At 68.7% G+C, this 111,018-nt stretch carries 107 protein-coding genes and 1 riboswitch (1 of these 108 only partly in view); of the genes, 49 read left to right on the top strand and 58 right to left on the bottom strand.

Going from position 1 to position 111,018, the window contains the following annotated elements; genetic code table 11:
- On the top strand, nucleotides 1–1,044 hold the 3' portion of the coding sequence (locus JJL56_RS16325) for an MFS transporter (protein ID WP_145627935.1). 132 nt of this gene lie to the left of the window's left edge; the window shows 1,044 of its 1,176 coding nt (coding positions 133–1,176); the start codon falls outside the window, past its left edge; the stop codon is at nucleotides 1,042–1,044.
- A 21-nt stretch (nucleotides 1,045–1,065) separates the two neighbouring features.
- Here JJL56_RS16325 and JJL56_RS16320 read toward each other — a convergent pair whose 3' ends face one another.
- Entirely contained in the window at nucleotides 1,066–1,866 is an 801-nt protein-coding gene (locus JJL56_RS16320; protein ID WP_145627937.1) for an undecaprenyl-diphosphate phosphatase, read from the bottom strand.
- 391 nt (nucleotides 1,867–2,257) lie between these two features.
- Here JJL56_RS16320 and JJL56_RS16315 point away from each other — a divergent pair, with 391 nt between their 5' ends.
- The 8 genes from JJL56_RS16315 (at nucleotide 2,258) to JJL56_RS16285 (ending at nucleotide 12,279) form a co-directional block, all read left to right on the top strand.
- On the top strand, nucleotides 2,258–3,706 hold the full coding sequence (locus JJL56_RS16315) for an NAD(P)-dependent oxidoreductase (protein WP_200485646.1): 1,449 nt from the start codon (nucleotides 2,258–2,260) through the stop codon (nucleotides 3,704–3,706).
- 107 nt (nucleotides 3,707–3,813) lie between these two features.
- Nucleotides 3,814–8,361 carry a glutamate synthase large subunit gene (gene gltB, locus JJL56_RS16310; RefSeq protein WP_145627941.1) on the top strand — a complete coding sequence of 1,516 codons (4,548 nt, stop codon included), beginning with the start codon at nucleotides 3,814–3,816 and terminating at the stop codon, nucleotides 8,359–8,361.
- Between the two features lie 187 nt (nucleotides 8,362–8,548).
- On the top strand, nucleotides 8,549–9,004 hold the full coding sequence (locus JJL56_RS16305; protein ID WP_145627943.1) for a GNAT family N-acetyltransferase: 456 nt from the start codon (nucleotides 8,549–8,551) through the stop codon (nucleotides 9,002–9,004).
- Between the two features lie 101 nt (nucleotides 9,005–9,105).
- Nucleotides 9,106–9,774: a glutathione S-transferase family protein gene (locus tag JJL56_RS16300; RefSeq protein ID WP_200485645.1), complete on the top strand. Its 669-nt coding sequence runs from the start codon at nucleotides 9,106–9,108 to the stop codon at nucleotides 9,772–9,774.
- Nucleotides 9,775–9,874: 100 nt separating this feature from the next.
- The gene (locus JJL56_RS16295; protein WP_200485644.1) at nucleotides 9,875–10,045 is read left to right on the top strand and encodes a hypothetical protein; all 171 of its coding nucleotides are present in this window, start codon (nucleotides 9,875–9,877) and stop codon (nucleotides 10,043–10,045) included.
- A 443-nt stretch (nucleotides 10,046–10,488) separates the two neighbouring features.
- Nucleotides 10,489–10,641 (top strand): hypothetical protein, encoded by a 153-nt coding sequence (locus JJL56_RS34070; protein ID WP_425599134.1) that lies wholly within the window; start codon nucleotides 10,489–10,491, stop codon nucleotides 10,639–10,641.
- Nucleotides 10,613–11,131 carry a calcium-binding protein gene (locus JJL56_RS16290; RefSeq protein ID WP_200485643.1) on the top strand — a complete coding sequence of 173 codons (519 nt, stop codon included), beginning with the start codon at nucleotides 10,613–10,615 and terminating at the stop codon, nucleotides 11,129–11,131. Before JJL56_RS34070 ends, JJL56_RS16290 begins: the two co-directional genes overlap by 29 nt.
- A gap of 197 nt (nucleotides 11,132–11,328) precedes the next feature.
- Complete coding sequence (locus JJL56_RS16285) at nucleotides 11,329–12,279, top strand: serpin family protein (RefSeq protein ID WP_145627947.1); 951 nt, start codon at nucleotides 11,329–11,331, stop codon at nucleotides 12,277–12,279.
- A 94-nt stretch (nucleotides 12,280–12,373) separates the two neighbouring features.
- Here the strand turns inward: JJL56_RS16285 and chrA are convergent, their stop codons facing one another.
- The 4 genes from chrA to JJL56_RS16265 form a co-directional block, all read right to left on the bottom strand.
- A complete protein-coding gene (gene chrA, locus JJL56_RS16280; protein WP_145627949.1) occupies nucleotides 12,374–13,765 on the bottom strand; it encodes a chromate efflux transporter in 1,392 nt (463 codons plus the stop codon).
- Between the two features lie 92 nt (nucleotides 13,766–13,857).
- Nucleotides 13,858–15,219, bottom strand: coding sequence for an ATP-binding protein (locus JJL56_RS16275; protein WP_200485642.1), 1,362 nt, complete (start codon nucleotides 15,217–15,219; stop codon nucleotides 13,858–13,860).
- Nucleotides 15,216–15,875: a response regulator gene (locus JJL56_RS16270; protein WP_200485641.1), complete on the bottom strand. Its 660-nt coding sequence runs from the start codon at nucleotides 15,873–15,875 to the stop codon at nucleotides 15,216–15,218. Before JJL56_RS16270 ends, JJL56_RS16275 begins: the two co-directional genes overlap by 4 nt.
- 5 nt (nucleotides 15,876–15,880) lie before the next feature.
- Entirely contained in the window at nucleotides 15,881–16,237 is a 357-nt protein-coding gene (locus tag JJL56_RS16265) for a PepSY domain-containing protein (RefSeq protein WP_035677922.1), read from the bottom strand.
- A 155-nt stretch (nucleotides 16,238–16,392) separates the two neighbouring features.
- Here JJL56_RS16265 and JJL56_RS16260 point away from each other — a divergent pair, with 155 nt between their 5' ends.
- From JJL56_RS16260 to JJL56_RS16240, 5 genes are all read left to right on the top strand, one after another.
- A complete protein-coding gene (locus tag JJL56_RS16260; protein WP_155903588.1) occupies nucleotides 16,393–16,548 on the top strand; it encodes a hypothetical protein in 156 nt (51 codons plus the stop codon).
- Nucleotides 16,535–17,074, top strand: a complete 540-nt coding sequence (locus JJL56_RS16255) for a hypothetical protein (protein ID WP_200485640.1) — start codon at nucleotides 16,535–16,537, stop codon at nucleotides 17,072–17,074. Before JJL56_RS16260 ends, JJL56_RS16255 begins: the two co-directional genes overlap by 14 nt.
- Nucleotides 17,071–17,505, top strand: coding sequence for a DUF1924 domain-containing protein (locus JJL56_RS16250; protein WP_200485639.1), 435 nt, complete (start codon nucleotides 17,071–17,073; stop codon nucleotides 17,503–17,505). The genes JJL56_RS16255 and JJL56_RS16250 overlap by 4 nt, the downstream gene beginning before the upstream one ends.
- A 24-nt stretch (nucleotides 17,506–17,529) precedes the next feature.
- Nucleotides 17,530–17,961, top strand: a complete 432-nt coding sequence (locus JJL56_RS16245; RefSeq protein ID WP_200485638.1) for a diheme cytochrome c — start codon at nucleotides 17,530–17,532, stop codon at nucleotides 17,959–17,961.
- Nucleotides 17,962–18,025: 64 nt separating this feature from the next.
- The gene (locus tag JJL56_RS16240; protein ID WP_035677918.1) at nucleotides 18,026–18,232 is read left to right on the top strand and encodes a DUF6494 family protein; all 207 of its coding nucleotides are present in this window, start codon (nucleotides 18,026–18,028) and stop codon (nucleotides 18,230–18,232) included.
- Between the two features lie 115 nt (nucleotides 18,233–18,347).
- Here the strand turns inward: JJL56_RS16240 and JJL56_RS16235 are convergent, their stop codons facing one another.
- From JJL56_RS16235 to JJL56_RS16210, 6 genes are read right to left on the bottom strand one after another with little or no spacing between them, the layout of a single operon-like run.
- Nucleotides 18,348–19,115, bottom strand: coding sequence for a 3-oxoacyl-ACP reductase (locus JJL56_RS16235; protein ID WP_200485637.1), 768 nt, complete (start codon nucleotides 19,113–19,115; stop codon nucleotides 18,348–18,350).
- Nucleotides 19,116–19,132: 17 nt separating this feature from the next.
- Nucleotides 19,133–20,110: an ABC transporter substrate-binding protein gene (locus JJL56_RS16230; protein WP_145627966.1), complete on the bottom strand. Its 978-nt coding sequence runs from the start codon at nucleotides 20,108–20,110 to the stop codon at nucleotides 19,133–19,135.
- A 7-nt stretch (nucleotides 20,111–20,117) separates the two neighbouring features.
- Nucleotides 20,118–20,864, bottom strand: a complete 747-nt coding sequence (locus JJL56_RS16225) for an ABC transporter permease (RefSeq protein ID WP_145678807.1) — start codon at nucleotides 20,862–20,864, stop codon at nucleotides 20,118–20,120.
- On the bottom strand, nucleotides 20,864–21,634 hold the full coding sequence (locus tag JJL56_RS16220; RefSeq protein ID WP_247891097.1) for an ABC transporter ATP-binding protein: 771 nt from the start codon (nucleotides 21,632–21,634) through the stop codon (nucleotides 20,864–20,866). Before JJL56_RS16220 ends, JJL56_RS16225 begins: the two co-directional genes overlap by 1 nt.
- Before the next feature lie 11 nt (nucleotides 21,635–21,645).
- Nucleotides 21,646–23,094 (bottom strand): acyl-CoA reductase, encoded by a 1,449-nt coding sequence (locus JJL56_RS16215; protein WP_200485699.1) that lies wholly within the window; start codon nucleotides 23,092–23,094, stop codon nucleotides 21,646–21,648.
- Complete coding sequence (locus tag JJL56_RS16210; RefSeq protein ID WP_200485634.1) at nucleotides 23,094–24,173, bottom strand: LuxE/PaaK family acyltransferase; 1,080 nt, start codon at nucleotides 24,171–24,173, stop codon at nucleotides 23,094–23,096. Before JJL56_RS16210 ends, JJL56_RS16215 begins: the two co-directional genes overlap by 1 nt.
- A gap of 74 nt (nucleotides 24,174–24,247) precedes the next feature.
- A riboswitch (TPP riboswitch) is annotated at nucleotides 24,248–24,377 on the bottom strand.
- A gap of 126 nt (nucleotides 24,378–24,503) precedes the next feature.
- Here JJL56_RS16210 and JJL56_RS16205 point away from each other — a divergent pair.
- Nucleotides 24,504–26,228, top strand: a complete 1,725-nt coding sequence (locus tag JJL56_RS16205) for a DUF5672 family protein (protein WP_200485633.1) — start codon at nucleotides 24,504–24,506, stop codon at nucleotides 26,226–26,228.
- 21 nt (nucleotides 26,229–26,249) lie between these two features.
- Here JJL56_RS16205 and JJL56_RS16200 read toward each other — a convergent pair whose 3' ends face one another.
- The 9 genes from JJL56_RS16200 to JJL56_RS16160 form a co-directional block, all read right to left on the bottom strand.
- Nucleotides 26,250–27,533, bottom strand: a complete 1,284-nt coding sequence (locus tag JJL56_RS16200; protein WP_200485632.1) for an acetylornithine deacetylase/succinyl-diaminopimelate desuccinylase family protein — start codon at nucleotides 27,531–27,533, stop codon at nucleotides 26,250–26,252.
- A gap of 76 nt (nucleotides 27,534–27,609) precedes the next feature.
- Nucleotides 27,610–28,614, bottom strand: coding sequence for a formate dehydrogenase subunit gamma (locus tag JJL56_RS16195; RefSeq protein WP_145627976.1), 1,005 nt, complete (start codon nucleotides 28,612–28,614; stop codon nucleotides 27,610–27,612).
- A 161-nt stretch (nucleotides 28,615–28,775) separates the two neighbouring features.
- Entirely contained in the window at nucleotides 28,776–29,411 is a 636-nt protein-coding gene (gene fdh3B, locus JJL56_RS16190; protein WP_145627978.1) for a formate dehydrogenase FDH3 subunit beta, read from the bottom strand.
- Between the two features lie 25 nt (nucleotides 29,412–29,436).
- Nucleotides 29,437–32,355 carry a formate dehydrogenase subunit alpha gene (locus JJL56_RS16185; RefSeq protein ID WP_200485631.1) on the bottom strand — a complete coding sequence of 973 codons (2,919 nt, stop codon included), beginning with the start codon at nucleotides 32,353–32,355 and terminating at the stop codon, nucleotides 29,437–29,439.
- 28 nt (nucleotides 32,356–32,383) lie between these two features.
- The gene (locus JJL56_RS16180) at nucleotides 32,384–32,599 is read right to left on the bottom strand and encodes a twin-arginine translocation signal domain-containing protein (protein ID WP_200485630.1); all 216 of its coding nucleotides are present in this window, start codon (nucleotides 32,597–32,599) and stop codon (nucleotides 32,384–32,386) included.
- A complete protein-coding gene (locus tag JJL56_RS16175) occupies nucleotides 32,589–33,269 on the bottom strand; it encodes a TorD/DmsD family molecular chaperone (RefSeq protein ID WP_200485629.1) in 681 nt (226 codons plus the stop codon). Before JJL56_RS16175 ends, JJL56_RS16180 begins: the two co-directional genes overlap by 11 nt.
- Before the next feature lie 134 nt (nucleotides 33,270–33,403).
- Nucleotides 33,404–34,024 (bottom strand): DUF3306 domain-containing protein, encoded by a 621-nt coding sequence (locus tag JJL56_RS16170; protein WP_200485628.1) that lies wholly within the window; start codon nucleotides 34,022–34,024, stop codon nucleotides 33,404–33,406.
- The gene (locus JJL56_RS16165) at nucleotides 34,017–34,541 is read right to left on the bottom strand and encodes a DUF3305 domain-containing protein (protein ID WP_200485627.1); all 525 of its coding nucleotides are present in this window, start codon (nucleotides 34,539–34,541) and stop codon (nucleotides 34,017–34,019) included. The genes JJL56_RS16170 and JJL56_RS16165 overlap by 8 nt, the downstream gene beginning before the upstream one ends.
- Nucleotides 34,538–35,143 (bottom strand): biotin/lipoate--protein ligase family protein, encoded by a 606-nt coding sequence (locus tag JJL56_RS16160; RefSeq protein ID WP_200485626.1) that lies wholly within the window; start codon nucleotides 35,141–35,143, stop codon nucleotides 34,538–34,540. Before JJL56_RS16160 ends, JJL56_RS16165 begins: the two co-directional genes overlap by 4 nt.
- Nucleotides 35,144–35,236: 93 nt before the next feature.
- Between JJL56_RS16160 and JJL56_RS16155 the strand changes: the two genes are divergently transcribed.
- From JJL56_RS16155 to nadC, 4 genes are all read left to right on the top strand, one after another.
- Nucleotides 35,237–35,584, top strand: a complete 348-nt coding sequence (locus tag JJL56_RS16155; RefSeq protein ID WP_247891096.1) for a hypothetical protein — start codon at nucleotides 35,237–35,239, stop codon at nucleotides 35,582–35,584.
- A 101-nt stretch (nucleotides 35,585–35,685) separates the two neighbouring features.
- Nucleotides 35,686–36,696, top strand: coding sequence for a quinolinate synthase NadA (nadA, locus tag JJL56_RS16150; protein ID WP_200485625.1), 1,011 nt, complete (start codon nucleotides 35,686–35,688; stop codon nucleotides 36,694–36,696).
- A 155-nt stretch (nucleotides 36,697–36,851) separates the two neighbouring features.
- The gene (locus JJL56_RS16145; protein WP_200485624.1) at nucleotides 36,852–38,474 is read left to right on the top strand and encodes an L-aspartate oxidase; all 1,623 of its coding nucleotides are present in this window, start codon (nucleotides 36,852–36,854) and stop codon (nucleotides 38,472–38,474) included.
- Nucleotides 38,459–39,292: a carboxylating nicotinate-nucleotide diphosphorylase gene (gene nadC / locus JJL56_RS16140; protein WP_145627995.1), complete on the top strand. Its 834-nt coding sequence runs from the start codon at nucleotides 38,459–38,461 to the stop codon at nucleotides 39,290–39,292. Before JJL56_RS16145 ends, nadC begins: the two co-directional genes overlap by 16 nt.
- Nucleotides 39,293–39,328: 36 nt before the next feature.
- Here nadC and JJL56_RS16135 read toward each other — a convergent pair whose 3' ends face one another.
- The 6 genes from JJL56_RS16135 to uraD all read right to left on the bottom strand — a co-directional run bounded on the left by JJL56_RS16135 (nucleotide 39,329) and on the right by uraD (nucleotide 45,070).
- On the bottom strand, nucleotides 39,329–39,496 hold the full coding sequence (locus JJL56_RS16135) for a hypothetical protein (protein ID WP_186453031.1): 168 nt from the start codon (nucleotides 39,494–39,496) through the stop codon (nucleotides 39,329–39,331).
- Nucleotides 39,493–40,746, bottom strand: a complete 1,254-nt coding sequence (glf, locus tag JJL56_RS16130; RefSeq protein ID WP_200485623.1) for a UDP-galactopyranose mutase — start codon at nucleotides 40,744–40,746, stop codon at nucleotides 39,493–39,495. Before glf ends, JJL56_RS16135 begins: the two co-directional genes overlap by 4 nt.
- A 157-nt stretch (nucleotides 40,747–40,903) precedes the next feature.
- The gene (locus tag JJL56_RS16125; protein WP_211111026.1) at nucleotides 40,904–41,983 is read right to left on the bottom strand and encodes a GMP reductase; all 1,080 of its coding nucleotides are present in this window, start codon (nucleotides 41,981–41,983) and stop codon (nucleotides 40,904–40,906) included.
- Between the two features lie 110 nt (nucleotides 41,984–42,093).
- Entirely contained in the window at nucleotides 42,094–43,326 is a 1,233-nt protein-coding gene (locus tag JJL56_RS16120; protein WP_145628000.1) for a M20/M25/M40 family metallo-hydrolase, read from the bottom strand.
- Nucleotides 43,323–44,564: an allantoate amidohydrolase gene (locus JJL56_RS16115; protein ID WP_200485622.1), complete on the bottom strand. Its 1,242-nt coding sequence runs from the start codon at nucleotides 44,562–44,564 to the stop codon at nucleotides 43,323–43,325. The genes JJL56_RS16120 and JJL56_RS16115 overlap by 4 nt, the downstream gene beginning before the upstream one ends.
- A complete protein-coding gene (gene uraD, locus JJL56_RS16110; RefSeq protein ID WP_247891095.1) occupies nucleotides 44,561–45,070 on the bottom strand; it encodes a 2-oxo-4-hydroxy-4-carboxy-5-ureidoimidazoline decarboxylase in 510 nt (169 codons plus the stop codon). The genes JJL56_RS16115 and uraD overlap by 4 nt, the downstream gene beginning before the upstream one ends.
- Nucleotides 45,071–45,268: 198 nt before the next feature.
- Here uraD and uraH point away from each other — a divergent pair, with 198 nt between their 5' ends.
- Entirely contained in the window at nucleotides 45,269–45,631 is a 363-nt protein-coding gene (uraH, locus tag JJL56_RS16105) for a hydroxyisourate hydrolase (protein ID WP_145628007.1), read from the top strand.
- Here uraH and JJL56_RS16100 read toward each other — a convergent pair.
- The gene (locus tag JJL56_RS16100) at nucleotides 45,616–46,809 is read right to left on the bottom strand and encodes a urate hydroxylase PuuD (RefSeq protein ID WP_200485620.1); all 1,194 of its coding nucleotides are present in this window, start codon (nucleotides 46,807–46,809) and stop codon (nucleotides 45,616–45,618) included. The two genes, uraH and JJL56_RS16100, sit on opposite strands and share 16 nt — an antisense overlap.
- 147 nt (nucleotides 46,810–46,956) lie before the next feature.
- Here JJL56_RS16100 and JJL56_RS16095 point away from each other — a divergent pair, with 147 nt between their 5' ends.
- The 4 genes from JJL56_RS16095 (at nucleotide 46,957) to JJL56_RS16080 (ending at nucleotide 51,609) form a co-directional block, all read left to right on the top strand.
- On the top strand, nucleotides 46,957–47,937 hold the full coding sequence (locus tag JJL56_RS16095) for a LysR family transcriptional regulator (RefSeq protein WP_345772589.1): 981 nt from the start codon (nucleotides 46,957–46,959) through the stop codon (nucleotides 47,935–47,937).
- Nucleotides 47,938–48,152: 215 nt separating this feature from the next.
- Nucleotides 48,153–49,277: a LacI family DNA-binding transcriptional regulator gene (locus tag JJL56_RS16090; RefSeq protein ID WP_200485619.1), complete on the top strand. Its 1,125-nt coding sequence runs from the start codon at nucleotides 48,153–48,155 to the stop codon at nucleotides 49,275–49,277.
- A gap of 100 nt (nucleotides 49,278–49,377) precedes the next feature.
- Nucleotides 49,378–51,237, top strand: coding sequence for an excinuclease ABC subunit UvrC (gene uvrC / locus JJL56_RS16085; RefSeq protein ID WP_200485618.1), 1,860 nt, complete (start codon nucleotides 49,378–49,380; stop codon nucleotides 51,235–51,237).
- A 141-nt stretch (nucleotides 51,238–51,378) separates the two neighbouring features.
- A complete protein-coding gene (locus JJL56_RS16080) occupies nucleotides 51,379–51,609 on the top strand; it encodes a hypothetical protein (protein WP_247889599.1) in 231 nt (76 codons plus the stop codon).
- 87 nt (nucleotides 51,610–51,696) lie between these two features.
- Here the strand turns inward: JJL56_RS16080 and JJL56_RS16075 are convergent, their stop codons facing one another.
- The 3 genes from JJL56_RS16075 to JJL56_RS16065 all read right to left on the bottom strand — a co-directional run bounded on the left by JJL56_RS16075 (nucleotide 51,697) and on the right by JJL56_RS16065 (nucleotide 52,944).
- On the bottom strand, nucleotides 51,697–51,921 hold the full coding sequence (locus tag JJL56_RS16075; RefSeq protein ID WP_247889600.1) for a helix-turn-helix transcriptional regulator: 225 nt from the start codon (nucleotides 51,919–51,921) through the stop codon (nucleotides 51,697–51,699).
- Between the two features lie 51 nt (nucleotides 51,922–51,972).
- Nucleotides 51,973–52,167: a hypothetical protein gene (locus tag JJL56_RS16070; protein ID WP_145628017.1), complete on the bottom strand. Its 195-nt coding sequence runs from the start codon at nucleotides 52,165–52,167 to the stop codon at nucleotides 51,973–51,975.
- Between the two features lie 249 nt (nucleotides 52,168–52,416).
- A complete protein-coding gene (locus JJL56_RS16065) occupies nucleotides 52,417–52,944 on the bottom strand; it encodes a YcbK family protein (protein WP_247889601.1) in 528 nt (175 codons plus the stop codon).
- A gap of 589 nt (nucleotides 52,945–53,533) precedes the next feature.
- On the opposite strand from JJL56_RS16065, the gene JJL56_RS16060 reads away from it, so the two are divergent.
- Complete coding sequence (locus JJL56_RS16060; RefSeq protein ID WP_247891094.1) at nucleotides 53,534–55,330, top strand: tetratricopeptide repeat protein; 1,797 nt, start codon at nucleotides 53,534–53,536, stop codon at nucleotides 55,328–55,330.
- Between the two features lie 46 nt (nucleotides 55,331–55,376).
- Here JJL56_RS16060 and JJL56_RS16055 read toward each other — a convergent pair whose 3' ends face one another.
- On the bottom strand, nucleotides 55,377–55,559 hold the full coding sequence (locus tag JJL56_RS16055; protein ID WP_200485617.1) for a hypothetical protein: 183 nt from the start codon (nucleotides 55,557–55,559) through the stop codon (nucleotides 55,377–55,379).
- A gap of 62 nt (nucleotides 55,560–55,621) precedes the next feature.
- Entirely contained in the window at nucleotides 55,622–55,807 is a 186-nt protein-coding gene (locus JJL56_RS16050; RefSeq protein WP_200485616.1) for a hypothetical protein, read from the bottom strand.
- 400 nt (nucleotides 55,808–56,207) lie between these two features.
- On the opposite strand from JJL56_RS16050, the gene JJL56_RS16045 reads away from it, so the two are divergent.
- On the top strand, nucleotides 56,208–58,184 hold the full coding sequence (locus JJL56_RS16045; protein WP_211101273.1) for a YgiQ family radical SAM protein: 1,977 nt from the start codon (nucleotides 56,208–56,210) through the stop codon (nucleotides 58,182–58,184).
- 118 nt (nucleotides 58,185–58,302) lie between these two features.
- Here JJL56_RS16045 and JJL56_RS16040 read toward each other — a convergent pair whose 3' ends face one another.
- Nucleotides 58,303–58,917 (bottom strand): hypothetical protein, encoded by a 615-nt coding sequence (locus tag JJL56_RS16040; RefSeq protein WP_145628027.1) that lies wholly within the window; start codon nucleotides 58,915–58,917, stop codon nucleotides 58,303–58,305.
- Nucleotides 58,918–59,031: 114 nt separating this feature from the next.
- Here JJL56_RS16040 and JJL56_RS16035 point away from each other — a divergent pair, with 114 nt between their 5' ends.
- A complete protein-coding gene (locus JJL56_RS16035; protein WP_200485615.1) occupies nucleotides 59,032–59,838 on the top strand; it encodes a C40 family peptidase in 807 nt (268 codons plus the stop codon).
- On the opposite strand, the gene cobA is transcribed toward JJL56_RS16035, so the two are convergent.
- The 4 genes from cobA to nirB form a co-directional block, all read right to left on the bottom strand.
- Nucleotides 59,761–60,693, bottom strand: coding sequence for a uroporphyrinogen-III C-methyltransferase (gene cobA / locus JJL56_RS16030; protein WP_345772588.1), 933 nt, complete (start codon nucleotides 60,691–60,693; stop codon nucleotides 59,761–59,763). The genes JJL56_RS16035 and cobA overlap by 78 nt on opposite strands.
- Entirely contained in the window at nucleotides 60,668–63,262 is a 2,595-nt protein-coding gene (locus JJL56_RS16025) for a molybdopterin-dependent oxidoreductase (protein WP_345772587.1), read from the bottom strand. Before JJL56_RS16025 ends, cobA begins: the two co-directional genes overlap by 26 nt.
- A 196-nt stretch (nucleotides 63,263–63,458) precedes the next feature.
- Entirely contained in the window at nucleotides 63,459–63,815 is a 357-nt protein-coding gene (nirD, locus tag JJL56_RS16020; RefSeq protein ID WP_200485613.1) for a nitrite reductase small subunit NirD, read from the bottom strand.
- Nucleotides 63,816–63,821: 6 nt separating this feature from the next.
- A complete protein-coding gene (nirB, locus tag JJL56_RS16015) occupies nucleotides 63,822–66,287 on the bottom strand; it encodes a nitrite reductase large subunit NirB (protein ID WP_200485612.1) in 2,466 nt (821 codons plus the stop codon).
- A gap of 645 nt (nucleotides 66,288–66,932) precedes the next feature.
- Between nirB and JJL56_RS16010 the strand changes: the two genes are divergently transcribed.
- From JJL56_RS16010 to JJL56_RS15995, 4 genes are all read left to right on the top strand, one after another.
- Nucleotides 66,933–68,321 (top strand): CmpA/NrtA family ABC transporter substrate-binding protein, encoded by a 1,389-nt coding sequence (locus JJL56_RS16010; protein ID WP_145628038.1) that lies wholly within the window; start codon nucleotides 66,933–66,935, stop codon nucleotides 68,319–68,321.
- A 158-nt stretch (nucleotides 68,322–68,479) separates the two neighbouring features.
- Nucleotides 68,480–69,571, top strand: coding sequence for an ABC transporter permease (locus JJL56_RS16005; RefSeq protein WP_145628041.1), 1,092 nt, complete (start codon nucleotides 68,480–68,482; stop codon nucleotides 69,569–69,571).
- A gap of 13 nt (nucleotides 69,572–69,584) precedes the next feature.
- Nucleotides 69,585–71,249, top strand: coding sequence for an ABC transporter ATP-binding protein (locus JJL56_RS16000; protein ID WP_200485611.1), 1,665 nt, complete (start codon nucleotides 69,585–69,587; stop codon nucleotides 71,247–71,249).
- 33 nt (nucleotides 71,250–71,282) lie between these two features.
- Complete coding sequence (locus JJL56_RS15995) at nucleotides 71,283–71,885, top strand: ANTAR domain-containing response regulator (protein WP_200485610.1); 603 nt, start codon at nucleotides 71,283–71,285, stop codon at nucleotides 71,883–71,885.
- 336 nt (nucleotides 71,886–72,221) lie between these two features.
- Here JJL56_RS15995 and arsH read toward each other — a convergent pair whose 3' ends face one another.
- From arsH to JJL56_RS15965, 6 genes are read right to left on the bottom strand one after another with little or no spacing between them, the layout of a single operon-like run.
- A complete protein-coding gene (gene arsH, locus JJL56_RS15990) occupies nucleotides 72,222–72,983 on the bottom strand; it encodes an arsenical resistance protein ArsH (RefSeq protein ID WP_200485609.1) in 762 nt (253 codons plus the stop codon).
- Nucleotides 72,976–74,049: an ACR3 family arsenite efflux transporter gene (gene arsB, locus JJL56_RS15985; RefSeq protein WP_247891093.1), complete on the bottom strand. Its 1,074-nt coding sequence runs from the start codon at nucleotides 74,047–74,049 to the stop codon at nucleotides 72,976–72,978. Before arsB ends, arsH begins: the two co-directional genes overlap by 8 nt.
- A gap of 12 nt (nucleotides 74,050–74,061) precedes the next feature.
- Nucleotides 74,062–74,496, bottom strand: a complete 435-nt coding sequence (gene arsC, locus JJL56_RS15980) for an arsenate reductase (glutaredoxin) (protein WP_145628049.1) — start codon at nucleotides 74,494–74,496, stop codon at nucleotides 74,062–74,064.
- Nucleotides 74,493–75,011 (bottom strand): arsenate reductase ArsC, encoded by a 519-nt coding sequence (locus JJL56_RS15975; RefSeq protein ID WP_145628051.1) that lies wholly within the window; start codon nucleotides 75,009–75,011, stop codon nucleotides 74,493–74,495. The genes arsC and JJL56_RS15975 overlap by 4 nt, the downstream gene beginning before the upstream one ends.
- 52 nt (nucleotides 75,012–75,063) lie before the next feature.
- Entirely contained in the window at nucleotides 75,064–75,420 is a 357-nt protein-coding gene (locus JJL56_RS15970) for an ArsR/SmtB family transcription factor (protein WP_200485608.1), read from the bottom strand.
- Between the two features lie 18 nt (nucleotides 75,421–75,438).
- Entirely contained in the window at nucleotides 75,439–75,660 is a 222-nt protein-coding gene (locus tag JJL56_RS15965; RefSeq protein WP_200485607.1) for a hypothetical protein, read from the bottom strand.
- A 297-nt stretch (nucleotides 75,661–75,957) separates the two neighbouring features.
- Here JJL56_RS15965 and JJL56_RS15960 point away from each other — a divergent pair, with 297 nt between their 5' ends.
- The 6 genes from JJL56_RS15960 (at nucleotide 75,958) to JJL56_RS15935 (ending at nucleotide 82,783) form a co-directional block, all read left to right on the top strand.
- Nucleotides 75,958–77,238 carry an efflux RND transporter periplasmic adaptor subunit gene (locus tag JJL56_RS15960; protein ID WP_200485606.1) on the top strand — a complete coding sequence of 427 codons (1,281 nt, stop codon included), beginning with the start codon at nucleotides 75,958–75,960 and terminating at the stop codon, nucleotides 77,236–77,238.
- 10 nt (nucleotides 77,239–77,248) lie between these two features.
- Nucleotides 77,249–77,962 (top strand): ABC transporter ATP-binding protein, encoded by a 714-nt coding sequence (locus JJL56_RS15955; protein WP_200485605.1) that lies wholly within the window; start codon nucleotides 77,249–77,251, stop codon nucleotides 77,960–77,962.
- Nucleotides 77,962–79,167, top strand: a complete 1,206-nt coding sequence (locus JJL56_RS15950; RefSeq protein ID WP_145628062.1) for an ABC transporter permease — start codon at nucleotides 77,962–77,964, stop codon at nucleotides 79,165–79,167. The genes JJL56_RS15955 and JJL56_RS15950 overlap by 1 nt, the downstream gene beginning before the upstream one ends.
- A 167-nt stretch (nucleotides 79,168–79,334) precedes the next feature.
- The gene (locus tag JJL56_RS15945; RefSeq protein ID WP_145628064.1) at nucleotides 79,335–79,685 is read left to right on the top strand and encodes an HPF/RaiA family ribosome-associated protein; all 351 of its coding nucleotides are present in this window, start codon (nucleotides 79,335–79,337) and stop codon (nucleotides 79,683–79,685) included.
- Nucleotides 79,686–79,784: 99 nt separating this feature from the next.
- Nucleotides 79,785–82,208, top strand: coding sequence for a phosphoenolpyruvate synthase (ppsA, locus tag JJL56_RS15940; RefSeq protein WP_200485604.1), 2,424 nt, complete (start codon nucleotides 79,785–79,787; stop codon nucleotides 82,206–82,208).
- The gene (locus JJL56_RS15935) at nucleotides 82,205–82,783 is read left to right on the top strand and encodes an NAD(P)H-dependent oxidoreductase (RefSeq protein ID WP_200485603.1); all 579 of its coding nucleotides are present in this window, start codon (nucleotides 82,205–82,207) and stop codon (nucleotides 82,781–82,783) included. The genes ppsA and JJL56_RS15935 overlap by 4 nt, the downstream gene beginning before the upstream one ends.
- Nucleotides 82,784–82,817: 34 nt before the next feature.
- On the opposite strand, the gene JJL56_RS15930 is transcribed toward JJL56_RS15935, so the two are convergent.
- Nucleotides 82,818–83,549: a phosphoribosyltransferase gene (locus JJL56_RS15930; protein ID WP_247889605.1), complete on the bottom strand. Its 732-nt coding sequence runs from the start codon at nucleotides 83,547–83,549 to the stop codon at nucleotides 82,818–82,820.
- 222 nt (nucleotides 83,550–83,771) lie between these two features.
- On the opposite strand from JJL56_RS15930, the gene JJL56_RS15925 reads away from it, so the two are divergent.
- From JJL56_RS15925 to JJL56_RS15905, 5 genes are all read left to right on the top strand, one after another.
- Nucleotides 83,772–84,344 carry an Hsp20/alpha crystallin family protein gene (locus JJL56_RS15925; protein WP_200485602.1) on the top strand — a complete coding sequence of 191 codons (573 nt, stop codon included), beginning with the start codon at nucleotides 83,772–83,774 and terminating at the stop codon, nucleotides 84,342–84,344.
- Between the two features lie 90 nt (nucleotides 84,345–84,434).
- Entirely contained in the window at nucleotides 84,435–84,953 is a 519-nt protein-coding gene (locus JJL56_RS15920) for a BCAM0308 family protein (RefSeq protein ID WP_145629533.1), read from the top strand.
- Nucleotides 84,954–85,003: 50 nt separating this feature from the next.
- A complete protein-coding gene (locus JJL56_RS15915; protein WP_200485601.1) occupies nucleotides 85,004–86,365 on the top strand; it encodes a nicotinate phosphoribosyltransferase in 1,362 nt (453 codons plus the stop codon).
- 47 nt (nucleotides 86,366–86,412) lie between these two features.
- A complete protein-coding gene (locus JJL56_RS15910; protein ID WP_200485600.1) occupies nucleotides 86,413–86,646 on the top strand; it encodes a hypothetical protein in 234 nt (77 codons plus the stop codon).
- 26 nt (nucleotides 86,647–86,672) lie between these two features.
- Nucleotides 86,673–87,659, top strand: a complete 987-nt coding sequence (locus tag JJL56_RS15905) for a ribose-phosphate diphosphokinase (protein ID WP_145629536.1) — start codon at nucleotides 86,673–86,675, stop codon at nucleotides 87,657–87,659.
- On the opposite strand, the gene JJL56_RS15900 is transcribed toward JJL56_RS15905, so the two are convergent.
- The 6 genes from JJL56_RS15900 to JJL56_RS15875 form a co-directional block, all read right to left on the bottom strand.
- Nucleotides 87,637–89,349, bottom strand: a complete 1,713-nt coding sequence (locus JJL56_RS15900) for a long-chain-fatty-acid--CoA ligase (protein WP_145629537.1) — start codon at nucleotides 89,347–89,349, stop codon at nucleotides 87,637–87,639. The genes JJL56_RS15905 and JJL56_RS15900 overlap by 23 nt on opposite strands.
- Before the next feature lie 76 nt (nucleotides 89,350–89,425).
- The gene (locus tag JJL56_RS15895; protein WP_200485599.1) at nucleotides 89,426–89,950 is read right to left on the bottom strand and encodes a hypothetical protein; all 525 of its coding nucleotides are present in this window, start codon (nucleotides 89,948–89,950) and stop codon (nucleotides 89,426–89,428) included.
- 36 nt (nucleotides 89,951–89,986) lie between these two features.
- On the bottom strand, nucleotides 89,987–91,051 hold the full coding sequence (locus JJL56_RS15890) for a hypothetical protein (protein ID WP_145629540.1): 1,065 nt from the start codon (nucleotides 91,049–91,051) through the stop codon (nucleotides 89,987–89,989).
- A 3-nt stretch (nucleotides 91,052–91,054) separates the two neighbouring features.
- A complete protein-coding gene (locus tag JJL56_RS15885; protein WP_200485598.1) occupies nucleotides 91,055–91,879 on the bottom strand; it encodes a universal stress protein in 825 nt (274 codons plus the stop codon).
- 47 nt (nucleotides 91,880–91,926) lie between these two features.
- Complete coding sequence (locus JJL56_RS15880) at nucleotides 91,927–92,769, bottom strand: universal stress protein (RefSeq protein ID WP_200485597.1); 843 nt, start codon at nucleotides 92,767–92,769, stop codon at nucleotides 91,927–91,929.
- A gap of 299 nt (nucleotides 92,770–93,068) precedes the next feature.
- Nucleotides 93,069–93,374: a hypothetical protein gene (locus JJL56_RS15875; protein ID WP_145629543.1), complete on the bottom strand. Its 306-nt coding sequence runs from the start codon at nucleotides 93,372–93,374 to the stop codon at nucleotides 93,069–93,071.
- Nucleotides 93,375–94,244: 870 nt separating this feature from the next.
- Between JJL56_RS15875 and JJL56_RS15870 the strand changes: the two genes are divergently transcribed.
- Nucleotides 94,245–94,670: a hypothetical protein gene (locus JJL56_RS15870; RefSeq protein WP_145629544.1), complete on the top strand. Its 426-nt coding sequence runs from the start codon at nucleotides 94,245–94,247 to the stop codon at nucleotides 94,668–94,670.
- Between the two features lie 21 nt (nucleotides 94,671–94,691).
- Nucleotides 94,692–95,492: a Crp/Fnr family transcriptional regulator gene (locus JJL56_RS15865; protein ID WP_145629546.1), complete on the top strand. Its 801-nt coding sequence runs from the start codon at nucleotides 94,692–94,694 to the stop codon at nucleotides 95,490–95,492.
- Here the strand turns inward: JJL56_RS15865 and JJL56_RS15860 are convergent.
- From JJL56_RS15860 to JJL56_RS15845, 4 genes are all read right to left on the bottom strand, one after another.
- A complete protein-coding gene (locus JJL56_RS15860) occupies nucleotides 95,409–95,915 on the bottom strand; it encodes an SDR family NAD(P)-dependent oxidoreductase (protein ID WP_200485596.1) in 507 nt (168 codons plus the stop codon). The two genes, JJL56_RS15865 and JJL56_RS15860, sit on opposite strands and share 84 nt — an antisense overlap.
- A 221-nt stretch (nucleotides 95,916–96,136) precedes the next feature.
- The gene (locus JJL56_RS15855; RefSeq protein WP_145629548.1) at nucleotides 96,137–96,463 is read right to left on the bottom strand and encodes a c-type cytochrome; all 327 of its coding nucleotides are present in this window, start codon (nucleotides 96,461–96,463) and stop codon (nucleotides 96,137–96,139) included.
- Nucleotides 96,460–96,843, bottom strand: coding sequence for a c-type cytochrome (locus tag JJL56_RS15850; protein WP_145629549.1), 384 nt, complete (start codon nucleotides 96,841–96,843; stop codon nucleotides 96,460–96,462). The genes JJL56_RS15855 and JJL56_RS15850 overlap by 4 nt, the downstream gene beginning before the upstream one ends.
- A gap of 679 nt (nucleotides 96,844–97,522) precedes the next feature.
- Nucleotides 97,523–97,921 carry a RidA family protein gene (locus JJL56_RS15845; RefSeq protein ID WP_145629550.1) on the bottom strand — a complete coding sequence of 133 codons (399 nt, stop codon included), beginning with the start codon at nucleotides 97,919–97,921 and terminating at the stop codon, nucleotides 97,523–97,525.
- Between the two features lie 102 nt (nucleotides 97,922–98,023).
- Between JJL56_RS15845 and JJL56_RS15840 the strand changes: the two genes are divergently transcribed.
- From JJL56_RS15840 to JJL56_RS15830, 3 genes are all read left to right on the top strand, one after another.
- Nucleotides 98,024–98,932 (top strand): LysR family transcriptional regulator, encoded by a 909-nt coding sequence (locus tag JJL56_RS15840; RefSeq protein ID WP_200485595.1) that lies wholly within the window; start codon nucleotides 98,024–98,026, stop codon nucleotides 98,930–98,932.
- A gap of 78 nt (nucleotides 98,933–99,010) precedes the next feature.
- Complete coding sequence (locus tag JJL56_RS15835; RefSeq protein ID WP_200485594.1) at nucleotides 99,011–99,727, top strand: YoaK family protein; 717 nt, start codon at nucleotides 99,011–99,013, stop codon at nucleotides 99,725–99,727.
- Between the two features lie 52 nt (nucleotides 99,728–99,779).
- Complete coding sequence (locus tag JJL56_RS15830) at nucleotides 99,780–100,316, top strand: mismatch-specific DNA-glycosylase (protein WP_145629554.1); 537 nt, start codon at nucleotides 99,780–99,782, stop codon at nucleotides 100,314–100,316.
- A gap of 40 nt (nucleotides 100,317–100,356) precedes the next feature.
- Here JJL56_RS15830 and JJL56_RS15825 read toward each other — a convergent pair whose 3' ends face one another.
- Nucleotides 100,357–101,238: a ParB/RepB/Spo0J family partition protein gene (locus tag JJL56_RS15825; protein ID WP_145629555.1), complete on the bottom strand. Its 882-nt coding sequence runs from the start codon at nucleotides 101,236–101,238 to the stop codon at nucleotides 100,357–100,359.
- A complete protein-coding gene (locus JJL56_RS15820; RefSeq protein ID WP_014197973.1) occupies nucleotides 101,228–102,247 on the bottom strand; it encodes a ParA family protein in 1,020 nt (339 codons plus the stop codon). The genes JJL56_RS15825 and JJL56_RS15820 overlap by 11 nt, the downstream gene beginning before the upstream one ends.
- A gap of 1,082 nt (nucleotides 102,248–103,329) precedes the next feature.
- Between JJL56_RS15820 and JJL56_RS15815 the strand changes: the two genes are divergently transcribed.
- Entirely contained in the window at nucleotides 103,330–104,301 is a 972-nt protein-coding gene (locus JJL56_RS15815; protein WP_014197970.1) for a replication protein RepA, read from the top strand.
- Between the two features lie 144 nt (nucleotides 104,302–104,445).
- Entirely contained in the window at nucleotides 104,446–105,684 is a 1,239-nt protein-coding gene (locus JJL56_RS15810; RefSeq protein WP_145629556.1) for a trypsin-like peptidase domain-containing protein, read from the top strand.
- A gap of 95 nt (nucleotides 105,685–105,779) precedes the next feature.
- Here JJL56_RS15810 and JJL56_RS15805 read toward each other — a convergent pair whose 3' ends face one another.
- The gene (locus JJL56_RS15805; protein ID WP_200485694.1) at nucleotides 105,780–109,550 is read right to left on the bottom strand and encodes an AAA family ATPase; all 3,771 of its coding nucleotides are present in this window, start codon (nucleotides 109,548–109,550) and stop codon (nucleotides 105,780–105,782) included.
- On the bottom strand, nucleotides 109,550–110,806 hold the full coding sequence (locus tag JJL56_RS15800) for an exonuclease SbcCD subunit D (RefSeq protein WP_247891092.1): 1,257 nt from the start codon (nucleotides 110,804–110,806) through the stop codon (nucleotides 109,550–109,552). Before JJL56_RS15800 ends, JJL56_RS15805 begins: the two co-directional genes overlap by 1 nt.
- Nucleotides 110,807–111,018: the final 212 nt, after the last annotated feature.

Genomic DNA, 111,018 nt, shown 5'->3' with positions numbered 1-111,018 from the left:
ATCAAGGACCATCTGGACCTCAGCCCCGGCGTGCTCGGCGTCGCCCTGCTCTGCCTCGCCGCCGGCGCGCTGACGGCGATGGTCGGCACGGGTCCTCTGCTCGGCCGCGTCGGCAGCGCCCCGGTGATCCGGCTCACCGCCGTAGCCTTCGCCCTGATCCTGCCGCTGCCGGCGCTGATGCCCGACCTGCTGTCGCTGTGCGCGGTGCTGTTCCTGTTCGGGGCGGCGGGCGGCACCATGGACGTGGCGATGAACGCCCACGGCGCCTTGGTGGAACGCCATCTCGGGCGGCCCATCATGTCGTCGCTGCACGGCATGTGGAGCCTGGGCGGCCTGTTCGGCGCCGGGGTTGGCGGCCTGCTGCTGCAGATCCTGCCGCCGCCGGTCCAGGCCTCCATCCTCGCGGCGGCGCTGCTCGTCCTGTTCTTCGCGCTGCACCGCCGCTTCCTGCCGGGAAGCGCTGACCGGCGGGCGGAGCCGTCGGGCCTCGCCCTGCCCGACCGCGGCACGCTGCTGCTGGGTGCGCTGACCTTCCTGGCCTTCATGAGCGAGGGCGCGATCCTGGACTGGAGCGCCGTCTATCTGCGCGAGGATCTGGGGGGTGCGGCGTCGATCGCGGCGCTGGGCTTCGCCGTCTTTTCCGGCGCCATGGCGGTGGGCCGCTTCTGCGGCGATCGGCTGCGCCAGCGTTTCGGCGGGCCGGTTCTGGTCCGCGCCGGCGCCGTGTTGGCCTTCGCCGGTCTGGCGGTCGCGCTGACCGGAGGCGGGCCGGTGGTGGCGGTCGCCGGGTTCGGGCTGACCGGACTCGGCCTGTCGAACGTGGTGCCGGTGCTGTTCAGCGCCGCCGGCGCCAAGGCGGAGGGGGACGCCGGCCAGGCCATCGCCGCGGTGGCGACCCTCGGCTATGCCGGCGTCCTGACCGGCCCGGCCCTGCTCGGCTTCGTGGCGGAGGCCAGCACGGTGGGCTTTTCCTTCGCCCTGGTCGCCGCGCTGGCGCTGGTCATCGCCGCGGCCTCCTCGCGCGCCGTCGCCCAGCAGGGCTGAGGCGTGCGGGAAACCGGCTCTTTACAGGTAAAGAAACGCCAGCATCCCCGACCCGATGGCGATGCGGTACCAGGCGAAGGGCGCGAAGCCGTAGCGCCCGACGAAGTCCACCAGCACCTTGACCACCAGCGCCGCCGCGATGAAGGCGGTGACGAAGCCGACCCCGATCAGCAGAGCGGAGTCGACGCTCATCAGGCTCCAATTCTTGTAGAGGTCATAGACCGTGGCGCCGGCCATGGTCGGGATCGCCAGGAAGAAAGAGAATTCCGCGGCGGTCCGCCGGTCCACCCCCATCAGCAGCGAACCGAGGATCGTGGCACCCGACCGCGACACGCCCGGCACCAGCGCCAGGCACTGGCACAGGCCGATCTTCAGCGCGAGCGGCGCCGGGAAGCGCTCGATCTGGTGGTAGCGCGGGACCGGCACCAGCCGCTCCGCCATCAGGATCGCCACGCCGCCCAGGATCAGCGCGATGCTGACCACCGTCGGGTTGAACAGCACCGCCTTGATCACGCCGTGCAGCGCCGCCCCCAGCACCATCGCCGGCAGGAAGGCCAGGATCACCGCCACGGCGAAGTGGCGGGCGCCCGGGTCGTCCTTCAATCCGGTGACCACCTTCCACAGCCGGGCGAAATAGACCGTGCAGATCGCCAGGATCGCGCCGAGCTGGATCACCACCTCGAACACCTTGCCCGGCGGGCCTTCGAAGCCCAGCAGGGTGTCGAAAATGATCAGGTGGCCGGTGGACGAGACCGGCAGGAATTCGGTCAGCCCTTCGATCAGGCCGAGCAGAGCGGCGTCCAGATATTGGTCGATCAACATGCGGCGCGGGGCCTCTGGCAGGATTGCGGTGGCAATGTCCGGCTTATAGCAGCGCAACATGGCGAAGGCGACGACCCATGGGGCGATACCCCGAATTGGGCGATAGTCCCGGATCGGTCCTAATTTTCTTGCTTGTTTTTCAGGCACTCCCGACCTTTGCGGAGGCATCCGCGACATCGCGTCACGGTTTGGTCAGCTATGCTGTCCTAACGGCGAAAATATGCTCGCGCGGCGGCTTCTCTTGCGGTATATGACGTTCAGACCGCGTGACCGCGGGCTTTCGTTTTCACTGCGGCCACGCCCCTTCGCATGCCCCACCGGCATGGAAAAGGGTCGCCCGGCCGCCGGCGCCGTCCCCATGCACGGGACACGGGAAGAAGGAGCAGGCGTTATGGCGAACCAGAGGATGTTGGGCTTCGTGCACACCGCGCAGCGGATGCCCGACAAACGCCCGGCCGCGGAGCGCCGCCAGGATTTCGCCGAGATCTACGCCCGCTTCTCCGACGAGCGCGCCAACGAGCAGGCCAACCGCTGCTCGCAGTGCGGCGTTCCCTTCTGCCAGGTGCACTGCCCGGTTTCCAACAACATCCCCGACTGGCTGAAGCTGACCTCCGAAGGCCGGCTGGAGGAGGCTTACGAGGTCTCCCAGGCGACCAACAACTTCCCGGAGATCTGCGGCCGCATCTGCCCGCAGGACCGCCTGTGCGAGGGCAACTGCGTCATCGAGCAGTCCACCCACGGCGCCGTCACCATCGGGTCGGTGGAGAAGTACATCAACGACACAGCCTGGGATCAGGGGTGGGTGAAGCCGCGCACGCCGTCGCGCGAGCTGGGCCTGTCGGTCGGCATCATCGGCGCCGGCCCCGCCGGCCTCGCAGCCGCGGAGGAGCTGCGCGCCAAGGGCTACGAGGTGCATGTCTACGACCGCCACGACCGCATGGGCGGCCTGCTGGTCTACGGCATCCCCGGCTTCAAGCTGGAGAAGTCGGTGGTCGAGCGCCGCGTGCAGCTGCTGGCCGACGCCGGGGTCATCTACCACCCGAACTTCGAGGTGGGCCGCGACGCCTCCCTGCCGGAGCTGCGCCGCAGGCACGTCGCCGTGCTGGTTGCCACCGGCGTCTACAAGGCGCGCGACATCAAGGCGCCGGGCTCGGGGCTCGGCAACATCGTGGCGGCGCTGGACTATCTGACCACCTCCAACAAGGTCAGCCTGGGCGACACGGTGGAGGCGTACGAGAACGGCTCCCTGAACGCCGCGGGCAAGCATGTGGTGGTGCTGGGCGGCGGCGACACCGCCATGGACTGCGTGCGCACGGCCATCCGCCAGGGTGCCGCGTCGGTCAAGTGTCTGTACCGCCGCGACCGCAAGAACATGCCGGGTTCGCAGCGCGAGGTCGCCCACGCCGAGGAAGAGGGCGTGGAGTTCATCTGGCAGGCCGCTCCGGAAGGCTTCACCGGCGATACGGTGGTGACCGGCGTGCGCGCCGTGCGCATCCATCTGGGCGTGGCCGACGCCACGGGCCGCCAGACCCCGCAGGTGATCGAGGGGTCGGAGTTCACGGTCCAGGCCGATCTGGTCATCAAGGCGCTCGGCTTCGAGCCGGAGGACCTGCCCGCCCTGTTCGGCGAGACGGAGCTGAAGGTCACCCGCTGGGGCACGCTGCTGGTCGACCACCGCAGCAAGATGACCAACCTGGAGGGCGTCTTCGCCGCCGGCGACATCGTGCGCGGCGCCTCGCTGGTGGTGTGGGCCATCCGCGACGGCCGCGACGCGGCGGAGGGCATCCACGCCTACGCCAAGGCGAAGGCCGAGGCGCCGGTTGCCGTCGCGGCTGAATAAGCCAAGCAATCCATAATTCCGCGGGTTCCAGGGGTCCATTTCGGCCCCTGGCGGGGGTGAAGGGGCGAAGTCCCCCTTCCGAACAGACTGATTGAAAGGGTCCACCGATGACCACCGAGTTGAACCAGGGTGAGCAGTTCGTCGCCGACTTCCGCGCCAACGCCGCGGCGCTGACCACTGCCAACGCCTACAACCCGGAGGATGAGCACGACGCCTGCGGCGTCGGCTTCATCGCCGCGATCGACGGCAAGCCCCGCCGCTCGGTGGTCGAGAAAGGCATCGAGGCGCTGAAGGCCGTCTGGCACCGCGGCGCCGTGGACGCCGACGGCAAGACGGGCGACGGCGCCGGCATCCACGTCGCCGTGCCGCAGAAGTTCTTCAAGGACCATGTGAAGGTCATCGGCCACCGCGCGCCGGACAACAAGCTGGCCGTCGGCCAGGTCTTCCTGCCGCGCATCAGCCTGGACGCGCAGGAAGCCTGCCGCTGCATCGTCGAGACCGAGATCCTGGCCTTCGGCTACTACATCTACGGCTGGCGTCAGGTGCCGATCAACGTCGACATCATCGGCGAGAAGGCCAACGCGACCCGTCCGGAGATCGAGCAGATCATCGTCGGCAACAACAAGGGCGTGTCCGACGAGCAGTTCGAGCTGGACCTCTACATCATCCGCCGCCGCATCGAGAAGGCGGTGAAGGGCGAGCAGATCAACGACTTCTACATCTGCTCGCTGTCCGCCCGCTCGATCATCTACAAGGGCATGTTCCTGGCGGAGCAGCTGACCACCTTCTACCCGGACCTGCTGGACGAGCGGTTCGAGTCCGACTTCGCCATCTACCACCAGCGCTATTCGACCAACACCTTCCCGACTTGGCCGCTGGCCCAGCCCTTCCGCATGCTCGCCCACAACGGCGAGATCAACACGGTGAAGGGCAACGTCAACTGGATGAAGGCGCACGAGACCCGGATGGAGCATCCGGCCTTCGGCACCCACATGCAGGACCTGAAGCCGGTGATCGGCGTCGGCCTGTCGGACTCCGGTTCGCTCGACACCGTGTTCGAGGTGATGGTCCGCGCCGGCCGCACCGCCCCGATGGTCAAGATGATGCTGGTGCCGCAGGCGCTGACCAGCTCGCAGACCACGCCGGACAACCACAAGGCGCTGATCCAGTACTGCAACTCCGTCATGGAGCCGTGGGACGGCCCGGCGGCGCTGGCCATGACCGACGGCCGCTGGGTCGTTGGCGGCATGGACCGCAACGGCCTGCGCCCGATGCGCTACACGATCACCACCGACGGCCTGATCATCGGCGGGTCCGAGACGGGCATGGTGAAGATCGACGAGGCCCAGGTCATCGAGAAGGGCCGCCTCGGTCCGGGCGAGATGATCGCCGTCGACCTCCAGGCCGGCAAGCTGTACCGCGACCGCGAGCTGAAGGACCATCTCGCCACGCTGAAGCCGTGGGACAAGTGGGTGCAGAACACCACCCACCTGGACGAGCTGGTGAAGACCGCCTCGCTGAAGGGCGAGCCGTCGGACATGGACAAGGCCGGCCTGCGCCGCCGCCAGCAGGCCTTCGGCCTGACCATGGAAGACATGGAGCTGATCCTGCACCCGATGGTGGAGGACGGGAAGGAGGCCATCGGCTCGATGGGCGACGACAGCCCCATCGCCGTGCTGTCCGACAAGTACCGCGGCCTGCACCACTTCTTCCGCCAGAACTTCTCGCAGGTCACCAACCCGCCCATCGACTCGCTCCGTGAGCGTCGAGTGATGAGCCTGAAGACGCGGCTCGGCAACCTCGGCAACATCCTGGACGAGGACGAGACGCAGACCCGCCTGCTGCAGCTCGAATCGCCGGTCCTGACGACCGCCGAGTTCCGCGCCATGCGCGACTACATGGGCGACACGGCGGCCGAGATCGACGCGACCTTCCCGGTGGATGGCGGCCCCGACGCGCTGCGCGATGCGCTGCGCCGCATCCGCCAGGAGGCGGAGGACGCCGTGCGCGGCGGCGCCACCCACGTCATCCTGACCGACGAGGCGATGGGCCCGGCGCGCGCCGCCATCCCGGCGATCCTCGCCACCGGTGCGGTGCACACGCACCTGATCCGCTCCAACCTGCGCACCTTCACCTCGCTGAACGTGCGCACGGCGGAGGGTCTGGACACCCACTACTTCGCCGTGCTGATCGGCGTCGGCGCCACCACGGTCAACGCCTATCTGGCGCAGGAGGCCATCGCCGAGCGTCACCGCCGCGGCCTGTTCGGTTCCATGCCGCTGGAAAAGGGCATGGCCAACTACAAGAAGGCCATCGACGACGGCCTGCTGAAGATCATGTCCAAGATGGGCATCTCGGTCATCAGCAGCTACCGCGGCGGCGGCAACTTCGAGGCCATCGGCCTGTCGCGCGCGCTCGTCGCCGAGCATTTCCCGGCGATGGTCAGCCGCATCTCCGGCATCGGCCTGAACGGCATCCAGAAGAAGGTGCTGGAGCAGCACGCCACCGCCTACAACGAGGAGGTCGTGGCCCTGCCGGTCGGCGGCTTCTACCGCTTCCGCAAGTCGGGCGACCGCCACGGCTGGGAAGGCGGCGTGATCCACACGCTGCAGCAGGCGGTGACCAACGACAGCTACACCACCTTCAAGAAGTACAGCGAGCAGGTGAACAAGCGCCCGCCGATGCAGCTCCGCGACCTGCTGGAGCTGCGCTCCACCAAGGCCCCGGTGCCGGTGGACGAGGTGGAGAGCATCACCGCGATCCGCAAGCGCTTCATCACGCCGGGCATGTCCATGGGCGCCCTGTCGCCCGAGGCCCACGGCACGCTGAACGTCGCCATGAACCGCATCGGCGCCAAGTCCGACAGCGGCGAGGGCGGCGAGGACCCGGCGCGCTTCCGCCCGGACAAGAACGGCGACAACTGGAACAGCGCCATCAAGCAGGTCGCTTCGGGCCGCTTCGGCGTCACCGCCGAGTATCTGAACCAGTGCCGCGAGCTGGAGATCAAGGTCGCCCAGGGCGCCAAGCCCGGCGAGGGCGGCCAGCTCCCCGGCTTCAAGGTGACCGAGATGATCGCGCGGCTGCGTCACTCGACGCCGGGCGTGATGCTCATCAGCCCGCCGCCGCACCACGACATCTATTCGATCGAGGATCTCGCCCAGCTCATCTATGACCTGAAGCAGATCAATCCGGATGCGAAAGTGACGGTGAAGCTGGTCAGCCGTTCCGGCATCGGAACGATTGCCGCGGGTGTGGCGAAGGCCAACGCCGACATCATCCTGATCTCCGGCAACAGCGGCGGCACGGGCGCCAGCCCGCAGACCTCGATCAAGTTCGCCGGCCTGCCCTGGGAGATGGGCCTGTCGGAGGTGCATCAGGTCCTGACGCTGAACCGCCTGCGCCACCGCGTGCGGCTGCGCACCGACGGCGGCCTGAAGACCGGCCGCGACATCGTGATCGCCGCCATGCTGGGTGCGGAGGAGTTCGGCATCGGCACGGCCAGCCTGATCGCCATGGGCTGCATCATGGTCCGCCAGTGCCACAGCAACACCTGCCCGGTCGGCGTCTGCGTGCAGGACGACAAGCTGCGCCAGAAGTTCGTCGGCACGCCGGAGAAGGTGGTCAACCTTTTCACCTTCCTCGCCGAGGAAGTGCGCGAGATCCTGGCCGGCCTGGGCTTCCGCTCGCTGAACGAGGTGATCGGCCGCACCGACCTGCTCCATCAGGTCAGCCGCGGCGCCGAGCATCTCGATGACCTCGACCTGAACCCGCTGCTGGCCCAGGTCGATCCCGGCGAGAACGCCCGCTACTGCACGCTCCAGGGCCGCAACGAGGTGCCGGACACGCTGGACGCCCGCATTGTCGCCGACGCCCGCCCGCTGTTCGAGGAGGGCGAGAAGATGCAGCTCGCCTACAACGCCCGCAACACGCAGCGCGCCATCGGCACGCGGCTGTCCTCGATGGTGACGCGCAAGTTCGGGATGTTCGGGCTGCAGCCCGGCCACATCACCATCCGCCTGCGCGGCACCGCCGGCCAGTCGCTGGGCGCCTTCGCGGTGCAGGGCATCAAGCTGGAGGTGATGGGCGACGCCAACGACTATGTCGGCAAGGGCCTGTCGGGCGGCACCATCGTCGTCCGTCCGACGACCTCCAGCCCGCTGGAAACCAACAAGAACACGATCATCGGCAACACGGTCCTCTACGGTGCGACGGCGGGCAAGCTGTTCGCCGCGGGCCAGGCCGGCGAGCGCTTCGCCGTCCGCAACTCCGGCGCCACCGTGGTGGTCGAGGGCTGCGGCTCCAACGGCTGCGAGTACATGACGGGCGGCACGGCGGTCATCCTCGGCCGCGTCGGCGACAACTTCGCCGCCGGCATGACGGGCGGCATGGCCTATGTCTACGACCTGGACGACAGCCTGCCGCTCTACATCAACGACGAGAGCGTGATCTTCCAGCGCATCGAGGTCGGCCATTACGAAAGCCAGCTCAAGCACCTGATCGAGGAGCATGTGGCGGAGTCGCAGAGCCGCTTCGCCGCCGAGATCCTCAACGACTGGGCGCGTGAGGTGACCAAGTTCTGGCAGGTGGTTCCGAAGGAAATGCTGAATCGCCTGGACGTGCCGGTCCATCTGCCGAAGGCCATTTCGGCGGAGTAGGACCCAAGCAGTAAGTCCCAAGTGGGTTGTGCGTATGCGAACGGCGGTCCAGGGCAACCGGGCCGCCGTTTTTCACGCCGACGGCGGCGCGGGCGTCCTTTTCAGGGTGCGGGTTCTTGGAATAATCTGGTGTGGCGCGGGTTGTTAGGACCGCCTGGGGGCATCCGCAACCACACGGGAGGGCGTCATGCCGGCAGAGGACGGCTTGCGCATCAGCATTCGCTTCGCCACGGCGGCCGACGGGCCGCGCTGCGCCGACATCTTCCTGCATGGGCGCCGCGCCGCCTTTTCCTGGCAACCCGAGGACCGCTTCGGCCTGGACGACTATTACGATTGCGTGGACGGGGAAGAGGTGCTGGTGGCGGAAGCCGGCGGCGGCGTGGTCGGCTTCATCTCCGTCGATGTGGCGGACCGCTTCATCCACAACCTGTTCATCGCCCCGCTGTGGCGCGGGCGGGGCATCGGCAGCGCGCTGCTGCGCGAGGCGCTGGCCCTGCTGCGCGGCTCGGCGGAACTCGCCTGCGCCTCGCGCAACGCGGCGGCCCGCGCCTTCTACGAGCACAACGGCTGGACCCCCGTTCCCGCCGCCGAAACCGGAGGGGATGCGGAACCCCTGGTGGTCTACCGCAAATCCGCCCTTTGACACCCCCTCGGCGCGGCTGATCCATAAGCCGAAGGAGCGGCGTCACAGGCCAAAGCGCAGACTGTTTTCCACGCTCCCCATACGCTACAGTCCGGCCCGGCATGCGGACACTCCATCACCACCCCCTCCATCCCTTGTCCCGCGTCGCGCGGGTGATGCTGGCCGAGAAGGGACTTCCCTTCGAATCGGTCATCGAGAAGCCGTGGGAACGGCGCGAGGATTTCCTGATGCTGAACCCCGCCGGCGAGCCGCCGGTGCTGGTGGAGGAGGACGGAACCGTCGTGGCCGGCGGGCTGCCCGTTCTGGAGTATCTGGAGGAGGCCTATCCCGACGTGGCCCTGATGCCGCGGGAGGTGGCGGCCCGCGCCGAGGTGCGCCGGATCGTCGACTGGTTCACCCGGACCTTCGACCGCGAGGTGACCGAGAATCTGGTCGGCGAGAAGCTGATCAAGCGGCTGTCGGGCCAGGGCCACCCCTACGCCCCGGCGATCCGCGCCGGTCTGGCGAACATCCAGTACCACATGGAATACATCGCCTTCCTGTCGGAGCGCCGCCCGTGGCTGGCCGGCTCCAGCTTCACGGTGGCCGACATCGCGGCGGCGGCGGCGCTGTCCTGTGTCGATTACGTGGACAACGTGCCGTGGGACAAGGTGCCGGAGGCCAAGGACTGGTACGCCCGCATCAAGTCGCGCCCCAGCTTCCGCGGCCTGCTGTCCGACAGCGTCCCCGGCTGCCCGCCGCCCCGCCATTACGCCGACCTGGATTTCTGAACCGATCTGTCCGGCCGGGATAGGCCCCGCCGGAAGACGGAACCCCGTCCGTACCGGTCTGTTTCGCTTTGGTTGCAGAACGGCAGAGGAGGATGGGGGCATGGCCCAACACGACTACGTGCGTCACACGCTCGATTGCCTGGAGGAGGCGCAGGCGGCCCTGCGGCTTGCCCAACGCAAGGGCCAGATCGCGCCGGAGGACGAGGACCAGCTGTCCCGCCGCCTCGACCGCATCACCGAACGCATCGCCCAGGTTCAGGAGATGACCTGACACCGGCAGGGGCCGCGCCGTCCCCGGCGCGGCCTGCGGCGACAGGCTGCCGCTTGTGCTCGGACACGTTTGGAAGGAACAGCACAGGCTTGGCGGCTCGGCCAACCGTGGGTGGCCATGGGTTTCCTTGTTGAGCCGCCGACCCGGTGAATTTTCTGACTGGGCCCAGTTACGAGCCGCGCGGTTTCCGGCCGCCCTTTGTCGAAAGCGTGGGCCGGTGGATCCGTCACCCGCCCTTGATTCCCCCTGCCGCGCCATGAGGCGCAGATCATTTCCCCGTGACGATTGGAAAGCAGATCACGGATCGCCGCCGTTGGAAATTCACCTCGCGAATGTGCGAATTCGTTACGCCGCAAAACAATTCACAATCTAATGGTTACCAGTTGAATGATTCTATCTTTTTTATAGACTCATTGATGCAAATATGCATTTTATGAGGGTGCATGGTAACGGTTTTCACAACTATAAAATTAATGGAGCATCTGATGAGCACCGTCATTGGGACTGCCGGCAATGATTCCCTGCAGGGTTCCGCGGGGGACGACACCATCGTTGGGTTGCAGGGCAATGATACCCTTGAGGGCTTCGGGGGGTAACGACAGACTCTGGAGCGACGACGGCAACGATGTATTGGATGGTGGCGCTGGGAGCGACGTGCTTTACGGCAATAACGGCAATGACACACTCTTCGGTGGCGGTAACTCTGGAACTGGTGATTTTGCAAACTACGCCGACCACCTCTACGGCGGGTCCGGCAATGATTATTACTTCCACAACTTTGCGCTTGGTGGCGTGACCGTAATCGACGACATGTCTGGCGACCAAATTGGAAACGCTGACGCCCTGTTCATGTACAATGCGACGACGCTCAACCTCTACTGGGCTGGGGACCGTTCGACTTTGTACATTTTCCAACCGGGTGAGTGGGACGATGGCACCTTCGATAATGGCATTGCCATCCGCGGCATGCTGACGAATCAGGGCAATCCAGGAGTGGGTACAATTGAGTATGCCGTACTCGACGGCGGTCAGATCACCACCTGGGACGCCGCAATATTCAACAGCTGGGATGTGCAATTCGCCTAAATTGGCCGATCATCAACCGAAATTTTTTAACAACTGACCATCCGCCGTAGCTGGAGCCTGCAGTGCAGGCGGACTCCAGCTTGCGGGATATCAGTCGAGTGATGACAGATCTGGTCTTTCTTCTTTCATTCTTATGATGCTGAGTGTGGGTGCGCTGAGATGTGCCCAAGTTGGACACGGCGAAGGAGGATGTAACGATGAACGTGCTGGGAACATCAAATTTGACGAACAGCTCGGTACAGAGCCTCAACTCCGTCTCCCAAGCGATATCCGCATCATCAAAGATGGTTTCTGGAACTCCGGCGCCGACAGACCGGGTGTCATTCAGCCCATTAGCTTCGGCCCTTCATGATGAATCTCTTACCGCCTTCAACGCATTGTCGGTTGAGACACGGTCTCAGCTTTCCTCTCTCGTCGACAGCGGCGCTCTCTCTGGCGAGGACGTGCACAATGCTTTGAAGCAACGAACCAAGGAGGCGCGTCTCGGCGCCTATGCGGCAACCTTCCGCATGGCCAATAATGATAACGCCGATCTTTTCTCCAGCGGTTCTGCGACGTCTTCCGATTTCCGGGAGGCGCTGCGCGCGGCTTCGGAAAAGCGGGCGGGAATGATGGAGAAACTGTCCGCATTGCTACAGAGCGGGCAGGATGGCTCCGACGACTACGCCGCACTGTCTGACCAACTTAAGGCATTGATACCAAACGCCCGGTTACTGGCTGGCGGGAGCGGCGTCGTCAACCCGTTCCAACCGATTGACCCAGGAGAATCCCGCCTGATGTCGACGCGCGGCGAAACCGACGCCGTTTACAAGCTGAAAGCCGCAGGTGTCGATTTGTCGGCCATCGACAAGGCCTTGCGCCCGATGGGTGAACGTGACGCCGCGTCGCTTGTGGCCGAGCGTACAGGTCTCCCGCAGACGCATACGGTCTCGAAGGACCGCGAGTTCTCACTGGATCAGGCGCTCATTCAGCCGATAACCGCACCACCTTCGGCGGCGGGGGCAGTTTCCGGTACCGATGGCCGCTTCATCGACACCGACTTCCTGGCCAGCATCGGGTCCGCCATCGGACCCTTAAAGGGAAACCCCTTCGGCGAGGAAGCAGATGCAGCTCGCCAATATTGGCGGGGCCTGCGAGCCAGCTACTGATCATTTATGAAACTCATGGTTCCCGCTACGGTCAGTGGCAACGCCAAGCCTGTGCAGCACCTTCCGGATGTGTCTGAGCACGAGTTCCGTCCCCTTACGCCACCCCCGCCATGCGCAGCGCCACGCCGGCCAGCGCGCAGGCACCCAGGGTGGGCAGCATCCCCGCCTTGAAGCGGAACACCGCCAGCACCGCCGCCACGGTCAGCGCCAGGGCCGGCAGGTTGACGCTGGCGAGAACCGGCAGATCCAGCCTCATGCCGGCGAAGGACACCGCTTCCAGGCGGGCGAACAGCGTGTGGAGGGCGAACCACAGCGCCAGATTCAGGATCACCCCGACCACCGCCGCGGTGATCGCCGACAGGGCGGCGCCGAGCATCCGGTTGCCGCGCAGCGCCTCCACATAGGGCGCGCCGAGGAAGATCCACAGGAAGCAGGGCACGAAGGTGACCCAGGTGGTCAGCAGCCCGCCCAGCACCCCGGCCAGCAGCGGCGGCAGCGCCCCCGGATCGCGCAGCGCGCCGAGGAAGCCGACGAACTGCACCACCATGATCAGCGGCCCCGGCGTCGTCTCCGCCATGCCCAGCCCGTCGAGCATCTCGCCGGGATGGAGCCAGCCGTAGGTCTCCACCGCCTGCTGCGCCACATAGGCCAGCACGGCATAGGCGCCGCCGAAGGTCACCACCGCCATCTTGGAGAAGAAGACGGCGATGCCCGTGAACGTGTTGTCCGGCCCCAGCGTCAGCAGCAGCGCCAGCACCGGCCCCAGCCACAAGGCGAGGCAGACCGCCCCGACCCGCAGCGACCAGGCGGTTGAGGGGCGCGCGTGGTCCGGCGTCCCCTCGCCCAGCAGGCTGGTCCGGTTGGCGGACGGGTCCGGCCCGTGCGGCATAGGCCGGAAGGCGGAGACACCCAGCCGCGCCCCGGCCAGCCCGATCAGGGCGGCGGTCAGGATGATGAGGGGGAACGGGACGTTGAAGGCGAAGATCGCCAGGAAGGCCGCCGCCGACAGGGCGATCATCGCCCCGTTCTTCAGCGTGCGCCGCCCGACGCGGACCACCGCCTCCAGCACGACGGCGAGGACCGCCGCCTTCAGCCCGAAGAACAGCCCCTGCACCGCCCCGGTGTGCCCCAGCGTCGCGTAGAGCAGGCTGAGCGCCATGATGGCCAGCGCGCCGGGCAGGACGAACAGGACGCCGGCGATCAGCCCGCCCACCGTCCGGTGCATCAGCCAGCCGATGTAGACGGCCAGCTGCTGCGCCTCCGGCCCCGGCAGCAGCATGCAGTAGTTCAGGGCGTGGAGGAACCGCTCCTCCCCGATCCATTTCTTCTCGTCCACCACGATGCGGTGCATCATGGCGATCTGGCCGGCCGGACCGCCGAAGCTCAGCGCCGCGATCCGCGCCCACACCCGCGTGGCCTCGCCCAGGCTCACCCCGTGGCCGGCGGTGTCCACACCGGGTGCGTTGGCGCTGTCCGCCTGGGTCATGCGTCGTCTCCGGAGCACGCGAAGGGACGCCATTCAGACCACAAGGGACGGTCCGCCGCCAGCGCGGAGATGTGACGGAATTCTTGCGCCGGTCAGGACGGCGGCGCCGCCGGCAGCACCAGCTCCACCCGCAACCCGCCGAGCGGCGAATCGCCCAGCCGCAGGTCGCCGCCGTAGAGCCGGGCCACGTCGCGCACGACGGCGAGGCCGAGACCGCTGCCCGGCGTGCTTTCGTCCAGCCGCACGCCGGGGGCCAGCACGGCGTCCCGCCGGTCGGCGGGCAGGCCCGGCCCGTCGTCCTCCACCACCACCGCCAGCATCCCGCCCGCCTCCAGCCGCGACGCGACCTCCACCCGCGACCCCGCCCACTTCATGGCGTTGTCCAGCAGGTTGCCCAGCATCTCGTCGAGATCCTCGCGCTCCCCGGCGAAGACATGCTCGCGCGGGACGCGGACGGTGACGGTCACCCGGCCCCCGCCATGACCACCGCTCTGGAGCTTCTCCATCACCCGCGCCAGCGCCCCGGCGCTGTCGGCCACCGGTGTGGCGACGCCGGGCAGGCCGCGGGCGGCGGCGGCACGGGCGCGGGCCATGTGGTGGTCGATGTGGCGGCGCATCTCCGCCACCCGCCGGGCGATGGCCTCCCCTTCCACCTCGTTCGCCAGAACGGCGAGGTTCGTCTTCAGCGCGTGGGCGAGGTTCCCGGCCTGGAGCCGCGCCCGCACCACCACCTCCTCCGAATGGTCAAGCAGGGCGTTCAGGTCGTCGAGCAGCGGCTGCACCTCGCGCGGGGAGTCACCGCCGAAGCGCTTCCGGCGCCCGGCCCGCACCGCGGCCAGCTCGGCGCGCAGCCGCACCAGCGGGCGCAGCCCCACCGACACCTGGACCACCGCCGCACCGATCAGCGCCAGCGCCAGCGCCCCCAGCGACAGCCAGAGCACCCGGTTGAAATCCGCCACCACCGCCCGCAGCTCCGCCTCGTCCTGGGCCACCGCCATGCGCAGGGGCGCGGTCCCGTTGGGAAAGGTCACCGCGCGCTCCAGAACCTGCAATTGGCGCCCGGCGGGGCCGACGACGCTGTGGCGGTGAATGTCGCCGTCCGCGACCTCGTCCGGCGGCAGGGGCAGCGCCTCGTCCCACAGGGAGCGGGAGCGCAGGACCGGCGCGTCCCCCGGCCCGACCTGCCAGTACAACCCCGACAGCGGCCGGCGGAAGCGCGGGTCGCTGAGCGGCTGGCGCAGCACCGGCGCGCCGTCCGCCCCCATCTCGGTCAGCGCGGCGAGCTGGTCCAGATGGTTGCTCAGCTCCGCCTCGAAACGGCGGGCCACATGGTCGCGGAACAGGCCGGACAGCACCAGCCCGGCCAGCGCCAGGGCCAGCGCGATCCACACTGCCGCCCCGGCCAGCAGGCGGAAGCGCAGCGACCCGGTCAGCCGCCGCCCACCCCCGCTCACGGCGCCTCCAGCTTGTAGCCGAGCCCGCGCACGGTCTTGATCAGGTCGGCGCCCAGCTTGCGGCGCAGGCGGCCCACGAAGACCTCGATGGTGTTGGAATCGCGGTCGAAATCCTGGGCGTAGATGTGCTCGGTCAGCTCCGTGCGTGAGACGAGCTGCCCCTTGCGGTGCATCAGGTAGTCGAGCACGCGGAACTCGTGCCCGGTCAGGTCCACCGGCCGCCCGTCCAGCGTGACCCGGCCCGAGCGAGTGTCCAGCACCACCCCGCCGCAGGCGATCTCCGCCGAGGCGTGGCCCTTGGAACGGCGGATCAGCGCGCGGATGCGGGCGAGAAGCTCCTCCATGCTGAAGGGCTTCGCCAGATAGTCGTCGGCCCCGGCGTCGATGCCCTGGACCTTCTCCGTCCAGGCGCCGCGGGCGGTCAGGATGATGACCGGTGCCGTGATCCCGCCCGTGCGCCAGGAGCGCAGCACCGTCAGCCCGTCGACCCGCGGCAGGCCGAGATCGAGCACGATGGCGTCGTAAGGTTCGGTCTCGCCGAGGAACTGGCCGTCCTCCCCATCGGCGGCGCGGTCCACGGCGTAGCCCTCCCCCTCCAGCCGCTCGGCGAGCTGGCGGGCGAGCGCCGGATCATCCTCGACGACGAGCAGGCGCATGGCGCTCACCTCTTCCCATGATGGCCGCCCTCGCCTTTCCCGTTGCGCCCGCGCACCCGCAGCAGGTCGCCGGTCGCGGCGTCGTATTTCAGCTTCAGGACGCGGCCTTCGGCGGTGATGGTCTTGATCTCGTAGACGATCTGCCCGTCCTCATCCTCGAACTCGACGTCCAGGATGTCACCGGGAAAATCGGCCTGCGCGCGGGCCACGATGGCCTCCAGCGGCAGCGCCCGGCCCGAGCGGAACGCCTCCCGCGCCCGCTCGTGGTCGCGGTCGTCGTCGGCGCCCGCCGGCAGAGTGGCGCCAGGGAGGGCGGCGGTGAAGAGGATCAGGGACAGCAGGGCGGTGCGGACGGCGTTCATGGTCGGAACCGGCAGGCGGGCGGACGGGCATACGGGAAGACAATCCCAGTTAGCACATCGCTGCCTGAACGGCACCTGAATGGGCCGCTCAGGCTCCGTTCAGCGTGGGCGGCGCAGTCTCCGTGGCAACGAACCCGCCGCCCTGGAGACCACCGATGATCCGCAGGATGCTGACCCACACCGCCGCCGCGACGCTCGTCATCGTCGTGGCGGCCTTCGCCTTCCAGGCTTTCTCCAACGGGGACGGCGTCACCCGCGCCGCCTGGACGCTGGCCGCCGCCGTTGGGGGAAACGATCATGGGATCGACTGAACCCCGCCCCACGAAAACGCGCCGCACGCCGGGTCGGCTGCTGTTCCTGTTCGCCTTCCACGCCGCGCTGTCGGGCGCCTTCATCGTCGCCTACCTGACGGGGGACGAGGACACCTACGCCATGCACCAGTTCGCCGGCTACACGGCGCTGGCCGCGCTGGCGGTGCGGCTTCTGGCCGGGGTGCTGATGCCGGTGGGGCCGCTGCGCCTGCCCCGCCCCTCCCTAGCCGCGACATTGGAATGGCTTCGCCGGGTGGCTTCGGGCGACGCGCGGGCCTGGGGGCAGCGCAGCCCGCTGCTCGCCTGGATGGCGCTGGCGCTGCTGGCCGTGGTGGGCGCCGCCGCCCTCAGCGGGGCGGTCGCCGACGCCGTCGTCCCGATAGAAAAGCTGCACGAGGCGCTTGGCGAGTTTTCCCTGCCCGTCGTGCTGGCCCATGTCGCCCTGGTCGTCGCGCTGCTCGGCCTGAAGAAGGTCGCCGGCTGGCGCGCCCGCTCCAACACCCGACACGAGGTCATCGCCCCATGACGCCCCTTTCGATTCGCCTGATCCTGCCCACATTGGCCATCTTCGCCGTGGGTGGGGCCATCGCCGCCGCCCCGAACACGGCGCGCACCGCCCTCCTCGACGGCTACGCCGCCCAGGCGAAGGCGCAATCGCCCGCCTTCGCCGGCTTTTCCGCCGAGCGCGGGCGCGCGCTCTATCTTGGCCCGCACGGCGGGGGCAAGCCGGAGACCAACGCCTGCGCCGCCTGCCACACCCCCGACCCGACCGCCCAGGGCCGCCACCAGCGGACCGGGCGCGGGATCGAGCCGATGGCCGTTTCCGCCAACCCCAAGCGCTTCACCGACCCCGCGGAGGTGGAGAGGCGCTTCGACCGCGATTGCCCCAACGTCCTCGGCCGCGCCTGCACGGCACAGGAGAAGGGCGACCTCATCACCTACCTCGCCGGACAATGAGGCCGGCCAATGAGGAGTCCCGCCATGCCCCGCCGCCTCGCCGCCGCGACCGTCCTGCTTCTGCTGTCCGGCGCGCCCGCATCGGCCAACGAGTTCGAGCGAGTCCCGCCGGTGACCAACGACGCCACCCGCAAGGAATGCGGGGAATGCCATATGGCCTTCCAGCCCGGCCTGCTGCCGGCGGGAAGCTGGACCCGGATCATGGACGGGCTGGACGACCATTTCGGCGAGAAGGCCAGCCTGCCGCCCGGCCCGGCGGCGGAGATCCGCGCCTATCTGACCGGCAACGCCGCCGGGCGCGGGGACCCCGCGCTGCTGCGCATCACCGAGCAGCGCTGGTGGGTGCGCGAGCACCGCTTCCGCCCGGAGGTCTGGCTGCGCAAGGACGTGATGTCCAAGGCCAATTGCGAGGCCTGCCACCGCGACGCCGCCCGTGGTCTGTATGACGACGACTGACGTGGCGGGACAAAGCGTTGCCGCGACGGTTGTCTTCGGGAGCGATCAGAGAGGGAGGAGCATCATGGACCACGACACCTTCAACATGGGCATCCGGAAATACCTGAAGGTCGTCGGCGTCACCTCGCAGCGCGAGATCGAGCGCGCCGTGAGCGAAGCGATCGAGGCCGGAAAGCTGAAGGGCAACGAAACGCTCCAGGCCCGCGTCGTGCTGACCATTGAGGGCATCGGGCTGGAGCATGAGATCAAGGGGGAGATCGCGTTGGAGTAGGGGGGCGCTAGCGACGGGCCCCCACCCAACCCTCCCCCGCTTTCGCAGGGGAGGGCTAAACTCCTCCCCCTGCGCAGCGGGGGGAGGTCGGGAGGGGGGCAACGGCGCCCGCACCTCACCCCATCACCAACCCCCCGTCCACATACAGCACCTGCCCCGTCATGAAGCGGCTCCAGCCTGACGCCAGGAACAGCACCGGGCCGGTCACGTCCTCCGGCGTGGCGATGCGGCGCAGCGGGGTCTGGGCGATGATGGCGTCCTTCACGTCCTCCTTCGTCGCCCGACTGGCGTCGGTGGGGTAGACCAGCCCCGGCGCCACGCAGTTGACGCGGATGCCCAGCGGCCCCAGCTCCGCCGCCAGATTGCGGCTGAAGCCGACCAGCGCCGCCTTGGCCGTCGTGTAGTCGTGATAGGGCACGGTGGGCCGGGCGACGAGATCGGTCGCCATGTTCACGATGCTGCCGCCGGGCCGCCGCCGCATCACCGGCAACACCGCCCGGCAGACGTTGTAGGTGCCGAGCAGCGCACCGTCCACCTGCCCCCGGTAGTCCGCCCACTCGGTGTCCCAGAACAGCTTGCGCTTCTCCGGGTCGAAGGCGTAGGGGCGGAAGGCGTTGTTCACCACCACGTCGATCTTGCCGAACTCCTCCGCCGTGCGCTCCACCATGCGGTTCACCGCGTCAGCGTCGGTCACGTCGGCCTGCACCGCCCAGGCGTCGCCGCCGGCTTCCCGGCAGGCCGCCGCCACCGCCTCGGCAGCGTCCGCGTTGCTCAGGTAGTTGACGGCGACCGCCGCCCCCTCCGCCGCGAAGGCCTTGGCGATGGCGGCGCCGATGCCGCGGCTGGCGCCGGTGACGAGGACGGTCTTGTCGCGGAAATCCATGGCCCGGCGCGCCTTCCTTACTCGGGGATCAGGTCGGACCGGACCAGCTTGGACATGTCGAGGTCGGTCCCGATCAGGCCGAGCTGCTTGAAGGTGTCCGCACCCTTCTGCATCAGTTCCGGATCGAAATGGCCGAGGCCCTTCGCCCTGGTCGTCTCCGACACGCTGGAAGCGTTGCGCAGCTTGATGATGGCGAGGTTGGTGGCCTCGTCGCGGCCGTTGATGGCGCGGGTCACGGCGAGGCGGGCGGCCTCCTCCGGCTCGGCGATCATCCAGGCGGCGCTGTCACGGTAGGCGGCGAGGAAGCGCTTCAGAACGTCCTTCTTCGTGCGGTAGGTCTCCTCCGTCACCACGAAGATGTCGCTGGGCAGGTTCAGCGTGTCCTTGACCTCGATGACGTTGACGTCCTTCAGCCCCTTCTGCATGCCGACATGCAGGCCGGTGTCGGTCGCCGCGGTGGCGTCCACCTGCCCCTGGATCACGGGGGCGAAGTTCAGCAGGCCGGTCACCTCGATGGTCACGTCCTTCTCGCTCAGCCCCACCTGATGCAGCAGCACCTGGAGGTTCTGGCGGGTGCCGCTGGACAGGCTGTAGACGCCGATGCGCTTGCCCTTGAGGTCTTCCGGCTTGGTGATGTTGCGCTCCTTCGGCGACACCACGTTGAAGACGTTCTGCGGGTAGATGTTGTAGATGGCGATCAGCTTCTCGCCCTTGTCGAGCGCGAGGTAGAAGGAGGCCGGGTCGGTGAAGGCCACGTCGGCCTGCCCGGTCAGCATGTTCTGGATGGCCGAGCCGCCGCCGGTCCCCGGCACATAGCCGAGATCGATGCCCTTGGCCTTGAAGAAGCCCTTGTCCGGCTCGGCCAGCAGGTTGGTGATCTCGCTGATCGGCTGGCTCCAGCCCGCCACGGTCACCTTGTCGAGCGCCAGCGCGGGAGAAGACAGAAGCAGGGCGGAAACGGCGACGGCACCCAGGGTGCGCAGGAACCCGAACATCGTGTGATTATCCTTTCCACGGACGGCGCAGCAGCCACCGCTCAAGCCCGGCGGCGGCCTGATAAACGATCATGCCCAGCACCGTGATGACGATGAACAGGGCGAACATCATGGTCGAATCCATCATCCCCTGCGCCGCGATGATCGAGGCGCCCAGCCCCTGCCGGCCTCCGATGAACTCGCCGACGACGGCGCCGACCAGCGCCAGCACGACGGCGACGCGCAGCCCCGCCAGGATCACCGGCAGGCCGGAGGGGATCTTCAGGCGCAAGAGGGTTTGCAGGCGGGTCGCCCGCAGCATCCGGAACAGCTCCCGCTTGTTGGGATCGACCTGCTGAAGGCCGGTCATGGTGTTTTCCAGCAGCGGGAAGAAGCAGATCAGCGCCGTGATGACGACGGTGGAGGTCATGCCGAAGCCGAACCAGACGATGAACAGCGGCCCCAGCGCCAGCTTCGGCACCACTTGGCTGGCGAGGATGTAGGGGTAGAACAGGCGGCGCAGCACCGGCACCTCGGCCAGCAGCACCCCGGCGAGGAAGCCGATGGTGCAGCCGGCGGCGAGGCCCATCGCCATCTCCGCCGTGGTGACCCAGAGATGCGGCAGCAGGTATCCCCCCGCCAGCCCGTCCCACAGCGTGCGCAGCACCGCCGAGGGCAGCGGCACGACCAGCGCGGACACCCCCGCCACCCGGCAATAGACCTCCCACCCCGCCAGCAGCAGGACGAGCAGCAGGGCCGAGGCGAGGCGGACCATCACGACGCGCGCTCCAGCGCCACGCCGGGTTCCGCGCCGTCCATGGCGCGGCGAAGCTCAAGGCACAGGGCGTTGAAGCGCGGGCTGTAGCGGACGTCGCGCCCGCGCGGGCGGGCCAGCGGCACCGGCAGGGCGTGGCGCAGGTGCCCGCCCTCCATCACCGCCACCCGGTCGGCCAGATAGACCGCCTCCGCGATGTCGTGGGTGACGAACAGCACGGTGGTGCGGTGCCGGGCGCAGAGCTTCAGCAGGTCGTCCTGCAACTCCTCCCGCGTGATGGCGTCGAGCGCGGCGAAGGGCTCGTCAAGCAGGAGCAGCGGCGGCTCGGTGACCAGCGCGCGGGCCAGCGCGACGCGGCTCTGCTGCCCGCCCGACAATTGGCTGGGGAAGCGCCCTTCGAGTCCGGTCAGGCCGACGAGGTCCAGCAGCTCCTCCGCCTTGCGGCGGTCCGCCGGCTGCGGACGGCGCGTCAGCGACACCGGAAGCAGCAGGTTGTCGAGCACCGTCCGCCAGTCCAGCAGCGTCGGCGCCTGGAAGACGAAGCCGACCTGGGCGCCCGGCCCCCGCACCGGCTCCCCCTGGATGCGGACGGTTCCGGTCGAGGGGGCGAGCAGCCCGGCGACCAGCTTCAGCAGGGTCGTCTTGCCGCAACCGCTGCGCCCGACCAGCGCGTGGAACTCGCCCTCCCCGATGGTCCAGTCGATGCGGTCCAGGATGGTGCCGCCGCTCGGGACGCCGTAGCCGGCCTGTTCGATGCTGACGAAGCTCATGGCCGGGCGCCTCAATCCGTGTAGGGGGCGAAGGTGTCCGCCGCCCGTTCCGCCGAGCCTTCGATCTCGGTCATGGTCACGAGGTCCAGCAGGTTGAACCGCCCGTCATGGTGCCAGCCCGCCTCTGGCGCGGTCATCCGCCCCAGCGCGCAGAGGCGCGTCACCCCGACCGCCCCCAGCGCCCCGGCCAACGCGAACAGCTCCTCCGGTGCGGCGGCGATGCCCACGGTCTGGAGGAAGGCGCGGTGGGGCGCCAGCCCCGGCACCGCCTCGGCCAGCCGGTCCACCGCCACCACCGTCACCGTGCGGTTCAGCCCGCAAGGGCTCAGGCCGTCCGCCGCGTCGGTGTAGGCGACCGCCCAGCTTCCCGCCGGATCGCCCAGCAGGGCGCGGCTGGGGTCGGCAAAGCCCTTCGTCTCCTCCGCGTTGCGCCAGGACGCGACGCTGCCCGCCTCGCCCATCGACAGGGGGCGGCGCGGGAACTTGCTGCCGAGGGCGTCCAGTTCGTGCGCCAGATAGCCGGCGAACTCGCGCGGCGACACCCGCCCGCCGCGCTCCACGAACACGGTCTGCGGCGAGTAGCAGCCCTGCTGGTCGTAGCGCGCCACGTCGTAGGCCGCCTGCCGCGCCACCGCCCCCGCCTTCCCGGCGTCGAGCGCGGAGCGGGCGACCATGCCGAAACTGATCTTGTGCCCGTAGGGCAGGAAGCGCGTGGTGATCGGCACCCGCGCCCGGATGGCCTCCAGCGCGTCGTTTCCGCCATAGGCGACCACCGTGTCGGCGCGGGTCAGCCACGCCCGTTCCGCCGCCGCGTCGCCACCCTTCCACCAGACGATGGCGATGCAGTCGGCCAGTTCCGGGTCGATCTCCGCCAGGATCTGGGCGAACCATCCGGCGAACAGCGGCTCGGCGCTCGGCAGCTTGCCGACCGTGCCGGCCTTCACCAGCAGGCCAGAGATCAGGCTCCACAACGGCAGGCCCGGCACGTTGCCCGCCCAGACATGCAGCAGAAGCTCCGGCCCGAAGGCGCGGGCGAAGCCGCCCTTGGGCATCGGCTGGAAATCGTCGAGCACCGCCGGGTTGGCGAAATCCTCCGCGACGAATTTCCGCAGCTCCGGCCCGCGGAAGGTCTTCAGATAGCCGGTCAGCCCCAACCGGACCATCTCGGCGTCGTAGCCGGTGACCAGCGGCAGCAGCCGTTCCGCCTTCCGCCGCCACGGGTCGTCGCGGTCGAGCAGCCGGGCGACGGCGCGGTCGATGGTGGCGGCGATCTCCGCGACGGTGCGGCTTCTCAAGTAAGTCCGCGCGTTGGTCCGCACCCGCGTTGCCAATTCAGCGATCTGCGCCTCGCTCAGCACCGGCACCGCCACGTCGAGCGTCTCGGCGCCGCGCCGGAAGGTCAGCGTCCGCCAGTCCACCGCGTCGGCGGACAGCCCCGGCAGATGCCCGGCCCGCTCCATCAAGTCGCCCGCGCCGCTTTGAGGAAGTCCTCGACCGCCATGGAGCAGCCCTTGGCATCCGCCCCGTCGGCCCGGCCGAGAAGCTGGAAGCCGCCGTCCACCTCAACCCCGGCGTCCTCGGTCAGGATGGCCGACGCGCAGTTGAAATGGGCCAGATCGTGATGGACCAGCACGCCGACGCTGCCGCGCGGCACCTCCTGCCCGGTCAGCGGGTTGATGACCCGGCTGCGTATCCAGTGCGGTCCGGACTTCACCGACGGGCACACCTCGTTGCCGTCGTCGTAGAACTGGGTGCTCAGCTCCGTCATGCCGTACATGTTGATGCACAGGCGGCGCGGCACGCCGAAGGTCGCGGACAGGCGGCCGTAGAACTCCTCCGCCGCCATCTCCCGCGACTGGCCCTTGAAGCCGCCGGTGTCGAGGATGCGGCTGCCCGCCGGCAGGGCGAAGCTCCGCCCCTGCTCGGCCAGCGCGTCCATCAGATGCACGACGCTGAAGCTCGCCCCCAGCAGGGCATAGGGTTCGCCGGTCGCCTCCGCCCGCGACAGCGCCTCGATGGCCCCGTCCACGTCCAGCCCGGCGTCGGACACGAAGTAGCGGCTCTCCGCCATCCCGAATTCGCTCTTGGCCAGCGCCAGATAATGGGCGAGCGAGGAGTTGGGCATTGCCTGCTCGGTCGGGAACAGGATGCCCATGCGCAGCCGGTCATAGCCCGCCATGAAACGGCGGCGGAAATTGACGGTCATGGAGCGGTCGTAGACCGCCAGCGTCGGATGGTGGCTCTTGCCCCGCACGCCCTTGGTCGTGCCGCTGGTCATGAAGACGTGCGGGCATTCCTCCGGCGGCCGTCCACTCAGCGTCAGGTCCTTGAAGGCGCTGATCGGCACGGCGGGCACGTCGCGCCAGCTCTTCACCGTGCGCAGGGTGCGCGCCCGCTGGGTGGCGAAGCGGCGGTAGGGGGCGTTGGTCTCGAACTGGTGGGCGAAGACGGCCAGCGCCATGCGGTTGAACGCCTCCTCGTCCGCCTCTCCGGCGGCGATGAAGGCCAGCAGCTCTTCGACAAGTCGGGCTTCGGTCACGTCCGCACACCTTTTGCAACGCCAACAAACTGTTGCCGGAGCAAGCGGTGTCTGGATGGAATGGGGGTACGCCGTGCCGCCCTTCAGTCCCGTCCCTACGCCGGTATGACCCGGATCAGGTTCGATGGGTCACCGCGTTGTCCGGATGAAAGCGCCGGACCGGCGGAGTCTCAGCCTCCTAGCGAGGCCCCCCAGGGAACATTCGCAAGCTAAGGGACCGGCCCCCGCCCGTCAAGGATGACCGGCGCTCCGCCCGTGGCAGCCCCACAACCGCCGTGATACGATCCGCGCCCGCGGGCGGCTGACGCCGGCGGCAGAATGGGGAACGGCATGGTGAGGATCGAGGACTGCACGCTGGTGTTCGCCGACACGGCGAACCACGCCCTGGTCGAGATGGCTATCCGGGACAGCATCGCCGCCTGCCGCTTCTCCAGGGTGCTGCTGCTCTCCGACCGCGATCCGAAGATCCCCGGCGTCGATTTCCACCGCATCGCCCCGATCCACGACATCGACGACTATTCGGACACGATCAACGTCCGCCTGCGCCGGCTCGTGACGACGGGCCATGTCCTGATCGCCCAGTGGGACGGCTTCGTCGCCGATCCGCAGGCCTGGACGGAGGAGTTCCGCGCCTTCGACTACATCGGCGCCCGCTGGGGCTGGTACGAGGACGGCATGACGGTGGGGAACGGTGGCTTCTCCCTGCGCTCCGCCGCCCTGCTCGACCGGCTGCGCGACCTGCCCTTCGAAGCCGGCATCCCCGAGGACCACGTGATTTGCCGGACCGAGCGCCCGGCGCTGGAAAAGGCCGGCATCCGCTTCGCCCCGGAGGCCATGGCCGACCGCTTCGCCTTCGAACGGACACCGGTGCCGAGACCGGCCTTCGGCTTCCACGGCCTGTTCAACTTCGGCAAAGTGCTGGGGGACCGCGCGCTGGAGGAACGGATCGAGGTCATGGACGGCCCGCTTCTGGACCGGCGGGAATACACAGACCTGATGACCAGCCTCGCGCTGTCCGGACGCAAGGCTCCCTTCGCCTCCATGGTCCGCAAGCTGGTGGCACGGCGGGACGAGACATTCCTGCGGTCCCAGATCACCGAATGGACGACCGGCGTGCAGCGGGACTATGTGCTGGCCCTGGCCGATGCCGTGCAGACGACGGCGGGGCCGGGGTCGCGCTGGCCGGCGGTGGCGTCACCGCAGCGCCGCCAGCCGAAGATCTACGACTGCTTCACCTTCCACAACGAGCTCGACCTTCTGGAGCTGCGCTTCCGCGAGCTGTACGACACGGTCGACCAGTTCGTGATCGTCGAGGCCAAGCAGACGTTCACCGGCGCGCCGAAGCCGCTGCACTTCATGGAGGAGCGCGACCGCTTCCTGCCTTTCCTGGACAAGGTGAAGCTGATCGTCGCCCCGGATTTCCCGGAGACCGACAATCCCTGGGTGCGCGAGCGGGCGCAGCGCAACGCCATCGCGCTCGGGCTGGACAAGGTGGAGTCGGACGACCTCGTCGTCGTCTCCGACGTGGACGAGATCTTGCGCGCCCGCTCGGTCGCGTCGCTGCGCGACAGCCCGGCGATGATCGCGGGGTTCCGCGTGCCGCTGTTCTACTTCAAGGTCAATTTCATGAACGTGGAGGGCGAGAACTTCTCGGTCTTCCCCGTCGCCGTCCGCGGGCTGATGGCCCGGATGACCACGCCGCAACAGATCCGCGAAAGCCGCGGCACGCTGGACCGCTACACCCCCGAGACCCGGCCCGCCTACGTGGACATCCTGCCCCACGCGGGCTGGCATTTTTCCTACATCGGCGACGACGCCGCCATCCGGCACAAGATCCGGAGCTTCTCGCACCAGGAGCTGAACCGCGAGGACATCCTCGACGGCATCGACGTGCCCCGCTTCCTGGCGGAAGGCAGCGACCTCTTCAACCGCCCCGGTTACCGTTGGCATTCCGTGGAGCTGAACGACTATTTCCCGGCGAACCTCCTGGGCGAACGCGAACGCTGGGCGGACTTCATCGCCGAGGAGGTCGGCGGCCGGGTCACCTGGAAGTAAGAGTCCCCTACAAGACGGCCCCTACACCTCCCGCCGCAGCAGCGACAGGGCGGCCATCGCCATGACCTGTGCGGCATGGACCATGTCGTCGATGTCCACATACTCGTCCGGCTGGTGGGCGAGATCGAGGATGCCGGGGCCGTAGGCGATGCAGTCCTTCAGATGCCCGACCCGCGCGATGTGCTTCTGGTCGTAGGTGCCGGGGGACACCACCTGCGCCGCCGGGCGGCCCAGCACCGTCTCGATGGCCGCCCCCACCGCCCGCACCACCGGCGCGTCGGCGTCGGTCAGGGTGGGCAGAAAGGCCAGAACCTCGCGCAGCTCGTAATCGAAGCCGGGGCGCTCGCGGCGCAGATCCTCCAGGATGCCGACGATCTCCGCCCGCACCTCCTCCGGGTCCTCCTCGATCAGATACCGGCGGTCGATGACCATGCGGCAGCGGTCGGGCACCATCGGGCTCGGCAGTCCGCCATGGTCCTCCGGCTGGCCGCCATGGATGGCGTTGATGTTCAGGGTGGACTGCCGCGCGCCTTCCGGGACCACCGGCATGGCGGTGCGCTTGGCGGCCAGCCGGGGGATCAGCTCCGTCTCGATCCGGTGCAGCACGGCCCCCATGTGGCGCACCGCGCAGTTGCCGAGGAAGGGCATGGACCCGTGGGCGACGCGGCCCTTCGTCTCGATCTCCGCCCACCAGACGCCGCGGTGGCCGATGCACACCCGGTCAACGTTCAGCGGTTCCGGGATGATGACGTGGTCGACCCGAGGGCGGGAGAAGTAGCCGAGCTTGGCGAGATGCCCGACCCCGCCGTAGCCGCCGGACTCCTCGTCCACCGTGCCGGAGATTTCCAGCGCGCCGGGGAAGGGAATGCCCTCCTCCAGGATCGCCTCCACGGCGATGATCGACGCGGCGATCCCGCCCTTCATGTCGCAGGCGCCGCGGCCGTAGACGCGCCCTTCCTTCACCACCCCTTCGAAGGGATCGACCGTCCAGCCCTGGCCGGCGGGCACCACGTCGATGTGGCCGTTGAAATGCACGCAGGGACCGGGCTCGCGCCCCTCGATCCGGGCGATGACGTTGGTGCGCGGGTAGCGGTCGCTGTCGCCGGGCGCCCCCTCCGCCCGCACATACTCCACGGCGAAGCCGCGCCCGGCCAGCCGCCGCCCGAGGAATTCCGCGCAGTCGGTGTAGACGTCGCCGGGCGGGTTCACGGTGGGAATGCGGATCAGGTCGCGGGTCAGCGCGACGAGGTCGTCGCGCCGTTCCGCGATCCGGCGGAACAGCGACTCCCGGTGGTCGAGCGGCATGCTTCCCCCCTACGCACAATTCGTTGCGCGGAAGGATCGGTCATGCCGGCCCGCCTGTCGAGAGGTGTTCCGCGCCTCACTCCGCCGCGCGATGCCGCAGCCGTTCGTCCTCGTTGGCCCGGCCGTTGCGGAGCTGCTCCTCGTACCAGCGGCGGTGATGGTCCTTGGCCCAATTCTCGTCCACCACGCCGCTGCCCATGGCGTCGAAGGCGCCCTCCATGCCGATGGTGCCGATGTAGATGTGCCCGATGATCAGCGCGATCATCAGCGCGGCCACCACCCCGTGCGCCACATGCAGGATCTGCATGCCGCCGATCCCGGTGACGGCGAAGGGCATCATCAGCAGGAAGCCGGTGAGCGACAGCGCGAAACCGCCGAACACCACCGCCCAGAAGACGCCCTTCTGGCCGGCGTTGAAGCGCCCGGCCTCCGGATGCTCGCCGGACTTGCTCAGCACGCCGCCGAGTGTCTTCAGCCAGACGAGATCGGCCTTCTCCGGGATGTTGTCGCGCACCCACAGCACGAAGATCAGCACCAGCCCGAGGACGAACGGCACGCTGAAGAAATTGTGCATGTACTTGCTGGCCTCGGCCAGCATCGTGAAGTTCGGGTGGCCGATCAGCGGAATCAGCAGCATGCGCCCGAAGGTCAGGATCAGCCCGGTCAGCGCCATCAGCAGGAAGCTGACCGCCGTCGTCCAGTGGGCGAAGCGGTCCATGCCGCTGAAGCGCGGCACCGGACGCCCCGACCGGCCGCCCTGGATGCGGATGGTGCCGCGGATCAGGTAGAAGATCGCCAAAACCGCGATCGGCCCCAGGATCAGCGCCCCCGCGATGATCTTCAGCCAGACCATGCGGAACTCGCGCCACTCCCGCCCCTCCGGCTGGACCAGGACGCCCAGCTTTGCGTCGGGGATGCTGACCCGCCCGGAGAGCTTGCCGTCCGGTGTCTGGTAGAGCTGCACCTCGTCCTTCGAGGTCGGCGAGTTCGGCCCCGGCGTCTGGTAAAATTGCGCCTGCACCGCCGGGGCGGCGAGCAGCAGAACGAACAGGACCAGCAGGGGGCGCAGGAGCTTCGTCATGTCGCGTCCTTCCCTAGAGAGTGTGCGCTTTGCGGGGTGCTGCCTCGGGACACCCTTGCCCCCACCCCGGCCCTCCCCCGCTTCGCAAGGGAGAGAGAATTGTCCCCTCCCCTGCGGCAGCGGGGGAGGGTTAGGGTGGGGGTCATCACTCCCCCACCCACTCAGCTCCCGCCGGTGCCCTCGCGGCCCGGCCCGAAGGCGTCGCCGCGGTCGTTCTGGCCATAGGCGGTGGACCAGCCCCAGGCGCCGGAACCGTAGCCGCGGCGCACCGTCCGCTCCTTGTAGATGTCGGCCAGAACGTCGCCGTCACCGGCCATCAGCGCGCGGGTGGAGCACATCTCCGCGCAGAGCGGCAGCTTGCCCTCGGCCAGCCGGTTGGTGCCGTATTTCTGGTACTCCTCCATCGTGTTGTCCGCTTCCGGACCGCCGGTGCAGAAGGTGCATTTGTCCATCTTGCCGCGCCCGCCGAAGTTGGTCGCCTGGGGGTACTGCGGCGCGCCGAAGGGGCAGGCGTAGAAGCAGTAGCCGCAGCCGATGCACAGGTCCTTGGAATGCAGCACCACCCCGTCCGCCGTCTGGTAGAAGCAGTCCACCGGGCAGACCGCGGCGCAGGGCGGGTCGTTGCAATGCATGCAGGCCATGGAGATGGAGCGCTCGCCCGGCACGCCGTCCTTCAGCGTGATGACCCGGCGGCGGTTGATGCCCCAGGGGATGTCGTGCTCGTTCTTGCAGGCGGTGACGCAGGCGTTGCATTCGATGCAGCGTTCCGCGTCGCACAGGAATTTCATGCGGGCCATGAATGTCTATCCTCCCTGGGGCGCGTCAGGCCGGTTCGACGCGGCACAGCGTCACCTTGGTTTCCTGCATGAAGGTCATGGGGTCGTAGCCGTAGGTCGTCACCCCGTTGGCCGGCTCGCCCAGGACGATGGGGTCGGTGCCCGGCGGGTAGTTCTCCCGCAGGCTGTTGCCCTGCCAGTAGCCGGAAAAGTGGAAGGGCATGAAGACGGTGCCGGCGCCGATGCGTTCGGTCACCAGCGCGCGCATCCGCGCCTTCGCGCTGTCCTCCGGCCCGTAGACCCAGACCATGCCGCCGTCGCGGATGCCCAGCCGCTCGGCGTCCTTGGGGTTGATCTCCACGAACATCGACTGCTGCAGCTCGGCCAGCCAGGGGTTGGAGCGGGTCTCCTCGCCGCCGCCCTCATACTCGACCAGCCGTCCGGAGGTGAGGATGAAGGGGAAGCGCTGGCGGATGTCGCTGTCCGCGATCTTGAACTGGAGCGAGCGGGCCAACTGCGGCAGGCGGAAGTCGCGCCGGTCCTCGATTGCCGGATACTCCTTCACCAGTTCCGGCCGCGGGGAGTAGATCGGCTCGCGGTGGAGCGGCACCGGGTCGGGCAGGTTCCAGGCGACGGCGCGGGCCTTGGCGTTGCCGTGCGGTGAGCATCCATGCTTCAGCGCGACGCGGATGATGCCCATCGACAGGTCGGTCTGCCAGCTCACCTCGTCGGTCTTGTCGCCGCCGATGGCCTGGATGACCCGCATCTCCTCCGCCGTCAGGTCCTTGTCCCAACCCAGCTTCCTCAGCATCGCCATGGTGAATTCGGGATAGCCGTCCTCGATCTCCGACCCCTTGGAATAGGAGCCGTCGGCGAGCAGGCTGACGCCGTTGCGCTCCACCCCGAAGCGGGCGCGGAAGACGCCGCCGCCCTCCATCACATGCTTGGAAGTGTCGTAGAGAACGGCGCAGCCGGGGTGGCGAAGCTCCGGATGGCCCCAGCAGGGCCAGGGCAGGCCGTAATACTCGCCCTTCAGCGGGCCGCTGGTCGCCTGCATGGTGATCTTGTCGAAGTCTGCCTGATGCTTCATGTGCATCTTCAGCCGTTCCGGCGACTGGCCGGTGTAGCCGGTGGACAGGCAGCCGCGGTTGATCTCGCGCAGGATGTCCTCGGGCACCGGGCGGGTCTCCTCCACCGTGATGTGCTTGAACATCTCGTCGGCGAAGCCGAACTTGCGGGCCAGCAGATAGATGATCGTGTAGTCGTCCTTGGACTCGAAGATCGGCTCCACGACCTTCTCGCCCCACTGCATCGACCGGTTGGAGCAGGTGCGCGAGCCGTCCGTCTCGAACTGGGTGCAGGCGGGCAGGATGTAGGTGCCGTTCCGGCGCTCCTTGAAGGCGGCGAAGGTGGTCGGGTGCGGGTCGGCGATGACCAGCAGGGACAGCTGCTCCAGCCCCTTCAGCATCTCCGGCATGCGGGTGACGGTGTTGCCGCCATGGCCGAAGACGACCATCGCCTTCAGCGGCGACGGCTGCTGGATCTCCTCCGGCTTGTAGGTGACGCCGTCGAACCAGCGGGTGGTCGGGATGCCCTTGGCCTCCATCAGCTCCTTGGAACCGAATCTGGCCTTCATCCAGTCGTAATCGACGTCCCAGACGCGGCAGAAATGCTTCCACGCCCCCTCGGCCAGCCCGTAGTAGGAGGGCAAGGTGGAGACGTCGAGCCCGAAGTCGGTGGCGCCCTGCACGTTGCAGTGGCCGCGGTAGATGTTGGCCCCGCCGCCGGCCACCCCGATGTTGCCGAGCGCCAGTTGCAGGATCGACAGGGCGCGGACGTTGGCGGTTCCGGTGGTCTTCTGGGTGATGCCCATGCACCAGATGACGGTGGACGGCCGGTTCTTCGCCAGCGCCTCCGCCACGCGGTGGAGCTGCTCGCCCGGCACGCCGCTGACCCGCTCCACCGTGGCGGGGTCCCACTTCTTCACCTCGGCGCGGATCTCGTCCATGCCGTAGACGCGCTGGCGGATGTACTCCTTGTCCTCCCAGCCGTTCTCGAAGATGTGCCAGAGGATGCCCCAGGTGACCGGGATGTCGGTGCCGGGACGGATGCGCACATAGTCGGTGGCGTGGGCGGCGGTGCGGGTGAAGCGCGGGTCGATGACGATGAAGGGGGCGCGGTTGTGCTCCTTGCCGCGCAGCATGTGCGGCAGCGAGACGGGGTGGGCCTCCGCCGGGTTGCCGCCGATGATCAGCAGCGCCTTGGAATTTTGGATGTCGTTGTAGCTGTTGGTCATCGCGCCATAGCCCCAGGTGTTCGCCACCCCGGCGACCGTGGTGCTGTGGCAGATGCGCGCCTGATGATCGACGTTGTTGGTTCCCCAGAAGGCCGCCAGCTTGCGGAAGAGATAGGCGCCCTCGTTGGAGAATTTGGCCGAGCCCAGCCAGAAGGTGGCGTCCGGCCCGGACTGCTGGCGGATCTCCAGCAGCTTGTTGCCGATCTCCTCGATGGCCTGGTCCCAGGAGATGCGCTGCCACTGGCCGTCGACCAGCTTCATCGGGTATTTCACCCGCCGTTCACCCTTGGTCAGTTCGCGGACCGAGGCACCCTTCGCACAATGCGCGCCCTGGCTGATCGGGCTTTCCCAGCCCGGCTCCTGCCCGGTCCAGACGCCGTTCTGCACCTCCGCGATCACGGTGCAGCCGACGGAGCAGTGGGTGCAGACGTTCTTGCGGGTGACGATCTCGACGTTGGGCAGGGTCGGCCCGGCCTCGGCCTTTTGGATCATCGCGGCGGGCAGCGCGCCCAGCGCCGCCATGCCCCCGGCGGCGAGGCCGGAGGTCTTCAGGAAGCCGCGGCGGTCGACGGTTTCTCCCAGCCCGGCGGTGCCCGCCGACAATCCGTTCAGGCGGCGGGCGAGGGAGGCGCGGGTGGCGGCGGTTCCGGCGTTGCGCTTGACGAGCATGGGGCGGCCCTCTGGATCAAAGTCGCGGTCAGAGTCGGTTCAGCGCGTAGAAACGCTTCACATGGTCGGTTTCGCGGTAGCGGGACTTGACCTGCTCCTGCCGCGATTCCATCGCCTCCGCCGGGGCGGCGCGCAGGGTGGCGGCCGCCGCGGCGGCTCCCGCCGCACCCAGCCCGAGGCCCTTCAGGAGACTGCGGCGTTCCAGTCCGGTCTTGCCGGCTTTCGGGGTGTCGTCACGGTGCATGGATCGTGCCCTCCCGCTGGTCGGCCCCGCGAGCCGCACCCGGAGGGGCGGGCGCGATCATCGCGAAGGCGTTGGTCTCGATGTCCAGGAACAGCCGCCCGAAGGTCCCCAGGGGCCGGTAGAGATGCGCCGCCGACGCCTCCTCCAGATCCTGGAAGAAGCGGCCCGCCCAGGGGACGAGGTGGCGCTCGAAGAAGCGCTTCTGGAACGGCAGGTCCGGCTCGCCGTCCGCCGTGCCGACGGTTCCGGCGGCCAGCGCGCCCATGATCTCGGCGATGGCGGCGATGTGGTCCTCCGGCTCGCTGACGCCGGGGGTGCGCTCGATGCCCAGCGCCTGCATGTCTTCGCGCAAGCGGGCCAGCGGCCGGTCGATCAGGAAGCCGGTGCGGTAGTAGGAGGCGAAGGGAACCAGTTCGCCCCGCGTCACCCCGAGGAACAGCTCATGATACTCGCGCTCGGCGCGGTGTTCGCCGTCCGGGTCGTCGGCGAGCGTACGGGCGCGTACGGCCAGATCGCTGATGGCCCGGCCCAGTGGTGAACCGTCCCCGGCCATCGCGCCGATCGTGGCCAGCAAGTCGCGCGACGGCGGGCGCGCCAACAGGTGGGCCAGCAGGCCGTACGCCTGCGCCCGCAGCCGATCCGCGTCGTCGATGATGGCCGTTTCCGCCATGCCCTTGCCCCGCTTCGCCTTTTCCCTGGCCGGTTAAGGTCCGGCTCATCAGCGACAACAGCGGGATTGCCCAAAGGTTGCGCAGTCCAGGACAGGCGATGATCTTGCCTCCCTGCCTCCGTGCTGCCCCCACCCTAGCCCTCCCCCGCTTTCGCAGGGGAGGGAACTGCCGCCGCATCGCGATCATCTCCCTCCCCCGCCCAGCGGGGGAGGGTTGGGGTGGGGGCAAGACTGTCGGTGGGGGCAAGACTGTCGGTGGGGGCAAGACTGTCGGTGGGGGCAAGACTGTCGGTGGGGGCAAGACCCTCACTTTCCTCAGACTTAGTCGTGTCAGCGACCACAACCTCCTCCGGCGGTTTCTCGTCGGTGGCGATGCGGTCCAGCAGGTCGGCGATGCGGTCGGTGGCGAGCAGCTTGCCGTAACCGGGGGCATTGCAGTCCCAGTCATACTCGGCGAAGCCGCGGAAGCCCGCGATCACCGGGTCGCTGGTCCAGGCCTTGCGCAGGGCCAGCCGTTTCAGTTCCTGCGGGACGTTGCTGGCGAGGAAGCCGGTGTAGTCGCTGTCCGCGCCCAGGCTCTCCACCGGCGGCAGGCTCTCCGGGTCGAAGGGTTCCGGCGGCGGAGCGGCGATGGCCTGCGGCTCCTCCGCCGTATCCCGCTCCTCCTGCGGTTCGGGGGTCTCGACGGGCGTCGTGCGCGCCTCCTGCTTGCGCCGCGACCAGCGGGACAGGAAACCTTCGGACCCGTCATCCATGGCTCTGATCCTTTCCAGGATGAGCAACCGGGGCGCGGCGGGCCAACGCCTCAGGGTCGGCGCGGTCGCGCTGGCGCTTGTAGAAGGGGCGTTCGGTGTGGTGGCGGGCCACGAAATCACTCATCCACGCCGCGAGATCGGGCGGCAGGGGGATCGCTTCGATCAGGTCGTCGCCGGCGTCGGAATGGGCGTCGACCTCGCCGGGATCGACGGTGACGGCGAGCAGCCGCAGCCCCGGCTCCTCCGCACAGCGGCGCAGGATGACGTAGAGCATCGGGTGGCCGCCCTTCAGATTCTCGACATAATTCTCCGTCTCGCCGGGATGGAGCACGATCTTCGTGGCGCCCGCGTAATAGCCGGTGCGCTCGCCATCCTGAGCCAGCACGGTCCAGGGCGCACGGTCGGGCAGCTCCGGCAGGGCGCCGGTCACCCGCCAGCGCGCGTCCACCCACGGGTTGTCGATCCGCTGGCGCTCCACCGTGATGCCGACGCCGCGCCGTTCGGCCTGTCCGGTCATGACCGCGTCTCCTCTGCCGTGGGGATCAGCCGCTGTTCCCAGACCCGCCGCACCGGCTCGAAGCCCGCGTCCATCCACCGGTCGATCCAGGTCAGGAAATGCCGGGTGAAGCTCTCCAGCACCGCCACAGCGTCGGTGTCGCCGAAGCCCTCCTCGCGCAGCGCCGTGCGGTCGGGGCGGCGTCCGGGGTCGGGGTCGTTGGGATCGCCCAGGACCTCCAGCTCCGCGCCGACCACGGCCCAGGCGGGAAGCCCGTCCTCGGCACCGGGGCCAAGGGCGACGGTCACCCCGCCGGCCACCGCACCGTTCAGCAGCAGGCGGCCCGCGCCGTCGAAGCGGATGCTCAGGTTGGGCGGCCCCAGCGCCTCCAGCGCGTCGGCCAACGCGACCAGCGTCACGGCGGCGAGGCCATCCCCCGCATCCGGACGGTCGGGGACCAGCACCACCGCCACGTCCAGCCGGTCGCGCCGGCCGCTGTGGACGAGCGTGCCGGGCGCCGCCCCTTCCGCGGCGAAGCGGCAGGCGGTTGCGAAGGGGCCGCCCGCCTCGGTGGGCCAAGGGCGGAAGATGGGCGGCAGCGTCGGGGTGTCGGTCGGGTCCATATCCCTGATAACGCGCGAACGGGAGGGTTGGTGCCCACGCCTGTTGGTGGGGGACGGCCTTGTCATCCCTTCATCCCAAAGGAGTCCGCAGCCTTGCTCGCCGCACTGATTTCCTCCGGCCTTGTCGCCGGGCTGCTGATGACCGGCAACGTCATCGCCCAGGAAACCACCAAGGAGTCGCTGTCCAACGACATCAAGGTGCAGCAAAGCCAGGAGCCGCCGCCCAACCAGCAGGGCGTCCGCGCGCCCAAGTCCAGCACCAGCGGCGAAACCCAGGGGGCGGAGCTGCAGCAGGCGCTGGCCGACTTGCGACGGGCGCCGCCCGACCTGCAGGGCAACCCGGTGCCGCGCCCGAACCAGTGGGCCAGCGAACCCGACATGGGGCACGAGCCGACCCGCTCCGAGAACCCATCCGACCTCACCAGCCAGGAAGCCAAGTAGGGCGAATCACCGACACTCCGCATGGCGCATCCTTTTCCGCTTGATATGCTCTGATCGAGCATTTATGGTTTTGCTCATAGCGAGCATTAAAGGAATGCGCCATGCGCGATACCACCGGCCTTGCCTACACGCCCGACATCGCCGCGGCGACGCAGCCGATCTACGAGCGTGTGAAGCGCGTGATCCCCGCCGTCGAATGGCCGTTCCACGCCCCGCTGGTCCATGAGATCAACCGCCTGAAGCGGGAACGCAACGCGGTGATCCTCGCCCACAACTACCAGACGCCGGAGATCTTCCACGGCGTGGCCGACATCGTGGGCGACAGCTTGGCGCTCGCCGCACGGGCAACGGAGACCGACGCCGACGTGATCGTGCTCGCCGGCGTGCATTTCATGGCGGAGACGGCGAAGCTGCTGAACCCGGCCAAGACGGTGCTGATCCCCGACACCGGGGCGGGCTGCTCGCTGGCCGAATCGATCACCGCCGCCGACGTGCGGCTGCTGCGCGAACGCTATCCGGGCGTGCCGGTGGTCGCCTACGTCAACACCTCGGCCGACGTCAAGGCGGAGGTGGACATCTGCTGCACCTCCGGCAACGCGGTGGAGGTGGTGGAATCGCTGGGCGCGCCGCGCGTCATCATGCTGCCCGACGAGTATCTGGCGAAATACGTCGCCACCCAGACCAGCGTCGAGATCATCGCCTGGAAGGGCCATTGCGAGGTGCACGAGCGCTTCACCGGCGACGAGATCCGCGAATTCCGCGGGCGCTTCGACGAGTTGATCGTCATCGCCCACCCGGAATGCCCGCCCGACGTTCTGGAGGCCGCCGACTTCGTGGGCTCCACCGCGCGCATGGTCGATTTCGTGGCGGACCGCCGCCCGCCGCGGGTGCTGATGGTCACCGAATGCTCGATGAGCGACAACGTCGCCGCCGCCTCGCCGGAGACGGAGTTCGTGCGGCCCTGCAACCTGTGCCCGCACATGAAGAAGATCACGCTGGCGAACATCCTGGACAGCCTGCGCACGCTGGAACCGCAAGTGACCATCGCGCCGGAGGTGGCCGACCGCGCCCGCCGTTCGGTGGAGCGAATGCTGGCGGTGAAGCCCCGCTGAGTGTGTCCCCTCTCCCCTCTGGGGAGAGGGTTAGGGTGAGGGGGTTGCGCTTGTGCCGAACCCTCCGCCACGCGCAACCCCCTCACCGGCCCTTTGGGCCACCCTCTCCTCAGAGGGGAGAGGGTTAGAACGATCCTCTCTCCGGGAGGCCTCTCATGCCCACCCCCTACACGGTCCGCGATTCGGAGGTGGTCGTCATCGGCTCCGGCATGGCCGGGCTGACCGCCGCCCTGCATCTGGCGCCGCGCGCCGTCACGTTGCTGACCAAGACGCCGGACCTGCCGGGCGGCTCCAGCAACCACGCCCAGGGCGGCATCGCCGCCGCCATCGGTCCAGGCGACGGGCCGGAGGCGCACGCCGCCGACACGGTGGCCGCCGGCGCCGGTTTCGTGGACCCAGGCCGCGCCCTGCTGCTGACCCGCGAGGGGGCGGAGCGGGTGCGGGCGCTGCTCCTCGCCGGTCTGCCCTTCGACCGCGACGCCGACGGCGCGCCCCTGCTGGGGCGGGAGGCGGCGCACGGGGCGGCGCGCATCGTCCATGCCGGGGGCGACGCCACCGGGGCGACCCTGGTCGCGGCGCTGGCCGAGCGGGTGCGCGCCACCTCGTCGATCCGGGTGGAAAGCAACGCCTTCGCCGTCGATCTGGCGGTGCGCCACGGGCGGGTCTGCGGCGTGCTCGCCTGCCATCCGGAAGGCTGGGTGTTCCACCGCGCGCCGCGCGTGGTGCTGGCGACCGGCGGGGTCGGCGGGGCCTATGCCCGCACCACCAACCCGCCGGAGGCGACCGGCGACGGACTGGCGCTGGCCGCGCGGGCCGGGGCGCTGCTCGCCGACGTGGAGTTCGTGCAGTTCCACCCGACGGCGCTCGCCGTGGACGCCGACCCCGCCCCGCTGCTGACCGAGGCGCTGCGCGGCGCCGGGGCGCTGCTGCTCGACCGGCGCGGCACCCGCTTCATGGCAGCGGAACACCCGCTGGCGGAGTTGGCGCCGCGCGACGTGGTGGCCCGCGCCATCGGCGCGCGCGTCGCGGCGGGGGAGCCGGTGCGGCTCGATCTGCGCCCGGCGCTGGCCGCCAAGCCGGACGGCTTTCCCACCGTTCTGGCGCTCTGCGCCGCCCATGGGCTCGACCCGTGGCGGGAGCCGGTGCCGGTCGCCCCGGCGGCGCACTACCACATGGGCGGGGTGGTCACCGACCACGCCGGGCGGACCAGCCTGGACGGGCTGTGGGCCTGCGGCGAGGTCGCCTGTACCGGCGTGCACGGCGCCAACCGGCTGGCCAGCAACTCCCTGCTGGAGGCGCTGGTGTTCGGCGCGCGGGTCGCCCGCGACGTGGCCGGGCGGGACCTCCCTCCCCTGCCGCCCTTCGCCCTGCCCGAAGCGCCTGCCGTCGCCGGGGAGGTCGGAGCCGGGCTGCTCGACGCCATCACCGACGAATCCCGCCGCACGCTCTACCAGGGCGCCGGGCTGGTCCGTGACGGGGTGGGGCTGCTGGCCGCCCGGCGCAAGCTGGACCGGCTCGCCGTGGCGCTCGACGCACTGTGCGACGGCGGCACGGCCGACCTTGCCGCCGTCCGCCGCTGGGGCGAGGCGCGCAACCGCCTGCTTGCCGGGCGGCTGATCGTCCACGCCGCCCTCGCCCGCAGCGAAAGCCGCGGGGCGCATTTCCGCACCGATTTCCCGCGGGAAGACCCGGCGGCGCAGCGCCACCGCTTCACCCTCACCGACCTGACCGGGGCCGCCGGCCCCCTGACCGGAGACGCCGCATGCTCCATCCTCTGACCTATGAACCGATCGTCCGCGCCGCCCTGGCGGAGGATCTCGGGCGGGCTGGCGACATCACCACCGACAGCATCGTCCCGGCGGACGCCATGGCGACGGCGCGGGTGGCCGCGCGCAGGGACGGCCGGGTCGCCGGGCTGGAGGTCGCCCTGTCCGCCTTCCGCATCCTCGACCCGGCGGCGGAGCTGCGGGTGGAGCACGACGACGGCGACGACGTGCCCCCCGGCGCCACCATCGCCACCGTGACGGCCCGCGCCCGCGCCCTGCTGACGGCGGAGCGCACGGCGCTGAACCTGCTGGGCCGCCTGTCCGGCATCGCCACCGCCACCCGCGCGCTGGTGCGCGAGGTCGAGGGGACCCGCGCCCGCATCGTCTGCACCCGAAAGACCACCCCAGGCCTGCGCGTCCTGGAAAAGCAGGCGGTGCGGCTGGGCGGCGGCTTCAACCACCGCTTCGGGCTCGACGACGCGGTTCTGGTCAAGGACAACCACATCGCCGTGGCCGGCGGCATCCGCCCGGCGGTCGAGCGCGTCCGCGCCGCCATCGGCCACATGGTGAAGGTGGAGGTCGAGGTGGACACACTTGCCCAGTTGGAGGAGTTGCTGACCCTGCCGGTCGATGTCGTCCTGCTCGACAACATGGACCCGCAGACGCTGCGCCGCGCCGTCGCCATGGTGGACGGCCGCATGGTGACGGAGGCGTCCGGCAACGTCACGCTGTCCACCGTGCGGGCCATCGCGGAGGCGGGCGTCGACATGATCTCGGTCGGCTGGCTGACCCACAGCGCGCCGAATTTTGACGTCGGGTTGGATATGTAGGGAGGAGTCACAGCCCCTCCCCCGGAACGCAGGTCCTCAGTGCCCCATGAAGTTGCGGTGGTGCACCGTGTTGTCCTCGCTCAGCCGGACCGAGGGGGCGGCGAAGGTCTCGTCGGCGGTGCGGCCCAGCGTGCCTTCCAGGATCACGCTGGCGCCGATGGCGAGGACGACCGCGGTGGCCAGGGCCATTCCGAACGCTTTCATGACGCTTCCCTCCTGCTGTGGACCGGAGCGGACGATGGAGCGGACTGCGGGGAGGCGCCGATCCCGGAAATGCCGCGCGCCCCCTCCGCCACGGCGCCTTCGGCCTTGGCGATGCGGGTGTAGAGCGCCAGCGCCTGCGCCACCACCTGATCCATGTTGTAGTAACGGTAGGTCGCCAGCCGCCCGACGAAATGGACGTTCGGCGTGGCGTCGGCCAACTCCTGGTACTTGCGGTAGAGGGCCGCGTTCTCCGCGCGGGGGATCGGGTAGTAGGGGTCGCCCTCCGCCGACGGGTATTCGTAGGTCAGGCTGGTGCGTGGGTTGGTTTGGCCGGTCAGGTGCTTGTATTCGGTGATGCGGGTGTGCGGCACCTCCTCGCCGGGGTAGTTCACCACGGCGACGGGCTGGAACCATTCCTGATCGACCGTCTCGTGCCGGAAGGTCAGGGAGCGGTAGGGCAGCTTGCCGAAGCGGTGGCCGAAATACTCGTCAACCGGGCCGGTGAAGATCAGGTTGCGGTAACGCACGTCGCGCACCACGTCGCGGAAATCGGCGCCCAGGCGGATTGTGATGTTCGGGTGGTCGAGCATGTTCTCGAACATCCGCGTGTAGCCGTGCAGCGGCATGTTCTGGAAGCTGTCGCCGAAATAGCGGTCGTCGTCGTTGGTCCGCGTCGGCACCCGCGCCGTCACCGCCTTGTCGAGCTGCGACGGGTCGAGGCCCCATTGCTTGCGGGTGTAGCCGCGGAAGAACTTCTCGTACAGCTCCCGCCCGACCGCGCCGACCACCACGTCCTCCGAGGTGCGGATATCGGCGACCGGTTCCGCCCGGCTCTTCAGGAAGGCGGCGACTCCGGCCTCGTCGAGGTCCAGCCCGTAGAGGCGGTTGACTGTCGTCCGGTTGATCGGGATGGGAACCAGCTGCCCGTCGACATGGGCGAGCACCCGGTGCTCGTAGGGGCGCCACTTGGTGAAGCGGGACAGATAGTCCGCCACCGGCTGCGAATTGGTGTGGAAGATGTGCGGGCCGTAGCGATGGATCAGCACGCCCGCGTCGTCGTGATGGTCGTAGGCGTTGCCGCCGATGTGCGGGCGCCGGTCGATCAGCAGGACACGCTTGTCCAGCCCCGCCGCCAGCCGTTCCGCCAGCACGCTGCCGGCGAAGCCCGCCCCGACGATCAGATAATCGAAAACCGCCGGCCCGTCCGTCCGCCCCACATAGGCTGGAGCGGCTCCATCGAAATCACGCATAAGCTCTGCCTTCCTCGTCCCGCCAAAAGGCGGACGAGCGGGGCAAGCCGTCCGGCGCCCCACCCGTCCGCACATCCTGCGAACGGTGGAAGCCGCCGGTGGTTCCGGAGGAAGACTGTCGAGAAGGAGGTACCGATGCAGGGTACCTCCCGTGGCATCACCCCCCGAAGACGGTGTTCAGCTGCGCGCCGACGCGGACGAAGGTGGTCCGCTTCGACACCTCCTTCAGCTTGGTGGCGCCGATGTAGGTCATCATGCTGCGCACGCCGCCCATGATCTCCTGCATCGTGCCGTCGATCGGTCCGCGGTAGGGGACCTCCACGGTCTTGCCCTCCGACGCGCGGTAGGAAGCGACGCCGCCCGCGTATTTGTGCATCGCCGTGTCGGACGACATGCCGTAGAAGGTCATCGCCACCGGCACCCTCTGCCCGCCGCGCTCCTCGTAGCGGATGTCGCCCTCGCACTCGTCGTGGCCGGCCAGCATGCCGCCGAGCATCACGAAGTCCGACCCGGCGCCGTAGGCCTTGGAGATGTCGCCCGGCACCGTGCAGCCGCCGTCGCCGCAGACCTGCCCCTTCAGCCCGTGGGCGGCATCGGCGCATTCGATGATGGCGGAAAGCTGCGGATAGCCGACGCCGGTCATCTTGCGCGTGGTGCAGACCGACCCCGGCCCGATGCCGACCTTGATGATGTCGGCCCCGGCGAGCACCAGCGCCTCGGTCATGTCGCCGGTCACCACGTTGCCGGCCATGATGACCATGTCCGGGTTCTCCTTCCGCAACCGGGCGATGACGCGCACGAAGCGCTCCGTGTAGCCGTTGGCGACGTCCAGGCAGAGCTTGCCCACCGGAGCCTTGGCCTTCACCGCCTGGAACTTGTCGTAGTCGGCCTCCGTCGTGCCCAGCGAGTAGAAGACGTTGGCCGTGTCCTCGTCGCGGAAGAAGGGGATCAGGGCTTCGGCCGGGTAGTGCTTGTGCAGCGCGGTCAGCGCGCCGAAGCGCGACAGGGCGCGGGCGACGGCCATGGTGCCGACGACGTCCATGTTGGCCGCGATCAGCGGGAAGCCCGTCCATTCCAGCCCGCTGTGGACGAAGCGGAAGGTCCGCTCGATGTCCACGTCGTTGCGGCTTTCCAGGGTGCTGCGCTTCGGGCGGATCAGCACATCCTTGAAGTCCAGCTTCAGATCGTTCTCGATGATCACCGGCGGGTCGTCCTTGTCATTGTGGAGAAGGGCCATTGCCCCCTCCCCGGCCCTCCCCCTCTGTCGCAGGGGAGGGAGAATGAAGTCCCCTCCCCTGCGCAGCGGGGGAGGGTTAGGGTGGGGGCAAGGTCAGCACCAGTGCAGCCTCACCCCTCGCCCAACACCTCCAACAGCGACAGCGCCACAACCTCCGTCGCCTTGAACAGGTCGGACAGCGGCAGACGCTCGTCGGCGCGGTGGGCGTTGGCCTCCTCGATGGTGTGGGGACCGGCGCCGAACAGCGCGATGGGCACGCCCGCGTCGGAGTAATGGCGCGCGTCGGTGTAGAGCGGCACGCCCTTGGTCTCCACCGGCTCGCCCATCACGCGGCTGGCGTGGGCGCAGAGGACGGCGGCCAGCCGGTCGGTGCCGGGCAGCGGGGTCAGCGGGCGGGCCAGCAGGATGCGGCGGACCTCGACGCGGGCCTTCGGGAAGGCCGTGGCCGCGTCGGCGATGACAGCGCGCAAATCGGCCTCCACCGTCTCCGGCGCCTCCTCCGGGATCATTCGGCGGTCGAGGCGCAGAGTCACGCGGTCGGGGACGACGTTGGTGTTGATGCCCCCCTTGATCAGCCCGACCGTCAACTGCGGCGAGCCGATGCCGCCCACCGCCGACACGGTGTCCGCGTAGCCCTTGCGGTGTTCGTAGAGCGCGCCGAGAATCGCGGTCGTCGCCTCCAGCGCGTCGATGCCGGTCATCGGCAGGGCGGCGTGGGCGGACTTGCCGGTGACCTCGACCTCCAGATGCAGGCAGCCGTTGTGCGCGGTGACGACGCCGTAGCTGAAGCCCGCGGCGATGGCGAAGTCCGGCTTGGTCAGCCCCTCGTCCAGCAGCCATTTCGGCCCGATTTCGCCGCCGGCCTCCTCGTCGTAGGTCAGGTGAAGCTCCACCGTGCCGCGGTCGAGCCCGGCCTTCTCCAGCGCCAGCAGCGCATAGGCGTAGGTGACGAAGTCGGACTTCGAGACGGCGACGCCGCGCCCGTACATCCAGCCGTCCACCACCTCCGCCCCGTAGGGATCGCGGCTCCAGCCCTCGCCCGGCGGCACCACGTCGCCGTGGGCGTTCAGCGCCACGGTCGGCCCGTCGCCGAAGCGGCGGCGCACGATCAGGTTGGTGGCGGAGATCATGCCGTTGGCCCGCACCAGCTCCGCCGGGACCGGGTGGCGTTCGACCGTCAGGCCCATGGCCTCCAGCAGCGCGGCGGCGCGCTCGGCGTGGGGAGCGCAGTCGCCGGGCGGGTTGTCGGAGGGCACCTTGACCAGTTCGGCCAGGAAGCGGACCTGCTCGTCGCGGGTCTGCTCCAGGAAAGCGCGGATGGCCTTTTGGGCGGTGTCGGTCATGGTGTCGGGGTCTCGTGCTCGAAGTGGCGGATGATGTCCAGGAGGATCTGCACCGACAGGTCGGCGTCCTCCGCGGTGATGGATTCGGCGGGGTTGTGGCTGATGCCGCCCGCACAGCGGACGAACAGCATGCCCATCGGCAGCACGCCGGCGAAGGCCATGGCATCATGCCCGGCGCCGCTGGGCAGCGACAAGGGGCGGACGCCGGCGCGGATCACGGCGGCTTCGATCTGCCGCCGGATGCCGGGGGAACAGGGGGCCGCCGCCGCGTCGTGGGTGGTCTCCACCGCCAGCTCCACGCCGCGGCGGGTGGCGATCGCCTCGAAGTCGCCGAGAATGGCGGCGCAGGCGTCGCGCCGCACGGCGTCCTCCGGCGCGCGGACGTCGAGGGTGAAGACGACCTCGCCAGGGATGACGTTGACCGCCCCCGGCTTCGCCTCGATCCGGCCCACCGTCGCCACCAGCCCGGCGTCGGAAGCCGCGGCCACCCGCTCCGCCGCCAGAGTCATCTCGGCGGCGGCGGCCAGCGCGTCGCGGCGCAGCGCCATGGGCACCGTGCCGGCGTGGCCGGCCATGCCGCGCAGCCGGACGGCGAAGCGCGTGGCGCCGTTGATCGCGGTGACGACGCCGACCGGCAGCCCTTCGGCCTCCAGCACCGGCCCCTGTTCGATGTGGACCTCCAGAAAGGCCAGCGCCTCCCCCGGCTTGCGGGCGGCCTCGGCGATGGCCTCGGGGTCGCCGCCGAAGGCGCGCAGCGCGTCGGCCATGCGCACGCCGTCGCGGTCGCGCGTCTCCAACGCCACCCGGTCGAAGCGGCCGGCCACGGCGCGGCTGCCGGTCAGGGTCACGGGGAAGCGCACCCCCTCCTCGTCGCCGAAGCCCAGCACCTCGATGGCGAAGGGCAGGCGCTCACCGCGCCGGTCCAGCTCCGCCACCGCGGCGACGGCGGCCAGCACGCCCAGATTCCCGTCATACCGTCCGGCGTTGCGCACCGTGTCGATGTGGGAACCGATCAGCAAGGCCGGCGCGCCCGGCACGCTCCCCTCGTAGCGGCCGACCACCGTTCCCGCCGGGTCGAGCCGGGCGCTCATCCCGGCCTTGCCCATCAACTCCATCAGCCAGTCCGCGGCGGCGCGGTGCTGCGGGGTCAGGAACAGGCGGGTCAGCAGCCCCGGCTCCTCCGTGAAGCCGGCAAAGGCGTCCAGCCGCGCCATCAGGTCCGCGCCGAAGCCGGTCATGACTCGATGTCCTTGGGAAGCAGATCCTTGAGGCGCAGCCAGGTGATGCGCTCGACCTGGGCGAGCGCCGTGGCGAACTCCTCTTCCAGGCCGTTGGACAGGCGCGTTTCGAACGCTTCCAGGATGTCGGCGCGGCTGCGGCCCTTGACCGCCAGGATGAAGGGAAAGCCGAAGCGCGCCTTGTAGGCGTCGTTCAGTTCGGTGAAGCGGGCGAACTCCTCGGGCGTGCAGCGGTCCAGCCCGGCGCTGGCCTGCTCGGCCGTGCTGTCGGCGGTCAGCTCGCCGCGCAGCGCCAGCCGACCCGCCAGATCGGGGTGGGCGTTCAGCAGCGCCAGCTTCCGGTCATGGCCGGCGGCGCGCAGGACGGCGACCATCGCGGCGTGCAGCCCGTCCGCGTCGTCGGGCAGGTTTCCCCCCTGATTGCCGGCATCCCAGGCGCCTTCGGCGACCCAGGGCGAATGTTCGAACACGCCGCCGAATCGGGCGACGAAACTTGCACGGTCCATCTCGCTCGGTCGCATCCCGGCCTTCCCTGATCGGTCCTCTGCCACGCAGCATAACCGCAATCGCCGAGGTCCGCTTTTTCGATCCGTTTGAAAGTCTTTTTGCGCAGGCCCCGTTCGGACCGCGCGGCGGTGCGGTATAAAGTCACTTATCCCTTCTCCCCAGAGGGGCGAGGGAATTTAAAGAGAGGAGAGAGACCCATGGCCGGAAGCGGGCGCCTGACCACCCATGTTCTCGACACGACGCACGGACGGCCCGGCGCGGGGATCGCCGTCACCCTCTACCGCATCGACGGGGAACGGCGGGAGCGGCTGACCGGGACGCGCACCAACGCCGACGGGCGCTGCGACGCGCCGCTCCTCGCCGGGGCCGACCTGACGCCGGGTGTCTATGAGCTGGTGTTCGAGGCCGGCGACTATTTCCGCGCCTCCGGCCTGGAGATCGTCGAACCCGCCTTTCTCGACGTGGTGCCGATCCGCTTCGGCGTCGCCAACGCGGACCAGCATTATCACGTGCCGCTGCTCGTCTCCCCCTACAGCTACTCGACCTACCGGGGAAGCTGATCGGCCCAGGCGGCGAGCAGGCGGCGCTCCTCCGGCGTGATCCCGGTGACGTTGCCGGGGGGCATCGCGTCGGACAGCGCCGCCCAGTTGCGGATCTGGGGCGCGTGGCGGCTGATCGCCTCCGCGCTGTCCAGCATCACGCCGCGCGGCGGCACGCCGATCCCCTCCCACACCGGCTGCGCCGCGTGGCACATGGAGCAGCGGGACAGCACCACCTCCTCCACCTGCGCGAACTCGACCCTGGCCGGTTCGGCGGCGGCGGCGCTCTCGGTCCGCGTCCCGGCGGCGCTCAAGCCCACGATGGCGGCGACGCCCGCGGCGGCCACCGCCCAGGTCCACCAGGGCGTCGGCTTGCCGGCGTGGCGGCTGTTGAAGAAGTGGCGGATCACCGCCCCCACCACCAGAACCACCGCCACGATCACCCAGCTGTAGCGCGTGCCGAAGGCCAGCGGGTAGTGGTTGGAGATCATCAGGAAGACGACCGGCAGGGTCAGGTAGTTGTTGTGCAGCGAGCGCTGCTTGGCCTGCTTGCCCAGCACCGGGTCGGGCACCTGCCCCGCCTTCATCGCGGCGACGGCTTTGGTCTGGTTGGGGATGATGATGCGGAAGACGTTGGCCGACATCATCGTGCCGATCAGCGCGCCCACATGCAGCATCGCCGCCCGCCCGCTGAAGAGATGGCTGAGGCCCCAGGCGACCAGCACCAGGAAGACGAAGCCCGCCGCCGCCAGCTTCACGTCGTCCTTGCCCAGCGGCGACTTGCACAGCCGGTCATAACCGTGCCAGCCCAGCCCCAGGGCGCCCAGGCTGAGCAGCACCGCGCCCCACCAGGGGATGTCCAGCACCGCCGGGTCGATCATGTAGAGTGCGGCGCCGTGGTAGTAGAGCACCGACAGCAGCGCGAAGCCGCTGAGCCAGGTGGCGTAGGCTTCCCATTTGAACCAGGTCAGCTTCTCCGGCAGTTCCGCCGGGGCGACCGTGTATTTCATCATATTGTAGAAGCCGCCGCCGTGGACCTGCCACGCCTCCCCCGCCACGCCGGGGGGCAGGCCATCGCGCCGCCGCAGGGACAGGTCCAGGTGGATGAAATAGAAGCTCGACCCGATCCAGGCGATGGCCGTGACGACGTGCAGCCAGCGCACCAGAACGTTGACCCACTCCCAGATGATCGGCTCCATGCGTCGCGGCCTCTTTCGTTCGGTGATCCTCACCCTGAACTCTACGGTTGCCGCAGCGCAGCGGGGAAGCGGATGCGTGCGCCAGCACTTTCAAAAAAAACGCAAAGGTGGGAGGATTCTCCATGGCGTGTGGGGAAAGGGCCAAGCGTGGCGCTGCTGGAGAACATGCGGGTGTTCGTGCGGGTGGTGGAGCTGGGCAGCCTGTCCGCCGCCGGGCGGAGCCTGCGCCTGTCGCCCGCCGTGGTCAGCCACCGGCTGCAGAGCCTGGAGGAGCATCTGAACGCCCGCCTGCTCAACCGCACCACCCGGCAGGTGCAGTTCACCGAGGCCGGAAAGGTCTTCTTCGAACATTGCCTTGAAGTTCTGGAAGCCGCGGAGCGGGCGGAGAGCAGCGTCGGCGCCATCGGCGGGGCGCCGGTGGGCAGCCTGCGGGTGACGGCGCCGCTGGGCTTCGGGCGGCGCATCCTCGCCCCGATGGTGCCGCGCTTCCGCGCCGCCTACCCCCAGGTGGATTTGCGGCTGCGCCTGTCCGACCATCTGCTGGACCTGCTGCGCGAGGCGACCGACGTCGCCATCCGCATGGCGCCGCTGAAGGATTCCAGCTTCGTCGCGCGCAAGATCGCCGACCTGCCGCGGGTGCTCTGCTCTGCGCCTGCCTACCTGGAGCGGCGGGGCGTGCCGGCCCGGCCCGAGGAACTGCTGTCCCACCACTGCCTGCTGCTGCGCTTTCCCGGATCGCAGCAGTTCCAATGGACGCTGAACACCCCGCAGGGTCCGATGACCCTGCCGGTGTCCGGCCAGTTCGACGCCGACGACGGCGACGTGCTGACCGGCTGGGCGCTGGCCGGGGAGGGAATCGTGCTGAAACCGTTGTGGGAGGTGGCCGACCATCTGCGCAGCGGGGCCTTGCGCGTCGTGCTGCCGCATTGCCCGCCGGAGCCGGTGACGCTCGCCGTGCTCTACCCGCACCGCAACCTTCTGCCCGCGAAGATCCGCGTCTTCATCGACTTCTTCGCGGAGCAGGCCCGCGCCGCGCTCGCGGACTCGAAAATAGTCGCTCCGTTGGGGACAAAAATTGACACGGATTTCACGGATTTTGACCAGATTTCACGGAACCATTCGACTTGATGTCCTTTGCGGCATGACGTGATCTCGGCATGGAAACAATCCGAGAAATCCGTGCGGTGATCCGTGAAATCCGTGTCGAATCTTGCCCGCATCTCCTGCTCCCTGCGTTCAGGCGATTGCCCCGGTGACGCTCCCGCTCTTTCCCCCGCTTTTCCAACGGCGTGCTATGATGCCGCCTCGCCGCGCGGCGGGGTTCGCCGCAGGGAAGGACGAGAATGACCGCACAGCCGCCCGCCAAGCCGTTTCCGCCGAAACCCGCCAAACCCACGCGCAAGAAGACCCGCCGCGCCACGGAGCGGCTGACCATGACGGACGTGGCCAGCGCCGCCGGCGTGTCGCCCAGCACCGTCTCCCTCTATCTGCGCAAGCCGGAGGCGGTGTCGGAGGAGTTGGCGACCCGCGTGCGGACGGTGATCGACCAGCTCGGCTACGTCCCCAACCTCGTGGCAGGCAGCCTCGCCGCGGCGAAAAGCCGGACGGTGGGGGTGATTCTGCCCTCCATCACCAACTCCTTCTTCGCGGAGACCTACAACACGCTGCAAAGCGCCTTCCAGACCGCCCATTACCAGACGCTTCTGGGGGTCAGCGAGTTCGATCCGGAGCGCGAGGAGGAGCTGATCCGCGCCTTCCTCGCCTGGTCCCCCGCGGCGGTGGTGGTCACCGGCCTGCACCACACCGAGCGGACACGCGCCATGCTGCGCTCCTCCGGCGTGCCCGTTGTGGAGATGTGGGACATCCCATCCGCCCAGACCCCGGCGGTGGACATGACGGTCGGCTTCTCCCACTTCGAGGTGGGGCGGCGGCAGACCGCCCATCTCTACGACCAGGGCAGCCGCAAGGTCGCCTACATCGGCGCCGCCGTGCACCAGGACATGCGCGTGCGCAGCCGCACCGACGGCTATGAGGACGAGGTGCGCCGCCGCGGCCTGCACGAGCCGATCGCCTTCACCGCCCCCGACACCGCCTCCACCCCCGTCGGCATCTGGCTGATCGACGAGGTGTTCGCTCTGCATCCGGACATCGACGGAGTGGTCTGCTCCAACGACGCCATGGCGCTGGGCGTGCTGTTCGAGGCGAACCGGCGCGGGCTGAGCGTGCCCGACGATCTGGCGGTGATCGGCTTCGGCGACCTGACCTTCAGCGCCGCCTGCCTGCCGCCGCTGTCCACCGTGCGCCCGCCGCAGCGCGAGATCGGGGAGCTGGCCGCCGGCCAGATCCTGGCCCGGCTGAACGGCACCACGGTGGCCCAGCCGCATCACGGGCTGGATTGCGAGCTGGTCGTCCGCGACAGCACCCGTCCCGACGCCGCCGCGGGCGTGGAGCGGCAAAGGGCGGGGTGAATCCTGGTCTGACGGACAGGGCTGACGATTGTCCCTTGTCCATGGTTCGTTCCCCTGCTTCCTTCCGCTCCATCGTGATTAGCACACCGGGTTAGGGATTATGGCCGGCTTGGCTGTAGATGGAGCGGCGGTGATCCGCGCCACCCTGCCGACGCTGCCGGACACGCCCGGCGTCTACCGGATGATCGGGGCGGACGGGCGCATCCTGTATGTCGGCAAGGCGAAGAACCTGAAACGCCGGGTGGCCAGCTACACCCGGACGGACGGGCTGCCCAACCGCACCCGCCGCATGGTGACGCTGACCCGCTCCATGGAGTTTGTCACCACCCACACCGAGGCGGAGGCCCTCCTGCTGGAGGCGAACCTGATCCGCCGCCTGCTGCCGCCCTTCAACGTGCTGGTGAAGGACGACCGGTCCTTCTCTTATATTGCACTGGGAGAGGGGCATGACTTCCCGCGCCTGATGCACCACCGCGGCAGCGCCGACCGGCATGGCAAGAAGCGCGACCTGTTCGGCCCCTACGCCTCCCCCGCCCTGGTCGGCATGACCATCGGGGCGTTGCAGCGCGCCTTCCTGCTGCGCAACTGCGACGACGCCACCTTCACCGCGCGCACGCGGCCCTGCCTCCAGCACCAGATCAAGCGCTGCTCCGCCCCCTGCGTCGGCCGCGTCTCGGCGGAGGAATACGCCGCGCAGATGCAAGGTGTGCGCGACGTGCTGTCCGGGCGCAGCGCCGCCGTCCAGGCGGAGTTCGCCCGCCACATGATCGACTGCTCCGACCGGCTGGCCTACGAGGACGCCGCCCGCTGGCGCGACCGCATCCGCGCCCTGACCGCCCTGCAAAGCCGCCAGGACATCAATCTGGAGGGCGTGCTGGAGGACGCCGACGTGCTGGCCGTCCACGCCGAGGGCGGAACCGCCTGCGTCCAGGCCTTCTTCTTCCGCGGCGGGCGCAACCAGGGCACCCGCGCCTTCTTCCCCAGGCACGACGGCGAGGAGGAGCCCGCCGCGATCCTCGCCGCCTTCGCCGCGCAACTCTACGAAGGGACGCCGCCGCCCCGCCACCTGCTGCTCAGCCACGCCATCCCGGAGCGCGCCCTGCTGGCCGAGGCGCTGACGCTCGCCGCCGGACGGCGGGTGGAGGTGGAGGTGCCCCAGCGCGGCCCCAAGCGCCGCGTCGTCGAACACGCCCTGACCAACGCGCGCGAGGCGCACGGGCGCCGCATGGCCGAACGCTCCGCGCAAGGCAAGCTGCTGGCCGGGGTGGCCCGCGTCTTCGGCTTGTCCCAAACACCGGCCCGTATCGAAATCTACGACAACTCGCACATCCAGGGCGCCTTCCCCGTCGGCGCCATGGTGGTCGCCGGGCCGGAGGGCATCCAGCGCAACGCGGGGCGCCGCTTCCACATCAAGGACCCCGCCGCCGCGGGCGACGACTGCGCGATGCTGCGCGAAGTGCTGACCCGCCGCTTCGGGCGCGCGCTGCGCGAGAACCCGCAGCGCGGCGGCGGCCAGTGGCCCGATCTGGTGCTGATCGACGGCGGCCTGGGCCAATTGAACACCGCCCGCGCGGTGCTGGACGGGCTGGGCATCGCGGGCGTGCCGCTGGCCGCCATCGCCAAGGGGCCGGACCGCGACGCCGGGCGCGAGCGCTTCTTCCTGCCGGACCGCGAGCCCTTCCGGCTGGAGCCCAACGACCCGGTTCTGTACTTCCTGCAACGGCTGCGCGACGAGGCCCACCGGACGGCCATCGACGCCCACCGCACCCGACGCCTGAAGGCGATGGACCACACCCGCATCGACGGCATCCCCGGCGTCGGCCCGTCGCGCAAGAAGGCCCTGCTGCACCATTTCGGCAGTTCCACCGCGGTGGCCTCGGCGGGGCTGAAGGACCTGGAGGCCACCCCCGGCATCAGCGCGGCGCTGGCCCGGCGGGTGTTCGAGCATTTCCATGGGTAGGGAATGAGTGAGGGCAACCGCCGCTCGAATTATTCCAAAGACACCGATGCAGCCGCCGCTCATCAGTCCTGCGTTTGCGCCGTTTTTGGTTAGTGCTTCCTTAACCCGACAGGATCATGGTCCGCCCACCGAAAACAGAGCATGCACGCAGGGCGCCTGACCATGGGCCAGAAGACCATCAAGTTCTCCGACAAGAACGGTTACCGCGACGTCGAACTCGACAGCCTGCCGCGCAACGTGCGCGCCGCTGTCACCGACATGGCGGCCAGGAACCCCGTCGCCGGCATCATCATCGACCAGACGGGCATGCTGTACCGGATTCACCTGACCGAACCGGCAAACGTCTATCTGGACGTGCTCTCGGTCGCCTGAACCGCGGCACTCCGCAGGGATCGGAAACACGGCGGCGCATCCGATGCGCCGCCGTTTCCATTTCAGCGTGCCGTCACGAGCAAGCTGTCACTCCGGCAGAACGGTGACGGTGCGGTCCAGGGTATCGCGCGGAACCGTCGAGCCGAAGCCGGACAGGATCGCGCGGGCGTGCCCCGGCGCCAGCCCCGTCATCCGGGCCAGATCGCCGGCGTCCAGCCCCTGCTGTTCGGCGGCGTGGCGGATGCGGGTGATGGCGTCGCGTTTCTCCGTTCGGTCCATGGCGCTGCTCCGTTTGCGGACGTGGTGGGTCATGCGGTCCTCCTGTGCCGACGGGCGGAGAGGAAAGGCGGGATTTGCGGCTCCTCAGTTCGGGCGGCCTTCCAGACGGCGCAGCGCCCGGTCAAGCGTGCTCACGGGCATCATGAACACGGTGCCATCCAGAACCGCCCGGACATCCTCGATATCCAGGCCGGTCGCCGCGGCAACGCCCCGTTCGTCCAGGCCGCGGTCTTCGGCGATCACGGCGATCCAGCCCGCCAGCGTGCGGGCCTGGGCCATCCGGGCGGGGTCCGTCAACGGATGACGGTGCGCCGATAAGCTGCGGCCTCGGGGGGCCGCAAGGTCGGTTGGGGTTAGCATGGGCTCCTCCCAAAGAGCATTGGCCGGATCATTCGGCCTTCTTTTTCGGGCTATGGTGCGCTTCCTCCGTCCTGCGCACAATCCATCCATCGGCGTAATGCCCTTCGCCCGATGCTCCCTGGCAAAAGGTTCTGCGACGAAAAGTCCCGATTCCGGCCCTTCCACGCTTCAGGCTCCCACCCAGCGCCGCGTCGGCCCGGTGTCCACATGGACGAAGTTCCGCTTCGCGTAGCAACCCGTTCCGCCGTCGCCAAAGGACAGGGCGCAGCGGTAGAGGTCCACCGCGCGCCGTCCCTGCAGGCGCAGGTCGACCGCACGCCCTTGCAGATGCAGGCTGCCCGTTGCCGCCCCCTTGACGCGGCGGTTAGTCTCCTGGGACCGGAAGGCCGACAGCACTTCGAACGGATGCTGGCTGTCCAGCTTCTCCTGCATCTCCGACAGACGGTTCAGCAGGGCGAGATCGATGCGGTGGCAATCGTCGCTGCGATGGTCGCGCAGCACCCAGTCGATGCGGGCCATCGCCTCCGCCACCGGGCGCCCTTCCGCCCAATAGACGCCGTCGAAGCTCTCCCCCGTCAGGCAGTTGTAAATCCGCAGGGTGCGCTCCGGCGCCGGCTCCCACGCCGCGGCGGTGCGGCTGTTGCAGACGCCGACCGCCACGGCGGCCCCCAGCCCGAAAATGCCGCGGCGTGTCATTCCAGACCCTGAGGGCTGGTCCAGCTTGGCTTTTGGTGACGACGTTTGAAGGGAGGGAGCGGGGCAGCGGCGGGACGGAACATTCAGCGTGGACAAGAAAGACGAAGACAAAAAAGGCATGGAACCACCGGTGCGTTGCGTTACCGAAGCCGAGAACAGGGAAAACCGGAAAATGTCGGCACGCCTTATCGACGGCGGGGGATGCGCGTCGGTGAGCCGGGCGTGCCGCGGGGATGGGAGGAGCCTTCAGCCATTGTTCGGGTCCTCCCGCGCCGAGTCCCCTGTCCGGCGGCGGGAGAACCCGTCGCCGCTTCGTCGGTTCCGTCGCCGCGAGTAGCATACGGTAGTTTACGCCCCGTTCGGCGGGGGTAGCGCCCACCGCCTTCGGCTTGGCAACGCCAGCCTTTGGTTGAGCGCCTCACCCCAACGAAATGAGAAATGCGCGGACTTCGGGAATATCGCCCGACCTAAAAGCACAGGGCCAATGGACATCAGTTTTTCCCGATGGAAGAATGCCGGCAACACATCGACCCACCTCTTTTGAGAAAGATCGCACGTCGTCTTGCTCAACTTTCGGGAGATGTCAGAAATGACCGGGGAAACTCCGCCCGCGCAGGGGTGGGCATTGGATGATCGCGCCGTCAGGACGCAGCTTGAGCGGATTTTGGCGAGCGACCATTTCGACGCGTCGGACCGGAACCGCCGCTTCCTGCGCTATGTGGTCGAGGAGTGCCTTGAGGGGCGGGCGCAGCAGATCAAGGCCTACTGCATCGCCGTCAGCGTCTTCAACCGGGAGCCGAGCTTCGATCCGCAATCCGATCCCATCGTGCGGCTGGAAGCCGGTCGGCTGCGCCGCAGCCTTGAGCATTACTATCTGACCGCGGGCCGCAGCGACCCGATCCGCATCGTCGTGCCGAAGGGCGGCTACGCTCCCCGCTTCGAACGGGTGAGCGATGCCCCGCTCCCCGCCCCTCACACCGTTCCGGCGGCGGAAGCAATTCAACGGCCCGTTTCCCTGCGCATCGCCGGGTTTGCCGCCGTGGTGCTGATCGCGGTCGGGCTGATGGGGTTGCTGATCGGCCGAAACCTCGCCACTCCCATCGAGGTGGAGGAAGCGCTGGCGCTCGGCTCCCATCCGACCATGTCCAGCGCGGAGCCGAGGGGAAGCGAGCCGGCGACGGCCTGGACCACCGCCCCCTCCGCGGCGGCCGACGCGTCGATGACCATCGTCGTCGGCCCCTTCCGCACCACCGGCCAATCGACGGAGGACGGCGCCCTCGCCGCCATGCTGACCGATGAGATCGCCAGCGGCCTCGCCAACCGGACCGATCTCCCGGTGCGGATCGACCCGCCGCAGAGCGCTCGCCTGCCCCATCAAGGATTTCGCCTGTCCGGAAGCCTTCAGGGACACGACGCCTCGGTCCGTCTGGTCGTGAATCTGACCGACCTCGCCACCGGGACGGTGCTCTGGTCCACCAGCTTGGACCGGTCGGCCGGACCGGAGGGCGCGGCCACGCCGCAAGCCTTGGCGGCCGGAATCGTCGATCCGGTCGCCGCTCCGCAAGGCCCCCTCCTTTCCTCGGCCAGCGCGCGCCTGCGCACCAAACCAACATCCAGCCTATCGCCCCGTGAATGCGCCTTCCTCGCCACCGGACGGCATGAAATCCCGGCGGTCGAGCGGGTTGCCTTGAACGATTGCCTGACCTCCGCGGCCAGCGCGCTGACGACCAGCGCGGGCGAGGCCGCCCGCCTCTGGTCGGCGCTGTCCCTGCTGCAGTCGGACGCTTATCGGACGGAACGGAACGACGCTGCCTTGAACGATGCCTTGGCCGCTGCCCTGCGCGCCGCGGAGCTGCAGCCGGCCTCCCTGCGCCCGTTGACGGCGCTCTACACCGCCTATTGCCTGCGTGGGGAATACTCTCCCTGTTTCGCCGCCGGGCATCGCGCCTTGCAGGCATCCCCCGGAGACGCTCATGTGCTGGGTGACCTCGGTCTGTGGCATGTCGAGGCCGGGCAATCCGCGAAAGGTCTGCCGTTGCTGGAACAGGCGATGGAGCGCGACCCCGCGCAACGGGAACGGCTCCTGTCCGCCTACAGCCTCGCCCTCCAACGCCATGGCCACCCGGACAGCACGAAGCTGGAGTTCGAGGTGACCGCCGCCGCTCCGGCCCAAGCCGCTCTCGCCGTCGCCTTCGTGCAGATGGGCCGGATGGACGAGGCCAAGGCGGCGGCCACGCGGGTACTCGCGGCGGACCCCGACTTTGCCCGCCGCACCGCGCGCGAGCAGCGCATCCAGCCCCTGCCCCCGACGCTGGACGCGGCCATCCGCAGCAGCTATGCCATGGTCGGATTGGCCGCGCCCGCGACCGACAGCGTTACCCGGTAGCTCTCATACGACGTCGTATGATGAAACCGGCGACGTTTCCAACACCTCAGCCGGTGCCCGGCTGGACGGACCCGTCATCCTCTTCGGCCCGCCTCCGCAGCTCGTCGGACGTGGTTCCGGCGGGAACGGCGTCCTGGAGCGTCCCATCGCCGGGCGTCTTGGTCTTGTCCTCCAACGGGGAGTCCTTCCCCGCCTCGGGTGGGTTGTGGGGTGTCTTCTCATCAGCCATGGCGAACCTCCGGTCTGTTGTGGTCCCAGCGAACAACGCCCACCGCGCCCGCGGGGTCCCCGTCACGGTCGGGGTGCGCTGTCCGGAGAATCGTCCGTGCTCGACGCCTTATCCTTACCAGTCTCGGCGCCCGGTCCTTCGATGTTCTGGAAGCCCATCTTCTCCTCGTCGATGGCGGGGTCGGCGCGGGTGTTCCTGATGTCGAGCGGCTCGTCGCGCTGGTCGCCGTAACGCTTATCGGTGCTCATGGTCCACTCCTGTCCATGGGGGAGGTTTGTGTTTCAGCCCTTCCCAACAGGGTGCCGGGACAGCTGTTGCAACAGGCCCCTTGCCGACGGCGACCCGGCTGCACACATCACGGCGTCATGATCGCGTATAAAGTTGACCCCGACGGTCAGGCAATCCTTGACCGCGCCGCGGCACTTCCGTAGGGACTCGCGCGGTGGACCATGTCGGACAAGACCGGCATGAACCGGCACCCGACCATCAAGCACCCCGCCCCGGCAGCGCGCCTGCGCACCGGCGGCCCGAACGGAGAGCGTCATGCTCAACGAACCCACGCCCACCGCCTCCCTTCCGGCGGTGCGGGACATCTTCTCCCTCCCCCGGCACCGGACGGAGGCCCGGCGCCCGGCGCCCTTCCTGCCGATGACGCGGGCGGAGATGGACCGGCTGGGCTGGGATTCCTGCGACATCGTGGTGGTGACGGGCGACGCCTATGTGGACCATCCCAGCTTCGGCATGGCGATCATCGGCCGGCTGCTGGAGGCGCAGGGCTTCCGCGTCGGCATCATCGCCCAGCCGGACTGGAGCAGTGCCGAGCCGTTCAAGGCGCTGGGCAAGCCGAACCTGTTCTTCGGGGTGACCGGCGGCAACATGGACTCGATGGTGAACCACTACACCTCGGACCGCCGCCTGCGTCACAACGACAGCTACACGCCCAACGACGAGGGCGGCAAGCGGCCCGACCGCGCGGTGATCGTCTACAGCCAGCGCTGCCGCGAAGCCTACAAGGACGTGCCCATCGTGCTCGGCGGCATCGAGGCGTCCTTGCGCCGCATCGCCCAGTACGACCACTGGAGCGAGAAGGTGCGCCGCTCCGTCCTGGTCGACGCCAAGGCGGATATTCTCTGCTACGGCAACGCCGAGCGCGCGATCATCGACGTCGCACACCGCATCGCCGCCGGTGAGAAGGCGCGGGAGATCGACGACATCCGCGGCACCTCCATCGTCCGCAGCCGCGTGCCGGACGGCTGGACCGTCATCGACAGCAGCAGCATCGACGAGCTGACCGCCGCCGCCCCGCGCGCCGCCGGCGCCGACCGCACGGTGGTCCGCCTGCCCTCCTTCGAGCAGGTCACCGCCGACAAGGCGCTCTACGCCCACGCGTCGCGCGTGCTGCACCAGGAGAGCAACCCCGGCAACGCCCGCGCGCTGGTGCAGCGGCACGGCGACCGCGAGGTCTGGCTGACCACGCCGCCGATCCCGCTGTCCACGGCGGAGATGGACGGGGTCTACGGCCTGCCCTACGCCCGCGCGCCCCACCCGTCTTACGGCGACGCGCGCATCCCGGCCTGGGAGATGATCCGCTTCTCGGTGAACATCATGCGCGGCTGCTTCGGCGGCTGTTCCTTCTGCTCCATCACCGAGCATGAGGGGCGCATCATCCAGAGCCGGTCGGAGGGGTCGATTCTCAAGGAGATCGAGGAGATCCGCGACAAGGTGAAGGGCTTCACCGGGGTCATCTCCGACATGGGCGGGCCGACCGCCAACATGTACCGCATGGCCTGCAAGGACCCGGAGATCGAGAAGGTCTGCCGCCGCCCGTCCTGCGTCTTCCCGGACATCTGCAAGAACCTGAACACCGACCACAGCGACCTGATCCAGCTCTACCGCAAGGCGCGCGCCATCCCCGGCGTGAAGAAGATCAACATCGCCTCGGGCCTGCGCTACGACCTCGCCGTCCGCAGCCCGGAGTACGTGAAGGAGCTGGTGACCCACCATGTCGGCGGCTATCTGAAGATCGCGCCGGAGCACACCGAGCCCGGCCCGCTGTCCAAGATGATGAAGCCGGGCATCGGCACCTACGACCGCTTCAAGGAGATGTTCGAGGCGGCGGCCAAGGCGGCGGGCAAGAAGCTCTACCTGATCCCCTACTTCATCGCCGCCCATCCCGGCACCACGGACGAGGACATGATGAACCTCGCCTTGTGGCTGAAGCGGAACGGCTTCAAGGCCGATCAGGTGCAGACCTACCTGCCCTCCCCCATGGCACTCGCCACGGCGATGTATCACAGCGACCGCAACCCGCTGCGCCCGATCCGCCGCGAGGGCTCGGAGACGGTGTTCTCCGCCAAGGGGCTGAAGCAGCGCCGCCTGCACAAGGCCTTCCTGCGCTACCACGACCCGGAGAACTGGCCGGTGCTGCGCGACGCGCTGAAGGCGATGGGCCGCAGCGACCTGATCGGGCCGGGCGAGCACCAGCTCGTTCCGGCCTGGCAGACGACGGGGGGCGTGGGCAAAGCGGACAAGCCCAAGGCGGGCAAGACCTTCTACACCCAGCAGGCGGGCAAGGGCCGCCGCACGCCGGCAAAGGCCGGCAAGCCGACGGGACGGGCGAGGTAGCCCTCGCCCCTCCGGGGAGAGGGTGGGGAGGGTGAGGGGGATGCGCGTGTCGGTGTGTTCGGCAAATGCGCACCCCCCTCACCCTAACCCTCTCCCCAGAGGGGAGAGGGAACAGGGCTCAGCAGTCGTTGAGCGCCTTGATGCGTTCGATCAGCGCCAACCCGTCGCGCTCCGCCAGCGCGACCTCGGCGGCGCCGTCGCAGGTGCGGCCGTTCACATAGACGTAGTGGTAGCGCACGCGCACGGCGTCCCGGCCGATGGGCTCCGCGGCCAGCAGGCGGACGGGGACGCTCATGTTGCCGTAGAAGCGGTTCATCGACGCGATGTCGTAGGCCCCGCTGCCCCGCTTTTCGGGAACGACGTAGGTGTTGGCCCGCGCGGCATCGGCCTGCCCCAAAGCCTCATAGAAGGCGCGCACCGCCGCGACCCCGTCGGTCGGTTGAGCGCGCGGCGTGGGCGGATGGATTTGGGCCGGGTCAGCGATCGCGGCGGGCTGCGGGATGGGCGCAGGGGTGGCCGCGGGCTGACCCGGCCGGACCACCGTGGCCGCCGGGGACGGCTGCGGTGGAACGGGAACCGGCGGGGCAGGGGGCTGCTCCACCGCCGGAGAGGGAATGGACTTCGGCACGAGCCGCAGGGGGCCTTCGGTCGCCGTCTGCGCGGCGGCTGCACCGGCCAGCAGACATAAGCCCACCGCCGCCGCGAGCCCCAGACGTCTCACACGGTCCGCCATCGCACTCTCCTGTCGAAAAGCGTCAAATCCATAGCAAATCCCCATCTCCCGGAGGATTGTCCGGAACGGTCCTCTGGCTTGCATTCCGGCGGGGCGGGCTCTAGCGTGACCGGCATGACCGATGCACAGACCACCCCGATCCGCCGGCTCGCCGCCCCGCAGGCCGTTCTTCTGGAACAGCCGAGGCACGGCGTCCCGCAAACCAGCGAGATGCTGTTCGGTGAAACATGTACGCCGCTCGACCGCGACGGCGACTGGGTGAAGGTGGAAAACCACACGGACGGCCATGTCGGCTGGCTTCCCCCCGGAACGGAGACCTCAACCCCGGTCGCCCCGACCCACCGCGTGTCCGGGCGCGTGGCGAACCTGCACCCGGCGCCCACCCACAAGGCGGTGCCGGTGGCGGCGCTGAGCTTCGGCAGCCTCGTGACGGTGACAGAGCAGGCGGACGCCCAGTGTCCAGGGGGCTGGGTCCGGCTGGACAATGGGCTGTGGACGTTCGGCAAGCAGCTGGAGCCGGTCGCCGTGCCGTTGAACCGCGTCCCGGTGGAGACGGCGCTGCGCTTCCTGGAGACACCCTATGTCTGGGGCGGGCGGAGCGCCTTCGGCATCGACTGCTCCGGCCTCGTCCAGGTGGCGCTGCGCGCGGCGGGGATCACCACCCACCACAGCAGCGGGATGCAGCGCAACGACGACCGGCTGGGGCCGATGCTGTCCCAAGATGGTTTTGGGCCGGACGGGCAGGGGATCGACTACCGCCGCGGCGACATCGTGTTCTTCCCCGGCCATGTCGGCATCATGCTGGACGGCGCCACGCTGCTGCACGCCACCGTCTTCACCATGTCAGTCGTGACCGAGCCCCTGGCCGACGTGGCCGCCCGCGCTGAAGGCATCACCGGCGTCCGCCGGCCGGTTTTCTAGCGCCCAGCCGATCAGGAGCAGCGTCGGCCCGTCGCCCGCCGCCACGCCTTGCTCGGCCATGACGCCCAGCGTCGTGCGATAATGGCGCTCGTCGGGACGGCAGCCGTTCTCCACCGCCAGCACCGGCGTGTCGGGGGACAGCCCGCCGGCCGTCAGGCCGCGCCCGACCCGGCGGGCGGCCTCGCGGCCCATGTAGATCGCCAGCGTGCCCTTCGGGTCGGCCAGCCGCGCCCAGTCCGGCTCGGTCGCGTCGCCTTCGCGGGCGTGGGCGGTGACGAAGGTGACGGCGCGCGACACGCCGCGCTTGGTCAGCGACAGCCCGGCGCTGGACGCGCAGCCGAGCGCCGCGGTGATGCCGGGGATCACCGACACGCTGATTCCGACACGCTCCAGATGCTCGATCTCCTCGCCGGCCCGGCCGAAGATCATCGGATCGCCACCCTTCAGCCGGACGGTGCGCCGCCCGCTGCGGGCCTGCGCCTCGATCAGCGCGTTGATGGCCTCCTGCGGGTGGGAATGCTTGCCCGACCGCTTGCCGACGCAGATCAGCTCCGCCCCCGGCTGCGCCAGGGCGAGGATGCCCGGCCCGACGAGATGGTCGTAGAGGATCACCTCGGCCTGCGAAATCGCCCGCGCCGCCGCGACGGTGAGCAGGTCGGGGTCCCCCGGCCCGGCGCCGACCAGCGTGACGTGCGGGGTCCGCGTGCCCGCCTGCGGGATGGCGCGGGCGACGCGGCGGGCCGTGCGCGGGCGCAACGCCGAGCCCAACGCGGCGCGCAGGGCGACGATGAAGTTGATACGCTTGCCCCCGGACCGGGAGACAAGACCGTCAAGCCACATGGCAGCGCTGGGCATCGGCAAGGATCTCCTTGAGTTCGGGGATGCAGGAGCCGCAGTTGGTCCCGGCCCGCAGGGCCGCTCCGACCTCCTGGACCGTGGTCAGGCGTTGGCTCTGGATGGCGGCGATCAGGCGGTTGACGCCGACGCCGAAGCAGGAACAGACCGTCCGCCCTTCGTCCGCCGTGGGAACCGGCGACCGGCCGGAGAGCAAGGCGCGGCGGGCGGCACCGTCCAGCGCCTCCGCCGACAGCAGGTCGACCAGCCAAGCGCGGCTGGGCAAACCGCCGGAGGTGGACAGGAACAGGCAGGCCTCCAGCCGGTCGTGGGTCACCCAGGCGCGGCGCAGCACGCCGCGGGCCGCGTCGCTGTAATCGACCGTCGCCCCGGCGAAGCCGAACTCCAGCGCGTCGGGAGCGGGCAGGGCGCCCTCGCCGGCCAGTTCGATCAGGTGGCCGCCAGGGACGGCGCGGCGTGACCAGTAGCCGCCATGGGCGGGCTCCACCGGGTCGCGGGCGATCAGGAAGCCGGTCCAGGCGGCGGCGTAGGGGACGACCGTCACCGGCATCCGCTTCAGGTCGGGCTGGCCCGACAGCGGGTCCACGGCCAGATCGTCCACCAGCCGTCCGACGATGCAGGAGGCGGTGAAGCGGTCGGTCCAGTGCATGGGCAGGAAGGCCTCCCCCACCCGCTGCGCATCGGTCACGCGCAGCCGGGCCAGCGCCGTTCCGACGGGGGTCGAGAGGCTGACCAGGGCGCCGTCCGTCAGGCCGCGCGCCGCCGCGTCCTGGGGGTGAAGGTCCAGGCAGGGTTCCGGCGCGTGGGCGGAGAGGCGCGGCGACAGGCCGGTGCGCGTCATGGTGTGCCACTGGTCGCGCAAGCGGCCGGTGTTCAACATCAGCGAACCCGGCTCGACGGTACGGGGCAGGGGGCGGGAGGTGACGGGGACGAAGCGCGCCCGCCCGTCGTCGGTGAAGAAGCGCCCGTCGGTGTAGAGACGGCGCGTCGGACCCTCGCCAACCGGCCGCGGCCAGGGGGCGGGAGCGAGCGTTTCAAATTCAGCGTCGGACAGCCCGGCAAGACCGCCGATGTCGAAGGCGCGCGTGCCATCGTTCTCGAAAGCCGACAGGGCGGCGTGCTCGCGGAAGACGTCGGCGGGCGTCTCATAGGGGAAGGCGTCGGCATTGCCCAGGACACGGGCGACCTGGGTGACGATCCACCAGTCGGGCCGCGCCTCGCCCGCCAGGGGACGGAAGGCGCGCTGGCGGGAGATCGTCCGGTCGGAGTTGGTGACGGTGCCGTCCTTCTCGCTCCAGCCTGCGGCGGGCAGGCGGATGTGGGCCAGCCGTGCCGTGTCGGTGTCGGCGATGCAGTCGGAGACGATGACCGTCTCGCAGTTTGCCAGCGCGCGGCGGACGCGGGCGGCGTCGGGCATGCTGACCGCCGGGTTGGTCGCCATGACCCAGACGGCGCGCACCGTGCCCTCCTCCACCGCGCGGAACAGGTCCACCGCCTTCAGGCCGGGCTTGTCCGCCACCCGCGGGGCGTTCCAGAAGCGGCGCAGCCGGTCCATCGACTCCGGCTCGAATCCCATATGGGCGGCGAGCTGGTTGGCGAGCCCGCCGACCTCGCGCCCGCCCATGGCGTTGGGCTGGCCGGTGACCGAGAAGGGTCCCATGCCCGGCGCGCCGATCCGCCCGGTCAGGAAATGGACGTTCAGGATGGCGTTGACCGTGTCCGTCCCCTGCGAGGATTGGTTCACCCCCTGGGAGTAAATGGTGACGGTGCGGCGGACCGTTGCGACTTCAGCGTAAAAGGCCTCGATTTCGGCCAGCGGCAGACCGCAGCGGGCGGCGACATGGGCGGGGGAGGGGGCGTCGGCGCGGGCGGCCTCCAGCGCCTTGGCCAGACCGGCGGTGTGCTCCGCGACGAAACGGGCGTCCAGAACACCGTTGTCGGCGAGATGGACGACCAGCCCGTTGAACAGCAGGGCGTCGGTGCCGGGCCGGATGGGCAGGTGGCGGTCGGCCCCGTCCACCGTGGCGGTGCGGCGCGGGTCGATGGCTATAATGCGGGTGCCGCGCGTGTACTTGGCCGCCAGCAGCCGCTGGTTCAGGATCGGGTGGCACCAGGCGAGGTTGGAGCCGACCAAAACGACCAGATCGGCCTCGTCCAGGTCCTCGTAGGTCACCGGCACCGCGTCGGCGCCGAAGCCGCGCTTGTGGCCCGCCACGCTGGAGGCCATGCAGAGGCGCGAGTTGGTATCGATGTTGGCGGTGCCGAGGAAGCCCTTCGCCAGCTTGTTGACGGCGTAATAGTCCTCGGTCAGCAACTGGCCGGAGACGTAGAAGGCCACCGAGTCCGGCCCGTGCTTCGCGATGGTGTTGGACAGGCGCGTTGCGACGGCGGCGATGGCCTCGTCCCAGGCGACGCGCCGCCCGTCCACCTGCGGGTGGAGCAGCCGTTCGGCGAGGCCCAGCGTATCGGGCAGGTTGGTGCCCTTGGAGCAGAGCTTCCCCCGGTTGGCAGGGTGGTCGGGGTCACCGGAGACGGTGACGGTGCCATCGGCGGCGACGGAGGCCAGCACGCCGCAGCCGACGCCGCAATAGGGGCAGGTGGTGCGGACGGGCTTTCCCGCTGCGATTTCCCTCTCCCCTCCGGGGAGAGGGGAGGGTGAGGGGGTTGCGCTTCTGCCGAACGTACCGCCAAGCGCATCCCCCTCACCCCAACCCTCTCCCCGGGGGGGAGAGGGGGAAAAAGGAGGGGGAGAGTCGGACGGTGCGTCACCCATGGCCGCACCCTCCACGGCCCGGACGGAAGGCCGCCAGCCCGAGTTGCACCGTGCCGTCCACCACCCGCACCGGGCAGTGGCCGGCGCAGCCCTCGTCGGGGCCGACCGCTTCGCCGCTGGCGAGGTCGATCACCCAGCTGTGCAGCGGGCAGGTCACCCGCGCCCCGTGGACGATGCCCTGCGACAGCGGGCCGCCGGCGTGCGGGCAGCGGTCCTCCAGCGCGTAGACCTCGTCCGCCACGGTGCGGAACAGGGCGATGTCGCCGAAGTCGGTCCGCACCACGCGGGCCCCCTGGCGGGGAATGTCTTCGACCGAGCCGACGGTGATCCAGGAAATGCTCTGATCCATGTCTCGTTACCCCACCTGAGCGAGCGGCGCGAATTCGTGACGGTCCACCGACCCGTTGGCCCGCTCGGCCCACGGATCGTCCTGCGAAAAGCTCTGGGAGAAGAGGAAGCGGGCGTTGAGCGCGGCCCGGCCCTCGGCATCATCGACCAGCCGGCGCTTGATGTACTCCAGCCCGACGCGCTCGACCCACGGGGCGGTGCGCTCCAGATAGCGGGCCTCCTCGCGGTAGAGCTGCATGTAGGCGCCGGTGTATTCCAGAACCTCCGCCTCGGTCTCCACCTTCACCAGCAGGTCGCAGGCCCGGACATGCATGCCGCCGTTGCCGCCGACATGCAGCTCGTAACCGCTGTCCACGCAGACGACGCCCAGGTCCTTGATGGTGGCCTCCGCGCAATTGCGCGGGCAGCCGGAGACGGCCAGCTTCACCTTGTGCGGGGTCCAGGTGCCCCAGGTCATCCGCTCCAGCTTGACGCCGAGGCCGGTGCTGTCCTGCGTGCCGAAGCGGCACCATTCCGATCCGACGCAGGTCTTCACCGTGCGCAGCCCCTTGGCGTAGGCGTGGCCGGACACCATGCCGGCGGCGTTCAGGTCCGCCCACACCGCGGGCAGATCCTCCTTCTTCACGCCGAACAGGTCGATGCGCTGGCCGCCGGTGACCTTCACCGTGGGGATGGCGAACTTGTCCACCACGTCGGCGATGGCGCGCAGCTCCTGCGCGCTGGTCAGCCCGCCCCACATGCGCGGGACGACGGAGTAGGTGCCGTCCTTCTGGATGTTGGCGTGGACGCGCTCGTTGATGTAGCGGGACCGGCTGTCGTCCTTGTACTCGCCCGGCCATTCGCACAGCAGGTAATAGTTCAGCGCCGGACGGCAATGGTGGCAGCCGTCGGGCGTCCGCCATTCCAGCCGCTGCATCACGTCCGGGATGGATTTCAGGGAAAGCGAGGTGATGGCCCGGCGCACCTCGTCGTGGGTGCGGTCGGTGCATTTGCACATCGGCTTGGCCTTCGCCTCGCCCGCGTAGCCGTCGCCGAGCGTGATGGCGAGGAGTTGCTCCACCTGCCCGGTGCAGCTGCCGCAGGAGGCCGAGGCTTTGGTATGAGACCGCACCTCGTCCAGGTTGGACAGGCCCTTCTCGGTGATCGCCTTGACGATGGTGCCCTTGCACACGCCGTTGCAGCCGCAGATCTCCGCACTGTCGGGGAGCGCCGCAACGGCGGCCTTAGGGTTTGCCGCCCCCTCGCCTCCGAACCCTTGTCCGAAGATCAGGGTGTCGCGGACCGGCGCCACTTCGGTCCCGTCCTTCAGCATCTGGAAGTACCAGCCGCCGTCCTTGGTGTCGCCGTAGAGCACGGCACCCAGGATGCGGTTCTCCTTGACCACGACGCGCTTGTAGACGCCGCGGGCGGCGTCGCGGAACACGATGTCCTCGCAGTCCTTGCCGCCGGTGAAGTCGCCCGCCGAGAAGACGTCCACCCCCGTCACCTTCAGCTTGGTCGATGTGACGGAGCCGGTGTAGGCGGCCTCCGTACCGCCGGCCAGCCGGGCGGCGGCGACCTTGGCCATCTCGAACAGCGGGGCAACGAGGCCGTACGTCTGGCCGCGATGCTCCACGCACTCTCCGACCGACAGGATCGCCGGGTCGGAAGTGGTCATGGCGTCGTCCACCTGGATGCCGCGCCCGCAGGCCAGCCCCGCCGCCTTGCCCAGCGCCATGTTCGGGCGGATGCCCACGGCCATGACCACCAGATCGGCGGGAAGCTCCTGCCCATTTTTCAGGCGAACCGCCGAAACGCTTTCGTTGCCCACAATTTCAGCAGTGTCGGCGCCGGTCAGCACGGTGATGCCGCGGCGCTCCAACTCGTGCCGCAGCAGCGCCCCGGCGGAGCGGTCGAGCTGCCGTTCCATCAGCGTGTCCATCAGGTGCAGGACCGTGACGTCCATGCCCTTGACCTTCAAGCCGTTGGCGGCCTCCAGCCCGAGCAGGCCGCCGCCGATGACCACGGCGCGCCCGCCCTTCGCCGCCGCCTCCAGCATCGCGTCAACATCGGCGAGGTCGCGGAAGCCGACGACGCCGGGCAGGGTGGAGCCGGGAACCGGGATGATGAAGGGGGTGGAGCCGGTGGCGATCAGCAGCCTGTCATAGGGCACGGTCAGACCGGAGATGGCCGTGACGGTGCGGTTCGCGCGGTCGATCACCTCCACCCGGTCGCCGGTCAACAGCTTGATTCCGTTGGCTTCATACCAGTCGCGCCCGTTCAGGACGATCTGCTCGAAGGTCTTCTCCCCGGCCAGCACGGGGGAAAGCATGATGCGGTTGTAGTTGGGGTGCGGCTCGGCGCCGAAGACGGTGATGTCGTAACGGTCCGGCGCCTTGGCCAGCAGTTCCTCCAGCGTGCGGATGCCGGCCATGCCGTTGCCGATGACGACCAGCCGTTCGCGCGGAGTGGATGGATTGGTGTGCGTGCTCATGCTGTGTGCCCTCTTGCGAGGCCGCGAGGCCGAAAAGAAAAAGGCGCCCGAAGCCCTGGGGACTCCCGCGGGATTCCCAGGGTTTCGGACGCCGTTGTCCGGGTGGTTCGCCGTCGAACCGGCCATGGCGCCGTTGCCCTGGCCCTGATCTGCCCATCCTTCTGGCAATCCGCGTGCCAACACCGGCACCAAGGTATGAGAAAGGGACCGGAATGGCGGATTTCCGCCATTTGCAGGGTTTCGCCGCCGCTGGTCGATGACGGGAGTGTCGGGACCAAAACACGCGCTTTTGTCCTGCATCGAACAAAAAGCGGTCCGAAAGCCGACAAATTGTGCAATGCGGCACCACCAAGGTACTAGCACAAACAATAGGCAATTCGCGTCGAAGCCGCAGAAACAAAGACCTTTGGCCCTGTTTGGAAGGTCATTCAGCCTTTGGCATGGTCCTTGCGAGAGGGACGGCGGGACGCGCCAACGGCGGTGCGTCCATCCCATACGCCCAAGGTTGGGCCCCTCGGCACCGTCGCTGACCCGGTTCGACAGCCCTTCATGGCTGGAGAGCCCTCAACGGCGCGTCGCCGGTGGGGCGTTGGATCGAGGTCGGGCGTGCCGCGGGGTTCCGGAACGAGAGATGGAGCGACCGACGTGACCCGACTTCCCGCCTCCCCCCGCACCGCCCTGCTGTCCGCCGCCGCCACGCTGGCGCTGACGCTCGGGTCCGCCCAGGCCGCTCCGCTCGACGTGGAGAAGGACCAGCTCAAGCTGGGCTTCATCAAGCTGACCGACATGGCGCCGCTCGCCATCGCCGCGGAGAAGGGCTTCTTCGAGGACGAGGGCCTGTCGGTGACGCTGGAGCCGCAGGCCAACTGGAAGGTGCTGCTCGACCGCGTGATCTCCGGGGAGCTGGACGGCGCCCACATGCTGGCCGGTCAGCCGCTGGGCGCCACCATCGGCTTCGGCACCCAGGCCAACGTGGTGACAGCCTTCTCCATGGACCTCAACGGCAACGGCATCACCCTGTCCAACGAGGTGTGGGAGCGGATGAAGCCCAACCTGCCCAAGGGGCCGGACGGCAAGCCGCTGCACCCGATCAAGGCTGACGCGCTGAAGCCGGTCATCGCCCAGTACCGGGCGGAGGGCAAGCCCTTCACCATGGGCATGGTCTTCCCCGTCTCCACCCACAATTACGAGCTTCGCTACTGGCTGGCCGCCGGCGGCATCAACCCCGGCTACTACGCCCCCAACGACGTGTCAGGGCAGATCCAGGCGGACGCGCTGCTCTCCGTCACCCCGCCGCCGCAGATGCCGGCGACGCTGGAGGCCGGGACCATCTTCGGCTACAGCGTCGGCGAGCCGTGGAACCAGCAGGCGGTGATGAAGGGCATCGGCGTGCCGGTCATCACCGACACCGAGATCTGGAAGAACAACCCGGAGAAGGTCTTCGGCGTCACCGAGGGCTGGGCCGCCAAGAACCCCAAGACCCATCTGGCGCTGGTCAAGGCGCTGATCCGCGCCGCCATGTGGCTGGACGAGAACGACAACGCCAACCGCGCCGAGGCGGTGAAGATCCTGGCGAAGTCGGAGTATGTGGGGGCCGACGCCAAGGTCATCGCCAATTCGATGACCGGCACCTTCGAGTATGAGAAGGGCGACAAGCGGGCGGTTCCCGACTTCAACGTCTTCTTCCGCTACAACGCCACTTATCCCTTCTATTCCGACGCCGTCTGGTACCTGACGCAGATGCGCCGCTGGGGCCAGATCGCCGAGGCCAAGCCGGACTCCTGGTACGACGAGACCGCCCGCAAGGTCTACAAGCCGGAGATCTACCTGAAGGCCGCGCGGCTGCTGGTGGAGGAGGGCAAGGCCAAGGAGGCCGACTTCCCCTGGGCCAGCGACGGCTACAAGCCGCTGGACGAGGGCTTCATCGACGGCATCGCCTACGACGGCCGCAAGCCCAACGAGTACCTGACGAAGCTGCCCATCGGCCTGAAAGGCGGGCAGGCGCTGCAGGGCGGCCAACTGGTCGGCGGTTGAGACTGCGGACTTCCGATACTCGCGCAGTGGTCGCGACGGGCCCCCACCCTAACCCTCCCCCGCTCACGCAGGGGAGGGGACAGACACCCTCCCCCGCCCAGCGGGGGAGGGCCGGGGTGGGGGCATCGGCGCCCCGCGCCAAACAGAAAGATCACCCCATGACCAGCGTGACCGAAGCCTCCACCCTCTCCACCGCCGAGGCGATGCGCGCCCGGCGCAAGGCCCGCCTCGCCCACAGCCTGAACCGCGCCGCCGCCACCCTGCAGATCGTCGGGCTCGGCTGGCTCGGCCCGCTGCTCCGCATGGCCGCCGGGGACAGCCCGCGCCAGCAGGGGCGGGAGCTGTGGCAGCAGATGGGCGTGCCGCTGACCGCCCTGATGCTGTTCCTCGCCGCCTGGGCATGGCTGGCGCCGCAGGTGAACACCAGCCTGGGCGCCATCCCCGGCCCGGCCCAGGTGTGGGAGCAGGTGGGCGTCCTGCACGCCGACCATCAGGCCGAACGCGCCAAGGAGGCCGCCTTCTACGACCGGCAGGCCAAGCGCAACGCCGAGCTGCTGGCCAAGGACCCGAGCGCCGAGGTCAAGACCCGGCCCTACGCCGGCAAGCCGACCTATCTCGACCAGATCGTCACCAGCCTGAAGACGGTCTTCACCGGCTTCCTGCTCGGCGCGCTGGTGGCGGTGCCGCTGGGCGTGGCCTGCGGCCTGTCGCGCACGGTCAACGCGGCGATGAACCCGCTGATCCAGATCTTCAAGCCGGTGTCGCCGCTGGCCTGGCTGCCGCTGGTCACCATGGTGGTCAGCGCCACCGTGTCGAGCGACAACCCGACCTTCGAGAAGTCCTTCCTGACCTCCGCCGTCACGGTCACGCTCTGCTCGCTGTGGCCGACGCTGATCAACACGGCGGTCGGCGTGTCCTCCATCGACAAGGACCTGATGAACGTGGGCAAGGTGCTGCAGCTGTCCGGCCCGACGATGGTGCGCCGGCTCGTGCTGCCCTCGGCGCTGCCCTACATCTTCACCGGTCTGCGGCTGTCGCTGGGCGTGGGCTGGATGGTGCTGATCGCGGCGGAGATGCTGGCCCAGAATCCCGGCCTCGGCAAGTTCGTGTGGGACGAGTTCCAGAACGGCTCCTCCTCCTCGCTCGCCCGCATCATGGTGGCGGTCTTCACCATCGGCCTGATCGGCTTCCTGCTCGACCGCGTCATGCTGGCCTTCCAGGCCGCCGTTTCCCACACCGGCACCCGCTGAGGAGTCCCCGAGCATGGCCATCCTTGAGCTGAAGAACGTCGCGAAGTCCTACGGCGGGACCGAGGTGCTGCGCGGAATCGACCTGTCCATCGCGGAGGGGGAGTTCGTCGCCATCGTCGGCTTCTCCGGCGCCGGCAAGACCACGCTGGTCAACCTGATGGGCGGGCTGGCCGCCCCCGACGCCGGCGAGGTGGCGTTCCGCGGCGAGCCGGTGCGCGGGCCGGGGGCGGAGCGCGGCGTCGTGTTCCAGAACTACTCGCTGATGCCCTGGCTGAGCGTGAAGGACAACGTGGCGCTGGCCGTGGACGCCGTGCACAAGGGCAAGGCGTCCACGGAGCGCGGCGTGCTGACCCGCCGGGCGGTGGAGACGGTGGGGCTGGGCCACGCCACCGACCGCCGCCCCAAGGAGCTGTCGGGCGGCATGCGCCAGCGCGTCGGCTTCGCCCGCGCGCTCGCCATGAGCCCGGAAATGCTGCTGCTGGACGAGCCGCTGTCGGCGCTGGACGCGCTGACCCGCGCCAAGCTCCAGGACGAGATCGAGGCGATCTGGCGCAAGGACCGCAAGACCGTCGTCCTCATCACCAACGACGTGGACGAGGCCATCCTGCTGGCCGACCGCATCATCCCGCTGACGCCGGGTCCGGGGGCGACGCTCGGCCCCGCCTTCGCGGTGGACCTGCCGCGCCCGCGCGACCGCACCGCCGTGAACCACGACCCGGACTTCAAGCGCCTGCGCGCCGAGGTCACGGCCTGGCTGATGGAGGCCGGGGCCAGCCGCGCCGCCGCCGCGGTGGACGAGACCCTGACCCTGCCGGCGGCGACGCCGATCACCGCCGCACCGCCGCCCAAGGCTTATCTGGCCGGGCAAGCCGGCGGCCTGTCCGACGACCGCTACGTCGAGTTCAGCCGGGTCACCAAGACCTTCGCCACGCCGAAGGGGCCGCTGACCGTGGTGGACGGCTTCGACCTGAAGATGCGCAAGGGGGAGTTCATCTCCCTGATCGGCCATTCGGGCTGCGGCAAGTCCACGGTGTTGTCGATGGTCGCCGGGCTGGCCGACGTCTCCAGCGGCGGCATCGTGCTGGACGGCAAGGAGGTCGTCGGCGCCGGCCCCGACCGGGCGGTGGTCTTCCAGGCGCCCAGCCTGTTCCCCTGGCTGACCGCGCTGGAGAACGTCATGCTGGGGGTGGACCGCGTCTACCCGCAGGCCGGCCGGGGGGAGCGCGACGACATCGCCCGTTACTACCTGTCGCGCGTCGGGCTGGGAGACGCCATGAACAAGAAGGCGGCGGAGCTGTCCAACGGCATGAAGCAGCGCGTCGGCATCGCGCGGGCCTTCGCCCTGTCGCCGAAGCTGCTGCTGCTGGACGAGCCCTTCGGAATGCTGGACAGCCTGACCCGCTGGGAGCTTCAGGAGGTGCTGATGGAGGTGTGGGCGCGCACCCAGGTCACCGCCATCTGCGTCACCCACGACGTTGACGAGGCGATCCTGCTGGCCGACCGTGTGGTGATGATGTCCAACGGGCCGAACGCCCGCATCGGCCACATCCTGGAGGTGGACATCCCCCACCCCCGGACCCGGCAGGCCCTGCTGGAGCATCCCCGTTACTACGCCTACCGGGAGGAGCTGCTGAACTTCCTGGAAGGCGGGCATCACGGGACGGTGAAAGCGGCGTGACGTGGGCGGCGTGAAGGGGAGGGCGGAGCGGCCATGGCGAACAAACCCCTGAGCATTCTGGTGGCCGGCCCCGACGCCGACGCCACGCGGCCGGTGGAGGACGGCTTGGCCGGGGCGGGGGGCCGCGACCGGATCGCCGACCGGATCGTCGTGGTCCATGGCTTCGCCGACTTGGCCGTCCGCGTCGCCGCGCTGGCGCCGGACGCGGTCGTCGCTGTTTTGGAAACATCGGACCCCGCGACGCTGGACGGCGTCTTCCGGCTGGCCCGGTCCGGGGCCTGCGCCGTCGTCCTGTTCGCCGACAAAGCGCCGCCGGGGGCAGCCGCGCAGGCGGCGGAGGCCGGGGTGGCCGCCTTCGTCCTGGACGGGCTGCACCCCGCCCGCGTGCGGCCGATCCTGGAAACCGCGCTGGCCCGCTACGCTGCTTTTGAAACGCTGAAACGCGAACGCGACGAGGCGCGCACGCAGCTCGCCGACCGCAAGCTGATCGAGCGGGCGAAGGGCATCCTGATGCAGCAGAAGTCCCTGACGGAGGAGGCGGCCTACAACGCCTTGCGCAAGGCCGCCATGAAGCAGGGCCGCCGCATCGCCGACATCGCCCAGAGCGTCATCACGGCCGCCGAGATCGAGCTGTGAAACGTTTCAAAACAAGCGCTTCGGATGCAAATGATACCGAACGACCGATTCACTTCCTGGACTGAGGGGTCGATGCTCGAACGGTGCGGTGACGGTGCGTCCCTCAACAATGCCAAAGCGTGCGAGTCACGGCAAGCCGTCCGGTCGGCTGTCGCAGCGCGCATGTCGTGCCAACCGCTCCGCGGAGGGCTGCTGGCCGACCGTCAGCTTTTCTGAAATCGTCTTCCCGTCCACCGAACCTCCCCTTTCAATTCCGTGAAGGCACACGTCAGAGTGTTAAGAATCCCGCCACCCCGGCCGCGACAACGACGGCCCAGGCCGGCGCACGCCATGCCGTCACGCGGTTCTTTCACCGCTCATCGCAGCGGCGGCCAGGGCCCGCGCCTCGGTTTCCGCCTTCAACCCGGTCTCGCGGCGCTCGCTGTAGCGATCGGTCAGGTAGTCGCTGCGGTCGCGCACCAGCAGGGTGAACTTGACCAGTTCCTCCATCACGTCCACCACGCGGTCGTAATAGGGCGAGGGCTTCATCCGCCCGGCCTCGTCGAACTCCTGATAGGCCTTGGCGACGGAGGACTGGTTGGGGATGGTCACCATCCGCATCCAGCGGCCCAGCACCCGCATCGCGTTGACCGCGTTGAAGGACTGCGAGCCGCCGGAAACCTGCATCACCGCCAGCGTCCGGCCCTGCGTCGGCCGGATACCGCCGCTTTCCAGCGGCAGCCAGTCGATCTGGCATTTCAGGATGCCGGTGATGGTGCCGTGGCGTTCCGGGCTGACCCACACCTGCCCTTCCGACCATTGCGACAGGGCGCGCAGTTCCGCCACCTTGGGATGATCGACCGGCACGCTGTCCGGCAGCGGCAGGCCGTGGGGATCGAAGATCCGCGTCTCCGCCCCCATGCGCCGCAGCAGACGGGCGGCTTCTTCGGCCAGGAAGCGGCTGTACGACCGTTCCCGCAGCGAGCCGTAGAGCAGCAGGATGCGCGGCGGGTGGGTCGACGGCCGCTCCGCTGTCAGCCTGTCGAGGTCGGGAGCCTCGAAATAGGACTCGTCCAGGCTCGGCAAGGAGTCGCTTCCGGTCGTCTCGATATCATGCATGGCTGCGTCCCTCGTACCAGGGCTTGGTCGCCTTGACGATCCTCACCACCGACAGCATCACCGGCACCTCGACCAGCACGCCGACCACGGTGGCGAGCGCCGCCCCGGAGCCCAAACCGAACAGGCTGATGGCGGCGGCGACCGCCAGTTCGAAGAAGTTGGAGGCGCCGATCAGCGCCGCCGGAGCCGCCACGCACCACGCCACCCCGAAGCGGCGTGACAGCCAGTAGGCCAGCCCGGCGTTGAAATAGACCTGGATCAGGATCGGCACCGCCAGCAGCAGGATGACCAGCGGCTGGGCCAGGATCTGTTCGCCCTGGAAGCCGAACAGCAGCACCAGCGTGGTCAGCAGCGCCACCAGCGACACCGGTTGGATCAGGTCGAGCCGGCGCTTCAGAGCCGCCTCCCCGCCGCTGGCCAACAGGCTGCGGCGCCAGAGTTGGGCGCCGACCACGGGGATGACGATGTAGAGCAGCACAGACAGCAGCAGCGTGTCCCACGGCACGGTGATCGACGCGACGCCCAGCAGCAGGCCGACCAGCGGCGCGAAGGCGAAGACCATGATGATGTCGTTCAGCGCCACCTGGCTCAGCGTGTAGTGCGGCTCGCCCTCGCACAGGTTCGACCAGACGAACACCATGGCGGTGCAGGGGGCGGCGGCCAGCAGGATCAGGCCGGCGATGTAGGAGGAAATCTGGTCCTGCGGCAGCAGCGGGGCAAACAGGTTTCCGATGAACAGCGTGCCGAGCAACGCCATCGAGAACGGCTTGACCGCCCAGTTGATGAACAGGGTGACGCCGACGCCGCGCCAATGCTCCTTGACCTGCCCCAGCGCGCCGAGGTCGATCTTCAGCAGCATCGGCACGATCATCAGCCAGATCAGCACCGCCACCGGCAGGTTGACCTTGGCGACCTCGGCCGCGGCGATCGCCTGGAACAGGCCGGGCACCAGATGGCCGAGTGCGATGCCGGCGACGATGCACAGCGCGACCCAGACGCTGAGGTAACGCTCGAACAGGCCCATGGCGGGGCGGGCCGCCGGGGCGGCATGGATGTCAGCGGTCATGATGCTTGTCCGTCAGGAGGCTTTGCCGATGCGGTGTCCGGCGGCATCGACGACCTGCTCGCCATCTTCCTTGGCGAAGGCGCCGCGCTGGGCATCGGAGAGGATGTCGAGCACCGCCTCGGACGGGCGGCACAGCCGCACGCCGAGCGGCGTCACCACGATCGGCCGGTTGATCAGGATCGGGTGGGCCATCATGGCGTCGAGCAGTCGGTCGTCGCTCAACGACGGGTCGTCGAGCCTGAGCTCGGCAAAGGGCGTGCCCTTCTCGCGCAGCACGGCACGCACCGGCACGCCCATGCGGCGGATCAGGTCGGCGAGTTCCTCGCGCGTCGGCGGTGTCTTCAGATACTCGATCACCGTCGGCTCGACGCCGCTGTTGCGGATCAGCGCCAGCGTGTTGCGCGACGTGCCGCAATCGGGGTTGTGGTAGATGGTGACCGGCGTCATCGCGCCGCCTCCGGCGTGGCGGACTCCTGGCCCATGTCATCCAGCTTGCGTTTCAGCGCCAGCCGGTCGAGCGAGGCGATGGGCAGGCTGACGAAGGCCTGGATGCGGCGCTGGATTTGGCCGAACACCGTGGCGGTGAAGGCGGCCTTCTCCGCGTCGGTGCCCTGGGCACTCGACGGGTCCGGAAAGCCCCAGTGCGCCGTCATCGGCTGTCCCGGCCACACCGGGCAGACCTCCCCGGCGGCGTTGTCGCAAACGGTGACGATGAAATCCATGTGCGGGGCACCCGGTGCGGCGAACTCATCCCAGGTCTTGGAGCGCAGCTCGGCGGTCGGGAAGCCGAGCCGTTCCAGCAGGTCATGGACAGAGGGGTTGATGCGCCCGGACGGCTGGCTGCCGGCGCTGAAGCCGCGGAAGCGGCCCTTGCCCTCCCGGTTCAGCAGGCATTCCGCCATGACGCTGCGGGCGCTGTTGTGGGTGCACAGGAACAGGACGTTGTAGACGCGGTCGGTCATCGCTGGATCGCCTTTCCGGGCCGCGGGAAGCGCGGCGGTTGGGGTCGGGGCATCAGGCGTCGTGGTCGCATCCGTCGGGACCACACGGGACGGCCTGGATCAGGTCGGCGGAGCAGAGTTCGGGACGGCCCTGGCAACAGTCCTCCATCAGGAAGGCGATCAGCCGGCGGGTGCCCTCATAGTCGGACGCATAGAAAATCTGCCGCTGCACCCGCCAGGAGCGGAGCAGGCCGGCGCGTTCCAGCGTCGCCAGATGATGGGACAGGGTGGAGGCCGGAACCCCCACCTGCTGGGCAATCTCGCCCGCCGTCAGCCCGTTCGGCCCCACCTTGATCAGCAGGCGGAACACGGCCAGACGGGTTTCCTGGGCGAGCGCGGCGAAGGCGTCGATGGCGGTCTTGCTTTCCATGATTCGACAATAGTCGAATTATCGATGTGAGGCAATCAGCTGAACACCTCGACAAGCCGACGTTGAGCAAGAGATCAGGCGGCGAAAGTTGTAGGCGAGCTTGGCGATGCCGATCTTCACCGTCGCGCGACCGAGGCCGGCGGCCAGGGTGAACCAGGGGAAGCACCGGAGCACCCGCAACGCCAAGGCTTTTTGAGGTGTCCAAATGCGCGGACCGAAAGCCATCTTCTGCGCAATCAAGACGGCAGTCCTCCAGGGAGGTGCCGGATCGCGAGGAACTTACGGCGGCTGGGCTGCGTGATGCTTCCTCCCCGGCGGATGGACAAACGCATGGCCCAAGCCTACGGACAGGATTTGCGGGATCGTTCGAAGTAGCGCCCCTTGAAGTCCGGCACGGCTTAGTTCTGCCCAGCCATTCCGCCGGATCTGGGTCAACTCTGCAACAGAGCTTTCAACGGCGCCCCGTTGATTCAAGTCATGGCATTTCCCGCGTCTCCGGACAACGTTTGTCAAACGCACTTGGCGGAAGAGGTCGCGATGACTGGACTCTTGCCACGGGAAGGGCCGGCGGACATCGAAGCGTTGCTGGGGCTGGACCGTTTGCCCCGGAACGCTTTGGGTGTGGTGCGCATCGGACGTGCCTGGTTGCTCGCCGTTAGTCTGGCCGCTCTGCTGGGCGTGGTTGTCTACTTCCTGCTTCGCTCCTCCACCGACAACATCCGCTACGCAACCGAACCGACGGTTCGCGGCGACCTGCACGTGATCGTCACCGCCACCGGCAGCGTCCAGCCGACAAGCCAAGTCGAGGTTTCAAGCGAGCTGTCCGGCACCGTGCGCCGGGTTCTTGTCGATTACAACAGCGTGGTCGCCGCCGGTCAGATGCTGGCGGAACTGGACACCGACAAGGTCATGGCCAGCGTGGACAGTTCCCGCGCCAAACTGGCCGCCGCCGAGGCGAAGGTCGCCCAGGCGGAGGTCACCGTCGTCGAGACCGCGCGCGAACTCGATCGCAAGCAGACGTTGGTTCGCACCCGTGCAGGCACGCTTCAGAACCTGGACGTGGCGAGAGCGCTCCGCGACCGGGCCGTGGCGGCGCGGGCAAGCGCGCGGGCCGATGTCGGGGTGGCCGAGGCCGAGTTGACGCTGAATGAGTCGAACCTGCGCAAGACGGGCATCGTTTCGCCCATCGACGGCATCGTCCTGAAACGCAACATCGATCCCGGCCAAACCGTTGCCGCCACCTTTCAGGCGCCGGTGCTGTTCTCCATCGCCGAAGACCTGCGCCGGATGGAGGTGCAGGTTGACGTGGACGAGGCCGACGTCGGCAAGGTGCGCGAAGGACAGTCGGCCCGCTTCTCCGTCGATGCCCACCCCGATCACCATTTTCCCGCCGTCATCCGCGAACTGCGCTACGCCCCGGAGACGGTGCAGGGCGTCGTGACCTACAAGGCCATTCTTACCGTCGACAACAGCGCCATGCTGTTGCGTCCGGGCATGACCGCGACGGCGGAGATCGGTGTGCAGGACGTGGCGGACGCGCTTCTCGTGCCCAACGCCGCCCTGCGCTTCACGCCGCCAGTGGAGGCGGCGGGCCAAGGCGACCTGCTGAAACGGATGATGCCCGGCATGCCGCAGTTCCGTTCCCCAAGTCCGCAGGAGCCCAGCGGCCCGTCGCGCACCGTGTGGACACTGCGCGACGGCGCCGCGGTGGAGGTGCCGGTCGTCACCGGAGCAAGCGACGGCCGGAGGACCGAGATTCTCCAGGGAGACCTGACGGAGGGTGCGGTTGTGATCGTGGACACGGCACCGACCCCCTGAGGAGGGCAGCATGCCCAGAGCCGACGGACCGCCACTCATCGAGTTCAAGGGTGTGAGCAAGGTTTTCGGCAGCGGCCCCGCCGCCGTCCCGGCGCTGAACGCGGTCGATCTGAGCATCGACCGGGGGGAATTCGTGGCGATCATGGGACCGTCGGGGTCCGGCAAGTCAACGGCGATGAACATCCTCGGCTGCCTCGACGCCCCGACCTCCGGGACCTATCGCTTCATGGGCGTCGACGTCGGCCGCTTGAACCGCCACCAGCGCACGCTGCTCCGCCGCCGCTACCTGGGCTTCGTCTTCCAGGGCTTCAACCTGCTGGCCCGCACCAGCGCCGTGGAGAATGTGGAGCTTCCTCTGGTCTACCGAGGCACTCCCACGACCGCCCGCCGCCGGCTTGCGCGGGAGGTTCTGGCCCGTGTCGGGCTGGAAGGGCGCGAGGACCACACGCCGGGCGAGTTGTCCGGCGGCCAGCAGCAGCGTGTCGCCATCGCCCGCGCCATCGTCACCGACCCCGCCGTTCTGCTGGCCGACGAGCCGACCGGCAATCTCGACAGCCGGATGAGCCTGGAGATCATGAACCTTCTGGGGCGGCTGAACCGCGAACAGGGCATCACCGTCGTCATGGTCACGCATGAGCCGGACATGGCGGCCCACGCACGGCGCATCATCCGCTTCGTCGATGGCCGCATCGACAGCGACGCCTCCAGCGAAAGGGCCGCGTGATGCTCGTCGAGGCCGTCAAGCTCGCGCTCCAGGCGATCCGCCGCAACGCGCTGCGCTCCTTTCTCACCGTGCTCGGCATCATCATCGGTGTCGGCGCCGTCATCGGCATGGTGACCATCGGCAACGGCACCACCGCCCGGATCACCGCCGACCTCGCCAAGCTCGGCACCAACCTGCTGTTTGTGCTGCCCGGACAGGTCGGCCCCGGACGCGCCAGTTCCGACGCCAAGCCCTTCAACAACCGCGACATCGAGGTGATGCGGGCACAACTGACCGGGGTGCAGGCGGTCGCGCCGGTGGCGCAGAAGTCGGTGCCGGTGATCTACGGGACGGAAAACCGCAACACGGTGGTGACGGGAACCGACAGCGGCTATTTCGTCGTGCAGAATTGGGCGCTGGCACGGGGGCGCGGCTTCCACGAGGGCGAGGAGCGCGCCGGGCGTGCCGCCTGCATCGTCGGCCAGACCGTCCGGGAGACGCTGTTCGGCCGTACCGACCCCATCGGCGAGACCATCCGCGTCCACAACGTCTCATGCGAGGTGATCGGCCTTCTCGAAGCGAAGGGGCAGTCGAGCTTCGGAACCGACCTGGACGACACGGTGCTGATGCCTCTGCGCGCCTTCCAGCGGCGGATCGCCGGAAACATGGACATCGCGCGCGTCTACGTCTCGGCGCGGAACGGGGTCGATACGGCCAAGGTGCAGACCGGCATCGAGCGCCTGTTGCGGGAGCGGCGCAACATCACCCCCGGCAAGGAGGACGATTTCTCCGTTCGCGATATGAAGCAGGTCGTGCAGGCCACCGCCGGAGCGACGGCGGTGCTCACCGGCCTTCTGGGCGCGGTGGCGGCGGTCAGCCTGCTGGTCGGCGGGATCGGCATCATGAACATCATGCTGGTGTCGGTGACCGAAAGGACGCGGGAAATCGGAATACGCCTCGCCATCGGCGCCCTGGAGGAACAGGTGCTGATGCAGTTCCTGGTGGAGGCGGTGGTGCTGTCCCTGTTCGGCGGCATCCTCGGAATCGCTTTGGGGCTCGGGCTGGCGATTGTGACGACGGCCGCGCTGAACGTCCCGTTCCTCGTCGATCCCTTCATCATCCTTGTGGCGTTCGGCTTCTCCGCCGTGGTTGGAATCCTCTTCGGCTACATCCCGGCCCACCGCGCGGCCCATCTCGATCCGATCCAGGCACTGCGCCATGAGTGACGGTTCCGTCCGTTCAAACGCGCGCGGCGCGAACGCCCGCCCCCGATAGCGCTGGTGTTCCTTTACCTGGGTTAAGGCTCCCCGGCCCTCGCACCCCGATGATGATCCCGGCGGCGCCGTAGCCAACGGGCCGCGATGACGATGCGACCGACCGCCGGAGGAGCGCCATGCAACCGTCGCTGCAGATCACCTTCCACAACATGGACCCCTCGCCCTTCCTGGAAGCCTGTGTCCGCGAGCATGCCGCCAAACTGGAGCGATTCTTCGAACACATCATGGCCTGCCACGTGGTCCTCGATGCGCCGCATCGACACCACCACAAGGGCAAGCTCTACACCGTCCGGATCGACCTGACCGTTCCGGCAGGAGAACTGGTCGTGCGCCACGCCAAGCCCGCCGACCATGCCCATGAAGATCCCAAGGTCGCCATACGCGACGCGTTCGACGCGATCCGCCGGGAGTTGGAAGACTACGCGCGCCGCCGCAGGCAGGACGTGAAGACCCATACGGCGTCGTAGGCGTCGCGTCTCCGCTCTCCGCCCGGGATCAATCACCGAAGCGCCCGGCGCCGGACATTACGCCACCAGCGCCGACGACATCACCTTGGGAGGCCGGCCATGCCGGACAGTTCGTACATCCGCTGGTTTTCCGATCTTGGTCGTGACGATGTCGCCCTGGTGGGCGGCAAGAACGCCTCGCTCGGTGAGCTCCATCGGCGCTTGAAACCGCTGGGGGTGGAGGTGCCGGACGGTTTCGCCCTGACCGCCGCCGCCTTCCGCGACGCGCTGACCGCCGCCAACGCCTGGGACGGCCTGCACGCGCTGCTGGACGACCTGGACAAGACGGATGTGGAGCGTCTGGCCCGTGCCGGGGCCCGCGCCCGCGAGATCGTCTACACCGCCGGCCTGACGCCGGACATGGAAGCGCAATTGCGCACGGCCTTCCGTGCCCTGCTGGCCGAATACGGGGAAGGCCTGACCGTGGCGGTGCGCAGCTCCGCCACCGCCGAGGATCTGCCGACGGCCAGCTTTGCCGGGCAGCACGAGACCTACCTGAATGTGGCGGGCGAGGCGATGCTGCTCGACGCCGTGCGGCGCTGCCACGCCTCGCTGTTCACCGACCGCGCCATCTCCTATCGGATCGACCAGGGCTTCGACCATTTCAAGGTCGCGCTGTCGGTCGGTGTGCAGAAGATGGTGCGCTCCGACCTCGCCTCGGCCGGGGTGATGTTCACGCTCGACACGGAATCGGGATACCGGGATGCCGTGTTCATCACCGGCGCCTATGGGCTGGGGGAAACGGTCGTCCAGGGGACGGTCGATCCCGACGAGTTCTATGTGCACAAGCCGACCTTCCGGAAGGGCCATCGCGCGGTGCTGCGGCGGCGCCTGGGCGAGAAGCTGGTGAAGATGGTCTACCGCTCGGGCCGCACGCGCGAGCCGACGCGCACGGTCCCCACCCCCGGCGCTGACCGGGAGCGCTTCTGCCTGACCGACGGGGAGGTGCTGCGGCTCGCCGAACAGGCGATCCGGATCGAGGACCATTACGGCCAGCCCATGGACATCGAATGGGCCAAGGACGGGCAGGACGGCGGTCTCTACATCGTCCAGGCGCGGCCGGAGACGGTCGCCTCCCGGCGCTCGGCCCTGGAGCTGGAGACCTTCGTTCCGGAAGGGAAGGGCACCGTACTCGTTTCCGGGCGCGCGGTCGGCGGGCGTATGGCCGCCGGGGCCGTCCGTGTGGTGACCGGCGCCCACCATCTGTCCGCCTTCCGCCCGGGCGAGGTGCTGGTGGCCGACACCACGACGCCCGATTGGGAACCGGTGATGAAGACGGCCGCCGCCATCGTCACCAACCGGGGCGGCCGCACCTGCCACGCCGCCATCGTCGCCCGCGAGCTGGGCATTCCCGCCGTGGTCGGGGCCGAGCGCGCGACGGAGGCCCTGCGCGACGGTCAAACAGTGACCATCTCCTGCGCCGAGGGCGACACCGGCAAGGTCTATGACGGCGCCGTGCCGTTCCATGTGGAGCGCATCGACCTCGGTCGGCTGCCGCGCCCACAGACGCGCATCATGGTGAACCTCGGCAACCCCGACCAGGCCTTCCAGACCGGCCAGCTTCCGGTGGACGGGGTTGGCCTGGCGCGCATGGAGTTCATCATCAGCGAGGCCATCAAGGTGCATCCGATGGCGCTCGTCCATCCGGAGCGCGTCGAGGATTCCGACGTCCGCGCCCACATCGCCCAACTGACCTGCAGCCACCCCGACGGCGGCGCCTACTTCGTGGAGCGTCTGTCGGAAGGGATCGGCACCATCGCGGCGGCCTTCTTCCCGCGCCCGGTCATCGTTCGCCTGTCGGACTTCAAGACCAACGAATACGCTTCCCTGATCGGCGGGCGGTGGTTCGAGCCGGTCGAGGAGAATCCCATGCTCGGCTTCCGGGGGGCGGCGCGCTACGCCCATCCTGCCTACGAGGAGGGCTTCGCGCTGGAATGCCGGGCGCTGGTCCGGGTGCGTGCCGAGATGGGATTGACCAACGTGAAGGTCATGGTCCCCTTCTGCCGCCGCCTGGAGGAGGCGGACCGGGTGATCGCCGCCATGGCCCGCCATGGGCTGGAGCGCGGGCGCGACGGGCTGGAGATCTACGTGATGTGCGAGATCCCCAACAACGTGCTGCTGGTGGACGAGTTCGCCCAACGTTTCGACGGATTTTCCATCGGGTCGAACGACCTGACGCAGCTCACGCTCGGCGTGGACCGCGACAGTCCGCTGGTCGCCTTCGACTTCGACGAGCGCGATCCCGGCGTGCTGGCATTCCTGCGCCAAGCCGTGGAGGGCGCGCGTCGCAACGGCCGGCCCTGCGGAATCTGCGGCCAGGCACCCTCGGACTATCCGGAAATCGCCGAGTTCCTGGTGCGGCTCGGCATTGATTCCATCAGCCTGACGCCTGACAGCGTGCTGAAGACGTTGCGCGCCGTCGTGGAGCTGGAACGAGGGCTCGGCCGTGTCCCGCGCAACCCTGAAACGGGAGATCCATCATGAAGCACGTCGTCGTCTTCGCACACCCGCGCTCCGGCAGCTTCATCCGGCAGGCCGCGGGGGCCTATGTGGACGAGTTGGAGCAATACGGACATTCGGTCGAGGTGCGCGACCTCTACACCATGGGTTTCAACCCGGTCCTCTCGGAGGAGGAGCTGGCCCGCGCGGGTCCGGTGCCCGAGGACGTCCGGCGTGAGCAGGAGATCATCGCCGGGGCGCAGGCGATCACCTTCCTGTTTCCGATCTGGTGGGCCGGAATGCCCGCCATGCTCAAGGGCTATGTGGACCGGGTCTTCACCTACGGCTTCGCTTGGGAGATGCGCGGCGAGGAGATCAAGGGCAAGCTGCACGGACGCAAGGGGCTGATCGTCACCAGTTCCGGCGCGCCGCTGGACTATCTGGAAGCGGTCGGGGAAATGCAGGCCTTCAAGGTCACGCAGGACGTCGCGATCATGGGACTGTGCGGCATCAAGGTGGTCGAGCATGTGCATTTCGACGATCTGGGGCCGAACACCACGCCCGAGCGGATCGACGACAACATCCGCCGCATCCGCGCCGCGGTGCGCGTCCATTTCTGAACCGATGCCCTGAGCGGCGGACTTCATCCGCCGCTCAGGGCGCACGATCATTCGATGACGGGGCGGCCGTGGGGCGCGTGCGCGACGCCTCGTCCAGCAGGTGGACGACCTCGGCATCATCGAGTTGGTGAAAGTCCTCGTAGAAGGCGCCGATGGCGTCGAACGGGTTCGGAGCCTGGAGACAGACAATCTCATCGGCTTCGACCCGCAGCTCCGACAGGACGTCGAGCGGCGCCACCGGCACCGCCAGCACCGTCCGCCTCGGCCTCGCCCGGCGCACCGACCGCAGGGCGGCGAGCATCGTCGCGCCGGTCGCGATGCCGTCGTCCACGAGGATGGCGGTGCGCCCGGCCACCGGCACCCGCGGACGGTCGCCGACATACACGGCCCGCCGGCGCTCGATCTCCCGGAGCTGCCGAACCTTTTCCTCTCCGATCCAGGATTCGGGCACGAAATCCGCGACATCCGGGTTGATGACGGTTTCGACGCGGCCGCCATCGGCCACGGCGCCGACGGCCAGCTCCGGCTGGAACGGGGCGCCGATCTTGCGCACGAGCACGAGGTCGAGCGGCGCGTGGAGCGCCCTCGCCACCTCCACCGCGACCGCGACGCCGCCGCGCGGCAGAGCCAGGACGACCGGTTTCTCGTCGCCCAGATGGGCCAGCCGCGTAGCGAGGCGTCGTCCGGCCTCGCTCCGGTCACGGAACCGGAACGGCACGCCGGGGCCGCTCATCGTCGTCGATCGTGGCGTGTCTGATCCCGGCATCGTGCTGTCCTCCGCTGGCCGCTGTGCGACGTGTTTAAGCGTCCATCCGGGAAAGCCCTCTTCACACAGGTTAAGCGCACCTCCGGCCACAGGGGGTGGAGCTACCTCCTCATCGCCTGGCCCCGGTCAGGGAGGGCTTGATCCAGGTTAACCTCCCTGGGTCGCTTTGGGTCGATAGAGGAGACGACATACACGCTACCGCAACAAGGAGGAGACACTCCTATGGCCGACACGAACCTGACGGAAAAGCCAAAACAGGGCGAAACCTCCCAGCAGGGCATCGCCTCCACCGGCGTGGCCGCTCAGCAGATCGCCGCCCGCAACCGGCACCCGATCCTGGCGTTGCGCGACGAGTTCGACCGGTTGTTCGACGAGGCGTCGTCGATGTTCCGCTTCCCGTGGAGCCGGCGTTCGCCGTTCGATCTGGAACCGTTGCTGCGCGCAGAGTTGGAGGGCGCCGCGTTCGCGCCGCCGGCCGAGGTCGAGGAGCGGGCGGATGAGTATCGGGTGACCATGGAAATGCCCGGCATGGACGAGCAATCCGTGGACCTCAGCGTCCAGGACGACGTCCTGTCCATCAAGGCCGAGAAGAGCGAGGAAAAGGAGGAGAAGGACGCCAGCCGTTACGTCTCGGAGCGGCGCTACGGCCTGTGCGCGCGGTCGTTCCGCCTTCCCGCCAATGTGGACCGCGACCGCATCGCGGCCAGCATGAAGAATGGCGTCCTCACCGTCGTCCTTCCCAAGACCGAGCCGGGCCAACCGTCCAAGCGGAAGATCGACATCGCGAAGGCCTGAACGGCCCAGAGTCGCGGCCCGGAGTCGCGGCCCGGAGTCATCGAGTGCCGGGCAACGCCGGCACTCCCTTTCCTTCACCGGTAGGTTCCCATGGGCGAGCACATCCACGAACCGCGTCCCCACGATCAGCGTCCGCAACCGGCCCGTCGCGACCGGCTGATCCAGGAGCATGTCCACGACCCATACAAGCGGGCAGCCAAGATGTCCGATCCGACGGTCTGTCCGCAATGCGGCGCCGTCTACCACCATGGGCGGTGGAGCTGGGGGCTGCCCGCCGTCGATGCCGTGAAGCAACTGTGTCAGGCCTGCCACCGCGCCAACGACCGTTACCCCGCCGGCACCGTGACCCTGTCCGGCGGCTTCGTCGGCCCGCATCGCGACGAGATCCTGGCCGCCGTCCATCACCAGGAGCGCCTGGAAAAGGACGAGCATCCCCTGCACCGCATCATCGGCATCGAGCATCGCGACGGCGACATGGTGGTGACGACCACCGACGTGCATCTGCCCCGCCGCATCGGCGAGGCCCTGCACCACGCCTATGCCGGCGACCTCGACCTCCACTACGACAAGGACGCCTACTATGTCCGCGTCGCCTGGAAGCGCGACTGAACCGGGACCTGTCGGGCATTCGCGCCTGAGGGCGTGGGAAAGGGACGGCCATGCCGGAGTCGGACGGAGACTGGGATGGCAACAGCCTGCTGCTGACGGACTATTACCAGCTCGCCATGGTCCAGGCCTATGTCGAGCATGGCCTGACCGACGTGGCGTCGTTCGAGCTGTTCGTGCGCAAGCTGCCACCGGGGCGGAACTTCCTGATGGCCGCCGGCCTCGAACAGGCGGTGGCATTCCTGGAGAACGCCCGGTTCGCCGCGGACGAGATCGCCTGGCTTCGCGACGAGGGCCGGTTCTCCGGCGCGGCCGTCGAGGCGCTGGCGAACTTTCGGTTCAGCGGGGACGTGGACGCGCTGCCCGAAGGGACGGTCTTCTTCGCCCACGAGCCGATCCTGCGGGTGACGGCGCCGTTGCCGCAGGCGCAGCTCGTCGAAAGCCGCCTGATCAACCTGATCCATCTGCAGACCGTCATCGCCTCGAAGGCGGCGCGGCTGGTGCTGGCGGCGCGGCACCGCCCGCTCATCGATTTCGGGCTGCGCCGGGCGCATGGGGCGGAGGCGGCGCTGCTGGCCGCAAGGGCGAGTTATCTGGCGGGGTTCGCCGGAACCGCGACGGCGCTGGCCGCCAAGCGCTTCGGCATTCCCGCCGTCGGCACCATGGCCCATTCCTTCATACAGGCCCACGCCAGCGAGAGGGAGGCCTTCGCGAACTTCGCGCGCTCCCGCCCGCGACGGCTCGTGCTGCTTCTGGACACCTACGACACCGAAGCGGCGGCCAGGACCGTGGTCGCGCTGGCCCGCGATCTGGCCGGCGAGGGTATCCGGATCGACGGCGTGCGGCTCGACAGCGGTGATCTGGCCGCCCTCTCCCGCAAGGTGCGGGGAATCCTGGACGAGGGCGGCCTGGACGAGACGCGCATCATCGCCAGCGGCGGCCTGGACGAGGCGGGGATAGCCGACCTTCTGGACGGCGGGGCGCCCATCGACAGCTTCGGCGTCGGCACCAGCCTTGGGACCTCCACCGACGCGCCGGCGCTGGATTGCGCCTACAAGTTGGTGGAGTACGCCGGCCTGCCGCGGCGCAAGCGGTCCGCCGGCAAGGCAACGTGGCCCGGACGCAAGCAGGTCTTCCGGCGCTACGGGCCGGAGGGGCGGATCGAGGCCGACCGGCTTTCGACCCTGGACAGCGACGAGGAGGGTCGGCCCCTGCTGGTGCCGGTGGTGCGCGGCGGCCGGCGGGTGGCGCCGCTGCCGGACCTTCCGGCGATCCGGGCCCATGCGGCGGCGGAGTTGGCATCCCTTCCGGAAGCCCTGTCGCATCGGACCTCCGGGCTTCCTCTCCTGGTGGAGATCGCTCCGATTCTGGAACGCCTTGCCCGGGAGGCGGACCGGCGGGTCGACACCATGTGAAGCAGAGCCTCGACCGGACGGACGGGGCGGAACGGATGGGTGGTGTCATGGATTCCTATCTGCATTTGGAATACATCGTGGAACGGCAGCAAAAGGCGTGGACCGTGCGCATGCAGGGCGGTGACTGCGCCGGCTTCTTTCCGTCCCGGCGTGATGCTCTCAAGGCGGCGCTCGGAGATGCGGAGCGGGTGTGCGATCTCGGCCACCATGTGGACGTGTACGCCAGACGTGTGGACGGCAGCCTGAGACGGGTTGCGGCGCGCCCCGCCGACCGGCCATGAGCCGTGTCCGCCCGGAGGAGGCTCCCATGGGAAACGATGGCATCCTGCTCTTCGATCTGGACCCGGACTGGGGCCATGGGGCGCGGATCGCCCGGCATCTGGAGGTGCCGGTGAGCCTTCACGAGGAGCGGGGCTTCGAAGACGGGGAACTCAAGGTCCGCCCGCTGGTGGGGGTGCGCAACAGGGACGTCTACGTGGTGCAGTCCCTGCAAGGCGATGCGCAGCGCAGCGTGCACGACAAGCTGTGCCGGCTGCTGTTCTTCGTCGGCGCCGTGAAGGACGCGTCCGCCGCGAGCGTGACCGTCGTCACGCCCTATCTGGCCTACGCGCGCAAGGACCGGCGGACCAAGCCGCGCGATCCCGTGACCCTGCGTTATCTGGCCGGCATGATGGAGGCGGTCGGCGTGGACCGGGTGGTCGCGGTCGATGTCCACAACGAGGCGGCGTTCGAGAACGCCTTCCGATGCCGCACGGAGCATCTGGAGGCGCGCAAGCTGTTCGCGGCGCATCTGGCGCCGCTGGTCGGCCAGGGTGGCGTGTCCGTGGTGTCTCCGGACGTCGGCGGGGTGAAGCGGGCCGAACGGCTCCGGGAGACCCTGGAGCATGCCTTGGGCCGCGACGTCGGGCTCGCCTTCATGGAAAAGACGCGCAGCGGCGGCGTGGTGCGGGGCGGAACGCTGGTCGGCGACGTCCAGGGGCGGACGGTGGCGATCCTCGACGACCTGATCAGCACCGGCACCACGATGATGCGCGCCGCCTCGGCCTGCCGCGCGGCGGGCGGAGGCCCGGTCTTCGCCCTCGCCACGCACGGGCTGTTCGTCGGCGGCGCCCCGACGGTCGTCGCCTCGCCGCTGTTCGACCATGTCGTCGTCACCGACACGCTGCCGCCGTTCCGCCTGCCGCAGAAGCTGGTGTCCCGCCGCGTGACGGTTCTGGCAACGGCCCCGCTGCTTGCGGAGGCCATCGCCCGCATTCACGGTGGTGGGTCGGTCAGCGGTCTGCTGGCCGATTGACCTCCCGGTCGTCGCCCCCTGGCCGTTCGGGGATGAGGTCGCGTTTCAGAATCTTGCCGATCGTCGAGGTCGGCAAGGCCGTGCGGAACTCGATCCGCTGCGGCTGCTCGAAGCGTGACAGGCGGTGGGCGAGGAAGGCGCGCAACTCCGCCTCCGACAGCGTGGAGCCGGGCTGTGGCACGACGAAGGCCCGGATCGACTGCCCGCGCACCGGGTCGGGCTCGCCCACCGCCGCGGCATCGACAACCTGCGGATGCTGTTTGATGACCGCTTCGACGGTGCGCGGGTAGACATGCTGCCCACCGGTGACGATCAGATCCTTCAGACGGTCCACGATGTGAAGGTAACCGTCACCGTCGAGAAAGCCGATGTCCCCCGTGTGCAGATGCCCCCCGTCCATCGCCTGTGCCGTCGCCGGCGCGTCCTGCCAATAGCCGGCCATCAGTTGCGGTCCGCTCACGCACACCTCGCCGATGCGGCCTGGGGATTGGAGCGTGCGGTGATCGTCCAGCGAGACGATCTCGACCAGGGTGCCCGGCAGCGGCAGGCCCGCCGAGCCCGGCCTGTTCAGGCCGCTGAACGGGTTGCAGGTCACCACAGGTGAGGCCTCGGTCAGGCCGTAGCCTTCGGCCAGGTAGGCCCCGGTGAGCTGCTGGAAGCGCTCAAGCAGCAGCGGCGGCAGGCTGTCGCCTCCCGACACGCACAGGCGCAGCGACGACAGATCATAGCGGTTCAGATGGGGAAAGGCGGCAATGGCCTGGAACAGGCGCGGCACGCCGCTGAGGATGGTCGGGCGTTTGCGCTGGATGGTTTCCAGGATCTCGCGCACGTCCACCCGCGGCAGCAGGATCATCTCAGCCCCCAGCGCCAGGGCGAAGTTCATCACGCCGGTCATGCCGAACACATGGAACAAGGGCAGCACCGCCAGCACCCGTTCGCGGCCCGGTTCGGCGCCGGTGAACCAACGGCGGCACTGGATCGTGTTGGCGTAAAGGGCCGCATGGGTCAGGACGGTCCCCTTGGGAACGCCCGTCGTGCCGCCCGTGTATTGCAGCACCGCGGGGTCGGTGCGCGGCTGCACCGCCACCGGGCGAGGCGCGCCACGGTCGGCGAGCAAACGGCGGAAACACACATGCCGGTCGTCCCGGGGGATGTGGGCCACGTCCCGGCGTTTGAACAGCCGATAGGCCCAGTTTCTCGGAAATGGCAGGGCGTCGGCCATGCGCGCCACGACGACCGTTCGAAGCCGGCCCGGCCACCCCAGCGCGTCGAGCTTGGCGCGGAACGGGACGAGGTCCAGCGTGATCAGAACCTCGGTTTCGGAATGCCCGATCTGATCGGCCAACTGGGCGATGGAGGCGAGCGGGTTGAGGTTCACGACAACGCCGCCGGCCTTCAGGATGGCGTGAAACGCGATCACCGAATAGGGACAGTTCGGCAGCAGAAGAGCCACCTTGCCTCCCTTTCCGACGCCCAGCTCCTGAAGCCCGCGCGCGGCGCGATCGATCAGCTTGCCGGTCTGTCGGTAGGTGATCCGCTTTCCATAGAAGTCGAGGCAGACGGTGTTCGGAAAGGCGGCGCAGGCCTCCTCCACCAGCCGGTACAGCGGCTGCTCGGGGATGGGGGTGCGCCAGTCGAGCCCGGCCGGATAGGACGCTTCCCAGGGCTGACGTCCGTTTGTCGGCGGCATCGTCGCGCTTTCCATGGCGTGCCCCTGCAATGAAGGAAACCATCGGGAACCCGGTGCGGGTGCGTTTCGGCGGCCGTCACATCATGTCGCCCGCTCCCGTCTCCGCTTCGAAGGGGTTGATGCCCGGCCGTCCCGGCCGCCCCGCCACGCAGTCGAGCAGGGCTGGAATGGCCTTGCTCGTCCCGGTCAGCAGGATGGACACCGTGCTGCGCCGTCCATGGACGGACAGGCTCGATCCGCTCATGAGGGCATCGAGCAGGTCGCGCGTCAACGGCAGGCCCAGGTCGAAGATGTCCGACACCGGGACCTCGACGATGCCTTGCCCGGTCCAGCGCCGGTCGATGCTGACGACGACGTCATAGACGGCACCGGTGGACAGGTCGAAGTCCGCGCGGAAGACATGCAGCCGGAACGTCCTGAAATCGCCGGTGACCGTCATTGCGATGGCGGCATCGATCTCCGGGCGCCCATCGATCCGGTATTCCGAAAGGAGCAGGCAATAGCCCGCGCCATCGCTTTCCAGTCTCCAGCCCACCACCCGGTCCTTGCCGTAGGCCAGTTCCGGAGCAAAGCCGGTCGTGGCGATCAACAGTGCGAGCATGCGCCCCATAAACCTGCGCTCCATTGTCGGAAGCTCCTATCCTTGACCGATGGGTCGCACGGTGGCCAAACGCAGATAGGCGTCGATGCGGGCGAGCCAGTCGCCACGCCGGTCGCCCGCCGCCTCGTCCAGCCGCTCGGCGGCGAGGCGCGCCCGCAGGCTGGCGCGGAAACTGCGGTAAAAGGCGATCAGCCGCCGGTCGGCTGCATCGCCGCTCCAGGCACTGTAGAGGTCGAGAATGGCGTCGCCGACCCGTCGGGCGCCAAGCCGCTCGCATTCGAGAGCCAGATAAGCCAGTTCGTCCACCGGGTCGAGCAACCGCAGGTCGCGGCTGAACTCCAAGCAGTCGATGATTCGGGGCATGCCATCAAGGAAGACATGCTCGGGCCGCAGGTCGCCGTGCCCCTCGATGATCCGCCCCTCCGCCGCCCGCGCCCGAAGCAATTGGCCGTGTTCTGACAGAAAAGCGACCTGCGTCGCGGCGGCGGCGCGGGCTCGTTCGGCCAGCGGACCGGTCACCCGGGGAACCGTCACGTCGAGATTGCGGCCAATGTCCGCCTCGAAACGCCGCTGATAGTCGGCTGACGTCATCGGTTCCGCCAAGCCGCCTTGGAAGAACACCGTCAGGACGAGGCCGAGCCGCTCGATGTCGGCCGGTGCCGGAGCGCCGGCCCGGATGCGTTCGTCCAAGCGCCGCTCCTGCGGCAGTCGCACCATCCACACCAGCCAGTCGGCTATCAAGTCCCGCGGACCAGGGCGTCCCCCGAGACGGAACGAGCCGTCCGGACGGGCGAGCAGACCGACCACGCCGAGGTAGACATCGGGCGCCAAGCGGCGGTTCAGCCGCATCTCCGTCAGGCAATTGCTTCGCCGGGCGGTGAGGGACGTGAAATCCACATAGGGCAGACGCATCGGCTTTTTCAGCTTGTAGGCGTATCGTTCGGTCAGAAAGACCCACGACAGGCGTGTTTCAATGGTCTCAACCTGTTGCGGACGATCCGGATAGGCGTCGGGCCTGCGCAGAAAGGCGATCTTCGCGTCCGGCGAGACGCAAGCTTCCCTCGTCTCCTGTGGAACGGCGATAATGCGCGGGTCCGCCACGGTTCAATGCACCATCAGCACCGGCCGATCGGCGGCTTCCAGCACATGGTGCGTGGCGCCCCCCAACGCTTGTTCGAACACGCGGGCGTGGCCGTAAGCCCCCATGACGAGAAGATCCGCCTCCACCGCGCGGGCCTGGGCGAGAATCGCTCCGGGCGCTTCGAACTCGGCGGCGAAGTTGATCCGCGCGTCCGCGTGGATGCGGTGGGCCTCCAGGTAGGCCAGGGCGCGGCGGTCGGGCTCGTCGTCGAACCCCGGCGGGTGCACGGAGAGCAGGATGGTTTCCTTGGCGTGACGCAGGAACGGCAGCGCGCCGTGCAAGGCGCGGCCGGCCTCGCGGCGCTCGTTCCACGCGACAAGCACGCGCTGCGGCCGGAACGTTTCCTCCGCCCCCGGCGGAACGATCAGCAGCGGCGCGCTGGCGCTCAGCACCAGTTGGCCGAGCGCGCGCGGCGACAGTCCGCCCTTGCCTGCGGGGTCTCGATCATCGCGGCCGGCAACGATCAGGTCGGCGTAACGGCTGTAGAAGGCCAGCCGCTCGGGCAGGAAGCCGTGATCGTCGATCCACTCGCAGTTCAGGCAGGCGGCGCTGCACCGGGCGATGAAGCTCTGTTCCGCTTCGGCCGACGGCCAGTCGGGCACCGGTGGGGCGGGCACCGGTGGGATGGCGACCGGTGCCGCGACGTACCAGGGCAGTGCGGGTTCGGCCGGACAATGAAGGCCGATGAGGCGCGCGCCCATCAGGCGCGCCACCGCGATGGCCGTTGCAAGGCCGGCGCTCGTGTGCAAATCCTGGGCGAACGGCACGAGAATCGTCTTGATGTCCATGATGACCTCCCAATCGGCCTCGCATCGTTCTGCCAATCGCCGCAGCGTTAGTGGGACATCAGCACCGGGACGGTCATACGGTCGAGGATCGAGCGGGTCGCGCCGCCGAGCACCCATTCACGGGCGCGGGAGTGTCCGTAGGCACCCATGACCAGCAGATCCGCATCGTGGTCAAACATCCAGTTCAACGCCACATCCGCCACGTCGCTGCCCTCCGACGACAGGGAGGCCACCTCCACCGTCACGCCGTGGCGGGCCAACAGGGTGCCGATGTCCGCCCCCGGCAACGCGCCGTGACCGCTTGGCGTGGACGCCGCATCGACCACCAGCACCGTGACCGATGTCGCTTTTTCGAGCATGGGCATGGCATCGGCGACCGCGCGCGCCGCCGCCCGGCCCGCGTCCCAGGCCACCACGATCCGTTTCCCGATGGTGGGGCGGAGGCCGGCTTGCGGAACCAGCAGCACCGGCCGCCCGCAGGACATCATCACCGTTTCGATCTCCAGCCGGCCGACGAGCGCCGGATGGCCGGGCAGCGTCTGACCGAGGACGAGAAGGTCCGCGTAGCGGGCGTTCAGTGCCAGAGCCCTGTCGATCGCAGTGTCATCGCACTTGCAGATCCGCCGTTCCGCCACGCACCGCTGCCGGTCGAGCAAGGCGTCCATCCTGGCAACCGTGCGCTCCGTCGCCTCCGCTGCGGACTGGTTCAGCGCATCGGTCACGAACTGCGGAACGCCACCGTCGATGGACATGGGAATGCGCGGCTGAATGTCGAGCACGAGGCCGGTCAGGTGGGCCGTGTGCTGCTCCGCCAGGAGCATGGCCGCTTCGACCCGTGCCGCGCCGGCCGGGCAATCATCGAACTGGACGAGAATTTCCCGGTAGGACATGGCCGCGTCTCCTTGGTCGTGTGAAGAGCCGTTTTCGCCCGACGAGCATCGTGAGACAGCATTGGCACGGATGAGCGCCGCGGCATTAACCTGGATAAAGACGGGAGCGGCGCAGACGCTGGGAACCGGCTCCGCCAGGCGTGCACGAGGTGGTCAATCAACTCGCCGCCAACCCGCCGCCAACCCACCGCGGATCGGCAGATACGGAAAGCCGTAGGCGGGGCTTCGGCGGGCGGTGGCGCGGACGCGGGCCGGGTGGCGGCCGTGCGCCGCCCTTGTCGGCCCGCAAGTCGTCCTTGTCAGGCGATTGTGTGGTGACCATCGCCCTCTCCCTTGCGCACCGCTTCCTCGTTCTCGTGATGCCGGACGTAATGCGTCAGAACGATCTTCAGGACACCGGCGCGCTTCATGTCCCGGCAGACCACGGCATGGGCGATGTCATCCTCGATCATGCAGCGGATGGTGCGTTGCCCCTCCGGGGTCTGGTCGAGGTAGAAGCCGAGTTCCGCTGCGACGATCTCCGGCAAATGCTCATGCTCGGCGATGGCGTCGATCTCCTCACGGGTCAGCCCACTCAGCCCGATGCAGTCCTCGATCGTGATCATTATGGCGGTCTCCCTGGTCACGGGTGTGATACCAGTCTGGCCGGATCGAGCCGCGTGGACCTTAACCCAGGTTAGCAAGGCCCGACTTCAGTTGGCTTGTCCCGCACCGTCCGCACTGCCCGTGTGGAGGACCAGCCGCAAGCAGGTGTGCGGCGACGTTGTCCACGCTGACTCCGCGTCAACCTGCTCGGCCAGCATGGCGATCGGTTCGAGGCCGGCGGACCGTCCCCACTCCGGCGGCAAACCATCGCTGTGTTGCCGGATTCCATGTGACCAAGCTAACGGCAATGGCAGCGATGGCCGCCAAGGCTGGGACCATGATGCCGAGAAGATGGCGGCTGATGTTCCGTCGCGCCAAACCTATGCGAGATGGAGAGGCCGGCGCTACATTGGTCAAGAGTTGCATTACCAAACACCTTGGTCATCGAAAAGTTGCTGTTGACATTCTAAATACTAATCTCTTTATGATCTTCCTATCAAAGTGCACGATAATTTCATAATACAGCATATTGTTGCGCCGTGATGATTTATCACAATATGAATCGCGTGTTTCGCCATAGTTTATTTTATTGTTTTAGGCATTGATGCTGCTGCTAATTGCGTACGCCGCAAAAGACGCGATGGGGTGTCGTCTGCCTATTTTACGGTTATGTTCCGTCTCATTAGCATAGCCGTGCCGGATGGTGATCCAGATCAAGTCAATCGGCGGCACAATGACAGACTGTTGCCGTGATGAGCCCAAGCGTTAAAAGATCGGCGGCGAAAAATCGGCGGCTGTGTCTCTGCCACAGCCGAGTTTTTTCGATGTCACTTTTTCCTGATGAGGGCGGTGCTCAAGCTTAACCCCGTGCATTGCCACAGGAGGCGGCCATGATGCCAACCGGTGACCTTGCGGAAGTCGAGCATCTCCATGCCGAACTCATGAACGCGATTGCCTTGGCGCTGGCGAGCGGCAGGCATCGCGATCAGGATTTGCTGTTTCTCTTTCAATGGGTGCACGAGGTGGGGCAGGCCGAGGCAATGGCCGGACTCCGGTCCGTTGCAAGCGAGGCGCCGGACCGGACAATGAAGATGGACTGCCGGAGCGTATTGCGGTCACTCGTCTGCACGCCGGCACACACGCCTCTCGGGATCGCCGCGAAGCTGGCGGTCGCATGTGCAATGTTCGACGCTTTCACTGTGGCTCAAGAGGCGCCGGAAGGTCCTGTGGCCCCCCATGTCATTCTGTCCGCCTTTTTCGACGCCATGGCCCAGGCTCAGCTGCTTCCGATGGAGCGGCCAAGCCTTCCGCACTGATACCAGGCTGAGGAGGCGGTCATGCAATCAGACTGCCAAGCGTGCCCGCTGCGACGTGACGGGTTGTGTGCGAGCGTTGCGGATGAACAGTTGTCCAGCTGGGCGGCGATCAAACGCCCGGTCCGCACCATTCGCGCCGGCGCCAGTTTGTTTGTCGAAGGTGACGAAAACGAGATGGTCTACATCGTTCGCCGTGGCTGGGCGTTGGCGTCCATGATGCACGAGAACGGCCGGCGCCAAGTGCTGCGTTTCGTCATGCCGGGAAATCTGGTCGGTTTCGAGCGGGCCGCCGACGGTAACATGCCCTGCACGGTTGAAGCCCTCACCGATCTGATCGTCTGTCCGATGCCACGCCATTCCCTGATGCGCTTTTGCCAACAGGCGCCGAACGTTGCCTTGCGGATGGCCTCCTTGCTCGCGGCCGAAACGATCTCGGATTGGCGGCTCCTGGGCGGGCTCGGCACCCGAACCGCCGCGGAGCGGATTGCCCGGCTTCTCCTTGCCCTTTACAATCGGCAACGGCAAAGAACCGCACCGGACATCTCGGACGTGACATTGCCGATCAGCCAGGTCCTCATTGCCGATGCCACAGGTCTGACACCGGTCCACGTGTGTCGGACGCTCAAAGAGATGCGGACGGACGGCCTGCTGTCCTTCGCGAAAGGGCACCTGCGTGTGCTCGATTGGATGCGGCTTACTGAACTGGCCGAGATGAGCGATGCCACGACACTTCAGCCATCATCCAAGCAAGACGCGTCGTTGCCACTCAAAATCGATGGGAGCGGAGGCAGCCGCTGCAAGCTTTCCGGAAGCCATCCTTGAACCTGTCCAGGGGGGCGGGAATTCCATTTCACATTCCTTTGCCATCTCACCTCGCCGTGGACCCGGCGGCCCCGGCCCGGCTGACGGCTTGCAGCCACGGCCTGCAGCTGCGGAGCGACCCGCGCGCATGAAGGCGAGATACTCGGATACCACGCCGCCGGGCTCGACGCTCTTCACGGAAATGCCCAGGCCGGACAGCTCGTAGGACAGGGATTCGGAGAATCCTTCCAGAGCGAACTTGGACGCGCCATAGAGCGAGATCATCGACAACGCGAAGACCCCCGCCCCGGAGCTGACATTGACGATCACCCGCGACCGGTTGGCCCGGACATGGGGGAACACGGCGCGGGTCTCGTCCATCATGCCGACGACGTTGACCTCGAACTGCTCCAGAACCAGAACCCGTCTCCGCCATCGCCGCATCGCTCGGCCACCTGTCGGACAGCGCCTTCAGCGCCACGTTCCGGCGGCTCATGGGCGTCTCGCCGGCACGCTACCGGACGGAAGCGGATAGACAGGTCGCTTCGGATCACGGGGCCACGATCAAGACCTGATCGCCCGTCACACGCATTCTCCCAAGGCGGATTGAGCCGCCTTCGGGCCAGAGAACGGCCTGACCGACCATCAGGCGTTGAGAGCCGGACCTAGCGCGCCATCCTTTGCAGATAGGCGATGACGTCATCGGTCTCCGAGCGTGAAAGGTTTAGGTCGGGCATCGGCGGGTGAGGAGCGACCAGCCATTGCCGCAGCCAATTCGGACCGCGGTTCGGATCGCGCGCGATGCTGGCCAAGGTCGGCACCGCGTCGGTGCCGCGCACGGCAGGGCTGTCCGCGTTGCCGTCCGAGATTACGTGGCAGGCGGCGCACCAACGGTCGGCAATGCTTCTGCCGGCTTCCGCATCCGCCGCCTGAGTCACGTCCACCACGGCGAACAACGCCATCAACACCCCCGCGCACAGGCCCGTCTTCATTGCAAGCCTCCCTTCAGGGACATCAGGTACGCGACGACATCGTCCGTTTCCTCCGTGGACAGGCGGATGTTCGGCATGACGGGGTGGGATGTCCGCAGGTAACTGCGCAGAGCCATTTCGGTGACCCCCGGATCACGCATTCGCTCGACCAGGTCGGGCGCAGCAAGATCCTCCTGCATGGGGGGTGGCTTGGCCGTCGGCGGCTGCGACACGCGGTGGCACTCGCCGCAGACGTCCTCGACCAAGCGGCGCCCGAATCCGATGCTGCCCGGTCCATCGGTCGCGGCGTGCGCGAACGCGGCAATGATCAACGAGGCGATGGTTGAGGCGATGATTGCTCCGACCGCTAGACTGGGCAATCGGCACGGAGTGTCGACCATTTCAGGCCTCCCTGTGCCACGGGGCTGGTGCAATGGACAAAGCGTCTTGCGCAGAAACGGCCGCCCGCCCGAACTCGGCGACAAGCCGGAAAGGTTCTGCGACGATCAGATGCATGCTATGGCTTGGGGGCGCCGGAAGTCCACTCTTCGTACGAGGTACATGGCTGGCAGGGCTCGGCCTGACATCGGCCAAACCCACGGGGACCAAGCGTTACCGAGCGCGATGAGCTGATTTAAGCGTCGATCCGCGGAATTCATCAAGGCCAGCAGCCAGCGGCTGCGACAACAGGCCGGGGTGGATGCGGCGGCCATCGAATTTTGCCGGGTCCGATTGACTTACCGGTAGCAAAATCGATGCGCAGGCGGAGTCTGGTCATGGCCAAATTGGCCGTGGTCGTCGTGACGTCTGAACGCTGCCCGCAGCACCTGATAACAGTGGGGCTGGGGGATCTCTTGTCCCACTCACATCCCTGCGACACGCCGGCCCCCGGCTGTCGGTTCGGCGAACGGTGAACGGTGAACGGCACCGGCACTTCGACGGTGCCGTCCATCGTCGGGCTGCGAAACGCCGCGCCAGAACTGGTAGCGTGACCCGAGGTGGAAGCTGCGCAGCGTGTAGTTGCCGCCGATCTCGAACCGGTCGGACAGCAGCGGCTGTGAAATCAAATTCAATGTTGGCTCAGGCGGCCTGTGGAATCCGAGCGATCACCTTGATCTCGAAGTCGAAACCGGCGAGCCAGGTCACTCCGACAGCGGTCCAGTTGGGATAGGGCTTCTGCGGAAACATCTTGTCCTTGACGGACAGGACGGTCTCGAACTGGGCCTCCGGATCGGTGTGGAACGTCGTCACGTCCACGATGTCGTCGAACGTGCCGCCGGCCGCTTTCAGAACCTCGCCAAGATTGTCGAAAGCCAGTTGAACCTGTTTCGCGAAGTCCGGCTCGGGCGAGCCGTCCTCGCGACCGCCGACCTGCCCCGAGACGAAGAGCAGATCGCCGGATCGGATGGCCGCGGAGTAGCGGTGGATCTCGTAGAGCGCCTGCCGGCCGGAAGGAAAGATGGCGTCGCGCTTGGACATCTGATGTCTCCCGTTCAGATTGGAACTGGAGAGGAAATAGCGGCCCCGAGCCTGCGCGATTAGACGTTGAAATCGGCACGGGTTGATGCAAGATCGCCATTAATGACGCGCCCCTCCCTGAATGATCTCAGCGCCTTCGTGGCCGTTGCCACCCATCGCAGCTTTCGCCGCGCGGCGGATGAACTCGGAACGGCGCCGTCCACGCTGAGCCACGCGATGCGGGGCCTTGAGGACCGGCTGGGCGTGCGCCTCCTCAACCGCACGACCCGCAGCGTCTCGCCGACCGAAGCGGGGCTCGAACTGCTCGGCCGTCTGCAGGTTGCCCTGGCATCGCTGGATGAAGCGCTGGACGCCGCCACGGCCTTCCGCGGCAATGTGGCCGGCAAAGTCCGGGTCAACGCACCGCGTGTGGCCGCGGCGCTTCTCGTCCGCGACGTCCTCCCGCGCATGGTCGAGCGGTTTCCCGACGTGACGGTGGATCTGGTCGTCGAGGGGCGATTGATCGACATCGTGTCGGGCGGCTTCGATGCCGGCGTCCGCCTGATCGACTCCATCCCGAAGGACATGATCGCGGTGCCCTTCCCGGACCCGATCGGGTTCGTCTGCGTCGCCTCCCCCGCCTATCTGGACCGCGCCGGTGAGCCGACGACGCCCGACGATCTCCAGCACCATCGCTGCATCGGCCATCGCCTGCCGGGCGGCCGGCTGTACCGGTGGGAGTTCGAGCGGGCCGGGCGGGAATTGACGGTCGACGTCAACGGGCCGCTGGTGCTCGACGATGAGGAGTTGATGGCGGAGGCCGCCGCGCAGGGTCTGGGGATCGCCTATGTGGCGAGTTGGGCAGCCGACGCCGCGCTGGCGGAGGGGCGGTTGCGAACCGTTCTGCCCGCCTGGATGCACAAGCCGGAGCGGGCGGCGGTGTACTATCCCGGGCACCGCGCCGTGCCGCCGGCCCTGCGGGCGTTCCTCGACATCGTCAAGGCGATGCCGGTCGGTGCGGGAACGCATTGATGATCCTCCAAACCAGCGGGTCCCCGACGCGTGCTGCCCCCACTATGATGGCGCGCCGCTTGGTTCAGGGAGTAGGGCATGCTGGTCCGGCAGGGTGAACATCGTGGAGTGTCGGCGGACCGCAGTCTGGCCTGGTCGCTGGCGGGCATCGCCGGCGCCGTCAACGCCGCGGGATTCTACGCCGCCGGCCTCTATTCCTCGCACATGACCGGCACCGTCTCGACCATGGCCGATCATCTGGCTCTGGGCGAGATGGGCGCCTTCGGCATGGCGCTGGCGATCGTGGCGACCTTCATCGCCGGGGCGATGGTGTCGGCGATGCTCATCAACGCCGGGCACCGCCGCGGCCTGTCGGCGATCTACGCCTACAGCGTCTGCCTCGAAGCCCTGTTGCTCGCCGGGCTCGGCGCCGCCGACGTCTGGCTGCACGAGCTGCGCGGCGCCGCGTTGGTCATGGGGTTGAGCTTCCTGATGGGGTTGCAGAACGCCATCGTCACGCGCATCTCCAACGCCCGCGTCCGCACCACCCACGTCACCGGCATGATCACCGACATCGGGATCGAGCTGGGCAACCTGATCGACGATCTCTACCACCGCAACGGCCGGGATCGCGTGCGGGGGACGCTCGACAAGCTGAAGACGCATCTGCCGACCGTCGGGTCCTTCTTCCTGGGCGGCGTGCTGGGGGTTCTGGGCTACAGCGCCTGGGGCGCCATGCTGTTCGTGACGCTGGCGATCATCCTTGCCGGCTTCGCCGCCCCGGTGATCTTCGCTGAATGGCGAACAGCGGAGTGAGAGTGTTTCAAATTCAGCGTTGCCGGACGCCGCTTTTGAGTGTTGACGCAGCATGACCGATTCCGAAGGCCCCATCCCCGACATCATCGCCCCCGGCCTGAACGCTTTGTTCGTTGGATTCAATCCGGGGACGCGCTCCGGGCGGCTCGGCCACAACTACGCGGGGCACGGTAACCAGTTCTGGAAGCTGCTGGCGGAATCCGGCCTGACGCCGCGCCTGCTGGCCCCGGAGGAGGACCGGCTCCTGCCGGACTTCGGGCTGGGGTCCACCAACCTCGTGGCGCGGGCCACGCCGGGCGCCGCCGATCTCAGCCGGGCGGAGCTGCGCGGCGGCGTGCCGCGGCTGCGCGCCCTGGTCGCCGACATCCGGCCGCGGGTGATCGCCTACACGGGCAAGGGTGTCTATCTCGCCGCCGCGGATCGCGACCGGGCCGACTGGGGCGTGCAGCCGGACAGTCTGTTCAATGGTCCGGTGGATGTCGTGCTGCCGTCGCCGAGTGGGCTCGCCCGCTTGCCCTTCGCGGAAAAGCTGCGCTGGTTTTGCGAGGTCAGGCGGGTCATCGACGCTGAAGTTGACACCCGCCGCTGACGTCAGCGGGTGTCCGTTACAAATTCAGCGTTGCTGACGGTCAGGCCAGCAGCTCATCGAGAAGGGCGTGGAGGCGGCGCAACTCCTGCCATTGCGCCTCGCTGAGCTGCTTGCGGTGCGCCCGCAGCTCCCCGGCGTCGACGGCGGAGAAGTCCTTGGCGATGCGCTGGACGGCGGAGACGAAACGCACCGCCGGGGCGGGCTGAACCTTCGCCGCCGCCACGGAATCCGGCTCGCCGCCGCCCATCTGGGCGCGCTTTGCCTCGCGCAACGCCTTGACGGTGCCGCCGTCCTTGATCGTGTCCCACAGCTTTCTCTGCAGAAGCGGATCGTCCACCGCGGCGATCTCCGTCAGGATGCTTTTCGGCACGGAACGGTGGCGCGTTTCAAATTCAGCGACGATGTCCGCCGGCAGACGCAGCAGCGACAGGGTGCGCGTCACCTCCGCCTGGCTGCGCCCGATCACCTGCCCCAGCGCCTCGTGCGTGTAGTCGTGCCGCTCGATCAGCCGGGCGAAGGCGCGAGCCAGCTCCATGGCGTCGAGGTCGACGCGCTGGATGTTCTCGATCAGCGCCAGCTCGTCCGGATCGCCGTCGGTGACGATGGCGAAGATGGTCTGGCGCCCGGCCAGCCCGCAGGCGCGCAGGCGCCGCTCACCCGCGATCAGCCGGTAGTCGCCGTCGCCGAGATCCTGCACGAGGACCGGCTGCTTCAGCCCGTGGCGGGCGATGGAGTTGGCCAGTTCCTGAAGCGACTGGTCGTCGAAATGGCGGCGCGGCTGGTCGGGATTGGGGTGCACCCGGTCGAGATCGACCTCGATCAGCCGCGGGAAGTCGGCGGACAGCCCGAACAGCGCGTCCCCACCGCGCTGCGCCGCCTTGTCGAAAATGCGGGTGCTGGTCCGTTCGAGTTTACGAGACATGGGCGTCTTCCGCAGTCTGGAGGTGGGCGGCCAGTTCGCGCGCCAGTTCGCCGTAAGCCTGGACGCTGTTGGAATTCGGATCGGCCTCGATGGCCGGACGGCCGGCGCCCGACGCCTGGGCGAACAGGGTGGCGCGCGGCACCGCGTTCAGAACGCGGGTGCGCCCCTCGTAATGCTCCTGGATCTCGCGCAGGCTGGCCTGATCTTGCGTCAAGCGCGACGAGAACATGGTCGGCAGGATGCCGAAGATGTTCAGCGACGGGTTCGAGCGGCGGCGGATCTTGGCGATGGTTTCCAGCAGAAGCGGCACGCCGAGCCCGGCGAACACCTCCGTCTGCACGGGAATCAGCACGAGGTCGCTGGCCGCCAGCGCATTGATGGTGAGAAGACCGAGGTTGGGCGGGCAGTCGATCACGATGACGTCGTAACGGTTCCGCACCTCCGCCAGCTTCTCCTTGAGGACCAGGGAGTTGTCCGGCTCCGCCACCAGTTCCGTCTCCGCCGCGGCCAGCCCGATGCTGGACGGGGCGAGCATGACGGCGCCGCCGCACACCGGCTGGAGGATGCTGTCGAAGGACGCCCCGCCGCGCACGACATTATAGATGCCCTTGCGCTGGGTTTCGATCTCGCCGGGGTCGAGCCCCATGTGGACGGTGGCGTTGCCCTGGGGATCGCTGTCGAGAAGCATCACCTTCAGGCCCAGCGTGGACAGCGCATAAGATAGGTTGACCGCCGTCGTCGTCTTGCCGACGCCACCCTTCTGATTCGCCACCGCCACCACGGCGCGCTGCATCTTGGGCACCCCGGCGTTCTGCGGCACGGCGGCCATGCCGCCTTGACCCGCCAGGAAGCCGGCCACCTGCTGGGGGATGCGCTCCGCCCCGCTTTCCCACCGACTGATCCGGGAGCGGTCGTAGCGGCGATTCAGTGCGCCGTTGAGCCAGGTCGCGAAGCTCAACTGGTCCTCGGCGCGCCGTTCGCGGATGGCGCGCAGTTCTTCCCCGTTCATCGGGCCTCCGGCTTTCCCTGTGTGAGGTCCTTTCTTGCAAAATGTGACGCAACTGGTCAAGCCGGAGCGCACCGAATTGCGTCAAATGGCGGCAAGAGGGTGTGTCATGCGACGTCGTATGGGACAATGGTCATAGAAAGGGGCGGCTTTCTCCAACCGTTTCGAGGGGCGGGAAACCGTTCCGGTGGCGAATCGACCGAGACCCCGTCAAGCCCATTTTCCAAAGCGTTACCAATTCAGCGTTGGGTGGGCGAAGCGGTTTCGATTCGGTCCTTGATACGTCTGGATTCTGCCGTTTCAAATTCAGCGTCGGTGCTCGATTCGCTGGTTTGCGTCACCGTTGCAAGATCTGCGCGAGACTCGGCGAGTCGGCTAAGCCCTGGAAAGCCTTGGGTTTCCGAGTCGAATGTTACCAATTCAGCGTTGGAGCCGAGTCGCCTTTGTATCAAATTCAGCGTCGGGTCCGCTTGACAGTTGACGGTCTTGGCCTGGCACCCCTGACCCGGACCGGCACGCGCTCCGGTGGAGGAACGGGGCCGGGATCACCCTCGAATGCCCGGTTGGCGATTCTTCGCCCCCTCCGACGTTGCGTTTTCAGCGAAGGGGGTCGCGCCAGCACCCGCGCAACCGGTCTAACCGGAGAATCCTATAGGGACTCATATAGGACATGGTTGCGAGTTCAGCGTGGATAACCGCCTTTCGTGACTCGTCTTCAGCGTGGATGAGCGAGTCCCCGTTGCGACTTCGGCGTCCCCGCCGTTGCGGAATCAGCGAGCCGATCCGGCCGGTTTCGCCCGTTGCGATTCCAAATCAGCGTGGACAAGCCCGCACGGCTGTGGACAAGCGGCTTTCCGGCATCCGGCGCTCCTCGGACGACGCTGATTTTGAAACGTTGGCTTGGCCATGGCCGGCAGGGCGAGGGATGGCCGGGATCGCGAAAGGCCGCTTCGCTGAAGTTGAGTCGGAATCTGCAGCTTCCGTTGCAACTTCAGCGATTCATGGGATGGACGCGCTTCACAGCCACCACATTTTGTGTTTTCTGAAATGACAGGAACGTGACCGAACGAGGCCGGAGGGGTCCCATGGCGAAAATCCACGAGCAGCTTACCCTGGAGGGATTCGAGGCGGTTCTTGCCCGCACCGAAGACCCCAAGGAGCGCCGCCGTGTGATGATGGCCCATGAAGCGCTGTCCAACGAAATGGACGCAATCGGCTATCTCCACGCCGGCTTCTGTCAGGCCTCCCTGCCGCACCGCAAGCCCAAGGACGAGACCGCGCCCTGGGTGCGCAACAACGGCAAGTACCAGCTCGTCGTCCGCCCCGGCATCCTGCCGCTGCGCGACGGCACGGTCCTGGACGTCGGTGTTCCCTATGGCGCCAAGGCGCGCCTGATCATGATCTACCTGCAGACCGAGGCGCGCAAGACGCGCAGCGCCCATGTCGATCTGGGACCGAGCATGAGCGCGTGGCTGCGCCGTCTCGGGCTGGCCCCGACGGGCGGCGAGCGTGGGAACTACAAGCCGGTGCGCGAGCAGGTTCTGCGGATCGCCCGTAGCGAATTCACCCTGCGCACCACCACCGGCCCCTCGACGGCGGAGATCTCCGACCAGCGCCTGATCGACGGCATCAAGCTGTGGCGGGACGAGGAGGACACGCCCGACCTGTTCCGCACCGGCGGCGAGTGGGTGCGCTTCGTCCGCCTGACCCAGAGCTTCTTCGAGCATCTGATGGAACACGCCGTCCCGCTGGACGAGCACGCCATCGCCAAGCTGAAGAACTCCGCCCTGGCGCTCGACGCCTACGTGTGGCTGGTCCACCGCCTTCACCGGCTGGACAAGCAGACGGTGGTGCCCTGGCACGCCCTGTCGCAGCATTTCGGCTCGGTCAGCGAGCACCGCGTCCTGGCCTTCCGCCTGAAGGAAGCGCTGAAGGACGTCATGGCCGTCTATCCCGACGCGAACATCGAGCCGACCTCCAAGGGCCTCGTCCTGCGTCCCTCGGCGCCCGCCGTGCCGTCGAACAAGCATCTTGTCCTGCGCCCCGTCCGTGGCTGACGGACGGGTGGTTGAGCGTTGCGGGTGAAACATCCCAAAGCGCGCTGCGCGGTGTTGAAAAGCGCCTTTAAGGCGTGACATTGTTGGTCGGTCGCAACCATCCGGCGCAATGCCGTGCCGGATGCAGCAAAAGGACCGCTTCCAATGTCCTACAGGGTCGACGACGATCAGTATCCGGCGCGCGCCGTGGTCTCCATCGAGGCCAGCTGGGGAAACCGGACCTACGTCGGCTCGGGCTTTCTGGTCGGTCGCAACGACGTCATCACCGCGTCCCACGTCGTCTACAACGCCGCTCTCGGCGGCAAGCCGAGCAGCCTGAAGATCTACCCGTCCTACAATCCCGGCAAGTCGGACAACGTCGCCTACGGCGTTGCCAAATCGCAGTTCTTCACCAATTTCGACCCGGATTCGGACGGCAGGCTCATCGCCGGCGATTTCTACCGGACCACCCAGAGCGGATCGGAGATCGACGTTGCCCTGCTGACCCTGTCCCAGCCGATCGGCGACACCTACGGCTATTTCGGGATCGATTGGAACTTCAGGGGCGGGGCGGCCAATGTCCTGGGCTATCCCACCAAATACGGACGGTACGAAGTCTTCGACAGCGGCACCATTCGCCGGTCGAGCGTCGACACGGTCTATTATTTGAACGCGGACCTGGAGATCAATCCCGGGAACTCCGGCGGTCCGATCTACTACAGCACCGGAAGCGGTGTCTTCGCCGTCGGCGTCGTGTCGACCGCCATCGGTGCCACCGCGCTTGGCGGTCACGCCTACTGGCTGAGGGACGCCCTGTCCGCCAACGATTCCTACATCGCCTCCGCGAGCCAGCCGGCCGCCGACTCGCAGCGGCGGGCCTTCGTGAACAACGGCGTGTCCGGCTGGGAAGTCCAGATGGACATCTATGTCGGCCCGCTGACCACGCTGAAGAACGTCTATCTGGGCACCAAGTCCATCGAGGCGGTGATCGGCAGCGAGCTGGGCGATTTCATGAATCTGGGCGGCGGCGACGATGCGGCGGACGGGAAGGGCGGTGACGACGTCCTGGACGGCGGCACCGGCTCCAACTTCCTGACCGGCGGGGCGGGCAACGACACCTTTTTCCTGGACGGGCGGGGCACCGGGGTCACCTGGTCCACCATCACCGATTTCGAGGCGGGCGAATGGACGACCGCCTGGGGATGGAAGGAGGGGGTGTCGAAGCTCACCTGGGAGGCGATGAAGGGCGCCAAGGGGTCCGAGGGCGCCACGGTGCGCATCGACTTCGATGGCAACGGCACCATCGACGGCAGCATCACCTTCACCGGAAAATCGGTCGGCGCGGTCATCACCATGCCGGGGCAGGTCGGTGCCGACAGCTATCTGGCCTTCCGTCTGGCCTGACGCCTCTTTCACCACAGAGACGCAGAGACACGGAGGAGAGGGCGCGCCTCTGTGCCTCCGTGTCTCCGTGCTGATCCCGCGCAGCCTGAAACGCCTTACAAAGGCAGCAGCAGTTCCCGTTCCGCCGCCGCGTCCGCTGACGGCGCCGCCAGCGTCCCGCGGGTCACCGTCACGGCGCTGCGCCCGCCGCCCTGCGGGATGACGCGCACCTGCACGCCGATCCGCTCCACCAGAGCCGGGACGTGGCTGATGACTCCGACCTGCCGCCCGGTGGCCTGGAGCGCCTCCAGGCAGGACAGGGCCAGATCCAGGCTGCCGGGGTCCAGCGTGCCGAACCCCTCGTCGATGAACAGCGTGCCGATCCCGGCGCCGCCGCTGCCTCCCGCCATCGCCGACAAGCCGAGCGCCAGGGCCAGCGACACCAGGAACATCTCGCCGCCGGACAGGCTGTGCACGCCGCGCCGCTCGTCGCCCATCTCGCCGTCCACCACCTGGATTTCCAGGTCGGCCCCGCCGACCCGCTCCAGCCGGTAGCGGCGGGCGAGATCCGCCAGATAGCGGTTCGCCTGCACCAGAAGCAGATCGAGGCTGAGGCTCTGGGCGAAGTTGCGCAGCTTCCGCCCGTCGGCGGAGCCGATGAGCTGCGCCATGGTCGCCCACAACCCCTGCGCCTTGCGCTGCGCCTCCACCCGGTCGAGCACGGCGGCGAGGCGGCCGCGATTCTCCGTGTCGGCGCGCAGCCGGGCCTGGGCCTCGCCCAGCCGGTCGCGGACCTCCTGAAGGCGCCGGCCCGTTTCGGCAACGGCCTCGCCGGCCTCCTCCGCACCGGGCAGGGGGCGCCCGGCGGCGTGGTGCTCCTGCCGCAGCCGCGTCCGCTCCGCCGCCCGAAGCGCGTCCTCGCGCCGCGCCGACTCGAGGGCTGCCAGCGCCCGTTCCTCATCGGCCAGCCAGTCCTCGTCCCGGACCAGATGGGCGCGCGCCGCCTCCACGGTGACGCCGCAGCGCTCCGCCGCGGCGGCCAGGGCGTCGGCCGCGGCTTCCGCCTCGGCGGTGCAACGGCGGGCGGCATCGCCGCGCGTGGCGACGGTCTGCTCCGCCCCCGACAGGCGGGCCGCCGCGTCCTGCCGGCCGATCGTGGCCTGTTCGACCAGAGCCTCCGCCCGCTGGCAGGCTTCGGCCAACTCCTTCTTCACCACGGCGACCGCCCGTCCGCCCAGCAGGGACCCCCGTGCCGCGCGCCGGTCCCCCAGTGCCGCGGCCAGCCCCTCGCACCGCCGCCGCGCCGTCTGCTCGGCCTGCCGCGCGCCTTCCAGCTCCGCCGCCTTGGCGCCGGCCTGCCGCTCCAGAGCCTCCACGTTGCGTCGCGCCTTGGCCAACCCCTCACGCTGGCGCAGAACTTCGGCGACCCGCCCGCCGAGATCCTCACGGAACGCGTCGGGGTCGCGGTCGAGCCGGCTGTCCCAACCCTCAACCCCGGCGAAGGGCGGGGCCAGTTCCGCCCGCACCGCCGCCCGCGTGTCCGCCGCCTGATCGCGCCGCGCCATGGCCAGGGATTCGGCATGGCGGGCGGCGTCACGCTGACGGGTCCGCGTCTCGATCGCCCGTTCCGCCTCGGTCAGCGCCGCGTCCCGCTCCCGGCAGGTCTGCACCGCGGCGTCGAACCGTGCCTTGTGGTCCAGCGCCGTGGCCTCGGCCCGTGCAGCCTCCGCCAGCTCCGCGTCCACGCCAGCCAACCGCCGGCTGACGGTTTCCGCGTCCGGTTCGGCGGGCAGCCCGAAGCCCGGCGCCCGCTCCGCCCAGCGCTCCGCCGCGGAGGTCCGGTCCGCCGCCAGGGTGGACAACCGTCCATCCAGGGCCGCCGCCCGTTCCCGCGCCGCCTTCGCCGCGGCGGTGTGGGCGCCCTGGTCGGTGGCCAGCCCGGTTACCTCGGCGCGCAGGGCGGCGACGTGCCGCTCCTGGTCCTCGGCCAGCCGGTCGAGCGGCGTGTGCCCGCCTCCCCAGGGATGCTCCGTGGCGCCGCAGACCGGGCAGGACTCGCCCTCCGCCAGTTGGGCGCGCAGCGACGCCACATCCTCGCTGCGGGCAAGGCGCAAGCGGTGCAGGGCGGCGTCCGCTTCCTCCAATGCTGCCCGGCGCTGGTCCAACCGGGCTTTCGCCGCCGCGGCACGGGTTTCCCCTTCCGCGGCGGCGGTGCGCCGCTGCTCCCGTTCCGCCTCAGCCTCCGCGGCGTCGACCGTCAGTCGCGCGACCCGCTCCGCCAGTTGGGCCAAGGCCGCCAGCCCGTCACGCCGCTCCGCCAGAGCCGTGCGGCGCCCGCGCAGGGCGTCCAGCGACTCCACCGCCTCGGCCTTCAGCGCGGACAACGCTTGTTCCGCCGCGTCCCGCCGCGCGGCGGCGTCCCGCCGGACGGCGGACAGGCGAGCCAGCTCCGCCTCGTGGGCCGCAGCCTCCGCGGCAGCGCGGCCAGCCTCCGCCTCCGCTTCCCGCACCGCCCTCGCCGAGTCGCGGTGGCGCAGCAGCAGCGCGTCCCAGCGCGCCCACTGGTCGGCCACCGGCAGCAGCGCCGTCTGCCCGGCCAGCCAGCCGTCCAGCCCCGCCGAGTCAGCCTGGGCCCGGTCCAGCGCCGTCCGGATGGCGGTCCAGCTCTCTCCGATCCCCTTGGCGTCCACCTCCGCCGTTGCGGCGTCCGCGAGCGCTCCGGCCTGTTGGCCGGTCAGCGCGGCGATCTCGGCGTCCAGGGCGGCGGCCTGTTCCAGGTCCGGCTCGGCGGCATCGATGGCGCCGCGGGCCGTCTCGTAGGCACCGCGCACCTCGCGATGACGGGCTTCGGCCTGGACCAGCCGGTCCTGCGCCTCCGTCACCGCGGCGTGGGCGCGGGCCAGGGCCTCTCCAGCTTCCGACGCCGCCGCGGCGCAACGGTCCGCTTCGCTCAATCGCACCCGCAAGGGCTGGAGACGGCGCAGCAGCGCGGCCTCTTCCCGCCGCGCTCCGGCCTCCTGCCAGACCTCCTCGGCCTGCGCGCTCGCCATGGCGGCGTCCGTCTCCGCCTTGGCCAGCCGCGCGTCCTGCTCGTGCCAGACGACGGCGGCGCGGGCCTGCTCGAACGCCGCTTCCTTCTGGCGGACCGCCTCGGTCGCCGCTTCGGCCTCGGCGTCCAGGACGGCGCGCTCGTCGTCGGTCAGCACGCCGATGCCCGCGCATTGCGCCTCCAGCGCCTCCAGCGCCCGCTGTTCCTCCCTGGAACGCTCATGCGCGGCAACGGAGATGCGGGAATAGATCTCGGTGCCGGTCAGCAGCTCCAGCAGGGCGGAGCGCTCGGTCGCCGGAGCCTTGAGGAAGTTGGCGAAATCGCCCTGGGCCAGCAGGACGGCGCGGCGGAACTGCTCGAAGCTCAGCCCCAGCCGTGTGGAAATCTCGTCCAGCACGCTGGTCTTGCCGTCGCCCAGCCGCTTGCCGTCCGCAAGCGCGGTCAGGCTCATCGTCTGCTTCTGCAGCTGGCCGCGCGCGTTCTGCCGCGCCCGCCGCAGCTCCCAGCGCGCCCGATAGGCGGCGCCGTCGATCCCCGCGAAATCCACCTCGGCCCAGCCGGACCCGGCGCCGCGACGCAAAACGCTGCGCACGTCGGTGGTGCTGATGGCGTCGGTGTCACCGCTGGCGCCCAGAGCCACGCCGCGCCCGTCCGGCAGCCGGGGCATCCGGTCGAACAAAGCGAGGCACAGCGCGTCCAGAATCGTGCTCTTTCCCGCACCGGTCGGGCCGGTGATGGCGAACAGGCCGGCGTGCCGCAGCGGCCCTTCGGCCAGCTCCACCGCGAAGGTCCCGTCCAGGCTGGCCAGATTGCCGCCGCGAACCGCCAAAATCCGCATCACGCACCCTCCTGAACGACCGCGACCAGCTCGTGGAAGGCGGCGAGCAAGGCCGGCTCCGGCTCGCCCTCGTGATGGCGGCGGTAGAGCCGCAGGAACACGTCCTCCGGCGCCAAGTCCGCCAGATCGGCCAGAGGGACGGATTCGGCCAGCGTCTCGCCGCTGCCGGTCAGCCGCAGCGCCAGCTTGACCAGCCGCGCCGGGCGTCCGGCCAGCGCCGCGACCACCTCCTCGCGCAGGGCCGGCCGGGGCGCCGGCAGTTCGACCGACACCTCGACGTAAGGCCAGCACTCGCGCGGCAGGGCCTCGTCCAGATCCAGCGCGGCCAGCGCCGCCAAGGCGTCCTCCGGCGCGGCGAATCGTCCGGCGCCGGGGATGCGCCGAATGGCGACGAAGCGGGGCACCCGCAGCGATTCGACATTGGCCAACCGTCCTTCCGCGATGTCGGCCAGCACCACCTGATGCGGGTAGGGCTCCTCGTCCACCGCCAGCGGAAGGGGGGAGCCGCTGTAGCGCACCGATCCGCGCGTTCCCACCGCCTGCGCCCGGTGCAGATGGCCCAGCGCCACATAGGCCGCGTCCTCCGGGAAGACGTCCACCGGCAGCGCGTGCTGGTTGCCGCCGAGGATCTTGCGCTCGCTGAGTTCGGACAGCGCGCCGTCGCGCATGTAGCAATGGCCGGTGAGGATCAGCGCCTCGCCGGGCCGCAACGCGCGCCGCCCGACCTCCGCCGCGTCGGCGTAGACCCGGCGCACCCCCTCGACCAGCGGGTCGGCGCCCGCCGCGATCTCTTCCTCGCTCAGCGGCGGCAGGTCGGAGGGGCGGAGATAAGGCACCGCGACGCAGCGCGCGGCAACCGTTCCGTCGCGGTCGGTCAGCGGAACCACCAGCCCCTCCGGCGCGAAGGCGCCATCCTCGTCCACTGGCAGGGCGCCGACCACCCGCACCCCCATCTCCGTCAGCAGCGGGGAGGGCGCCTCCAGCCGGCTGCCGCTGTCGTGATTGCCGGCGACCACCACGATGTCCAGCGCCGGGCAGCGCGCCTTGGCCTTCGCCAGGAACCGGTAGAACAGGCCGAGCGCCGGGATCGGCGGGTTCTGCCCGTCGAACACGTCCCCAGCGATGATCAGCGCATCGACGGCCTGATCCTCGAGCCGGTCGAGAAGCCAATCAAGGAATCGCGCGTGCTCGTGCTCGCGCGCGAAGCCGTGCAAAGTCTGCCCGAGATGCCAGTCGGCGGTGTGGAGAAGGCGCATGGAGGGAAACGGGTCCATCGGAAAGGGATCGGCATTCTACGAAAGCGCGGCGACGAAGGCGCCGTGTGAAAAAGCAGCGGGAGAAAAATCGCCGGGGTTCGAAAAAAGTGCTTGCCACCCCTGGGGCACCACGCATATAAAGCGCCTCCCGACGCGGTGGCCGCCAACGAGGCGCCGACGGGTCGGGAACACAGAGACATTCTGGCCCTGGC

The sequence above is a fragment of the Azospirillum aestuarii genome (genome assembly GCF_016632405.1).
GTDB classification, from domain to species: domain Bacteria; phylum Pseudomonadota; class Alphaproteobacteria; order Azospirillales; family Azospirillaceae; genus Azospirillum; species Azospirillum aestuarii.
Note: the sequence above shows the minus strand (reverse complement) of the source record. Positions and strands in the feature narration are given on the sequence as shown.

Excerpts from the sequence above, each read along its gene's own strand:
- glf (WP_200485623.1), bottom strand. The coding sequence starts at position 40,746 with ATGCGTGATTTCGATGGAGCCGCTCCAGCCTATGTGGGGCGGACGGAC.
- JJL56_RS15955 (WP_200485605.1), top strand. The coding sequence starts at position 77,249 with ATGCCCAGAGCCGACGGACCGCCACTCATCGAGTTCAAGGGTGTGAGC.
- JJL56_RS16080 (WP_247889599.1), top strand. The coding sequence starts at position 51,379 with ATGCACGCAGGGCGCCTGACCATGGGCCAGAAGACCATCAAGTTCTCC.
- JJL56_RS16170 (WP_200485628.1), bottom strand. The coding sequence starts at position 34,024 with ATGGATGACGGGTCCGAAGGTTTCCTGTCCCGCTGGTCGCGGCGCAAG.
- JJL56_RS16230 (WP_145627966.1), bottom strand. The coding sequence starts at position 20,110 with ATGTTCGGGTTCCTGCGCACCCTGGGTGCCGTCGCCGTTTCCGCCCTG.
- arsC (WP_145628049.1), bottom strand. The coding sequence starts at position 74,496 with ATGACGCCGGTCACCATCTACCACAACCCCGATTGCGGCACGTCGCGC.
- JJL56_RS16075 (WP_247889600.1), bottom strand. The coding sequence starts at position 51,921 with ATGACCCACCACGTCCGCAAACGGAGCAGCGCCATGGACCGAACGGAG.
- JJL56_RS16260 (WP_155903588.1), top strand. The coding sequence starts at position 16,393 with ATGATCCGCAGGATGCTGACCCACACCGCCGCCGCGACGCTCGTCATC.
- JJL56_RS15820 (WP_014197973.1), bottom strand. The coding sequence starts at position 102,247 with ATGAACGGGGAAGAACTGCGCGCCATCCGCGAACGGCGCGCCGAGGAC.
- arsB (WP_247891093.1), bottom strand. The coding sequence starts at position 74,049 with ATGACCGCTGACATCCATGCCGCCCCGGCGGCCCGCCCCGCCATGGGC.
- JJL56_RS16300 (WP_200485645.1), top strand. The coding sequence starts at position 9,106 with ATGCGGACACTCCATCACCACCCCCTCCATCCCTTGTCCCGCGTCGCG.
- JJL56_RS15805 (WP_200485694.1), bottom strand. The coding sequence starts at position 109,550 with ATGCGGATTTTGGCGGTTCGCGGCGGCAATCTGGCCAGCCTGGACGGG.
- JJL56_RS16220 (WP_247891097.1), bottom strand. The coding sequence starts at position 21,634 with ATGAGCTTCGTCAGCATCGAACAGGCCGGCTACGGCGTCCCGAGCGGC.
- JJL56_RS15880 (WP_200485597.1), bottom strand. The coding sequence starts at position 92,769 with ATGTCCTACCGGGAAATTCTCGTCCAGTTCGATGATTGCCCGGCCGGC.
- JJL56_RS15960 (WP_200485606.1), top strand. The coding sequence starts at position 75,958 with ATGACTGGACTCTTGCCACGGGAAGGGCCGGCGGACATCGAAGCGTTG.
- nirD (WP_200485613.1), bottom strand. The coding sequence starts at position 63,815 with ATGGATCAGAGCATTTCCTGGATCACCGTCGGCTCGGTCGAAGACATT.
- JJL56_RS16305 (WP_145627943.1), top strand. The coding sequence starts at position 8,549 with ATGCCGGCAGAGGACGGCTTGCGCATCAGCATTCGCTTCGCCACGGCG.
- JJL56_RS16200 (WP_200485632.1), bottom strand. The coding sequence starts at position 27,533 with ATGCCGCTCGACCACCGGGAGTCGCTGTTCCGCCGGATCGCGGAACGG.
- JJL56_RS16100 (WP_200485620.1), bottom strand. The coding sequence starts at position 46,809 with ATGGAGCCGATCATCTGGGAGTGGGTCAACGTTCTGGTGCGCTGGCTG.
- JJL56_RS15975 (WP_145628051.1), bottom strand. The coding sequence starts at position 75,011 with ATGACCGACCGCGTCTACAACGTCCTGTTCCTGTGCACCCACAACAGC.
- JJL56_RS16120 (WP_145628000.1), bottom strand. The coding sequence starts at position 43,326 with ATGACCGACACCGCCCAAAAGGCCATCCGCGCTTTCCTGGAGCAGACC.
- JJL56_RS15920 (WP_145629533.1), top strand. The coding sequence starts at position 84,435 with ATGGGCGAGCACATCCACGAACCGCGTCCCCACGATCAGCGTCCGCAA.
- JJL56_RS16265 (WP_035677922.1), bottom strand. The coding sequence starts at position 16,237 with ATGAACGCCGTCCGCACCGCCCTGCTGTCCCTGATCCTCTTCACCGCC.
- JJL56_RS15885 (WP_200485598.1), bottom strand. The coding sequence starts at position 91,879 with ATGGACATCAAGACGATTCTCGTGCCGTTCGCCCAGGATTTGCACACG.
- JJL56_RS34070 (WP_425599134.1), top strand. The coding sequence starts at position 10,489 with ATGGTAACGGTTTTCACAACTATAAAATTAATGGAGCATCTGATGAGC.
- JJL56_RS16165 (WP_200485627.1), bottom strand. The coding sequence starts at position 34,541 with ATGACCGGACAGGCCGAACGGCGCGGCGTCGGCATCACGGTGGAGCGC.
- JJL56_RS15875 (WP_145629543.1), bottom strand. The coding sequence starts at position 93,374 with ATGATCACGATCGAGGACTGCATCGGGCTGAGTGGGCTGACCCGTGAG.
- JJL56_RS16035 (WP_200485615.1), top strand. The coding sequence starts at position 59,032 with ATGACCGATGCACAGACCACCCCGATCCGCCGGCTCGCCGCCCCGCAG.
- cobA (WP_345772588.1), bottom strand. The coding sequence starts at position 60,693 with ATGCCCAGCGCTGCCATGTGGCTTGACGGTCTTGTCTCCCGGTCCGGG.
- JJL56_RS15840 (WP_200485595.1), top strand. The coding sequence starts at position 98,024 with ATGACGCGCCCCTCCCTGAATGATCTCAGCGCCTTCGTGGCCGTTGCC.
- JJL56_RS15995 (WP_200485610.1), top strand. The coding sequence starts at position 71,283 with ATGGCGAACAAACCCCTGAGCATTCTGGTGGCCGGCCCCGACGCCGAC.
- JJL56_RS15865 (WP_145629546.1), top strand. The coding sequence starts at position 94,692 with ATGCAATCAGACTGCCAAGCGTGCCCGCTGCGACGTGACGGGTTGTGT.
- fdh3B (WP_145627978.1), bottom strand. The coding sequence starts at position 29,411 with ATGGCCCGCATGAAATTCCTGTGCGACGCGGAACGCTGCATCGAATGC.
- JJL56_RS15870 (WP_145629544.1), top strand. The coding sequence starts at position 94,245 with ATGATGCCAACCGGTGACCTTGCGGAAGTCGAGCATCTCCATGCCGAA.
- JJL56_RS16225 (WP_145678807.1), bottom strand. The coding sequence starts at position 20,864 with ATGGTCCGCCTCGCCTCGGCCCTGCTGCTCGTCCTGCTGCTGGCGGGG.
- JJL56_RS15850 (WP_145629549.1), bottom strand. The coding sequence starts at position 96,843 with ATGGTCGACACTCCGTGCCGATTGCCCAGTCTAGCGGTCGGAGCAATC.
- JJL56_RS15835 (WP_200485594.1), top strand. The coding sequence starts at position 99,011 with ATGCTGGTCCGGCAGGGTGAACATCGTGGAGTGTCGGCGGACCGCAGT.
- JJL56_RS16290 (WP_200485643.1), top strand. The coding sequence starts at position 10,613 with ATGATACCCTTGAGGGCTTCGGGGGGTAACGACAGACTCTGGAGCGAC.
- JJL56_RS15815 (WP_014197970.1), top strand. The coding sequence starts at position 103,330 with ATGGCGAAAATCCACGAGCAGCTTACCCTGGAGGGATTCGAGGCGGTT.
- JJL56_RS16070 (WP_145628017.1), bottom strand. The coding sequence starts at position 52,167 with ATGGCCCAGGCCCGCACGCTGGCGGGCTGGATCGCCGTGATCGCCGAA.
- JJL56_RS16065 (WP_247889601.1), bottom strand. The coding sequence starts at position 52,944 with ATGACACGCCGCGGCATTTTCGGGCTGGGGGCCGCCGTGGCGGTCGGC.
- ppsA (WP_200485604.1), top strand. The coding sequence starts at position 79,785 with ATGCCGGACAGTTCGTACATCCGCTGGTTTTCCGATCTTGGTCGTGAC.
- JJL56_RS15845 (WP_145629550.1), bottom strand. The coding sequence starts at position 97,921 with ATGTCCAAGCGCGACGCCATCTTTCCTTCCGGCCGGCAGGCGCTCTAC.
- JJL56_RS15895 (WP_200485599.1), bottom strand. The coding sequence starts at position 89,950 with ATGCTCGCACTGTTGATCGCCACGACCGGCTTTGCTCCGGAACTGGCC.
- JJL56_RS16245 (WP_200485638.1), top strand. The coding sequence starts at position 17,530 with ATGCCCCGCCGCCTCGCCGCCGCGACCGTCCTGCTTCTGCTGTCCGGC.
- JJL56_RS16160 (WP_200485626.1), bottom strand. The coding sequence starts at position 35,143 with ATGGACCCGACCGACACCCCGACGCTGCCGCCCATCTTCCGCCCTTGG.
- chrA (WP_145627949.1), bottom strand. The coding sequence starts at position 13,765 with ATGACCCAGGCGGACAGCGCCAACGCACCCGGTGTGGACACCGCCGGC.
- JJL56_RS16215 (WP_200485699.1), bottom strand. The coding sequence starts at position 23,094 with ATGGAGCGGGCCGGGCATCTGCCGGGGCTGTCCGCCGACGCGGTGGAC.
- JJL56_RS15915 (WP_200485601.1), top strand. The coding sequence starts at position 85,004 with ATGCCGGAGTCGGACGGAGACTGGGATGGCAACAGCCTGCTGCTGACG.
- gltB (WP_145627941.1), top strand. The coding sequence starts at position 3,814 with ATGACCACCGAGTTGAACCAGGGTGAGCAGTTCGTCGCCGACTTCCGC.
- JJL56_RS15970 (WP_200485608.1), bottom strand. The coding sequence starts at position 75,420 with ATGGAAAGCAAGACCGCCATCGACGCCTTCGCCGCGCTCGCCCAGGAA.
- JJL56_RS16000 (WP_200485611.1), top strand. The coding sequence starts at position 69,585 with ATGGCCATCCTTGAGCTGAAGAACGTCGCGAAGTCCTACGGCGGGACC.
- JJL56_RS15825 (WP_145629555.1), bottom strand. The coding sequence starts at position 101,238 with ATGTCTCGTAAACTCGAACGGACCAGCACCCGCATTTTCGACAAGGCG.
- JJL56_RS16125 (WP_211111026.1), bottom strand. The coding sequence starts at position 41,983 with ATGGCCCTTCTCCACAATGACAAGGACGACCCGCCGGTGATCATCGAG.
- JJL56_RS15945 (WP_145628064.1), top strand. The coding sequence starts at position 79,335 with ATGCAACCGTCGCTGCAGATCACCTTCCACAACATGGACCCCTCGCCC.
- uraD (WP_247891095.1), bottom strand. The coding sequence starts at position 45,070 with ATGGACCGTGCAAGTTTCGTCGCCCGATTCGGCGGCGTGTTCGAACAT.
- JJL56_RS15925 (WP_200485602.1), top strand. The coding sequence starts at position 83,772 with ATGGCCGACACGAACCTGACGGAAAAGCCAAAACAGGGCGAAACCTCC.
- JJL56_RS16045 (WP_211101273.1), top strand. The coding sequence starts at position 56,208 with ATGACGCGGGCGGAGATGGACCGGCTGGGCTGGGATTCCTGCGACATC.
- uvrC (WP_200485618.1), top strand. The coding sequence starts at position 49,378 with ATGGCCGGCTTGGCTGTAGATGGAGCGGCGGTGATCCGCGCCACCCTG.
- JJL56_RS16295 (WP_200485644.1), top strand. The coding sequence starts at position 9,875 with ATGGCCCAACACGACTACGTGCGTCACACGCTCGATTGCCTGGAGGAG.
- JJL56_RS16050 (WP_200485616.1), bottom strand. The coding sequence starts at position 55,807 with ATGAGCACCGATAAGCGTTACGGCGACCAGCGCGACGAGCCGCTCGAC.
- JJL56_RS16135 (WP_186453031.1), bottom strand. The coding sequence starts at position 39,496 with ATGAAAGCGTTCGGAATGGCCCTGGCCACCGCGGTCGTCCTCGCCATC.
- JJL56_RS16115 (WP_200485622.1), bottom strand. The coding sequence starts at position 44,564 with ATGACCGGCTTCGGCGCGGACCTGATGGCGCGGCTGGACGCCTTTGCC.
- JJL56_RS15855 (WP_145629548.1), bottom strand. The coding sequence starts at position 96,463 with ATGAAGACGGGCCTGTGCGCGGGGGTGTTGATGGCGTTGTTCGCCGTG.
- JJL56_RS15810 (WP_145629556.1), top strand. The coding sequence starts at position 104,446 with ATGTCCTACAGGGTCGACGACGATCAGTATCCGGCGCGCGCCGTGGTC.
- JJL56_RS15950 (WP_145628062.1), top strand. The coding sequence starts at position 77,962 with ATGCTCGTCGAGGCCGTCAAGCTCGCGCTCCAGGCGATCCGCCGCAAC.
- nadA (WP_200485625.1), top strand. The coding sequence starts at position 35,686 with ATGCGCGATACCACCGGCCTTGCCTACACGCCCGACATCGCCGCGGCG.
- JJL56_RS16175 (WP_200485629.1), bottom strand. The coding sequence starts at position 33,269 with ATGGCGGAAACGGCCATCATCGACGACGCGGATCGGCTGCGGGCGCAG.
- JJL56_RS15935 (WP_200485603.1), top strand. The coding sequence starts at position 82,205 with ATGAAGCACGTCGTCGTCTTCGCACACCCGCGCTCCGGCAGCTTCATC.
- JJL56_RS16315 (WP_200485646.1), top strand. The coding sequence starts at position 2,258 with ATGGCGAACCAGAGGATGTTGGGCTTCGTGCACACCGCGCAGCGGATG.
- JJL56_RS16005 (WP_145628041.1), top strand. The coding sequence starts at position 68,480 with ATGACCAGCGTGACCGAAGCCTCCACCCTCTCCACCGCCGAGGCGATG.
- nadC (WP_145627995.1), top strand. The coding sequence starts at position 38,459 with ATGCTCCATCCTCTGACCTATGAACCGATCGTCCGCGCCGCCCTGGCG.
- JJL56_RS16255 (WP_200485640.1), top strand. The coding sequence starts at position 16,535 with ATGGGATCGACTGAACCCCGCCCCACGAAAACGCGCCGCACGCCGGGT.
- JJL56_RS16145 (WP_200485624.1), top strand. The coding sequence starts at position 36,852 with ATGCCCACCCCCTACACGGTCCGCGATTCGGAGGTGGTCGTCATCGGC.
- JJL56_RS16320 (WP_145627937.1), bottom strand. The coding sequence starts at position 1,866 with ATGTTGATCGACCAATATCTGGACGCCGCTCTGCTCGGCCTGATCGAA.
- JJL56_RS16235 (WP_200485637.1), bottom strand. The coding sequence starts at position 19,115 with ATGGATTTCCGCGACAAGACCGTCCTCGTCACCGGCGCCAGCCGCGGC.
- JJL56_RS15930 (WP_247889605.1), bottom strand. The coding sequence starts at position 83,549 with ATGCCGGGATCAGACACGCCACGATCGACGACGATGAGCGGCCCCGGC.
- nirB (WP_200485612.1), bottom strand. The coding sequence starts at position 66,287 with ATGAGCACGCACACCAATCCATCCACTCCGCGCGAACGGCTGGTCGTC.
- JJL56_RS15905 (WP_145629536.1), top strand. The coding sequence starts at position 86,673 with ATGGGAAACGATGGCATCCTGCTCTTCGATCTGGACCCGGACTGGGGC.
- JJL56_RS16055 (WP_200485617.1), bottom strand. The coding sequence starts at position 55,559 with ATGGCTGATGAGAAGACACCCCACAACCCACCCGAGGCGGGGAAGGAC.
- JJL56_RS15900 (WP_145629537.1), bottom strand. The coding sequence starts at position 89,349 with ATGCCGCCGACAAACGGACGTCAGCCCTGGGAAGCGTCCTATCCGGCC.
- JJL56_RS16195 (WP_145627976.1), bottom strand. The coding sequence starts at position 28,614 with ATGACGAAGCTCCTGCGCCCCCTGCTGGTCCTGTTCGTTCTGCTGCTC.
- JJL56_RS15860 (WP_200485596.1), bottom strand. The coding sequence starts at position 95,915 with ATGCGGCGATGGCGGAGACGGGTTCTGGTTCTGGAGCAGTTCGAGGTC.
- JJL56_RS16285 (WP_145627947.1), top strand. The coding sequence starts at position 11,329 with ATGAACGTGCTGGGAACATCAAATTTGACGAACAGCTCGGTACAGAGC.
- JJL56_RS15910 (WP_200485600.1), top strand. The coding sequence starts at position 86,413 with ATGGATTCCTATCTGCATTTGGAATACATCGTGGAACGGCAGCAAAAG.
- JJL56_RS16250 (WP_200485639.1), top strand. The coding sequence starts at position 17,071 with ATGACGCCCCTTTCGATTCGCCTGATCCTGCCCACATTGGCCATCTTC.
- JJL56_RS15800 (WP_247891092.1), bottom strand. The coding sequence starts at position 110,806 with ATGCGCCTTCTCCACACCGCCGACTGGCATCTCGGGCAGACTTTGCAC.
- JJL56_RS15830 (WP_145629554.1), top strand. The coding sequence starts at position 99,780 with ATGACCGATTCCGAAGGCCCCATCCCCGACATCATCGCCCCCGGCCTG.
- JJL56_RS16270 (WP_200485641.1), bottom strand. The coding sequence starts at position 15,875 with ATGCGCCTGCTCGTCGTCGAGGATGATCCGGCGCTCGCCCGCCAGCTC.
- JJL56_RS16060 (WP_247891094.1), top strand. The coding sequence starts at position 53,534 with ATGACCGGGGAAACTCCGCCCGCGCAGGGGTGGGCATTGGATGATCGC.
- JJL56_RS16185 (WP_200485631.1), bottom strand. The coding sequence starts at position 32,355 with ATGCTCGTCAAGCGCAACGCCGGAACCGCCGCCACCCGCGCCTCCCTC.
- JJL56_RS16180 (WP_200485630.1), bottom strand. The coding sequence starts at position 32,599 with ATGCACCGTGACGACACCCCGAAAGCCGGCAAGACCGGACTGGAACGC.
- JJL56_RS16090 (WP_200485619.1), top strand. The coding sequence starts at position 48,153 with ATGACCGCACAGCCGCCCGCCAAGCCGTTTCCGCCGAAACCCGCCAAA.
- JJL56_RS16205 (WP_200485633.1), top strand. The coding sequence starts at position 24,504 with ATGGTGAGGATCGAGGACTGCACGCTGGTGTTCGCCGACACGGCGAAC.
- JJL56_RS16040 (WP_145628027.1), bottom strand. The coding sequence starts at position 58,917 with ATGGCGGACCGTGTGAGACGTCTGGGGCTCGCGGCGGCGGTGGGCTTA.
- arsH (WP_200485609.1), bottom strand. The coding sequence starts at position 72,983 with ATGCATGATATCGAGACGACCGGAAGCGACTCCTTGCCGAGCCTGGAC.
- uraH (WP_145628007.1), top strand. The coding sequence starts at position 45,269 with ATGGCCGGAAGCGGGCGCCTGACCACCCATGTTCTCGACACGACGCAC.
- JJL56_RS16240 (WP_035677918.1), top strand. The coding sequence starts at position 18,026 with ATGGACCACGACACCTTCAACATGGGCATCCGGAAATACCTGAAGGTC.